Below are 115343 nucleotides of genomic sequence, written 5' to 3'. Positions count from 1 at the left end.
GCGATGGGCGACAAGGCGCGCGCCAAGCAGAAGATGATCGACGCCGGCGTGCCGACGGTTCCCGGCTGGCAGGGCGAGGATCAGTCTGCGGACAAGCTGGCGGACGAGGCCGGCAAGATCGGCTTCCCGCTGCTCATCAAGGCCGCCGCCGGCGGCGGCGGGCGCGGCATGCGCACCGTTCGAAACCGGGATGAATTCGCCGACGCGCTGGAGGCGGCCAAACGCGAGGCGAAGTCGGCTTTCGGCGACGATGCGGTGCTGCTCGAAAAGCTCGTCGAGCGCGGCCGTCACGTCGAGATCCAGGTCTTCGCCGACGGCCATGGGAACGCGATCCATCTCGGCGAGCGCGACTGCTCCGCCCAGCGCCGCCGCCAGAAGGTGATCGAGGAGGCGCCCTCGCCGGCCGTCGACGCGGCGTTGCGCGCGAAGATGGGCGCCGACGCCGTCGCCGCGGCGAAGGCCGTGGGTTATGTCGGCGCGGGCACGGTGGAGTTCCTGCTCGACGAAGACGGCGCCTACTACTTCCTCGAGATGAACACCCGGCTGCAGGTCGAGCATCCCGTCACGGAAATGGTGACCGGGCTCGACCTCGTCGCGCTCCAGCTGCGAGTCGCCGCGGGCGAGCCGCTGCCGCTCGCCCAGGATGATGTCGCGCTGTGCGGCCACGCGATCGAGGCCCGCCTCTACGCCGAGGACCCGCTGGCCGGTTTCTCGCCGCAGTCGGGTCCGGTCCTGTATTTCGATCCGTCCAACGACACGGACGGCGTGCGCATCGACGCCGGCGTGGCGAGCGGCGACGCGATCACGCCGCACTACGATCCGATGGTGGCCAAGATCATCGCCGGCGGGACGACGCGCGACGAGGCGATCGCCCGGCTGATCTCCGCGCTGGAGGCCCATCCGCTGCTGGGCGTGACGACGAACCGCGCCTTCCTGATCGATCTTCTCGACGGGGAGGCCTTCCGGTCCGGCGCGGTCACGACCGCCGATCTCGATCGGTGGGCGGAGGACCGGTCAGGCCCCTTCGCGGCGGAGCCCGCCGGCTTCGAGCCCTTCGCGCTCGGCGCGCTGATCCTCGCCGCGCCGGGCTGCGGGGCGCTGCGCTCGGGCTCGGTGACGCGCTTCGACCTGCCGCTCGAGGTCGACGGCGAGGCGAAGACGCTGCGCATCGAACAGACCGGCGCCGGCGCGGTGACGGTCGTCGAGGCCGAGACGTCGTCGGCTGTCCGCCTGATCGGCCGGGACGGCGCGCGGGTGCGCTACGAGATCGACGGCGCGGCGCGGACCGCCTTCGTCGCGGAGACGCCCGACGGGCTGCACGTCGCCTTCGGCCGGCGCGCCCATCAGGTCCGCGAGCCTTCGCCCTGGGGACCGGACGCGCTGGCGGATCCGTCGAAGATCGCCGCCCCCGTGGCGGGTTCGGTCGTCAAGCTCGACGCCGAGGTCGGCCGCGCGGTGAAGGCCGGCGCGGTGCTGGCCGTCATCGAGGCGATGAAGATGGAGATGCGGCTCGCCGCCGAGGCCGACGGCGTGATCGCCGCGGTCCATGTCGCCAAGGGCGCGCAGGTCGCCAGCGGAAGCGTCTTGATCGAACTCGAACTCGCGGAACAGGATTAAGATTATGGACAAGGCCGTCGTCACCTGCGCCATCAACGGGGTGCTCACCAACCCGAAGACGCATCCCGTCCCGGTCACGCCCGAGGAGATGGCCGCCTCGGCGAAGGAGGCCTACGACGCCGGCGCCAGCGTCATGCACGTCCATTTCCGGATGCAGGAGCCCGACATGGGCCACCTGCCGACCTGGGATCCCGACGTCGTCGAACCGATGATCGAGGCCATCCGCGACGCCTGTCCCGGCGTCGTCATCAACCAGACCACCGGCGTCGTCGGCCCCGACGTCTCCGGCCCGATCGCGGTGATGAAGCGCATCCGGCCCGAGATCGCCGCGTGCAACGCCGGCTCGCTCAACTATCTGAAACTCAAGCGCGACGGCGGGTGGGCCTGGCCGCCCATGGTGTTCGACAATCCGGTGGAGAAGATCCAGCAGATGCTCGACGCCATGGCCGAGACCGGCGCGCATCCCGAGTTCGAATGCTTCGACGTCGGCATCGTGCGCTCGGTCAACATGTATATCGAGAACGGCATGGCGCCGGCCGCCCACTACAATTTCGTCATGGGCGTCGCCTCGGGCATGCCCGCCGACACGCGCCTGCTCGAGCTGCTGCTCGACTACAAGCGCGACGGCGCGCCCTGGCAGACGACGCTGATCGGGCGGGCGGAGATCTGGCCGGTGCATCGCCGCGCCGCCGAGCTGGGCGGCATGCTGCGCACCGGTCTCGAGGACACGTTCTATCTTCCCGACGGCGAACGCGCGTCGGGCAACGGCGCCCTGATAGAGGCGCTGGTGGCGACCGCGCGCGAGGCGGGACGGGAGATCGCCTCTCCCGCCGAGGCGCGCGCGATCATGAAGCTCGGGGAGGAGCATGATGGAGGCGAGCGCAAGCGAGCTGCCGCGGATCGGTGAGGAGGACTGGTTCCCCTCGACGCCGGCCCGTCTGATCGACCAGGCCCGGCGGCGTCCGCAGGGAACCGCCTATGCGGTCCGCAACGGCGCGGGCTGGGAGCACACGAGCTGGGGCGAGTACGCCGAGCAGGTAGGGCGCGCCGCGCGCGCGCTGGTCGCGCTGGGCGTCGAGCCAGGCGACTCGGTGTGCATTCTCGGCTTCAACCGGCCCGAATGGACGATCTCGGCGATGGCCGCGATGATGGTCGGCGCGCGCCCGGCGGGCATCTACTGGACCTCGGCGCCGCCCGAGAGCGCCTACATCCTGCAGCACTCGGAGGCGCCGGTCCTCGTCGTCGAGACCGCCGGGCAGGCCGACGCGCTCATGGAGGTGCGCGGCGAGTGCCCGAAGCTCGAGCATATCGTCGTCATGGAGGGCGGCGCCGGCGAGCACGAGGATCGGCTCGCCTGGGACCAGTTCATGTCGCTCGGCGTCGAGGACCACGAGGACGAGACCCGGGCGCGGCTGGGCGCGATCAAGGAAGAAGACGTCGGCGCGCTCATCTACACCTCGGGTACGACCGGCCCGCCCAAGGCTGTCATGCTCACCCACGGCAACATCTCGTGGACGGCGAGCCTGCTGACGACGACGTTCGGCGGCGACGAAAGCGGGCGCGGCCTGTCCTACCTGCCGCTGGCCCACATCGCCGAGCAGCAGGCCTCGATCCACTGCCACGTCATTCGCGGCGGCGCGCTCTACTTCGTCCGCTCGATGGAGACGCTCGCCGAGGATCTCGTCTCGGTGCGGCCGACCATGTTCTTCGGCGTGCCGCGGGTCTGGGAGAAGATGGCCGAGACGCTGCGCGGACGCATGGCCGAGGCGACCGGGGCGCGCGAAAAGCTGCTCGACTGGGCGATGAAGACCAACCGCACCTGGCACGGCGCGAAGCTGGCCGGGCGGGAGCCTTCGCCGCTGCTCACCATCCAGAAGAAGGCCGCCGACGCGCTGGTGGTCAGGAAGATCAAGGCCGCCGTCGGGCTCGACCAGGCCGAACGCGTGATCTCCGGCGCCGCGCCGATCTCGCCGGAGGTGCTGCACTTCTTCACCGGCCTCGACATGGTACTGATGGAGGGCTACGGCCAGTCGGAAACCGCCGCGCCGACGACGGCGAACATGCCCGGCGCGACGCGGCTGGGCTCGGTCGGCAAGCCGTTTCCCCACATCGAGACCCGCATCTCGGAAGAAGGCGAGCTTCAGGTGCGCGGCCCGGGAATCTTCGCCGGCTACATGAAGAACAACGAGGCCACGGAGTCGGTCTTCACCCGCGACGGCTGGATGCGCACCGGCGACGTCGTCAAGCAGGACGAGGACGGCTTCATCTACATCACCGGGCGGATCAAGGACATCATCATCACCTCGGGCGGCAAGAACATCACGCCGGCCAATATCGAGACCGACCTGATGAACATCCCGCTGGTCGAGCACGCCGTCGTCGTGGGCGACGGCCGGCACTATCTCACCGCGCTCGTGACGCTGAGCGCCGACGCGCTGGCCGAATTCGCGAAACGCGAGGGGATCGAGAATCCGGGTCCGGAGCATCCCGCCGTCGTCGCCGCCGTCCAGGAAGGCGTCGACGCGACCAACCGGCGCTTCGCCCGCGTGGAGAACGTTCGCAAGTTCCGCATCCTCGGGACGCCGCTCAGCGTCGAGGAGGGCGAGCTCACCCCGACGCTCAAGGTCCGCCGCGCCGTGGTGATCGCGCGCAACCAGGACCTCGTGGACGCGATGTATGCCGAACCCGTCGAGGCGTGACCCCGGACTCCCGCCGGCCGTCGACGTGCTCGTCATCGGCGCGGGCATGTCCGGCCTCGCCATGGGCTGGCGGCTGAAGCGCGACGGCGTGGAGAACTTCGCGATCGTGGAGAAGTCGGACGGCGTCGGCGGGGTCTGGCGCGACAACGCCTATCCCGGCGCCGGCTGCGACGTGCCGAGCCATCTCTACTCCTTCTCCTTCTTTCCGAAGGCGGACTGGTCGCGCAAATTCGCCCCGCGCGACGAGATCCTCGACTATTTCGAGGACGCCGCCGACAGGCTCGGCCTGCGCCCGCATCTGCACTTCGGGCTCGCCGTCGAGCGCCTCGCCTTCGATGCGGCCGCCGGGCGCTGGACGGTGACGCTCGACGACGGCCGCTCGATCACGGCGCGCACGGTGGTGAGCGCGGTGGGCCAGCTCTCCGAGCCGTTCACGCCGGACATTCCCGGCCTCGAGCGCTTTGCGGGCCCGGTCATGCACTCGGCGCGCTGGGACCGATCGCTCGATCTGTCGGGAAGGCGCGTCGCGGTGATCGGGAATGCGGCCAGCGCCATCCAGCTGCTGCCGCACGTCGCCGCGGCGGCGTCGCACATGACGGTGTTCCAGCGCACGCCGAACTGGGTGATCCCCAAGCAGGACCGGCCGTTCACCGCGCTCGAGCTCTGGCTGTTCAAGCACGTCCCCGGCTGGCGGCGGCTCTACCGGCGGGTCAGCTTCCTCATGCACGAGGCGCGTTTCGGCGCCTTCCGCCGCGGCGGTCCGTCGGCGGCGCTCACGCGCTGGCGACTGACGCGGCATATCAGGAAGGCGGTTCCCGATCCCGAGATGCGCGCCAAGCTGACGCCGGACTATCCGCCTGGCTGCAAGCGCATCCTCTTGTCGAACGACTATTTCGAGACGCTGGCGCGCGACGATGTCTCGCTCGTGACAGACGGCGTGCGCGAGGTGACCGCGGACGGGCTCGTCACCCGCGCCGGCGAGACGGTTCCCGCCGACGTGATCGTCCTGGCGACCGGCTTCGTCACCACCGAGTTCCTGCCCACGCTCGACGTGCGCGGTCCGGCCGGCGAGACCCTGCGCGAGCACTGGGGCCGCTCGCCGCGCGCCTATCGCGGCGTCGCGGTGTCGGGCTTTCCCAACCTGTTCATGCTCTACGGGCCGAACACCAATCTCGGCCACAACTCGATCATCTTCATGGTCGAGCAGCAGGTGAACTATGTGGCGAAGAAGATCCGCCGCCTGCTCGACGAAGACCTCAGGACGCTCGACGTGACGCCCAAGGCCGAGGCCGCGTTCAATGCGCAGGTTCAGGCCGACCTCGAGCGGACCGTCTGGGCCGGCGACTGCCCGAGCTGGTACAAGACCGAAGACGGCGTGATCACCAACAACTGGTCGGGTCCGGCGAGCGCCTTCGCGATGACGCTGGCGCGCGACGATCCTCAGGCCTGGGCGGCGTCGAGATAGGGTTCGAGCCAGTCGCGGCAGCGGTCTATCGCGCGATCGGCCTCGGGTACGAGCGGGGCGAACATCTGGAAGTCGTGCCACATCCCGTTCCAGATCTCGCATTTGACCTCGACCTTCGCCGCGCGCAGCGCCTCGGCCAGCCGCACGGAATCGTCGAGCAGGATCTCGTCCGAGCCGACCTGGATCAGCGTCGGCGGCAGGCCGGCGAGCTCGGCGAACAGCGGCGAGGCCCGGGGATCGGACGCGTCGAGATCGTCCAGGTAGAGCGACGCCCCGGTCCTCAGCCAGTCGGGCTCGAGCATGGGATCGGCGTGGGCGCGCGCGGTCTGGGACTCGCTCGAGCAGGTGAGATCGACCCAGGGCGAGAACAGGATGAGCGCGTCGGGAATCGCCTGGCCGGCGTCGCGCTGGCGGATGGCCGTCGCCAGCGCGAGCCCGCCGCCCGCGGAATCGCCGGCCAGAACGACCGCGCCATGCGCGTCCGTCGTCAGCCGGCGCAGCGCGTCGGCGGCGTCCTCGATCGCGGCGGGGCAGACATGCTCGGGCGCGAGGCGATAATCGAGCGAGACGGCCTCGAGCGCGAACGCCTCGGCCATCCGCGCGACCAGGGCTTTGTGGCTCTGCGCCGAACCGAGGCTGTATCCGCCGCCATGGAGATAGAGCAGCCGGCCCGGCCGAGTCGCGCGCGGGGCGAACTGCAACGCCGAGTTGCCCGCGATCTCGATCCGCTCAATGCTCACCCCGGAGGGCAGGGGAGTGCGGTCTCCGGCCTTGTCCAGTTTCGCGCGCTGGACGAGTCGCGGGCGGTCGGGGGATAGCGCCCGGCCCGCCCGACCGGCCATCCATCGTCCGAATCTGTTTCGCAGCTTGAGTCCGCGCCGCGCTGGGATGTGCTCGATCATGAGGGGCCCGGGGTCATGTCGATAACGTCGCCTGTAACCCTGCCATGCGGAGTCGAATTTCCCAATCGACTCGCCAAGGCGGCGATGACGGAAGGCCTCGCCGGCGCCGGCGGACGGGCGGGGTTGAGGCTCACGCAGCTCTACGAGACCTGGGCGGCGGGCGGCGCCGGGCTCCTGTTGACGGGCAATATCATGGTCGACGGGCGCTATCGCGAGCGGCCCGGCAACGTCGTCGTCGAAGGTGCGCAGGACGCCGTCGCGCGCGGCGGCCTCGAGTCGCTCGCCCAGGCCGCGAAGGCCGGCGGCGGCGCGGCGCTGGCCCAGATATCGCACGCCGGCCGGCAATCGCCGAAGGCGGTGGCCGCCGAGCCGGTCGGGCCGTCGGCCGTGCCGATGAAGCTGCCCGGCGGGCTTTTCGGCAAGCCGCGGGCGCTCTCGACGGACGAGATTCGCGACGTGATCGCGCGCTTCTCCCACGCCGCGAAGGTGCTGTGCGAGGCCGGGTTCGACGGCGTCCAGATCCACGCCGCCCACGGCTACCTGATCTCCGAATTTCTCAACCCGCTCGCCAATCGGCGCGACGACGAATGGGGCGGCAGCCTCGAAAACCGCGCCCGGCTGCTGATCGAGACGGTGCGTGCGGTCCGCGAAGCGATCGGTCCGGACAAGGCCGTCTCGGTGAAGCTCAACTCGTCGGATTTCCAGAAGGGCGGGTTCAGCTTCGCCGACTGCCTCGAAGTCGTCGGGATGCTCGACCGGGAGGGCGTCGATCTCCTGGAGATCTCCGGGGGCAATTACGAGCAGCCGCGCATGATGGGTCTGGAGGGACTCGAACCCGTCTTCGAAGAAGACGTCCGCGCGAGCACGCGGGCCCGCGAGGCCTATTTCATGGCCTACGCCGCCGAGGTCGTTCGCGAGGCGAAGACGCCCGTCATGGTCACCGGCGGGTTCCGCACGAAGGCGGCGATGGAGGCCGCGCTGGAGGAAGGCGTGGCCGCGATCGGGATCGCGCGGCCGCTCTGCGTAGAGCCGGACGCCCCGGCGAAACTGCTCGCCGGAGCGCAGGACGGTCTGCCGAGCTGGGAGAAGCGCCTGCGGCTCGGCCCGGGATGGCTCGGGCCGCACTCGACCAGCGACGTGATGAAGGCCGCCAACGGCTTCGCCGCCATGGCCTTCTTCTACCGCAACATCATCCGGCTCGGCGACGGGCGGCCGACGCGGCGATCGATGAATCCGTGGGGCGTGCTGATCGCCCACCAGATGCGCGAGCGCGCCGAGGCGAAGCGGGTGGCGCGGAGCTAACCCGCCTGTGCGCAGACGCGCCCGGCCCAATCGGCGAAGTCGGCCATCGCCTGCTCGCGCCCGATATCGTTGAGCGTCTCGTGGCGGCCCTGCGGGTCGAAGCGCATGGTCACGTTGGTGAAGCGGGCGTTGTAGAGCCGCGAGGCGAAGGTCTTCATCGCCTTGCCGTTCATCGTCGAGGGATCCGCGCCGCCCGCGGCGAGATGGATCGGCAGATCCTTGCGCATCATCGCCAGCCGGTCGTGGGATTCGGCGCGCTCGACGCCGGTCAGCAGGTCGCGCCACATCGAGATCGACGCCGCCCAGCCGGTGTCGGGATCGTCGTGATAGGCCTGGACCTCCTCGGGAATGCGCGACAGCCAGGCTTCGCGCATGCCGCCCTTCTCCACCTGCTTGCCCCAGCTGTTGAAGGTGATCGCGCGCAGCCAGGAGTCGGGCTCGGTCGTCTTCTGAGTGAGCGATTCCGCCGCGAGGATGAGCCGCATCACGCCCTTGAGCCCGCCGATCGCCATGTTGGCGTTCCACACCGCCGCGCCGGCGATCTCGGCATGGGTCGTCATGGCGTGGTTGAAGCCGGTCACCCCGCCCATCGAGTGGCCGAACACGATGAGCGGCAGGTCCGGGAAGCGCTCCTGGAGATGGTGCTGCAGGAAGACGGCGTCCTCGATCACCTTGTCCCAGCCGTTGCGCGCGGCGAACACGCCGCGCTCGGCGTCGTCGGCCTCGGTGCGGCCATGGCCGCGATGGTCGTGGGCGGAGACGTGGAAGCCGCGCTCGGACAGGAAATCGGCGAAGCGGGCGTAGCGTCCGCCGTGTTCGGCCATGCCGTGATGAACCATCACGATCCCGCGCGCGGGATCGGCCGCCTCGCGGATGCGCACCGCCAGCCGGGCGCCGGTCGAGCTTTCGAGGAGCTCGGGTTCGAAGGCGTCGCTCATCAGGGTCCTCCAGGGCCGGATTCAGCTTAGCCTGCATGGCGCGCGGCTTGCTATGTTCGAACCGAGCGATAACGGGATTCGCCATGACCAGGCCGGCCATTCTGGCGATCGATCAGGGCACGACGTCCAGCCGGGCGATCGTGTTCGACTCCTACGGCCGCGTCGTGACCGTGGCCCAAGAGGAGTTCGCCCAGATCTATCCGCGGCCCGGCTGGGTCGAGCACTATCCCGAGGTCATCTGGGCGACCGTGCTGTCGACGGTGCGCAAGGCGCTGGCCGAAGCCGACCGCGCAGAGATCGAGATAGCCTGTCTCGGCGTGACCAATCAGCGCGAGACGACGCTGGTTTGGGAGCGTTCGACCGGCCGGCCGATCCACAACGCCATCGTCTGGCAGGACCGGCGCACGGCGAAGCAGTGTCAGGCGCTCGAGGCGAAGGGGCATGGAAAGCGGGTCGCCGAGCGCGCCGGTCTCGTGCTCGACCCGTATTTCTCCGCCACCAAGATCGCCTGGATTCTCGACAACGTCCCCGGCGCCCGGCGGCGCGCGGACAACGGCGATCTCGCCTTCGGCACGGTGGAGAGCTTCCTGATCAACCGCCTCACCGGCGGCAAGGTCCACGTCACCGACGCGACCAACGCCAGCCGGACGAGCCTCTATGCGCTCGAGGCCGGCGACTGGGACGACGAATTGCTCGCGCTGTTCGACATCCCGCGCGCCGTGCTGCCCGAGGTCGTCGACTGCGCCGGCGCGCTGGGGACGACCGACGAAGAGGTGCTCGGCCGTGCGATCGCGATCACCGGGGCGGCGGGTGACCAGCAGGCCGCCGCGATCGGGCAGGCCTGCCTCGCGCCCGGCGAGATGAAATCCACCTACGGCACGGGCGCCTTCCTGTTGCTCAACACCGGCGACAAGCCGGTGATCTCGACCAACCGCCTGCTGGCCACGACCGCTTGGCGGCTGGACGGAAAGTCTTCCTTCGCGCTCGAGGGATCGATCCTGTCGGCGGGGGCGACCATCCAGTGGCTGCGCGACGGGCTGGGGATCATCGCGCGGGCCTCCGAGGTGGAGTCGCTCGCCGAAGGCGCCGAGGCGGATTCGGGGGTCTATCTCGTGCCGGCCTTCACCGGGCTGGGCGCGCCGCACTGGAACGCCGACGCGCGGGGTCTGATCTGCGGGCTGACGCGCGGGGCCGGCCGGGCCGAGATCGCCCGGGCGGCGCTCGATTCCACGGCCTACCAGACCCGCGACCTGCTCGATGCGATGGCCGCCGACGGAGCGGAGGCGGCGCGCCTGAAGGTCGACGGCGGCATGGCGGCCAACGACGCGCTGATGCAGCGCCTGGCCGATATCTGCGATGTCGACACGGTCCGGCCGGTGAACACCGAGATCACCGCCTGGGGCGCGGGCTTCCTGGCCGGGCTCGGCGCGGGGCTGTTCGACTCGCTCGACGAGGCCGCCGAGCTCTGGCGCGCCGATCGCGAGTTCAAGCCGAAGATGCGCGCGGCCGATCGGGACCGGCTGGTCGCGGGCTGGCGCGACGCGGTGCGGCGGACGATGAGCGAATAAATTCCTGACCGCCCGGGCGAACCGCAGCGCGGACAGCGTCCATCTCGCATAATCGGCCGCTACGGGGTTCTCACCCCGCCCCGACCCTCCCCTCAAGGGGAGGGGGCGCGCTGCTTAGGCTTCTCGGCTTCAACGATGAATATGTGCGCTGCGATGAACTCCCTCCCCCGCTTGCGGGGGAGGGATCGGGGGTGGGGGTGAACACGGGTGAGCGATCCAGCGGTTCTTGAATAATCGCCTCAATCGCCGCCCTGCTCGCGGGCTTGCTTCACAGCATTGGGCGACAGCGCCGCCGCGCTCTGAAAGTAATCCTTCCACGGATCCTCTTTAATGCGCGCGAGACGCCGGGGCAGGCTGTGAATGTCGTAGTCGTGACCCGAGCGGGCCTTCGACAGCTCGTCCCAGCGGATGGGGGTCGCCGCCGGCGCGCCGGGCCGGGCGCGCAGCGCATACGGCGCGATCGAGGTCTGGCCGCGCTGGTTCCTCAGCCAGTCGACGAAGATGCGCGCCTTGCGCTTTTCCTTGCTCGCCTCGGCGACATAGCGATCGGGATCGTTCGCCTCGAGCCCCTTCGCCAGGCCGCGGGCGAAATCGCGCGCGTCGTCCCAGCTCGCGCCGGCGCGGATCGGCGCGATGACGTGGATCCCCTTGCCGCCGGTGAGCATGACGAACGGGTTGAGGCCGGCTTCCTCCAGCAGGGCGCGGATCTCGCGCGCGGCGTCCTTGAGATCGGCGAAGTCGAAACCCTCGCCCGGGTCGAGATCGAAGATCAGCCGCTCGGGATGCTCGAGATCGTCGATGCGGCTGCCCCAGGGATGCAGCTCCAGCGCGCCGAACTGGGCGCAGGACGCCAGCCCGGCCTCGTCCTCGATATAGATGTACGGCGCGGTCTCGCCGCTCTTCTCGGCGATGTCGACGGACTTGAAGCCCGCGGGCATGCCCTCGGCGTGGTGCTTCTGGAAGAAGCAGCCCGCCTCGATGTCGTCGGGACAGCGCACCAGCGAGAGCGGCCGGCGCCGGACATGGGGCAGGATCCAGTCCGCGACGCCGACGAGATAGTCGCGATAATCCCGCTTGGTGACGCCGGCGTCGGGGAAATAGACCCGGTCGGGATGGGTGAGTTCGATGTCCGGTTTCGCCATCGATCACGCCTTGCCGCCTGATTTCACGGGCTCGGCCGAGACCTGCTCGGCCGCCTTGTCCTCGCGCATCGCGATATAGACGGGATGCCGGAACAGTCCGTCGCGGGTGCGCTCGGTGTACTCCACCTCGACAACGAGCTTCGGCGTGATCCAGCGCGCGTCGTGCGTCACCGAACGCGGCGCGTCCGTGTCGAGGGGCGAGGTCTTTCGCTCGATCCGCTTCATCTCGCCGATCAGCTCCTCCTGCTCGGCCTCGTCGAAGCCCGTCCCCACGCGGCCGCGATAGACCCATTCGCCGTCCTCGCAGGTCGCGAGGATCAGCGATGAGAATTTCCGGCTCGCCTTGTCCGAGGGCGACCAGCCGACGACCACGGCCTCCTCGCGCAGGCTGCACTTGGTCTTGACCCACTCGCCGCCGCGCCCGGCGACATAGGCGCTGTCGGCCTTTTTCGAGACGACGCCTTCCGCGCCCTCGTCGCAGGCTTTTTCGTAGGCCTGCTCGCCGCCGCCGCGGACATGGCCGGCGTAGCGGATCGGGTCGCCCGCATCTCCGAGCAGCGCCTTCAGCTTCTTCTTCCGCTCGAGCAGCGGGGCGTCGCGCAGGTCTTCGCCCTCCAGCTTCAGCAGATCGAAGGCGTAGTAGACGACCGCGCTGTCTCCTTCCGACATCGCGTTCTGCAGCGCGGCGAAGTCCGACAGCCCGGTCTCGCCGATGACGACCGCCTCGCCGTCGATGAGCGCGCCCGACGCGTCGAGCTTTTCGAGCGCCTCGATGAGCCCGGGGAAGCGGTCGGACCAGTCCTTCTCGTTGCGGGTGTAGAGCGTCGCCTTTCCGCCGCCGACGGCGGCCAGAAGCCGGTAGCCGTCATACTTGGTCTCGTGGATCCAGTCCTCGCCGGCGGGGGCCTCGTCGACGAGCTTGCACAAGACGGGCTTGGCGAATGCCGGGCGTCGTCCGCGGCTCATGTCCCGCCGTCCCGGTCGGCGTTGGCGATCTGCTTCATCGTCCGCCCGGTCTCCACGCTCGTCTTCCATTTCTCGGCGACGTCGCGTTTTCCGGCATGCCGGTCGCGCTGCTTGATCAGGAGCCAGTTCTCCCGGTCGTCGCCGCCGCGCCCGTCCATGCGGACGAGCGCCCACCGGCCCGTCAGGCGCTCGCCGTGAAGCTCGAAGGTGAGCTCGCCGTCCTTCAGCGTTGCGTCGACATCGTCCTTGAGCGGCTCCCACTCGCCGGCATCGAAGAGCATGACGGTTCCCCCGCCGTATTCGTCCTCGGGGATGGTTCCCTCGAAGCCGGCGTAGTCGACGGGATGGTCCTCGGTGGCCACGGCCAGGCGTTTCACCGAGGGGTCGAGGCTCGGACCCTTCGTCACCGCCCAGCTCTTGAGCACCCCGTCATGCTCGAGCCGCAGGTCGAAATGCGTCGTCGTGGCGGCGTGCTTCTGGAGGCTGTAGCACCGACCGTTCTCTCGCGCGGCGGTCTTCGCGGCGGGCTCGGCCGTCTTCCGGAAATCGCGCCTGTCGCGATAGGTCTTCAGATCGTCGTTCATCGCGGCTCCATCCGGTCGTCGCCGAACGCTCCGCGCGGCGCCGCGGTTCCGCCGGCTCGATGGACTTCCCCGGGCGAACGTCTTACATGCGGGGAAACGCGCGTCGGACCGCGAGGCTTGGCGCGCCGATCATGACAGCACCTCCGAATACGACGAAGCCGAAACCATGTCGCAGGACGCCATTCCGCTCGATACGAAACGCCACTCCGCGGCCCACCTGATGGCCGCGGCGGTGAAGGATCTCTGGCCCGAGGCCAAGTTCGGGGTGGGACCGGCGACCGCGACCGGCTTCTTCTACGACATCGCGCTCGATCACACGCTCACCGAGGAGGATCTCGGCAAGATCGAGAAGCGCATGAAGGAGATGCGCAAGAAGAAGCTGCCGTTCGAGCGCGTCGACCTGAATGTCGACGACGCCATCAAGTACATGGCCGATGAAGGCCAGGACTTTAAAGTCGAGCTCCTCAAGCTGCTGCGCGACAAGGGCTCGACGGCGATCGCCAAGGAGACCGGCGACGAGGCCGTCGTCGGCGAGGGCGTCGACACGATCTCCTTCTACAAGACCGGCGATTTCGTCGATCTGTGCCGCGGCCCGCACGTCGACCACACCGGCCAGGTCGGCCATTTCAAGCTGCGCTCGATCGCCGGCGCCTACTGGCGCGGCGACGCCGACAACGCCCAGCTCCAGCGCATCCACGCGCTGGCCTTCGACACCAAGGAGGAGCTCGACGCCGAGATCCACCGGCTCGAGGAGCAGGCCAAGCGCGATCACCGCAAGCTGGGCAAGCAGCTCGGCCTGTTCACCATCGTCGACGAGGTGGGCTCCGGCCTGCCGCTCTGGCTGCCGGCGGGCAACGTCATCCGCGACGAGCTCGAGCGCCTGGCGCGCATCGAGGAGCACAAGGCGGGCTATCACCGCATCTCGACGCCGCACATCACCAAGGGCGAGCTGTACGAGAAGTCGGGCCACCTGCCCTACTACGCCGACGACATGTACGCGCCGATCATGATCGACGAGCAGGAATACTACCTGCGCCCGATGAACTGCCCGCATCACCACATGGTCTTCGCCCACGACCAGTGGTCCTATCGCGACATGCCGGTGCGGCTGGCCGAGTACGGCCAGGTCTATCGCTACGAGGCCTCCGGCGGACTGTCGGGCCTGATGCGCGTGCGCGGCTTCTGCCAGAACGACGCGCACATCTATTGCCGCGAGGACCAGGCCAAGGACGAGTTCCTCGCCGTCATGCACATGCACGCGATGTATTATCGCATGTTCGGAATCGAAGACTTCTGGATGCGGGTCTCGCTGCCCGACTTCGAGGATCTCGGCAAGTATGTCGACGACGTCGCCGGCTGGAAGAAGGCGATGGCCATCCTCAAGGAGGCGATGGACGAGTCCGGCTATCCCTACGAGGAGGTCGAGGGCGAGGCCGCCTTCTACGGTCCCAAGGTCGACTTCATGATCAAGTCGGTCGTCGGCACCGAGTACGCCATCTCCACCAACCAGCTCGACTTCATGGCCACCCAGCGCTTCGATCTCGGCTACACCGCCGAGGACGGCTCGAAGCAGCCGGTCTATGTCATCCACCGCGCGCCGCTGGGCAGTCACGAGCGCTTCACCGCGTTCCTGATCGAGCACTATGCGGGCAAGTTCCCGACTTGGCTGGCGCCGGTCCAGGCGATCGTCATCCCGATCGCCGACCGCCACGAGGACTACGCCAACAAGGTGCGCGACACGCTGTTCCGCGCGCCGGTCGACACCGTCCATGGCGGCGTGCGCGTCGAGGTCGATCTCGCTGCGGAGCGCATGCAGAAGAAGATCCGCAACGCCCAGACCCGCCAGATCCCCTACATGCTGGTGGTCGGAGACGCCGAGGCCGAGGCCGGCGAGGTCGCCGTGCGCCACCGCGATCACGGCGATGTCGGCAAGTTCAAGCTCGACGATCTGGTCGAGCGCATCGCGACCGAGCAGCGCACGCGGACCGATCTGCCCAAGCCGGAGTAGGGGGTCTTATGGCGAAAATTGAGGACCCGAACTGAGGTCGTGGGCGGCGTCACTGCAGAAGGCAGCGGGACAAAATCATTCGTTATATATTCCGCCTGTGCCAAATTTTTATATGATTTATGGTATCAATTGTAGTATTAAACAAGCTTTTAGAAGTCCCAATAAACGCCTTATATGTTCGCGCTCTCATGTGTACCGTATTTCTTTCTTTTCTCATTGAGTGAAGCCTTGATTGAATCGCTTCGTCAATAATTCCTTCATCCTTAGCAATTTCGATATGCCAGAAAAAAGATTGTCTGGATAATTGATTTAGTTTATCCTTCACTTTCCAATTTATTGGTTTTTTAAGATTACGGCAATCTCTAAATTTATATTTTTCTCCTGACATTAAATCATTCGTTATTGACTGATGCAGAGCATCCGAGAGCAAGCCTTCGCATATCGCTCCATAATCCATAACTTGTGCTCTCACGTGGGCTAATTGCTCAGCATTTTTTACAAGAAGTGCAAGACCAAGCTTATATATCCAGCGAGTCCCATACAATGTGACTGCAAGCGTATCTTGTAATTGGTTGTCAGCAACATGGGAGAATTCATTTTGCTTCAACTCATCAACTGATCGTAAATCTTCCTTAGAAAATTGATGTACAGCTTCAATGATGCGATTTCCAAAATTCTCTTGAACAACGTTGGCCATATTGTGCGGTATCCCATATAGCGAATTGGCTGCAATGGATCGTAGTAAGGCATCGCGCAGCAATGATGAAGGTGGTTGCGCGTTGGCTATTCGGTGAAGCGAGAACCCCGTGCGAACCCGCACCGTGAATCCTTAGCGAGCTAAGGAGCAAATCGTCGGAACGCACACACTTCTAATTCCGAGGCCGCAGGCCGTCGGGGATCCAGGAATCGAAGGGCGTGGCGTCGGCGTCCCCTCTCCCCCTGGAAGGGGGAGAGGCGAAGGTGAGGGGGTTGGTTGCGACTGGCGATGCCGACTGGTTTCGCGCCGCGATGGCGCCGTCCGACGTTCGGCCGTGGCGCGCTCTCCCCTCATCTCACTTCTCCCCTCAAGGAGGGGAGAAGGGACATTGACGTCGCGTCTTGTTCTTCAACGTCGGCGCCAGGCCTCGCGGATCGCCCGACGTCCGCGCGGATCGCCCTACCCCTTCGCCGGTTTGCCGTTTCCGTTGACCTGGGCCTCGGCGTGGGCGCGGGCGCGATGGCGGCCGCGCACGTCCTCGATGATCAGCACGAAGGCGGGCAGCAGGAGCAGGATCGCCGTCGAGGCGAACAGCAGCCCGGCGCCGAGACTCACCGCCATCGGGATAAGGAACTGCGCCTGCGGGCTGGTCTCGAGGATGATCGGCAACAGCCCGAACGCCGTCGTCAGCGTGGTGATCAGGATCGGGCGGAAACGCCGGGCGGCCGCTTCGGCGATGGCGTCGTTGAAGTCGAAGCCGCGGCCGAGATTGATGTTGTAGCGGTCGATGAGCACGATCGAGGCGTTCACGACCACGCCGGACAGCGCGACCGTGCCGAAGATCGAGGGAAACGACAGGTCGTAGCCCAGCAGGAGATGGCCGAGGATCGCCCCGCCGACCCCGAACGGGATTGCTATGAGGATCACCACGGGCTGGAGATAGCTCCGGAGCTGGGTCGCCAGCAGCGTGTACATGACGATGATCGCGATCAGCAGGCTCTGGCCGAGGCTGGCGAAGTCCTCCTGCTGCTCGCGCCCGGCGCCGGAAAGCCGCCAGCGCAGGCCGGGATAGCGTTCCTGGAGCTCCGGCAGGATCTCGGCCTCGACGCGGGAACGCGCCTCGCCCGGCGTGATCACGTCCTCCTCGACGTCGGCGGTGACCTCGAGGATGCGCCTTCCGTCGATGCGCTCGATCTGGGTGAAGCCGCGCGTCTCGATCACGTTGGCGGCGACGCTGAGCGGTAGCGCCGTCCCGTCGCGCGTGCGGATGCGCAGCGTGTCGAGCTCGGACAGGTCGGTGCGCTGGGCCTCGGGCAGGCGGACATAGACGCGCACTTCCTCGCGGCCGCGCTGGATGCGGTCGATCTCCTCGCCGAAGAAGGCCTGGCGGACCTGGCGGGCGATGTCGACGGGGGTGAGCCCCGCCGCCTCGCCGGCGGGCGTGAGCTCGAAATTGAGCTGGCGCTTGCCGAGATCGAAGCCGTCGTCGATCTCGGTGACCCCGGGGACGCCGCCGAGCGCATCGGCCATCTCGCCGACCGCCCGGGTGAGCGTGTCATTGTCGGGATGCGCCAGCTCGTAGGCGATGTCGGCGTCCTGCGGGCCGGCCGACGAGACGAAGGTGACCCGCTCGACGCCGGGCAGCGGCCCGACCCGGGCGCGCCATTCGCGCTCGAGCGCGCTCGAGGCGACGGAGCGCTGCGAGGCCGGCGTCAGCTGCAATTCGATCTGGGCGATGTTCGAGGCCACGACCGTCGTCGCGCTGGAGCCGGGGCCGCCGAACAGGCTGGTGCGCCCGCCGATGGTCGCGGCCACCGAGCGGATCACCGGCTCGCCGCGCCCGGCGTACTCCTCGTTCAGCTCGCGCGCGGCGGCGAGCAGCGTCTCGGCGGCCTCGCGCGTGGCCTCGAAGGGCGCGCCCTCGGGCAGGACGATGTCGGCGGTGATCTCCTCGGCCTCGATGGCGGGGAAGAAGACGAAGCGCACCACGCCGGTGACCGCGAGGCTGAACACGCCGACGAGTACGACGATCCCGACGGCGGCGACGACATAGCGCATGCGGGCGGCGAACAGCGCCCAGCCGTGGATCACATTGTCGGCGAAGGCGGCGAGCGCGGCCGCGACGGCCTCCTGGATTCGCGCCAGCGGGCCGCGCGACCACTCGCCGCCATGGGCGAGGTGGGAGGGCAGGATGAGGAAGGCCTCGATCAGCGACACGCCGAGAATGCAGATCACGACGATGGGGATCGGCCGGACGATCTCGGTGAACTCGCCGGTGGCGAAGATGAGCGGGCCGAAGGCGGCCATGGTGGTGAGCACGCCGACGAGCACGGGCGGAGCCACGCCGGTCACGCCCGCGATCGACGCCTCGTCGGCGGTTCGGCCTCGATGTCGCTCGCGGTCGGTGTTCTCGCCGACCACGATGGCGTCGTCGACGACGATGCCGAGCACGATGATCAGGCCGAACGTGGTGACGAAGTTCAGCGTCACGCCGACCGCGCCGAAGGCGGCGAAGCCGCCGAGGAAGGAGATCGGCACGCCCATCGACACCCAGAAAGCGAGCCTGAGATCGAGCATCAGGACGAGCAGCAGGAAGACCAGCGTGAAGCCGATGATGGCGTTGCGCGCCAGCAGCAGGATTCGGTCGCGGAAGATGTCGCTCTGGTCGGAAGCCACCGTCAGTGCGACGCCCGGCGGCAGCTCGGCCTCCTCGACATAGGCGATGGCGCTGTCGCGCACCGTGAGCAGGTCTTCCGAGCCCTGGGTCTGGACGTCGACGAAGACGGCCGGCTCGTCGTTGAAGCGCGACAGAAGCGGATCGTCCTGGAAGCCGTCGGTGATGTCGGCGACGTCGCCCAGGCGCACGCGCGTGCCGTCGGGCGCCGAGCGAAGGATCACGTCCTCGAAGGCCTCGCCGGTCTCGCGCCGGGCGTCGGTCCTCAGAAGGATCTCGCCGCTTTCGGCGCGGATCTCGCCGCCGGAGAGATCGATCGAGAAGGCGCGCACCGTGTTGGCCACTTCCTCGAAGGTCAGGTCGTAGCGGCGCAGCTGCTCTTCACGCAGCGCGATCGATATCTCGTAACGGCGCACCCCGCGCAGGCGCACCGTCGAGATGCCGTCGCGGGAGAGCAGGTCGCGTTCGACGCGCTCGCCGGTTTCGCGCAGCGTGCGTTCGCTCACCGGCCCGGTGAGCGCGAAGGTCAGGATCGTCGTGACCGGCTGGGGCACGCGCACCTGCGGCTCCTCGGCGTCGGCGGGCGGGAAGTCGACGAGCGAATCCACCGCGGTCTCGACGTCGTCCTTGACCACCTGGGCGTCGACGAAATCACGCAATTCGACCGTGATCGTGCCGCGGCCCTCGGAGGCGACCGAGCGCACGCGGTCGACCCCGTCGACGCCGAGCACGGCCTCCTCGACGCGGCGGGTGATCGATTCCTCGACGTCCTCGGGCGTCGCGCCGGGATAGATCACCGCGACCTGGACCTGGCGCGGCGAGATCGTCGGAAAGACCTCGGTCGTCATGGTCGCGGCCGTCACCGCGCCGCCGAGGAGGAACAGGATCATGAGCAGGTTCGCCGCGACCGGATTGTGGACGAACCAGCCGATCAGTCCCGCGCCCGGCCAGGGCCGCGGCGGGGGCGGGGGCGGGAGCTCGCTCTCGGTCATCCGCCGGTTCCGCCGGCGGGTTCGAGGATTTCGGCGGCCCGTCCCTCGGAGTCCTCGGGCAGCGGCGTGACGATCACGCCGTCGCCGGCGTCGAACGGCGCGACGACCACGCCCTCGCGCGTGCGGTCGCGGACATCGACCTCGACGAGCGCGATGCGGCCGTCACGGACGACGGCGACCGTATTGAGGCCGGAGACGGCGCGCGCGGGCAGGGTGAGGCTGGTCTCGAGGCTGGGCCCCTCGATCGCCACGTCGACGAATTCGCCGGGCCTGAGGATGTGGTCGGCGTCGGCCTCGATATGAAGATTGATCAGCCGCGAGCGCTCGTCGAGGCTCGCGCCCTCCCGCACCACGACGCCTTCGACCGGGTCGGCGCGGTCATCGAAGCTGAGTTGCGCGGTCCGGCCCTCCGCGCCGTCGAGGCGGGCCACGTCCTCGGGCGGGAAGGGCGCGACGATCTCGATCGCGTCCGCATTGTAGATCGATCCGTAATTCTGGCCCGCGACGAGGAGCTGACCCTCCTCGATGCGGCTGTCGACGACGCGGCCGTCGAACGGGGCGGCGAGCGCGGTGCGCTCCAGATTGAGTTCGGCCTGGAAAAGGTCGGCCTCGGCCGACATGAGGCGGGCGCGGGCGGCCTCGAGCTGCGGCTCGCGCGCGGCGAGCGGATTGATCTCCCGGTCGGGATAGAGCGAGCGCCACTCGTCGCGGGCGATCGCGGCCTCGGCCTCGAGCTGGGACAGCGCGCTGCGGGCGTCGGCGATCGCGGCGCGGGCGCGGGCGCGGGCGATCTCGTAATCGCGCGGATCGATCCGGAACAGCACCTCGCCGGCCTCGAACGTCCCGCCGTCCTGGACCGCCTCGGAGAGTTCGACGACGCGGCCGCCGACCTGCGGGGTGAGCGTGACCATGGCCTTGGCGGTCACCGTGCCGGTGGAGGCGACCGCGACGCGATGGGCGCCGGGCTGCGGCGTGATGACGCGCACCGGGACGGCCTCCGAGCGCGCGCCGTCGCCGCGGGCGACCGCTGTCGGGTCCTCGCCGCCGGACAGGCGCAGCGTGATGGTCACGGCGACGACGACGACCGCGGCGATGACGGCGAGCTGAACCCAGCCCAGCCAGCCGCGCTCGGAACGCGCATTCTTGTTGACTTCTCCGACCATCGCCCTCGAGACGTCCCCGCTTGCTCGCCTCGTGATAACGCACGCCAGGGCCGGCGTCCGTCGTCGCGCCGGCGTCGGGCGGGAACTAATCCGCGGTCGCGCCGGAACGAGTCCCCGTCGACAGCGTGTTATGACACGTCAGGGTTCACAAACCGTCTCTACAGGGTTTCCACACGGTTTACGCCCGAAATACGCCTTACTGCCGACAATGCTCGCGCAACGGCGTCGCGCCGGGCTGCGTTGAGGACGAAGTGCGCTTGCTGCCAGTACCCCGCCTTTTCCAGGTCCTGATGGCCGTCCTGCGCCCGCTTCTGGCCGGCGCCGTGGTCGCGGCGTGGGCGGGCGGCGGCGTCGCGAACGCGGCTCCGCTCGCGCGCGTCGAGGGCGTCCAGGACGCCGAGCTTCGCGCCGGGATCGACCGCATCGTCGGCGAGGCGGAGGGCGCGCCTGAAAGCCGCTGGCGCGCCCGGGATCGTGCGCGCCGCGCCGCCGACCGGGTCCGCGCATACCTCGATTCCCAGGGCTATTACGCCGCGCTGGTGGACGCCCGCCTGGACGATGACGGCGCGCCGTTGGTGCGCGTGGACGCCGGCCGGCGCTTCACCTTCGAGATCGTCGACATCGCCTTCGACCAGCCGGACTCGCCAGCGAGCCGTCCCGGCGAGGAGATCGTCTCCGCGCTCGAACTGGCGCCCGGCGATCCCGTCGTTGCGCGCGACGTGATCGAGGCGCGCGGCCGGGTCGTCGGGCGGCTGCGCGACGGCGGATGGCCGTTCGCCGGGAGCGGTGAGGACGACATCGTCATTGATCACGAGACCTCGACCGCGTCGGCCGAGTTCCACTTCGAGACCGGGCCGTTCATCCGCTTCGGCGCGCCCCAGCGCGCTGGCGGCCTGGCGGACCTGCGCGACTCGTTCGTCGCCCGCCTCGCACCCTACGAGGTCGGCGAGCCGGCGAGCCAGGACGCGCTGCAGCGCTACAGCCAGCGCCTGCAGGCGCTGGAGAGCGTGCAGATCGCGGAAACGCGCATCGCTCCGGACGCGACCGGCGTGGAGCGCCCTGTCGACGTCCGCATGGAGCCGACGCCGAAGCACCGCATCGAGGCCGCCCTGCGCTGGTCGACGTCCGAGGGGTCGGGTCTCGACGGCGAGTGGGCGCGGCGCAACATGTTTCGCGGCGACGAGACGCTGACCGTCCACGGACGGGCGGCGACGCTCGGATACGGTCTGGGCGTCCGCCTCGACGTGCCCCACTGGCGGCGCTACGGCCAGACGCTGGACTTGCTCGCCGAAGCCGCCGCCGAGCGCACCGACGCCTTCGACCAGGACGTCGTGCGCCTGCGCGCCGGGGTCACGCGGCCGATCACCGATGTGATCGACGCTTCCGCGGCGGTGTCGTTCCAGACCGCCGACATTGACGACGCGGCCGGATCGCGGCTGCTGAATTCCGTGAACTTTCCCCTGTCGGCGGCCTATGACGATCGCGAGAACGTGCTCGATCCGCAGTCCGGCGTTTTCGCCGAGCTGCGCGTCACGCCCGGCGCGGCGTTCGGCGACGCCGACAGCCGCTATGTGCGCGCTGAGGCGGCGGTCCGCAGCTATATCCGGGTCTCGACCGACGTCGTCATCGCCGCGCGAGCGCGCGCGGGCTCGCTGTTCGGCGCCAAGGCCGAGGAGGTGCCGGTCGATCTGCGCTTCTTCTCCGGGGGCGGAGGCTCGGTGCGCGGCTACGAGTACCAGGCGCTCAGTCCGTTCCGGCTGGATGAGGATACCGGCGCGCTCGAACCGTTCGGCGGCCGCTCGGTGGTCGAGACCGGGCTGGAGGCGCGCTGGCGGCGCTCCGAGCGGCTGGGCTTCGTCGCCTTCGTCGACGGCGGCGCTGCGGCGGCCGACCGGACGCCGACGGTCGACGACCTGCGCTTCGGCGCGGGGCTCGGGGTTCGCTACTATCCCGGCTTCGGACCGCTGCGCGTCGACATCGCCACGCCGCTGGATCCGCGCGACGGCGACGATCCGGTCCATGTCTATATCAGCATCGGGCAGGCGTTCTGATGGCCGGGGCGAAGCGACATCCGCGCCGCTGGCTGCTCGTCGCCGCCTGGACGGCCGGCGTGCTGACCGCGCTCTTGGCGGCCGCGATCGGCGTCGCCTGGTTCATGCTGTCGGGCCAGACCGGGCGCACGCTCGTCGAGAACGCCGCCGACGGCCGCCGGGCCGGCGGCTACGGCGTGATCGAACTGTCCGATCTGTCCGGGAATCCGCTCGACCGCCTGACCATCGGCGAAATCACGCTGACTGACTCCGAAGGCGTCTGGCTGACGCTGGAGAACGTGACCGTCGACTGGTCGCCGCTGGCGCTGATCGGGCGTCGCCTCGCGCTCGAGGAAGTCACGGCCGATCGGCTCGCCGTAGCGCGCCGACCGGTTCAGGACGACTCGGCCTCCGAGAGCGGCGGCGGGCCCGGCCTGTCCGTCTCCCTGGAGCGGCTGGCCGTCGGGCGCCTCGAGCTCGGCGAGCCGGTGATCGGCGTCGCGGCGGAGCTGCGCCTCGAGGGCGGGCTCGCGAACGTCGACGGGGACTGGCGCGCCGAAGCCGTCGTCGAGCGCCTCGATGCGCCGGGCGACCGGCTGAGTTTCGAGGCGCGCCTGGGCGAAGAGATCGTCGTCGACGGTGATCTGGAAGCCGCGCCGGGCGGCGCGCTGGCGACGCTCATGCGCGCGCCGGAGGCGGGCCTGTCCGGCCGCTTCTCCGCGCAGGGAACCGAGCGCGACGGCGCCGGCGAGCTGGTCCTGGAAGCGGGCGAGACCGAGGCGCTCGCCGCGACGCTCGACTGGGCCGACGCGCGCGCCGTGATCGAGGGCGAGGCGCGGCCGGGCGCCTGGCCGGGGCTGGAGCGCATCGCCCGCGGGCTCGGCGGGCCGGCGACGTTCCGCGCCGAGGCGCCGCTGCGCGGCGGTGCGCTGCAACGCGTGCGCCTGGATGCGCTGGAGGCGGAGATCGACAGCCCCGGACTGGCGTTGCGCGCGCAGCGCACCGGATCGCGGACGATAACGCTCGAGGCGTCGCAGGCCGCCGGCCTCGTCGCCGTACTGTCGCGCGAGCGCGTGGTCGCCGAAACGCTCGCCGCCGACGGCGTGCTCTCACTCGACGGCCCGCCGCGCTTCGAGGGAAGCGTGCGCGCCGACGGCCTCGATCTCGGCTTCGCAAGCTTCGGCCGCGCTTCGGGACCGGTCACGCTCGAAGGCCCGATGGCGGCGCCCGTGATCGAGACCCGTCTCGAAACCGCCGGCGCGTCGGTCCGGTGGGCGTCGGTGGACGGCGCGCTGGGCGGCGACCCCTCCCTCGAGGCGGCGTTCGCCTGGAATCGCGCCGACAGCCGGCTCGAATTCGAAACGCTGCGCGTGGCCGGCGCGGCGGGGACCGCGACCGGCTCGGGCGCGGTCGATCTGGCGGCGCGGCGCTACGCGTTTCAGGCCTCGAGCCCGAACCTCGACTTCAGCCGGATCCGCGAGGCGTTCCGGGCGCGCGGTCCGGTCGAGGCCGAGCTGGCGGGCGATTTCTCCGGCGCGGTCGAGTTCGACGTGGAGGTCGCCTCGGCCGAGCTCGCCGAGGCGTGGAACGCCTGGATCGCCGACGGCGCCTCGGCGCGCGTCGCCGGCCGCTTCGCCCGCGGCGAGGGTTTGCAGCTAAGCACGCTTTTGGTGGACAGCGACGCCCTCACGGTCGACGCGCAGGGCGAACGCAGCGGCGGGGTGTGGAGCCTGGCCGGCGAGGCGGTCTGGTCGGGAGACGCCCCGGTCGCGGCGATGCGGCTGGAGGGCGCGGCGGCGGCCGCCTTCGAGGTCCGCTCATCCGAGCAGGGCGTGCGCGTGCGCGCCGAGATCGCCGCCGAGGAGGCCGGGGCGGGACCGGTGGTTCTCGCCGAGCCGCGCCTGCGGCTGGAGGGCGGCGGACCGCTCGACGCCTTCACCGGCGTGTTCCGGCTCGAAGGCGACGGCGAAGCGGGCGCGGTCGATCTCGCCGGCGATTTCGTCCGCCGCGGCGACGCTGTCGAACTCGAGCAGCTGGAGGGTCGGTTCGGCGGATTCTCCGTCGAGGGTCGCGCCGGCGCCGGGCCGGGCGCGCTCGACGCCCGGCTGACGCTGATTCCGCTCAACGGCTTCGGCTCCTTCGACGTGCGCGCCGAACTCGCCGAGGGCGTCCTCGATGCGCGCGTGCGCGGCCGCGACATGGTGCGCGCCGACATGGTCTATCTCGACACGCTGACGGCCACTGCGCAGGGCCCGCTCGAGCAGGTCGCGCTCGGTCTCGAGCTGGACGGCGCCTATGGCGCGAGCCTGAGGTTGACGGGCGAAGGCGAGGCGCGCCTCGCCCGCGGCCCGTTCGACCTGTCGATGTCGCTTTCGGGGCGCTATGGCCGGGTCGACGTCGCCACGATCGAGCCCATGAGGCTGTCCGGCGGCGAAGGGTTCGACGGCGCGCTGGCGCTCGCCGTCGGCGACGGCGAACTGCGCGCCGGGCTGGAGCAGGCCGGAGGCGAGCTCGGCTTCGACCTCGCCGCGCGCGACGTGCCGACGGCGCTGATCTCCATGCGCCGCGGCCGCGCCCCGACGCAGGGAACCCTGTCGGCGGACCTGGCGCTTGATCGCGACCGCGACGGCGTCTGGACGGGGAGCGCGGAGATCGCGGGGCATGACCTGGCGCCGGCCGAGATCGCGGACGCCGCCGCCGTCGACGGCGCCGTCCGCGCGACGCTCGATCGCGAGGCGCTGGTCATCGAGGCGACGGCGGCCGGCGCCGAGCTGGACGCCCGGGCCGAGGCGCGCGCGGAGACCGGACCGGTGCGCGGCGCAGCCGACATTCTCGCCGGGACGGTCGGCCTGTCGGGCTCGGGCCGCATCACCGGCGAGATCGCCACGCTCGCCGCCTTCCATATCGGCGAGGGCCGTACGCTCGCCGGCGATGTCGAGGGCGGTTTCACGCTCGCCGGGACGGTCGGCGCGCCGGATCTCTCCGGCGACCTGTCGCTGAGCGGGGGCCGGTTCCGGGATGCGCTGTCCGGACTTTCGCTCGAAGCGCTGACGGCGCGGGCGCGCTTCGAAAGCGACCGGCTGATCGTCAGCGAGTTGAGCGCGAGCGACGGGGCGGACGGGCGGCTCACCGGTTCGGGCCGGGTCGACCTCGCCGGCGACGGGGTCTCGGCGTCCGCCGATCTCGCCTTCGAGACCTTCCGTCTCGTCGCGCGCGACGAGGCCGACGTGACGGGGACCGGCGAGGCCGGGATCACCTACGCCGAAAACCGGGTTTCGGTCACGGGAGAGACGCGGATCGAGCGCGCGGAGATCCGGCCGCCCGAGGCCCGCCGCGAGCCGATCCCGATGATCGAGGTGCGCGAGATCAACCTGCCCGGCCAGCCGAACGGCCGCCGGGTCCGGCGCGGCGGTCCGGTCGTGGCGCTCGACTACGACGTCGCCGCACCGGCGCGCGTCTTCGTGCGCGGGCCCTCCTTCGACACCGAGTGGGGGCTCGACGTTCACATCGGAGGGACGCTGGACGCGCTCGATCTCGAGGGCGCGGCGACGCTGCAGCGCGGCCGCGCGAGCCTGCTCGGCCGGCCGTTCACGCTGGCGCGGGGACGGGTCGTCTTCAACGGTCCGCCCGAGGCCGCGACGCTCGATATCGAGGCGGTGCGCGAGGCGCGCGAAATCACGGCGCGGATCGTCGTCTCCGGGACGCCGCAGGCGCCGCGGATCCGGCTCACCTCGACGCCGGCTCTGCCCGAGGACGAGGTCGCCTCCCGGCTCCTGTTCGACCAGGGGGCGGGCTCGCTGTCGGGTGTCCAGGCCGCCCAGCTCGCCGGCGCGCTCGCCAGCCTGACGGGGGCGGGCTTCGACCCGATCGGCGCGGTGCGCGCGGCGACCGGGCTCGATCAGCTGAGCGTCACCACAGGCCGAACCGGCGAGACGGTGGTCTCCGGCGGGCGCTATCTGGCCGAGGACGTCTATCTCGAGCTTGAGACCGCCGGCGGTTCGGCGGCCCCGACGACGCGCATCGAGTGGTCGCTCACCAACCGCCTGACCCTGCTGTCGCGCCTGTCCGGCCTGGGCGAGGCCGACGTCGCGCTGAGCTGGCGGATGGAATACGACTGATCCGTCGGAACGGCGGCTCCCGCCGCCGCGGCGCGCCTTCACCCCCTTGCCTGCCGCGGAAAGGCGCCCTACATCCAGACCGTCCAGACGGTATAGATGCAGTGCAGCAAACGATGGCCGACGCCGCCCCAGACAAGGAGCGCTCCACGCGCGACCGGATCCTCGACGCCGCCGAGGCGATCGTCGAACGCGAGGGCGCGCGTCGGCTGACCATCGACGCCGTGGTCCGGGAGAGCGGGCTTTCGAAGGGCGGGGTGCTCTACCACTTCGCCTCCAAGCTCGCCCTGGTCGAAGGCATGGTCCAGCGCCTGGTCGCGACCGTGGAGGCCGACCTCGCCGCGGCTCGTGCGGACGCGGAGGCGAAGGACGAACCCGTCCTGCCGGCCGTCATTCACGTGGTCCTGCATCACCGCAAGCAGAACTCCCGGGTCTCGATGGGCGTGCTCGCCGCCGCCGCCGAGAATCCCGAACTGCTCGACCCGGTGCGTGATTTCCTCACGCGGATCCGGCAGCAGATCCTGGATCAGGCCGCCGACCCCGATCTCGCGCGGATCGTCCTGCTCGCCGCCGACGGGCTGCACTTCGCCGACATTCTCGGCCTCGATTTTCTCACGCCCGACGACCGCTCCGCTGTGGAGGCGCGCCTCGTCCGGCTGGTCTCGGAGAGTTGCCGATGACGCCTTGGAGATGGCTCGTCGCCCCGCTGGTTCTCGCGCTCGCGGCCTGTTCGGCCGAGACCGCCGAGACGGACTCGCGCGTGCGCGCGGCGCGGATCGAGATGGTCAGCGCGGCCGACGCGCCGGTCCGGCGCGACTTCGTCGGCCGGGTCGAGGCCCGCCTGACGGTGGACCTGGCTTTCCAGGTCGGCGGCAGGCTGGCGAATTTCCCGATTTCAGAGGGCGAAATCCTCGAGGAGGGCGCACTGGTCGCCCGGCTCGAGACGCAGGACTTCGAGCGCGCCCTGCGCGAGGCGCGGGTGCAGCTCCAGCAGGCGACGCAGAATCTCGACCGGACCCGGACGCTGCATGAACGCGGCATCGCCTCCGAGGCGGCGCTGGAGGAAGCCCAGACCGCCCACGACCTGCGCGCCGTGGCGCTCGACAACGCCCGCCAGAATCTCGCCTACGCGACCGTCGAGGCGCCGTTCGAGGGGTTGGTGGCGCGCCGGCTGGTCGACAATTTCACGACCGTCGCGCCGGGCCAGCCGGTCGCGCGGCTGCAGGACGTCTCCGAGCTGCGGGTCGCGATTTCGGTGCCCGAGAGCCTGATCGCCACGATCGACCAGAACGCGGCGCGCGTCGTCGAGGCGCGTTTCCCCTTCCTGCCCGGGCGCAGCTTCCCGCTCGAATACCGCGAGCTGATCTCCGAGCCGGACCAGGCCTCGCAGACCTATCGCGTGATCTTCGCCCTGCCCGACGACATTCCCGCCAACGTGCTGCCGGGCATGACCGCCAGCGTCAGCGTCACGATCGATCCCAGCGGCGATCCGGCGCTGGCGGGGGTTCGCGCGCCGGTGTCCGCGCTCGCGGCGACGCCCGACGGCGGCTTCCGGGTCTGGGTGTACGATCCGGCGACGGGCGAGGTGAGCCCGCGCGCGGTGACGACCGGCGCCGTCTCCGGCGACAGCGTGCTCGTCGCCGAAGGTTTGACGCCGGGCGAGCGCATCGTCACGGCTGGCGTCAATGCGCTCCACGAAGGCATGCGCGTCCGTCCGCTCGACGCGACGGCGCGCTACGACGGCGAAGGATAGGGGCGCGGCGATGGCGGGGGAGACCGACGCTCCGGCGCGCTCCGGCCTGGGCGTGAACGCGGCCCGGATCTCGATCGAGAAGCCGGTCGTGACCTGGCTCATCATTCTGTTCTGCGTGATCGGCGGGCTGTGGGGCTTCAATACGGTGGGCCGGCTCGAGGACCCCGCCTTCACGATCAAGGAGGCGGTCGTGTTCACGACCTATCCCGGCGCCAGCGCCGAGGAGGTCGAGAACGAGGTCACCGAGCGGCTCGAAACCGCGATCCAGCAGATGTCCCAGCTCGAGGCGCTGGAGTCCGAGAGCGCGCCGGGAATCTCCGAGATCCATGTCGAGGTGCGAGACGAGTTCGACGGCGCCGAGCTGCCCCAGGTCTGGGACGAGCTGAGGAACCGGGTCGCCGACGCCGCGCCGCGTCTGCCGCCCGGGGCGGGCGAACCGCTGGTCTACGACGATTTCGGCGACGTCTACGGCATCCTCTACGCCGTCACCGCGCCGGGCTATTCCGACGCCGAGATCCGAGATTTCGCGGAGTTTCTGAGACGCGAACTGCTCGCGGTCGAGGGAGTCGCCAAGGTCGAGCTCGCCGGCGTGCCCGAGGAGCGCGTCTATATCGAGATCCCCCAGGAGAATCTCGCCCGGCTGGGCCTGCCGGTTCAGGGCGTGCTGTCGGCGGTGTCGAACGAGAACGCCGTCGTCGACGCCGGCGAGACGCCGGCCGGCGACCGGCTTCTGCGCATCGACATGCCCCAGGGCGCGGGCGGCGTGGCGGGCCTGCAATCGCTGCTGATCTCGCCGCGGGACGCGGGCCGGACTCTGCGCCTGTCCGACATCGCCAATGTGTACCGGGACGAGCGCGAGCGCGCCGACGCCTATATCTATCACGACGGCGCGCCGGCCTTCACGCTGGGCGTTTCCGGGCTCGCCGATGTCAATATCGTCGATGTCGGCGAGGCGGTGGAGGCGCGGCTCGCCGCGCTCGAGGCCGACCTGCCCGTCGGCGTCGAACTCACGCCGATCTACGAGCAGCACGTCGTCGTCGACGAGGCGATCGACGGCTTCCTGCTCAACCTGGCGCTCGCCCTGGCGATCGTGATCGGCGTGCTGTGCGTGTTCATGGGCTGGCGCGCCGGGCTCACCGTCGGCGCCGTGCTGCTGCTCACCGTCGCCGGCACTGTCTTCTTCATGTCGGTCTTCGACCTGACCATGCAGCGCATCTCGCTCGGCGCGCTGATCATCGCCATGGGCATGCTCGTCGACAACGCGATCGTGGTCACCGAGAGCATGCAGATCTCGGTGCAGACCGGCGAGCGCCGCCAGATCGCCGCCGAGAAGGCCGTCGCCTCCACCCAGTGGCCGCTGCTCGGCGCGACCGTCATCGGCATCATGGCCTTCTCCGGCATCGGCCTGTCGCCGGACTCGACGGGCGAGTTCCTGTTCTCGCTGTTCGCCGTGATCGGAATCTCGCTGATGCTGAGCTGGGCGCTCGCCATCACGGTGGCGCCGATGATCGCCCACTATCTGTTCAAGTCGGAAAAGGGGATGAACCCCGACCCGTACGGCAAGGGCGTCTACACCTGGTATCGCCGCGTCCTGGTGACGGCGCTCAAGCGCCGCTGGATGACGCTGGCCGCGCTGATCGCGATCACGATCGCCAGCGTCTGGGGCTTCGGCTACGTCAAGAACGCCTTCTTCCCCAACTCGAACACGCCGCTCTTCTACGTCAACATCTCCGAGCCGCAGGGAACCGACATCCTCGCCACCGACGAGACGGTGCGCGACATCGCCGATTTCGCCCGCGCCCAGCCCGAGGCCGAAGCGGTGAGCGCCTTCGTGGGACGCGGCGCCACGCGGTTCATGCTGACCTACGTGTCGGAGCAGCCGAACCCGGCCTACGGCCAGCTGGTCGTGCGCACCGCGCGGCGCGACGCCATTCCGGCGCTCGCCGAGCGCATTCTCGGCTATGTCGAGGACACCCATCCCGATGTCGAGGCGCGCGCCGAGCGCATCGTGTTCGGTCCGCCGTCCGGCGCCCAGCTCGAGGCGCGCTTCTCCGGCCCCGACGCCGACATGCTGCGCCGGCTGGGCGAGGAGGCGCTGGCCCGGCTTCGCGAGTCCGGAAATGTTCGCGACCTGCGCACGGACTGGCGCAATCGCGAGGCCGTGCTCAGCCCCCAGGTGCAGACCGAGCGGGCCCGCTCGATCGGGGTGACGCGCGAGGATATCGGCGACGCGCTGCGCTTCGCCACCGAGGGCGTGACCGTCGGCGTCTTCCGCGAGGGCGACAACCTGATTCCGATCGTCGCCCGCGCGCCGACGGAGGAGCGCCTGGAGGCGGAATCGCTGTCGGATCGCCTGATCTGGAGCCCGGCCCAGAACGCCTACGTGCCGATGAACCAGGTGGTCGAGGGCTTCGAGCTCGTCGCGCGCGACACGCTGATCCAGCGCCGCGACCGGGTGCGCACGCTCACCGTTCAGGCCAACCCGCCCGAGGGCGAGACCGCGGCGTCGGCCTTCGAGCGCTTCTCGGCGATCGTCGAGGACATCGAGCTGCCGCGCGGCTACGCGCTGGAATGGGGCGGCGAGCACGAGGCCCAGGCCGAGGCGCAGAGCTCGCTGGCCGCGCAGCTGCCTCTGGGCTTCCTGGTCATGCTCGTGATCAGCTTCCTGCTGTTCCAGACCGTGCGCCAGCCGCTGATCATCTGGGCGATCGTGCCGATGTCGATCTGCGGAGTGACGGTCGGCCTGCTGATCACCGACACGGCGTTCTCCTTCACCGCGCTGCTCGGCTTCCTGTCGTTGTCGGGCATGCTGATCAAGAACGCCATCGTGCTCGTCGACGAGGTCGACCAGCGCGTCGCGCGCGGCGACGAGGCGTTCGCCGCCGTGCGCGACGGCTCCGTCAGCCGTCTCCGGCCCGTGGCGCTGGCCGCCGGGACCACGATCCTGGGCATGTCGCCGCTCGTCTTCGACGCCTTCTTCGCGGGGATGGCGGTGACGATCATCGGCGGGCTGGCGTTCGCCACCGTGCTCACCCTGATCGCCGCGCCGGTGCTCTATGCGGTCTTCTTCCGCATCGAGCGGCCCGCGAAAGGTTAATTGCGCCGTAACGAATTTCGCGTTGTCCTCTTCGAAAGCGGAAGGGACGGGGCGATTCGCTCCGCAGACGCATCGATGCAGGCCGCCGACCCCGACACCCTCGCGCTCGACCCCGGCGAACGCGCCTGGCGGCTCGAGCTCGACCCGCCGGCGGAAGCCGCCTCCGCCGGCATGGCGGAACGGATCGGACAGTTCGCGACCCTGTTTCTTGAATCCGGCGACGTCGCCGGGCGCTTCGCGCCATCGGGCCCGCTCGCCTTCACCCTCGTCGCCGACGACGGGGCGGAGGCCGAGCTTGAGGCCCTGCGCGCCGGCCTGGCCGGGCGTCTGGCTGAAGCCGGCCTGGTGATCGAGGCCCGTCTCGCCGCGGTCGGCGACGGCGCCGAGGCGCTCCCGGACGACGACGGCGTCGAGCACCTGACGGAGGCGCCGACGGGCGGAGACCCGGTCGAGGCGCGCGCCTCGGCGCTGGCCGCCGAACTCGCCGCCTTCCGCGAGGAGATGCGCGCGATCGCGCACGGCATCCAGACCGCCGGCGCCGGCGACGACGGCGGGCTCGCGCGCTTCCGCGAGGAGCTCGAATCGGTCGCTGGCTCCATGGGCCAGCGCGTGGATGGCGCCGCCCAGCGCATCGAATCGGCGACGGATTCGGTGTGCGCGCGGCTCGAGGGCGTCCCCGACGCGGCGCGTCTCGACGCCGTCATCGAGCGCTCCGAGGCCCAGGCGGCCCTGTTCGAGACGGCCATGCGCGAAGCGCTGACCGCCTTGCAGGGCGCATGCGCGGCCATGCGCGAGCCGGACGCCGCCGCGTCCGACGGGGCTGCGGTCGAGGCCGGCTGAGCCGGTTAACGCTGTTCATGAACGAAAGTTAATGTTAGCGTCGCCCTCGGCAGTCTGGGGAGACGCTCATGAAGCCGCTTGCGATTCTCGCCCTGTGTTCGGCGCTCGGAATCGCTTGGGCGCAGTCTCCGTCCGCCTGGCGGACGGCGCTCGCCGAGCGGCTGTGTCCAGTCGAGGAGGTCGGGCCCGGCGTCGCGCAGGGCTTCGATCTCCTCGCGCGGCTTCTCTCGACGGATTCCCCTGACGTGCGCGGCGTCTGAGCCGCGGCTCGCGACGGGCTAGAACAGGGCGGTTCCCGCCGGCGCTAGCTGCTGCAGCGTCCAGATCAGCGCGATCCCGAAACCGAGGAACGGGCCGAAGGCCATGGCGCTGTCGCCGCGGATCTCGCGGCGTGTGACCAGGCCGACGACGAGGACATGCATGAGCGCGGCGAGGCTCGCCGCCAGAAGCACCAGCGGCAGGGCGATCGCGCCGCACCAGGCGCCGCCGGCGGCGAGCAGCTTGGCGTCGCCGCGGCCCAGTCCCGGCCGGCCGCGCAGCTTCTGATAGCCGACCTCGACGAGCACCAGCCCGGCATAGCCGATCAGCGCGCCGAACGCGTGCAGCGTGAGCGGCTCGCCAAGCGTGTGCGCGGCGACCAGGCCCAGCGCGATCAGGGGCAGGGTGAGCGCGTCGGGGAGGCGCAGCGTGCGCGCGTCGATGACGCTCAGCACGACCAGGCCGACGTAGAGCGCGCCGCCGAATGCGATGACCGGATCGATCTCCATGACCGCGTTATGGCCGGGTTCGCGCCGCCGGGGCAAACCGCGCGGCTTGACTCTTCCCGTCGATAGAACAAAAGTAGAACACGTGTTCCAGCGGATCAGGGAGGCGGACATGGACCGGTCGCGCGCCGGCGCCGAGCAAAGCGCTCGCGTCGCGAAACCCGCCCGGCTGGCGGCGCTGAAACGGCGCATCGCCGCGCTGGAGGGCGGGGAGACGCGCACGGTCGAGGCCGCCCGCGCCGGCTTCGCCTCGTCGCGTCCGGCCGCGGCGAATGGCGACGATCTCGATCGCTTCCGCGCCATGGCCGGTCTGCACGACTTGCGTCCGGCGCGCTATCTCGACGCGCCTTCGGCCTACGCCTTCGCCGCGTCCTGGCTCGCCGCGCTGCCCGACGACCGGGCGATCGTGTGGGTGCGCGCCGCCGGCGATCCCCGGCTCGATTTCGGCGCGCCCTGTCCCGACGGGCTGAAGCGGCGCGGCGTCGATCCCGCCCGGCTTCTCCAGGTTCGCGCCCGCCCCGGCGCCGAGGCGCTGTGGGCGATGGAGACGGCGCTGTCCGCCGGCGCGCTCGTGCTCGGCGAGGCCGGCCGCGACCCCGCCTACGATCTGACCGCCTCGCGGCGCCTGCACCGGGCCGCCCGGGCGGCCGGCGTCGCCGCGCTCGTCGTGCGCGCCCACGACGCCGATGGACCGAGCGCGGCGCTCACCCGCTGGACGATCCGCCCCGAACTCGCGCCGGCCGCGGCCTGGACGGGCGCGGGCGGGCTATCCGGCCTTGGCCCGATCCGCGTGCGCGCCGAGCTGGAGCGCGCCCGCGGCGGCCCGCCGCGAAGCTTCGAACTGGAATGGAGCGAGGATGCGCTTCGCCGCTCTCAGCCTGCCCCGCTGGCCGACCGATCGGCTGATCGGCCGCGTCGCCGCGCCGGCTAGGACGCCGCCGCCGTCGCGGTCTCGCGCGCGGGCAAGAGACGCAGCGCCAGCGCGCCCGCGCGCAGCAGGTCCGGCTCGGGGCGACGCGCGTGGCTCGACAGGCAGGCCTCGGCGAGCTTGATCGCGTGATCGTCGCCGTGACGGACGGCCGCTTCGGCGAGCGCGTCCGGCGCCGGGACCGCGAGATCGGCCGCGGCCTCGCCGTCGGCGGGCAGGAAGACCGCCTTCAGCGCGCACCCCGTCCGCCAGGCGCCGGAAAGCAGCGCGCGGCCCGTCGCCTCGCCGGTCAGGGGCAGCAGGTTGCGCGCCGCCGCCGCGCCGGTCACGGCGTGCGTGAACACGACCGCGCCATAGGCGTCGCGGGCGGCGTCGAGGAACAGCCGCGCGAAGGCCAGGACGAGGGCGTCGGCGATCGCGTCGGCGTCGCCGGACAGATCGGCGCGCGCCGTCTCGGCGGCGAAGTCCCGCGCCCGGGCCAGTCGGGCGAGCCCGCCGGTGATCGAACCGCCGGTCGGGCGCAGCTCGGCCGCGATTGGCGTGACGGCGCCCAGCGCCGGCTCCGGATCGAGGTCGCCGCATTCGGCTCCGGCCTCGACCGGCAGTTCTGCGTAGCTCGCCGCCCAGGCCGCGAGCGCGTCGGCGAGTTCGTCGAGGCGGGGCGCCGTCGCCTCCGCCGCCAGCGCGCGGGCGGCGTGGGCGGTGCGCAATACGCCGTGCACGGCGGCCGCGCCATAGCCCGGCGCCAGGCGCTGCGCCCACAGATCGAGCGCCGCCCGCCAGCTCCGCTCCGCGATCTCGGCGCGGAAGAAGACCGCCCAGTCCTCGAAGCGCTCGCGCGCGCCGAGCGTCTCGCGCCAGTGCGCCGGATCGATCGGATCTTGCGCGGACGGGCGGGGCTGGAAGCCGGCCCGTTCGGCCTCGATCCAGGCGAGGGCGTCGCCGCCGCGGCCCATGGCGGCGAGCGCCTCGACCACCATCGGCGCGTGGTTGAAGAGGCCGTTGGCCAGGCTCGGTCCATAGGGGCGCAGGATCTCGAGCGCTCGGTCGTGCAGGGCGTAAGGGTCGGTCATGGTCGCTTCCTCGGCGGCGTGTCGGAACGGCCTCGCCTCCGACTGTCGCGGCGGGAGCGGGGCGATGAACTTGGCGACCCTAGTTCCTCAAGTTAACTTGAGGTCAAGCTCCAATCCGGAGGGCGGCGCATGACCAAGCGCATGACGGATCTGCTGGCCATCGGCGAGCTCGCCCGGCGCACCGGCCTGTCGGTCTCGGCGATCCGGTTCTACGAGTCCCAGGGTCTGGTCTCGGCGATGCGCAATCGCGGCGGCCAGCGTCGCTTCCCGCGCTCCGACATCCGCCGGCTGTCCTTCATCCTGATCGCCCAGCAGCTCGGCCTCACGATCGCCGAGATCCGCGACGTGCTGTCCGATCTGCCCGAGGCGCGCACGCCGGACCGGGCGGACTGGGCGAAGATCTCCGCGGCGATCCGGACGCGGATTGAGGCGCGCATCGCGGAGCTGACGCGCATGCGCGATCATCTCGACGGCTGCATCGGCTGCGGCTGTCTCTCGCTCGACGTCTGCGCGCTCTACAACCCCGAGGACCGGGTGGCGCGCAAGGGGCCGGGCCCGCGCATCCTGCTGGGGGAATGAGACGGCGCCGGGGATCGGTTGACTCCGGGTCCGGGCGAGAACAAAGATAGAACATCTTTTCCCGATCTTCCGCCGCTGGACGCCCTGTCCGGAGGGCGCGAGGCCTGGCGGCCCCGGCCTTGTCCGTCCGCGCGGGAGGTCCCGGGCCGAATGGAGCGAGGATGCGCTTCGCCGCTCTCAGCCTGCCCCGCTGGCCGACCGACCGGCTGATCGCGCGCGCCGCCGCGCCGGCTGACGATGCCGACGCGCCCTTCGTGCTGACGCTCGCCGGTGCGGGGGGCGAGCGGCTGCATGCGCTCACCCCGGCCGCCGAGGCCGCCGGGCTGACGCGCGGCATGGGCGTGGCCGACGCGCGCGCCCTGGCCCCGAAACTGCGCGCCAGGCCCGCCGACCCGGACGCCGACCGCGCCGCGCTCGTCCGGCTGGCGCGCTGGTGCGGACGGGTCTCGCCCTGGACGGCGGCCGATCCCGGCGACCCCGGACTCGACGGCGTGCTGCTCGACATCACCGGCTGCGCGGGCGTGTTCGGCGGCGAGGATCGTCTGCTCGAACAGCTCGTGACCGAGACCCGCGCGCTGGGGCTCGAGGCGTCCGCGGCCGCCGCGCCGACGATCGGGCTGGCCTGGGCGCTGGCGCGCATCGAGGCCCCGGCGTCGCAAACGGGCTGGACGGCGGCCGACGACGTTCATGGCGTGCTGGAAGCCCTGCCCGTCGAGGCGCTGCGCATCGGGACGACCGCGGCGAGACTGAAACGCTTCGGGCTCAAGCGCGTCGGCGATCTGCTGACCCGGCCGCGCGCAGATCTGGCGAAACGCTTCGGGACGGAGCTCCTGCGCCGGCTCGACCAGGCCGCGGGCGTCGAGCGCGAAAGCCTCGACCCGCTGCAGCCGGCCGCGAGCCTGCGGGCCCGGGCCCGCTTCGCCGAGGCGCGCACGACGCTCGACGGGATCAAGGCGGGCGCCGAAACCGCGATCGAGCGGCTGTGCCGGGACCTCGCCGCCGAGGGGCTGGGCGCGCGCCGGGTGCGGATGACGCTCTACCGCGTCGACGGGGCGGCGCGCGATCTCGTCGTCGGCGCGGCCGCGCCGAGCCGGGACGCGGCCCATCTCGCTCGGCTCGTCAACGAACGCCTCGACCGCGCCGAAATCGATATCGGCTTCGGCGTCGATCTGATCGAGGCCGCCGCCGCGCTCGCCGAGCCTCTGCGCGCGGTCCAGTCCGACCTCGCCGGGGAGGCCGCCGCCGGGACCGATCTCGCCCGCCTGATCGACCGGCTGTCGGCGCGGCTGGGCGAGACCGCCGTCCTGCGCGCGACGGCCGAAGACAGCCACGTCCCCGAACGCGCCGGGCGCTGGACGCGCGCGTCCGGAAACCCCGCGCCGTCCTGGCCGGAGCGGCCCGAGCGCCGGCCCTTGCTCGTCCTGGAGCGGCCCGAGCCCGCCGAGGCGGTCGCCGAGATCCCCGACGGCCCGCCGCGGCGCTTCACCTGGCGGCGCGTGCGCCATCACGTCGCCCGCGCCGAGGGCCCCGAGCGCATCGCCCCGGAATGGTGGCGCGCCCCGCCGGGGTCGGGATCGGGGCGGACGCGCGACTATTTCCGCCTCGAAACCGACGAAGGCCGGCGCTTCTGGCTGTTCCGCGACGGGCTCTACGGCCGCGAGACCGACCGGCCGCGCTGGTTCGTGCACGGAGCGGGGTGATGGCCCGCTTCGCCGAACTCGCCGCCGCGACCAATTTCTCCTTCCTGCGCGGCGCCAGCCATCCGCACGAGATGGTCGACGCCGCCAGGGTGCTCGGCCTGTCGGCGATCGCGGTCGCCGACCGCAACACGCTCGCCGGGGTCGTGCGCGCCCATCTCGCCGCGAAACAGGCCGGCGTGAAGCTGCTCGTCGGCGCCCGCCTGGTCACCGTCGAAGGCGTCGAGTGCGTCTGCCTGCCGAAGAACCGGGCCGCCTACGGCGCGCTCTCGCGCCTGCTCACCGAAGCCAATTTCCGCGTCGAGGCCGGCGAGGGGCGCGTGACGCTGGCCGACGCCGCGGGGGCCGGGCCCGACCAGGTGCTCCTCGTCCTGCCGCCCGCCGAAGAAGACGCGGCCTGGATCCGGGATGTCGAAGCTTTTGTCGCGCGCGCCGAGAGTCCGGTCCATCTCGGCCTCGTTCGCCGCTTCGACGGGCGCGACGGCGAGCGGCTGGCGCGTCATGCAGCCCTCGCCGCGCGGCTGGGCGCCGCGACCGTCGCGACGAGCGACGCGCTCTATCACCATCCCGACCGCCGCGAACTCCAGGACGTGATCACCTGCATCCGCGAACATGTCCGCGTCGACCGGGCCGGCCGGCTGCTGGAGGCCAACGCCGAGCGGCATCTCAAGGCGCCCGCCGAGACGGCGCGCCTGTTCGCGGGCTACGCCGACGCCGTCGCGCGCGCGGCGGCTCTGGCCGACACGATCGATTTTTCCCTCGACGAGCTGGTCTACGAATATCCCGACGAGGTGATCGGCGCCGACGAGACGCCGATCCAGACGCTGCGCCGCCTGACCGCCGAGGGCGAGGCCCGCCGCTGGCCCGGCGGAACGCCGGACGCCGCGCGCGCGGCCATCGATCGCGAACTCGATCTCATCGAGGACCTCGACTACGCGCCCTATTTCCTGACCGTCCACGACCTCGTCCGCTTCGCCCGCTCGCGCGGAATCCTGTGCCAGGGCCGCGGCTCGGCGGCCAATTCCGCGGTCTGCTACGCCATCGGGATCACCGAGGTGGACCCGGCCAAGGTCGATCTCCTGTTCGAGCGCTTCGTCTCGGCCGAGCGCGGCGAGCCGCCCGATATCGACGTCGATTTCGAGCACCAGCGCCGCGAGGAGGTGATCCAGTACGTCTACGGGAAGTACGGCCGGCGCCGGGCGGGCATGACCGCGGTGGTGATCAGCTATCGCCCGCGCGGCGCCATCCGCGAGGTCGGCAAGGCGTTCGGCCTGTCCGGCGACGTCATCGCGGCGCTGTCGAAGACGATCTGGGGCTGGCGCGACGGGCTGACCGCCGGGACCATCCGCGACGAGCTCGGGCTCGATCCCGACAGCCCGGCGCTGGCGCGCACGCTCGCTCACGCGCAGGAACTGCTCGGCTTTCCCCGCCATCTCTCCCAGCATCCCGGCGGCTTCGTGATGACGCTCGGCCGGCTCGACGAGATCGTCCCGGTCCGCAAGGCGGCGATGCCCGAGCGCACCGCCATCGAGTGGGACAAGGAGGACATCGACGCGCTGGGCCTGATGAAGGTCGACGTGCTCGGGCTGGGGATGCTGACCTGCGTGGAGAAGGCGCTCTCGCTCATCGGCGAGCATTACGGCCGCGAACTCGACATGGCCGGCGTGCCCGAGGAGGACCCGGCCGTCTACGACATGATCTGCGCGGCCGACACGACCGGCGTTTTCCAGATCGAGAGCCGCGCCCAGATGTCGATGCTTCCGCGGCTGAAGCCGCGCTGCTTCTACGATCTCGTCATCGAGGTCGCGATCGTCCGCCCCGGCCCGATCCAGGGCGACATGGTCCATCCCTATCTCAGGCGCCGCGACGGGCTGGAGAAGGTCGCGTTTCCCTCCGAGGAGCTTCGCGCCGTGCTCGGCAAGACGCTCGGCGTGCCGCTCTTCCAGGAGCAGGCGATGAAGATCGCCATCGTCGCCGCGGGCTTCACGCCGTCCGAGGCCGACCGGCTGCGCCGCTCCATGGCCGCCTTCCGCCGGGCGGGAACCATCCAGGAGATGGGCGAGCGCCTGGTCAGGGGCATGATCGCCAACGGCTACGAACCCGACTTCGCCGAGCGCTGCTTCGCCCAGCTCGAGGGCTTCGGCGAGTACGGCTTCCCCGAGAGCCATGCGGCCAGCTTCGCGCTCATCGTCTACGTCTCCTGCTGGATCAAGCGCCACTATCCCGACGCCTTCCTGGCGGGCCTGCTCAACGCCCAGCCGATGGGCTTCTACGCGCCCGCCCAGCTGGTGCGCGACGCGCGCGAGCACGGCGTCGTCGTGCGCGCCCCTGACGTCAATCACTCCGACTGGGACACGACGCTCGAACCGCTCGCCGAAGGCGAGGTCCCGGCGCTTACCCCGGAGGGCGGCGGACGCTTCGCCGTCCGGCTGGGCCTCAGCCGGCTCAAGGGGCTGTCGGAAGTCGCCGCGGCGCGCCTCGTCGCCGCGCGCGCCGAGGGGGGCGCGTTCGACAGCGTCGAGGATCTCGGCCGGCGGGCGGGGCTGAAGCGCGCCGATCTTGACCGGCTGGCCAACGCCGACGCTTTCCGCTCGATCGATCTCGACCGCCGCGAGGCGGGCTGGCGCGCGCTCGCCCATGCCGGCCCCGACCTGCCGCTCTTCGCCGCGGCCGGCGAACGCGAGACGTCGGGCCGCGAGGCCGCCACCCTGCCGGCGATGGCCGAGGCCGAGCACGTCGCCGAGGACTATCGCGCGCTGTCGCTGTCGCTGAAGGCCCATCCCATGAGCTTCCTGCGGGGTCGTTTCGCCGAGCGCGGCTACCGGACCTGCGCGGAGCTGAAGGCCGCGAAGGACGGCGCGCGCGCGGCGATCGCCGGGCTGGTGCTGGTCCGCCAGCGCCCCGGCTCGGCGAAGGGCGTCGTCTTCGCCACGCTCGAGGACGAGACCGGCGCGGCCAATGTCATCATCTGGAGGAAGACCTTCACCCGCTTCCGCCGCGCCGTGATCGGGGCGAAGCTCCTGGGCGCGACCGGCCGGGTGCAGCGCCAGGGCGACGTCATCCATCTCGTCGCCGAGGGGCTGTTCGACTGCTCCGCCGCGCTGGCCGCGCTGACCGATCACGGCTTCGCCAACGCGCACGCCCGCGCCGACGAGATCGCGAAGGGAACGGAGGATCCGCGCATGAAGCCCGCCCGCACCGCGCGCGTCTTCGCGCCGGGGGCGGCCGACATCGTCCCGAGAAGCCGGGATTTTCATTGAGGAGGTATTGGGAAGCTGCGGCCTTCCCTCCCTCTCCACGGAGGGGGAGGGTGGCCCGGCCGCAGGCCGGGTCGGGTGGGGGGCTTCCTGAAACCCCGGCCGACCCCGGACTTGATCCGGGGGAGAGCCGGGGCCTCCCGGTTCCGGCGCCTTGTCGCGGCCCGGTCCCGGATCGCGCCTTCGGCGCGTCCGGGAATTCACACCCCCACCCCGCTCGCTGCGCTCGCGACCCTCCCCATCAAGGGGAGGGGGGGTATAGACATATCAGAAAAAAATTCGCAGAAGTTCGGTGAAAGGTAAGGAGGCGCTTTATAGCCCAACCAGTAGAAGGCCCGCATTAGAAAGAAATAGAATTGCCACTCCGACTGTCCCAAATATTATATTTTTAATTGCTATATCTATTGTGCGAAAACGCTGTATCTTATTAGCTCGCGTAACCGTTAAAGTAATAAATAATGCAACAGAGAATGCACTAAACGCGATCGTAATCATCGCATAAATCGAAATAAAAATAGGAAGCCATAAAGGAAGCATTTTTTCTGAAAAAAATGCAATTATCATATCATTTAATATTTTATATACAGAAAGCCCATTGGACTGAACAGTAAAAAATATTAAATAAATAATCGCGACACTCCAGTATACAAAATTAAAAACTAATTTTAATTGGTTTTTTTTAATTTTTTCATTTAAATAATTATTAATACCTTTTGCCCCCGCACCAAACGCAAATAGCGAAAAAATTGTAATGTGCCTCCAATTCTCTATAAATTCGATTCCATAATAATTATAAAGCAATTCTGATAATATTTCGACAGGGTAAAGTATTATTAGCGTAAATTGATTATAGTAATAAAACAGCAAATCAAAAATTTTTGACCAGCCCGACGTCATTCCCTCTTTTATAAGCGCTGAAATTGAAAGCACTGATAAAAAGAATCCAATGTAAGAAACAATGTTTTTTGCGTATTTGTTTTTTATAATCATTGCACAATCAAATTTATGGTATTTTGGCGAAAAGAACAGCAATTTGAGGGGTTACCCGACACGTCCCCTTGCTCGTCACCACGAAATCCGCCGGATGGAATGTGTGCTCGCGCAGGAGCGTCAGCACGCGCCGCTCGGCGAGCGGGCGGCCGGGTTCCATGAGGTCGAACACGAGGGTTTCCCGATCGGGATCGGTCTTGTCGCCATGAACGATCCCACGCGTCGGATCATAGCCCTCGGCGATCACCTGGAGGCGCGTGCGCGCTTCGAGGATGCCGTAGGCATAATTGAGCATGGCGTTGACCGGGTGCGTCGCCCGGCGATTGCTCGGCACCTTCTTGGCGCGCAGCGCCGACCGCGAGGCGTAGGTCAGCCAATCCTCCGGCACGGGATGCTGTTTGAGGCCTTTCCAGCGGATCGGCGATTCAGCCCAGGCGCGGAAATACGCCTTCGCGGCCTTGCCCTCTAACCCGATGAGATCGAACACGGTGCGCGGCGGCGCATCGTCCAGGGCTTTGAGTGCGGCTTCGGCGGTGCGCGCGGCGCGGTTTCTCGCCTCGCTCGACGGCATGTAGTCGGCGAGGTTTTCGAGCGTGGCTTCGATCTTGTCGCGGATGAGGGGGATGCCGAAAGCGACGCGTTCGGCTTCATTCGCCCGCACGGCGGCCTGCCAAGCGGCCTTGTCGGGATCGGCGGCGTAGGCGGGCTCGCCGACGACCGAGATCGCGCGGCCATCCCAGCGCAGACGGATGAGGGGGATATCCTGTTCGGCGAGCCAATCGATCGCGTCGAGGGTGATTTCGCCGGAGCCGTCCACGACGACGATACGCGGGGGGCGATCAAGCGCGCCCTTGAAGAAGCGATGCTCGCGGACTTCGGCGGGGTAGTGCGTATTGCCGTCGCGGATCGAGAGCGCGCCGCGATGGACGCGGATGGAAAGCCCCTGGCCGGTCAGAATGAGCGGATGCGCTTGACGTTCACGCCGCTTTCGGCGGGGAATGGATTCCTCATAGGCGCGAAGCCAATATCGGCACCGCGACGCCCAATCGTCGCCCGAAATCGGCGTGTCCACCGCCGAGAGATCATCTCTAAGAGGTTGCATCCCCTGTCCCCGCACCTCTCGCCAAAGATTAACAAATGACGTCCAAGGGTGCAGAAAAAATTTGGGTGGCCGCGACGCCGTTGAGCGAGGCGTGGCGTCGATACATCGATCTCGACACGCCGGATTGGGGCCGCCAGGCGGATTACGTCGCCTTGTTACGTCCCGCGCGCGACGGCGATCCAAGCGATCATCCCGATCAACCGTGGACGAGATTCGAGCCGAAGGACCCGGAGCTACGCGAACTCAAACGCGCTCACTGGGAACGATCGTACAAAGAAGAATGCCTCCTTCATCTCAGGAGCGGAATGCTCCAGGCCTATGGAAAGCCCTGGTTGCCGGAGCGATCGGACAGTTGCGAGCCCGTTCCCGGCTCCCTTTTCGACCCCGACGCGGAAATCCCGCCCACGATCGATTGGCAAGCGAGCTTCATTGAAGCGCGCGGCCGAGCCTATGACGCAGTACGCGTCATCAGCCCGGACGAACTCGCCGCACTCACCGGATCGAAGCCACGACGGCGCGGACCGATCAGCTATCGCGACGAGATCGAGCAAATCGTCCGCGAGCTAATGGCGACCGATCGGCATTGGTTGAGGAAACCCTTTAGCCAAAGGCGGCGCGAAGTCATCGCTAAAGCCGCCCAAAGATTTAGCTATATTGACAAAGGCGATACGCGGGGCTTCGGCCGTACCACGATCGACGATGTGGTGAAAAAAGTTATCGTGGAAAAGCAATAGGTTGGGTTCCCGAAATTTTGCGGAATTGATTTTCCTAATTCCGGTAAATTTTGGTGCGTTTTCTCCGAAATTCGAACGCTCAGCCTCTCACCCATGACGCGGCCGCTCCCGGCCAGACGCATGGGATTGAGAGATGTCGAGAGAACGCGACTTCGCCGCCGAATACCGCCGCCGCCTTGAGCGCGGGCGTGCGCGTGGTCTGAGCAAGGCCCAGGCGCGCGGCCATCCCCGCCAGGGTGAGCCGCTCGCCTCCAATCTCGACAAGCTCCCGCCGAGCGCGCCAGAGATCGAAGACGCGATCCGCGCGATGCGCGAGGGGGAGAGCCTCCGCGCGGCGGCCCGCGCGTCGGGCGTATCCGAACGCCGGGTGCGGCGTTTCATCAAGCTGCGCAATCTCGCCACGCGAAAAGGCCGGACCTGGGCGATCCATGATCCCCGGCCGCGCCGCGTGGCGATGTTCTCCGAGGGTCAGCAGAAGACGGTGATCGTCGAGGGCTATCAGCCCGCCTCGAAAGCCGGCCGCGCCTGGGATCGGCAAGGCCGCTTCGTCCGATCGAACGATATCGACCTGCTCGCCGAGCTTCGCGGCGAGGGCCTGACCGACATTCGCGGCCAATTCCACCCCTTCGAAACCGATCCGAACGTGCTCCATGCGCTCGCCGCCGCGAGCGAGGAAGCCTTCTACGAAATCTATCAGATCGTCAGCTAGCCAAGGAGGAAACTATGGCCAGCCCACCCACCCCGCGCGATGAACGCCTGGAACGGCAATACCGGCGTCTCGGCACTCGAAATCCCGCCTGCGTCGTATGCGGCGAGTCCGATCCGTTCTGTCTCGAACTCCATCATATCGGCGAGCAGAAGCACAACGACGAACTCGCCATCGTCTGCGTCAACTGCCATCGCAAGGCGACCGACCCGCAGAAGGATCGCGCGCGCGTCGAGTGCGACGATCCCGAGCGCGAGCAGCTTGGCCGCCTCCTGTGCGGCCTGGCGGACCTCTTCGCCATGATCGCCGAGAGCCTCGGCGATTGGGGGCGTAAGCTCTTGGGCCTCGACGACGCCGACAAGCCGGAGCGCGGATCATGACCCTGCCCGCGCCCGATGAGATCGCCGTTCGCGCCTATACCGAAAAGCCGAACAACACGCCGATCGGCGCACGCCCGGCCAGGAAGGGCCTCGACGCGCCGTCGCCCTGGACGCTTGTGTTCGATACCGAGACGACGACCGATCCCGCCCAATCCCTGCGCGTCGGCGTCTATCAGGTGCGCAAAGGCGAGGATCCCGCCGAGGAAGGCGCGTTCTACGATCCCGACACGCTGGACGCCGCCGACGAGGCCCGGCTCGCGGCCTATTGCGAAGAGCGGGGCCTGACGCTGCGCACGGTCGCCGAGTTCCGCGAGCGCGTGTTCCTCAACATCGGCTACGACAACGGCGGCGCAATCGTCGGGTTCAACCTGCCCTTCGATATCTCGCGCATCGCGATCTCGCACGGCTCGGCGCGCGGCAGCATGCGCAGCGGGTTTTCGTTCGAGATGAGCCGCGATCGCACCCGGCCGCGCGTGCGAGTGAAGCATCTCTCACGGCGCGCGAGCCTCATCGATTTCGCCCTGCCGGGCGCGCAGGAACTCGCCAGGAGCGCGCGCAAGCGCGGCATGACCCGGCCGAAGCATCGCGGCTATTTCATCGACGTGAAGACGCTCGCCGCCGCGCTGACCTCGCGATCGTTCAGCCTCGAAACCCTGTGCGATTTTCTTGGGGTTCGGACCCGCAAGAAGGAAAGCGAGGATCACGGCGGGCCGCTGACGGCCGACTATCTCGACTACGCGCGCGGCGATGTTCAATCGACCTGGGAATGCTTTGCCGCGCTTTCGGCGCGATACGCCGAACATGATCTCGCGGCCGGCGCGCACCGCATCCTCAGCGAAGCAAGCATCGGCAAGACCTACCTCGGCGCGTTCGGTATCAAGCCGTTGCTCGCTTGTCAGGACGTCCCGCGCGATCTCTTCGGGAGGATCATGTGCGCCTATTACGGCGGCCGCGCCGAGGTGCGCATCCGGCGCGAGGTGCGCGAAGTCGTCTATACCGACTTCAAGTCTATGTACCCGACCGTCAACGCGCTTATGGGCCTATGGGCCTTCGTGATCGGAGACGGCCTCACCTGGCGCGACGCGACCGATGAAACGCGGCGCTTTCTCGATGCGGTCGAGCGCGATGATTTCCAGGACCGGGCGACCTGGCGCGAACTGACGACGCTCGTGCGCATAGGCCCGGACGACGACCTCGTGCCGACGCGCGCCAAATACGACACGCTCAAAACCAATGCGACCTATACGATCGGGCTTAATTACCTGACGTTTGACGGCGGGCTCTGGTACACGCTCGCCGATGTCGTCGCGGCCAAGCTTTTAAGCGGCAAAGCCCCTGAGATTATCGAGGCGATACGCTTTGAGCCGGGAAAACCCCAAAGCGGGCTAAAGCCAAAGAACCTATTCGGCAAAGCCGATTACCACATTGATCCGCTAAAGGATGACGCCTTTACCCGGCTAATCGACCTGCGCGACGAAGCCAAAGCAAAAGGCGATAAAGACGAAAAGGCGATAAAAATCATCGCCAACGCCGCCTCCTACGGCATCTTTATCGAAATCCAGCGGGATAACGCGCCAAAGAAAGAGCCTTTAGCCGTTTACGGGCCGAATGGCTTTTACGATGAAATCGAAAGCACCGCCCTCGAAGAGCCGGGGAAATACTTCCACCCGCTCCTGGGCGTGCTGATCACCGGCGCGGCCCGGTTGATGCTCGCCCTAGCCGAGCGCGTCACGCTAGATGAAGGCCTCGTCTGGGCGTTTTGCGACACTGACAGCCTCGCGATCGCCCGGCCGGAGGCGATGAGCCGCGAGACCTTTCACGCGCGCATGCGCCGCGTCCTGGCCTGGTTCAAGCCGCTCAACCCCTACCGCCAAGCCGGTTCGATCCTCCAGGTCGAGGACGTCAACCACGCCCCCGAGGGCGGCGACGACCTTCGCCCGCTCTACGCCTTTGCTGTCTCGGCGAAACGCTACGCCCTGTTCAATCTCGACGCCGAGGGCCGCCCCGTGATCCGCAAGGCCTCCGCGCACGGCCTGGGCCACCTGATCGCGCCCTACGGCGACGACGACCCCGCGCCGGGCGTGCCTGAGCCTGCCGCGCCGCTTCACAAGCTCGGCGTGACGCGCTGGCAATATGATCTCTGGTACATGATCCTCACCGCCGCGCTCGGCGATCGGCCGCACCTGGTGCCGATGGACTATCACCCGGCGCTCGCCAAGCCCGCCGCCCGGAGCTACGGCGCGACCAGCCCGGACCTCTTGGCGTGGATGCGTCACTACAATGAGCGCCGCGCCTACGCCGACCAGGTGAAGCCCTTCGGCTTCATGGTGAGCTTCACCGCCCGCGAGGGCCTCTACGCCGACCCGCCGCCGCCCGTGGCCGCCGATCCGCACAAGCGCGGCCGACCGAAGAAGACGCCGACGCCGAAACCGATCGCGCCCTTCGAACGCGACCCGGCCGAAGCCGCCCGCCAGGCGTTCGATCGCGAGGCGGGCGAGTCCGTGGCGGAATCAACCTTGAAGACGTATGCTGACGCCCTCACAAACTACCATCTCAGCCCGGAAGCGAAGTTCGAAAACGGCGGAGCCTGGGATAGCGGCGAGACGTTCAGGCGGCATGTTCATGCGCGCAAGCTCAGCCTGATCGGGAAAGAGGCGAACGCCGTGGGGGAGTTTGGAGAGCTAATTTATCCGAGCGCCGCTCAGCGATTTCACGTTGTAGCCTCAGACGCGAAATGAGCATGTCCAAGCGCTTCTTGTTCGATAACCGCTCGCCCGAGCGTCACGCTTCCTGTTCAGTTTGGCGGTTGAGGTGGTCGGACGTCCGGTCACATCCGATCCTTACGGAGGTCTATTCCTGCATCCCGTGAAGTCAATGAGTTCGGATGCTCATCGCGTGACGTACGTCGAAACTGATTGTGTGACACCAATTTCGTAGCAATAATCTGAGCCTTATCGAGTCGTAGATATGCACCTAAGTGCGGTGAAGTCTGGGTTGGAGCGGCTTCAATTACCCCCCGGGATCACAATCGATCCTCGCCTTCAGGCTCAATGCCGAGTTCGACCTATCCGATATCCGAGAATATCTCCAAGCGTCTCATTTGACAGGTAGCCGTATTGTTTTCCTTGGTGCCCAATGACATGGACCGCATAGCGGTCAAGCAGCGGAAATATTGCTGAGTCGGATTGTATAAGACGTAGCTCGTATTCTCTCTCTCCAACTCTGGATATGAGGGCTAGGTCGCCTGGCCCCGCGAGCTTCGTCGCACGAAGTGGTCCTGTCCCAAGCCGGAAATCGAGATTGTTCTCCGCTTCGAATGTTACCCGTACTTCGGAGCGGACCCCAAGGTCGACGAAAGTCATGTTGATTAGGCAAGAATAGGTACGTTTAATGCCACGCTGATTTAGTATAGTCAGCGGCGGAAAGAAGTCATAGCAATCTCGGCTTAGCCAAAAATACTGCGTACCCTTAGATGCCTTAGTACCGGGGTCGGCCATAATTCGAGCGGTATCAGCATGCCCTAATCGAAGCAACATCGTTACTTCGTCGGTTTCGTCGAGAACAATCTCGCGCCCTTGCTCGTCGTAGAGCAGCTCCCACGCGGGGTCTTGCTCGTCTCCAAGCGGCGGTCGATAGATGTCCCAAGATTGATCAAGCATCCGGCCAATCATAGCCTCCCAAGAGAAGCCTGCCGTTTGAGAGGTGGCCTCATCAATTAGTACCGCCATCTCTACATTTTGCGACATCCCCGGCCCAGTAAAATTGCCGCTAGTCACAATCACGCTGTCAGAGTTCTGTGAGCCAAACCCATAGCTTTTCGCATGCATCAATCGCTTTCGATTGATCACGTGAACTTCGGCACCGCATTCCAGCAATTCTTTAACGAGTTGCTTGCTTGTAAGGCGTTGGCGTGTACTTCCACCAAAAAATGCAACGACCCGGCCCCCAGCATCAATATGCCTTCGAAATGTTGGGTAGAAACGAACTCCTCCATTGTAATTACCAAAACCGGAAATGATATAGAAGGTACCAGCTCCAGGCTCATGATCACGTATCCATACACGTTCCAAAAGCGGCACAAGACCTGTGCTTCCACCGGTCGCATAAACATTAGGATGGAGTGTCAGTTCAACCATTCTCTAGAACTATTAAAGCCTCTTCACGCACGGCATTCTTTACATGAAGTCCATACCGTTGATATGTCTCAAGTGGCTCTACCCGCGCGACGCGCCACCCTACGGCATTTGCGATATTAGCTAGGTGTCTAGGCGTATCGATATCAAATCTTGAGCCACCAAGGGTAGTATGGTTGTGACCGACCACCAGCGCATAATGGCCGCCCCGTTTCATTGCAGCGGCCACCGCCCGAAAGCTGTTCTGCATAGATGAAAAGTAACGGTATAGCAGAATAGGAACAGCGCGCCGACGGAACCCATCGGAAGGCCCGATTGCAGCTTGAAGCTGGCAGCATCGCTGCCATTCTGAGTCTGGCAATTTGTCATGATTTATACGTATCTTCTCCTCTAAAAGCGGGCGAGCGCGCCCGCGGAGCTCTCTACTGCCAATAAGTGTAGCTTCTAACTGCAAAATTTCGCTTGGTTCAACCAAGCCTAACCAAACCAGAGACAGTCTTTGTGTGTCGATGTAGGGAAGCGCCATAGCATAGGGTGGGCTTGTTACAGCCGCATCAAATTTAACTTCGCCGAAAGTGGCTTTGAGTTCGGTGTTCCTAATTTGCGCCGTATGTAGCTCAGCATTCTTCAATCCAAATGCCGCTTGAGCAGCACTAATTCGCTCAACTACAGCTTCCGCCGTGCGTAGAAAGTCTTCAGAAAAATCGATCTTGGGCAGTGGCGATCTACGTCTTCGGATGCGAAGGTCTGCCGGTTCTTGCAGCGAATGATCTCGGAGCTTGTCGCTAGCGATCGTCAGAAAGAAATTTTTGATCGACTTAGATTCTTGCCCTGCAATCGCTCGTACTAGCTCGGCTTGCCGGAACGTTGAGGATGGGAGCCAATTTTTGAGGTATACGGCTCGATTTGAACGACTCGTGTCCGGTACTTCTACACCATTCCTCGAAATACCGTTCTTTATGCGTTCGAGTGCGCTGCGCAGGGCTTCTGCCGAATTGGTTAAACCAGCGAATTTCGCATTCGTTATATATATAGCGAGCGGATTGACGTCGATACCGTATCCAATGTGTCCGAGATGCACCGCTTCGATCAGAGTCGTTCCGCTCCCGCAGAATGGGTCTAGGATCGTTGCACCTGGTTCTGGTGCGAGAATATTCAACAGAGCTCGGGCAACTTGAGGATTGAATTTCCCTTTGTATTCATGAAGACCGTGAACAGAATAACGAGTGCTCTGACGCTTTCCGCCATTGCCCGCGCTAATCTCAATGAGATGCTGGCGGGTAGGTTGGAACTGATTGCCCGTACCAAATTCCGAGAAATAGGTTAGGTCGTGACAACGTTCGGTCCTGCCGCCCTCGATAAGGACGCTTTGTTCATCTTCAACAATCTTTTCCGGCTCGACGATCGAGCGGAGTTCGTCGATAGCGAAGCGCTTTTCGTACGGAAAGTGTTTGTATTTTCCCCAATTAATTTTCATGTGATCGATTCTGTAATACGATTATACTCTCGGTTTTAATGTTCGCGTGAGAGAGATTGAACGATTTCCGATTCGCGGCGATCGAGCGCTCCACCGAAAAGATCTTCTCAATTCCAAATTGCGCTGCAGCATCCACGATGATTTCAGCGTTCTCGACTATCTCACCATGAATCTTTGACCGACCAACGACGAAAACCGCGTAGCCACCGGGCACGAGAACCTTCGAAATAAGTTCGAATGTTTTGGCCATCTGCCCAACAAAGTGCTCGCGCGTATGCCGGTTCTTTTTAAAGAAGTGAGCCCGTGCTCCGATCTCTTTGGCTTTCACGTTGATGGGATCATGCCCAAGCCACCACATCCGGTACTTATGGTAGAGCCAATACTCATAGGCGTTTGGATATGGAGGTGATGTAATCACTAATCCGACCGGCCGGGAGAGCTTAGTGAGGTCGAATGCCAGCGTATCCGCTTCGAAAACGTGGCACTCGGGAAGTGGATCGGGCTGATGGGCAAGTGCCGATTGTATACGTTGTGCAGACCGGGTGAACAGCTCGAGCACCTTCTGCTCTGTAACGTCTTTCTCGATGGCGGCGTACCGCGTGTCACTCTCCTGATTGGACACGCGAACGATAATGCTGGATAGCGCAAGTTTTAGGGCGTCTTGAGTGGCAGGTGGGGCTTGAGATATCCCAGATAGAATGCGGGTGATTGTACGTTGAATGTGAGGCTTAAACCAATGATTGAGGTTTGGGATTATTGGGACATCGTCTGTGCAAGCGTCGCTCTCAGAACTCGCAATGAGATGTGCGTGATCAGCTAATCCTTCGGGAGCAGGCGAGGTTTTCACTCGCGAGATCATGCAGGCGATCGGGTTCAGGTCGATACCAACGCTCTTGTATCCCGCGTTCTGACACTCAACAAGCGCCGTGCCGCTGCCGCAGAATGGATCGAGGACAACGGTCTCGTCTGGGACTGGAAGCACAGACAGAACGGCTTGAGGAAGATCGGACACAAACTTTGCTGGATACGGATGGACCGCCTCAATTGCTTCCCCCTTGCCCCGCTGCGGGAAGGCCCAATCGATTGCGCCCAACTGTTTTGCGATGCCGGTTTCAGAACGATGTGTTTCAACCGCGTTCGCGCCGGCACCAATTGTAGCTAGTCGGTCCAAATCACTTACTCCGGCCTTTATCAACTTCGTCTCAGTCGGGGTGGTGCACAGAATCAGTTTTGAAGGTTAATCTGACCCATCAATGACCCCAAGAGGCCCCGTATGCCGTCGACATGGATGTTGTGAAAAAGCTTTCAGCTACGCCATTTCGTGGGATTAGCTCGGAGTGCGAGTTTCAACGTTCGGTAACGCACGCTGCTATTACATCCAGCTAAATCCGGCGGCGGGAAACCAGGCTTATTTGGTCGGCTGGCGAGGGCGCAGGGTGCAATCCGAACAACAGAAAAGGCGGCAGCGCGGGTCGTCACCAAAATCTTCTTGAATTAGAGGCTTTCCGAACTCATCACGCTGAGTGATCGAATTCCCGACACCTGCGTCAATAGCCTTCTAAATTGCCCTGCAGTCCCGGCAGGGATGTCAAACGAACCTCGGGGTCTTTCTTTTAAGATTTAGCTATACCCCCCCCATCAAGGGGAGGGAGGGGGATCGGGTCTCGAAGAACGAGGGCCGCGAAGCCGCGACAGCCCCTACAACGGATGATCCCGCTCGGGATCGACGCCGGCGCCTTCGAGGAATTTCCGGATCGCGCGGACCTCGTCCTTGGGCAGGGAGTGCCTGGCGTGATGGAAGTTCGCCGTCTGGCCGTTGAGCGTGACGGAGAACTTCGCGCCGCCGCGCTCGCCCAGCTCCGCGCCGAGGTCTTCGAGCACATGCTCGACATCGGCCGGCGACAGGTTCGCCGGCTCGGGATGGGCGAAGATGGCGTGCAGGATCTTGCGGTGCTTGTGGTTCATGGTCGGCTCGACCTCCTGATTCGATCGTCCCCACGATACCGGCCGGACGCGCCGCCGGCCCTGCGGCGCCCCGCCTCAGCCTGCGCCGGGGGCGAGCGGATCGGCTTTGCCCGCCCGGGCGACATCGCCTATCACGGGCCGACGCCGAACAAGGGAGACGCCCTCGATGATCGTTGTCACCGGCGCGGCCGGAACGCTCGGAAAGACCGTGTGCAGCCTGCTGCGCGAGGCCGGCCAAGCGGTCGCGGCCGTCGATCTCGGCCAGCCCGACAAGGACGCCGCCGAGGCTGTCTTCGGCGGGATCGATCTCACCGAGCCCGGCCAGGTCGAGACCGTCTATGACCGCCTCGAGGCCGACGGGCGGAAACCGACCGGGCTGGTCAATTGCGCGGGCGGGTTCGACTGGCGGCCCGTGCTGGAGAGCGAGCCCGATCTGTGGGAGCGCCTGTGGCGCATGAACGTGCTCAGCGCCGCGGTCTCCTGCCGCGCCGCGGCCGGCCGCTTGGGGAAGGGCGGGGCGATCGTCAACATCGCCGCGGCCGCCGCCGGTCACGCCGATGAAGGCATGGGGCCCTACGCGGCGTCGAAGGCGGGCGTGCGGCGCCTGACCGAGGCGCTCGCCGCCGAGCTCAAGCCGAACGGCGTGCGGGTCAATTCCGTCTCGCCGACCATCATCGACACCCCGCCCAATCGCGAGGCCATGGCCGACGCGGACTTCTCGGCCTGGGCGAAGCCGGAGGAGGTCGCCGAGGCGGTCGCCTTCCTGCTGTCCGACAGGGCGTCCGGCGTGACCGGCGACGATCTGGTCGTCCGCGGCCGGATGTAGCCTCCTTCACCGACGCGGCGCGACGAGCATCGGTCCGTAGCGCAGGACGAACACCGCGAAGGCCGCGCTCCACAGCGCCGCGCCGGCGCCGAGCGCGGCGTACTGTCCGGCCCCCAGCGCGATCGGGGCGAGCACGCGGATGAGCGCGCCGGCCACGACCAGCCCGTAGATCAGGCGCGTCCAGGCGTCGGCCGCGCGATCGCGACCGGTGTGGCCGAGCGTGGCGCGGGTCATGACCGCCAGCGTCATCGTGCCCATCGCTCCGGCGGTGAGCGCGTGCAGCGCCGCGCTGGCGGGAACCGGGCCGGGCGCGATCGCTGACGCGCCCATCAGGACGAGCCCCAGCGGCAGCCAAGCGTAGCCGACATGGAGGATGGTCACGAGCGGCTCGGCCGTCGTGTGCCAGCCCTTCCAGCGCGCCAGCCGGATCGCGTGCATCGCCCCGGCGATCAGCAACAGCGCGCCGGCGAACCAATCCATCGGGGCGAGGATCCAGGCCAGCAGGCCGGCGCCCGCCGCGGCGAGCGCGCCGGCGTCGAACGCGCCCATGGCCGCGGGGAGATCGCTCATCCCACGCTGGGTCATCCAGTTGCGCGTGAAGCTGGGTGTGATGCGTCCGCCGATCAGCGCGATGAGCATCGCGACCGCGGCGATCGCCGCGCCCTGGGCGGCGCGCCAGTCGGCGCCCGTGATCAGCGCGGCGTGGAAGCCGATATTGGCCAGCGCGAGCAGGCTCGTCAGCGCGCACACCGGCGCGTTCCTGCGATTGCCGCCGAGCAGCACCTCGCGCCAGATCATGGCCGCGAACAGGACCAGGAAGGCGCTGTCGACGATCGCCGCGGCGACCGGGGCCGCGCCCTGGGCGAGCATCGCCGCGCGCCCGGCCGCCCACAGCCCGAAGAGCCCGGCCAGCCGCCCGCCCATCACGGCCAGCCCGCCGGTCCAGTTGGGCACGGCGGTCAGCAGGAAGCCGGCGATGATCGCGGCGAGAAAGCCGAACACCATCTCGTGGACGTGCCAGGCGAGCGCCGGCGCGGTCCCGACCGTCGCGCCGCCGCTCAGGAACACGCCCATCCAGATCGGCGCGGCGAGGGCGGCCCAGAGCGCGCCGAACAGGAAGAAGGGCCGGAAGCCGTAGCTGAACAGCGCGGGACCGGCGTACTCGCGGCGGGCGGCGATCGGATCGCGCGGCATGGCCGCGCGCAGGGCGGACTTGTCAGCTTTCAGCACGGCGCACCTCGAACTCGTCGAACATCGCGCCGACCTCGTCGAGGAGGGCGGCGTCGTCGATCGCCGACCCGCCCGGCCAAGGCCGGCGGTCGGCGGTCCGCGTCTCTTGAAGCACGTAGCGGCGCACGCCGAGTTGCTGCAGCGCAAACGCGATCGCGCGTATGTCGTCGGCGTCCAGCGCGACCGGCCAGACCGTCGTGCGCGCCTCGAAGGGAACGCCCGAGGCGGCGAGACGCTCCAGGCTCGCGCGCGCCTTCGGACCCGCCTTCGCGACGCCGGTCACCGGGTCGTAGCGGTCGAAGGGCGCCTTCACGTCGAAGCCGACCCAGTCGACATGCGCGAGCACGCGGTCGAGCAGCGCCGGCGCGGTCACGGCGGTGTGCAGCGCCACGGCGAAGCCGCGGGCCTTCACCGCCTCGATCGCCGGCGCCAGCGCCGCCTGGGCGAGCGGCTCGCCGCCGCTGAACACGACCGCCTCGAGAAAGTCCCGGCGCGCCTCGAGACGCGCCAGGACGGAGTCGAAGTCGATCAGGCGTTCCGCCGTCGCCGGGATCAGGTCCGGGTTGTGGCAGTAGCCGCAGGCCAGCGGGCAGCCCTGGCAGAACACCACGGCGGCCAGCCGGCCGGGAAAGTCGAGGGTCGAGAACGGTTCGAAGCCGCCGACCCTCAACCCCGGCGCCTCACGCGGCGGCGAGACCGGCGCGGCGCTCCTCGAAGTGGGTGCGCTCCTCATGCTCGCTCCGCTTGCCTGGATTGAAGGCCGAGACCGGCCGGTGATAGCCCATGACCCGGGTCCAGACCTCGCAGGGCTGACGGTCCTCCTCGGCCAGCGCGGCGCCCTCGGGTAGCCGCGCCTCCGCTTCGGCGTCGCACCTGGGACAGTGGTGGTGCTCGCCGGCGAGATAGCCGTGCGTCGGGCAGATCGAGAAGGTCGGCGTGGCCGTGATGTAGGGCAGGCGGAAGCGCGACAGCGCGTTCTTCACTAGGGTCCGGCAGGCCGCCGCCGAGGACAGCTTCTCGCTCATGTAGAGGTGCAGGACGGTGCCGCCGGTGTACTTCGTCTGCAGCGCGTCCTGGCGGGTGAGCGCCTCGAAGGGGTCGTCGGTGTGGCCGACGGGCAGCTGCGAGGAGTTGGTGTAGTAGGGCGCGCCCTCGAAGCCCGCCTGGAGGATGTCCGGGAAGCGCTTCAGGTCCTCCTTGGCGAAGCGGTAGGTCGTGCCCTCGGCCGGCGTCGCCTCGAGATTGTACATGTGGCCGGTCGCCTCCTGGAACTCGACCATGCGGCCGCGGACATGGTCGAGCAGGTCGAGCGCCATCGCCTCGCCTTCCGGCGTGGTGATGTCGTGGGCGTCGCCGGTGAAGTTGCGAACCATCTCGTTGAGCCCGTTCACCCCGAGCGTCGAGAAGTGGTTCCTGAGCGTGCCGAGATACCGCCGGGTGTAGGGGAACAGCCCCTGGTCCATCAGGCGCTGGATGAAGACGCGCTTGATCTCGAGGCTGTCGCGGCCGAGCTCGAGCAGGCGGTCGAGCTCGGCGATCAGTCCGTCCCAGTCGCCGGCGAAGCGATGGCCGAGCCGGGCGCAGTTGACGGTGACCACGCCGATCGAACCGGTCTGCTCCGCCGAGCCGAACAGCCCGTTGCCGCGCTTCATCAGCTCGCGCAGGTCCAGCTGCAGCCGGCAGCACATCGAGCGCACCTGGCCGGGCTTCATGTCGGAATTGATGAAGTTCTGGAAGTAGGGCAGCCCGTACTTCGCGGTCATCTCGAACAGCCGCTGGGCGTTCTCGCTCTCCCAGGGAAAGTCCTCGGTGATGTTGTAGGTCGGGATCGGGAAGGTGAAGACGCGCCCGCGCGCGTCGCCCTCGCACATCACCTCGATGAAGGCGCGGTTGATCATGTCCATCTCGGCCTGGAGGTCGCCATAGGCGAAGTCGGCCTCCTCGCCGCCGATGAGCGGCGTCTGGTCGCGCAGGTCCTCGGGGCAGACCCAGTCGAAGGTGAGATTGGTGAAGGGCGTCTGCGTGCCCCAGCGCGACGGCACGTTCAGCGAGTGGACGAACTCCTGGAGCCCCTGGCGCACCTGGGCGTAGTCGAGCCCGTCGGACCGGACATAGGCCGCCATGTAGGTGTCGAAGCTGGAGAAGGCCTGGGCGCCGGCCCACTCGTTCTGCAACGCGCCCAGGAAGTTCACCGCTTGGCCGAGCGCCGAGGTGAAGTGCTTCGGCGGGCCGCCCTCGGCCTTCTCGGGCACCCCGTTGAGCCCCTCGTTGAGCAGCGTGCGCAGCGACCAGCCGGCGCAGTATCCCGACAGCATGTCGAGATCGTGGATGTGCAGGTCGGCCTCGCGATGGGCCCGCCCGATCGCGGCCGGGTAGACGTGGTCGAGCCAGTAGTTGGCGATGACCTTGCCCGAGACGTTCAGGATGAGCCCGCCCAGCGAATAGCCCTGGTTGGCGTTCGCCTTGATGCGCCAGTCGGCGCGGCCGACGTATTCCTCGACGGCCTGGGCGACGTCGATGGTTGTCCGGGTGTCTGGCGAAGGCGTCGGGACGTCGGGGTCGGCGTCGCGAGAGAGGGGGCCGTCGAGCATCGTCATCTCCATCTCGAATCAAGGGGTGGTGTGTCCGCAAAAAAGATGCACAATATATACCTCTTTGTGAACCCGATCTTGGATTTCTCTGGCTCCGCCCCGATGGTCGCGTTATCGGGGAGCGGCCTGCAGCGAAGAAGCGAGCGAAGCGATGCGGCTGACCGCCCATACGGATTATGCGCTGCGCGTACTCATCTACGCCGCGGTTCAGCCTGACGAACGCTGCACGATCGAGCAGATCGCCGCGGGTTACGGGATTTCGCGCAATCACCTGATGAAGATCGTGCGCAAGCTCGGCGAACACGGCTTCATCGAGACCGTGCGCGGCCGCGGCGGGGGGCTGCGGCTGGCTCGTCCGGCCGAGGAGATCGTGGTCGGCGACGTGGTGCGCGTGATGGAGGAAGGCTTCGCCCAGGCCGAGTGCTTCAAGCCGGCGGAGAACCGCTGTGTCATCACCCCGGCGTGCGGGCTGATCGGCGTGCTCAAGCGCGCCGTCGACGCCTATCTGGGCGTGCTCGACGAGGTCACGCTCGCCGAGATATCCACCAGGCGCGACAAGCTGGCGCGCCTGCTGGCGCTTCCCGATCGCGATTGAGGCGTCACGCCTCCGGGCGCGACCAGACCCAGAGCCCGGCCGCTGCAAGCGCGACGACGGCGATCAGCTTCGCGAAGAGCGGGGCGCTCGACGCAGCCGCGATCAGGCCCGAGACCGCCATGACCGGCAGCGCGACGCGCTTGGCGTTGCGCGGGATGGCGCCGCGCTCGCGCCAGGCCCGCACGCCGGGCCCCAGCCGCGGATGATCGACCAGCCAGGCCTCGAGCCGGGGCGAGGCGCGCGCCAGGCAGGCCGCCGCGACGATGAGGATCGGCGTGCCCGGCAGCAGCGGCAGCACCAGTCCCGCCGCGCCCAGCGGAACCAGGGCGAGGCCGATGGCGGCGAAGACGGCGCGACGAACGGGCATGGCGTCCTTCATATCACGATGCGGAACGGATCCCGGAGCCGGAGCTCCGGGATCCGCCGCTTGGTCCGGCCGCCGGCGGCGCCTTACTCGGCCGGCGCGCCGAGCGGAGGCGTCTCGGCCCCGACCCGTCTCCGGCGGAAGCCGGTCCAGGCCAGGCGGGCGACAAACACCGCCAGCACGGCCGCGCCGATGCTGAACACGATGTCGCCGGGCACCCGCATCCACACGAAGAAGTGGATGAGCTCCGACTGCAGCACCTCGGCCGAGCGGGCGTACCACAGGCCCTCGGTGATGGAGGCGTGGGCCTGGATGATCCCGACCGGGAACAGGCTCATGAACACCATCATCGTCAGCCCCGCATTGAGCAGCCAGAAGCTCCATCCGGCCAGGCGGTCCGACCAGCCCTCCCGCGCGAACAGGCCGCGCAGGCAGAACATCATCAGGCCGATGCCGAGCAGGCCGTAGACGCCGAACAGGGCGGCGTGGCCGTGCGTGGCGGTCAGGTTGAGGCCCTGCACGTAGAACAGCGAGACCGGCGGGTTGATCAGGAAGCCGAGCAGGCCGGCGCCGACCAGGTTCCAGAACGCCACCGCGACGAAGAACATGATCGGCCACTTATAGGCCTGGACCCATTTCGCCGCCTTGGTCATGCGATAGTTCTCCAGCGCCTCGTGGCCGATGAGGGCCAGCGGCACGACCTCCAGCGCGGAGAACACCGCGCCGATGGCGAGCGTCGGCGTGGTGGCGCCCGAGAAGTAGAGGTGGTGCAGCGTGCCGAGCACGCCGCCGGTCAGGAAGATGATGGTGGCGAACAGCACGGCGTGATTGGCGGTGCGGTTGCGCAGCAGCCCCATCTTGACCAGCAGCAGGGCGATGGCGGCGGTGGCGAAGACCTCGAAGAAGCCCTCGACCCACAGGTGAACGACCCACCAGCGCCAGTACTCGATCATCGACAGGTGGGTGTGCTGGCCCCAGGTGAGCCCGGCCCCGTAGAACAGGCCGATGGCGACCGTCGACAGGAACAGGATCACGGTCAGGGGCTGACCTTCGCCCGGCTGCTTGAGCGCGGGGTAGAGCGCCCGGCCCATCAGCCCGAGCCAGATCATCAGTCCCGCGAAGAGCAGGATCTGCCAGAACCGGCCGAGATCGACGTATTCCCAGCCCTGGTGGCCGAACCAGAAATTCATGTCGAGATCGAAGAATTGCTGGACCGCCAGCCATTCGCCGGCCATCGAGCCCACGACCACGACGAGCAGCGCGCCGTACAGCAGGTCGACGCCGATCTTCTGGAATTTCGGCTCGCGGCCGCCGAGCGCCGGGGCGAGGTAGAGACCGGTGGCCAGCCAGGCCGTCGCGATCCAGAAGATCGCCAGCTGGGTGTGCCAGGTCCGGGTCACCGCGTAGGGCAGGATCTCCGACAGCGGGAAGCCGTAGAAATCGTGGCCTTCGACCGAATAGTGAGCCGTGATCGCGCCGAGGCAGATCTGCGCCAGGAAGAGCGCCACCACGGTCCAGAAATATTTCCGGGTCGCCTTCATCGAGGGCGTCGGCTTGAGCGCCGACAGCGGATCCTCCGCCGGGGGCGTGGGCGCCGGCTCCTCCTTGCGCCCCGCGTGCCACCAGGTGAGCGCGCCGATGCCGGCGATCAGCAGGATCACGCTGGCGATCGACCACATCACGTTAGGGGCGGACGGCTGGTTGCCCACCAGCGGCTCGTGCGGCCAGTTATTGGTGTAGGTGACCGTGTCGTCCGGCCGCTCGGTGACCGTCGCCCACGCCGCCCAGAAGAAGAAGGCGGTCAGCGCTTCGCGCCGCTCGGGATCGGGGATCGCGCCGTTTGCGATGGCGTAGTCCTCGCGCAGCGATTCCAGCGCGTGGGAGTCGCCGAATAGCGAGACATAGTGACCGGCGATCTCGTCGATCGCGGCGGCGCGCTCCGGCGTGATCACGATCTCGCCGGTCTCGGCGTCGTAGGTGTTCTCGCGAAGCTGGGACTGCAGGCGCTGCTGCAGGCCGGCCTGCGTCTCCGGGTCGAGCCCGGCGTAAGGCGCGCCGTGGGCGTCCTGCGCCCAGGCGTCGAGCAGGGCCGTCGCCTCCCGGTGCAGCCAGTCGGCCGACCAGTCCGGCGCGAGATAGCCGCCATGGCCCCAGATCGAGCCGACCTGCTGGCCGCCCATCGACTGGTAGACCTGACGGCCGGTCTGGATGTCGTCCCGGGTGAAGACGGTTTCGCCGGTCGTCGTGACGACGGCCGAGGGCATGGGCGGCGCCTGGCGGTACAGATCGCGGCCCAGCCATCCCAGGACGCTGAACGAGGCGATCAGTATCACGACCAGGATGACGCCCATCTTTCTCATGGAGCGGTCCTGCATGGTTTTCTCCCTCCGCTTGCACGTGCGGCCGCGCCCCCGTCCGGAGAGCGGCCCGTGCTTGCGGATAGCCGCAGCCCGGCGAGCCGGAGTTGCGGCAGCGCAAATCGGGAGGATTGAACCGCGCCGCGGAGCCTAGACGGCCACCGCGTGGCGCGCCGTCGAGTTCGCGAGGCGGGCGTCGAAAGCCGCCGCGACGCTGCGCGCGAGCGGGCGGTAGGTCGGGTCGATCACGATGCGCGAGCCGTCCATGGCGACCACGCCGTCCCGGAGAAAGTCCGAGAGATCGGCCTCCGGCGCCGGCAGGCCGTGGGCGGCCGCGATCGCGACAGGGTCGGCCTCGAGCCGGCACATCAGCTGCTCGATGATCGTCCGGCGCATGCGGTCGTCGTCGGTGAGGGCGTAGCCGCGCGCGGTCGGGAGCCGGCCCTCCAGCACGCGGCGCTCCCAGTCGTGAGTCATCGGCGTGTTCTGGACATAGCCCTGCGGCAGCCAGCCGATCGCCGAGGATCCGAACCCGATGATCGCCGGGGCGGCGTCGGTGGTGTAGCCCTGAAAGTTGCGGCGGATGGAGCCGTCGTGCAGGGCCTGCGCGAGGGCGTCGCCGCGGCGGGCGAAGTGATCCAGCCCGATCGGCTCCTGCCCGCCGGCGACCAGCTCCTCGGCGATGGCGTCGGCCTGGGCGAGCCGCTCGGCCGGGCCGGGCAGCGCGTCCTCGCTGATCATCTTCTGGTGCGGCTTCATGTGGGGCACGTGGGCGTAGCCGAACACCGAGAAGCGATCCGGGCCGAGCGAGAGCGCCTTGCGCGCGCTGTCGCGGCAGTTCGCCTCGGTCTGAAGCGGCAGGCCGTAGATGAGGTCCATGTTGAACGCATCGACGCCGGCCGCCCGCAGGCGCTCGACGCAGTCGGCGACCAACTCGTAGTCCTGGACCCGGTTGACGGCCTTCTGGACCTCGGGATCGAAAGTCTGCACGCCGAGGCTGGCGCGGGTGACGCCGGCGCTGCGGAAGGCCGAGGCCATCGATCCGGAGAAGATGCGCGGGTCGACCTCGACGGCGATCTCGGCGTCGGCCAGCACGTCGAAGCGGGCGCGCAGCCGGTCCATGATCTCCACGAAGCGCGCCGGCGCGAGATAGGTCGGGCTGCCGCCGCCCCAGTGGATGTGGCTCACTTTCATGCGCGCGGGCAGGCGCCCGGCGACCAGCTCGATCTCGTCGAGGAGCACGGCGGCGTAGGCGTCGACGGGCTCGGCCCGCCGCGTGGCCTTGGTATGACAGCCGCAATACCAGCACATGCTCCGGCAGAACGGCACGTGGAGATAGAGCGAGACCGGCTGTTGCGGGTCGAGTTCGCCCAGCCAGCCGGCGTAGCGGTCCGGACCGATGTCGGCGCTGAAGTGCGGCGCGGTCGGGTAGCTGGTGTAGCGGGGCACGCGCGCGTCGGCGCGGGCGAGGATGATGTCGTGTCTCATGCGCAGCCCTCTACCCGTTTGGCGCGCGCGGCGATTTGCGGTAACGCAAGAATGCGGAAATGACCGCCGCCGCGCGCAGTTGCAGGAACCTCCCGATGGACGCCTCCGCCCGGACCGCGGTGCTCGAACGCTCCAACTTCTTCAGCGGGCTCGAGCGCGCCGCCATCGAGGACGCCGCGGAGGGCGCGTCGGTTCGGGCACTGGATAAGGGCGAAACCCTGTTTCAGCAGGGCGACGAAGCGACGCATCACTTCGTCGTCGCCTGGGGGCGGCTGCGCCTCGACCAGACGACGCCGGAAGGCAAGAACGTGGTGCTCCGATTCATGGGCCCCGGCGACCTCGTCGGCTCGGTGGCGGTGTTCCGCGGCGTGCCCTATCCGGCCACGCCGCTTGCAGTGGAGGAGACCCGCGTGCTGGCCTGGAGCGCGGCGCGGATGACCGCGCTGATGCAGGACCATCCCGTCCTCGCCAGCAAGGCCATGGGCATGATGGGCGGACGCATCGAGGAATTGCAGGAGCGCCTGCAGCAGGTCGCGACCCAGCAGGTCGAGCGCCGCATCGCGGGCGCCATTCTGCGCATCGCCGGCCAGTCGGGCCGGAAGACGGAGGTCGGGGTCGAGATCCCGTTCCCGGTCGCGCGCCAGGATCTCGCCGAGATGACGGGCACGACCCTGCACACCGTCAGCCGCACCCTCTCGGCGTGGATCGAGGAAGGCATCCTCGAGGGCCGGCGCTCGAGCCGTCTCGTCATCCTCAAGCCCCATCGCCTCGTGGAGATCGCCGAGGAGGCGTGAGCCTCATTTGCGTCGGCGCAAATCGCCCGGGCGCGCCTCGGGCAGGATCGCCTCCGCAAGCCGTGGAGACGAGAGATGCCTGAACCCATCCTTTCGATGATCGTCGCCGACCTGATGAACGCCGAGCCCGAGACTGTGCCGGTTTTCGTCCGGAACCGGATGGCGTGTCCCGGCTGCGTCATGGCGCCGTTCATGACGGTGCGCGAGGCCGCGCGCGAGTACGGGCTGAAGCCCGAGGCCCTCGCTGCGGAGCTCGCCGAGGCCATGGCGGGCGAGGACGTCGGCCCGGAAGCGCGCAGTCCGGCTCTCCCCTGACTTCCGACGCCGCTCCGCCCCGCTCCGGGGCCCCGCACCTGACGGTGCGGGGCCCCTTTTTTCACCGGGCGAAGCGGCCGCGCTGAAAAACCGGCGCGCCATTTGTTCGAGCGCAACAAGCCGCCCCGGGCGCGCCGGTAGAACCACACTCATCGAACACCCCTGCTCACAAGGAGAGCGCAATGACGACCCGGTATCTGAAAACCACGCTGCTCGCGGGCGCAGCCTTCGCCGTCGCGGCGGCGTTCCCGGCCCAGGGCCAGTACGCGGGCGAGGCGGCCGACGCCGGCCAGGCGCTCGACGAGGCCGGTCCGGTCAACATCGTCGCCGATCCGGCCGGTCTTCCCGCGCCGATCGATTATGACGAGCCGCGCCGCCACCTGGTCGAGCTGGAGACGACCGAGGTCGTCGGCCAGCTCGCCGACGGCACGACCTACACCTACTGGACCTTCAACGACCAGGTGCCCGGTCCGATGATCCGGGTGCGCGTGGGCGACACCGTGGAAGTCCGGCTGACCAACGACGAGGACAGCCAGATGCTCCACAACGTGGACTTCCACGCCGTGACGGGTCCCGGCGGCGGCGCCGAGGCGACGCTGGCCGCGCCCGGCGAGACGAAGAGCTTCGTCTTCCAGGCCCTGAACCCGGGCGTCTACGTCTATCACTGCGCCACCCCGATGGTGGCCCAGCACATCGCCAACGGCATGTACGGCCTGATCGTCGTCGAGCCCGAGGACGGCCTGCCCGAGGTCGACCGCGAGTTCTACGTCATGCAAGGCGAGATCTACACCGAGGAGGACTTCGGCACGCCGGGCCACCTCACCGAGAGCGTCGAGCGCCTGCTCGACGAGGATCCCGAGTACTACGTGTTCAACGGGGCCGCGGGCGCGCTGAGGGACAACCCGCTGCAGGCCGAGGTCGGCGACGAGGTGCGGATCTTCTTCGGCGTCGGCGGGCCGAACAAGACCTCGAGCTTCCACGTGATCGGCGAGATCTTCGACCGGATGTACCCGTTCGGATCGGTGACCAGCGAGCCCGTGACCGACGTGCAGACGACCACCGTCGCCCCCGGCGGCGCCACCGTCGTCGACTTCGAGGTCGAGGTGCCCGGCGACTACATCCTCGTCGACCACGCCCTGTCGCGGGTCGAGCGCGGGCTGGCCGGCATCCTCCAGGTCACCGGCGAAGAGAACCCGGAGGTCTTCGAGGACCTCAACGAGGAGTAGGCCTCGCGCCGATTTCCGAACGTCCGCGGAGGGCGGCGAGCCCGCCTTCCGCAAACCCCGAAAGGACAGACCGATGAACAAGCAACTCCTTCTCGCCGCGACCCTGATTGCGGCCGTCATCCCCGCCAACGCCGCCTTCGCCGAGGACCACGAGGTCCGGATGCTCAATCGCGGCGCCGACGGCGAGATGATGGTCTTCGAGCCGGCCTATCTGGAGGTCGAGCCCGGCGACACCGTCACCTTCCTGGCGACCGATCCGAGCCACAACGCGGAGATCATCGCCGGCATGCTGCCCGAAGGCGCCGAGCCTTTCCGCGGCCGCATCAACCAGGAGATCACCGTCACGCTCACCGAGGACGGGGTCTACGGGGTGAAATGCCTGCCCCACTACGGGCTCGGCATGGTCGCCCTGATCAAGGTCGGCGACGGCGAGGCGCCCAATCTCGAAGACGCCGCCGCCGTCCGTCACCCGGGCCGCGCCACTCAGCGCATGGCCGCGCTCTTCGACCGGCTGGAGGCCGGCGACGCGGCCGCCGGTCCTGCGGAAACCGGCGCCCGATAGGCCCTGCGGCGGCGTGTCCTCTCCCCGGCGCGCCGCCGCATTTCTAAAAGCGCCGCATCGCATTGAAGCTTTGCATTCGCGTAAGGGGTCCCGTCATGACACTCAGATCGGTCCTGCTGGCGGGCGTCGCGCCCGCCCTGTTCGTGCTCGGTCCGGGCGCTGACGCATTCGGCTCGGAGCACGTCGTCCAGCGGCCCGAACAGCCGCCGGAAGCCGCGACCCAGGACGTCATCGTGGTCACCGGCTACCGCCTGGCGATCGAGACGAGCATCGAGGACCGGATCTCGCCCGAGCAGGCGCCGGTGCTCGGCCCGGACGCCGCAGGCCTCGTCGCCCGGCTGCCGGGCGCGGCGCTCATCGACAACGGCGCGGTCTCCGGCCAGGTGCAGTATCGCGGCCTGTTCGGCCCGCGCGCGCCGGTCGCCGTCGACGGCGCGGCGGTCCTGTCCGGCGGTCCGAATCTGATGGATCCGCCGCTGCACTACGCGCCGATGCCGCTGGTCGAGCGCATCGAGGTCGATCGCGGCGTCGCCGCGGTCAGCCGCGGCCCCGGCCTCGGCGGCGGCGTCAACGTGGTCCTCAAATCCGTCGATTTCGCCGACGGCCATGCGTTGCGGCCGTCCGCCGACATGATGACGGCGGTGCGCAGCGTCGACGGGTCGTACGCGGCCGGCGGCGTCGCCGGGCTTTCCAGCGAGGGCCGGCGCATCCAGGTCCTGTTCTCGCGCGAGGCGGGCGGCGACGCGGTCTTTCCCGGCGGCGATATCCCCAATAGCGGTCACGAGCGCACCGTCTTCGGGATCGGCGGCGGCGTCGCCTCCGGCGACCATGCGTTCGACCTGTCGTGGCGGCGCCTCGACACCGGGCCGACCGGCAACGCGCCCTTCGCCATGGACATCAATTTCGTCGACACCGATATCGCGCGCGCGACCTACGAGGGGGCCTTCGGCGCGCTCCTCGTCGACGCCGCCATCGGCTGGACCGACGTCGCCCACGGCATGGACAATTTCACCCAGCGTCCGCTGGCGGATCCCATGCGTCGCCGCTTCACGCGGGCCAACGCCGACGCCGTCACGGCGGAGTTCACGCTCGGCCTGCCCGTCGCCGGCGGCGATCTCGAACTCGGCGTCGACCGCGAGGAAGCGCGCCATGACGTCACGATCACCAATCCCGACAACCGGGAGTTCTTCGTCGAGACCTTGCCGGACATCGCGATCGACCGGACCGGCGCCTTCGCGGAATGGACCGGTGCGGTCTTCGGGCTCGAGAGCGAGCTGGGCGTGCGGCTCGACCGGCACGAGGAGTCGGCGGGCGAGGCCGATCTCGGATCGGCCCTGCCCATGGGGCCGCGGGTGCTGGCGGCGAGCTACAACCTGGCCGATCGGGATAACGAGGAGACCACAATGGACGCGGTCGCGCGCTTCTGGCGCGAGACGGACGGGCCGGTCACCTGGCGGCTGACGCTGGCGCGCAAGACCCGCATGCCGGGTTATGTCGAGCGCTTCGCCTGGCTGCCGACGCCGGCCTCGGGCGGGCTCGCCGACGGCAACACCTATGTCGGCGACCTCGACCTCGACCCCGAGACCGCCTGGTCCGTCGAGGCCGGCGTCGATTGGCGCGGCGACGGCGCCTATGTCCGCCCGACCGTCTACTACCGCCGCGTCGACGACTTCATCCAGGGCGTCCCGTTCGACGCGACGCCCGGCGTCGTCGACAGCCCCACGGAAATGGTCTCGGCGATGAACGGCGATCCCACCCCGCTGCGCTTTGCTAATGTCGACGCGGAGTTCGTCGGCGCCGACATCGATTTCGGCTGGCGCATCGCGCCGGACTGGCGGATCGATGGGGTGGCGTCCTGGGTCCGCGGCGAGCGGCGCGACATCGACGACGCGCTCTACCGCATGGCGCCGCCGCGCCTGCTGATCGACCTGACCTGGGACCGGCCCGACTGGAGCCTGTCGCTGGAGAGCCGCTTCGTCGCCGAGCAGGATCGCGTATCCGCGACCAACGACGAGGCGGTCACGCCCGGCCATGTCGTTCTCGGGATCGGGCTGGACTGGTACGCCCGCGACAACGTCCTCGTCAGCCTCGGCGTGGAGAACCTGCTCGACGAGGACTACGAGCGCCATCTCGCCGGGTACAACCGGGTGGCCGACGCCGACGTGCCCGTCGGGGCGCGCCTGCCCGGCGCGGGGCGCGGCGTCTACGCGCGGGTGAGCGCGGGGTTCTAGCCTCCGCCGGGTTCAGCGGTGCTCGCTGAACACGGTGCGGCCGTCCCCGTCGAACAGGATGACGTCGTAGTCCTGCGTGTAGACGGGATGCTCCATGCCGGGCGATCCGGCGGGCATGCCCGGCACGGCCAGCCCGATCGCCTCGGGGCCTTCCTCGAGCAGGCGCGCGATGTCGGCGGCGGGCACATGGCCCTCGATCACGTAGCCGTCGACCATCGCGGTGTGGCAGCTGTGAAGCGCCTGCGGCACGCCGGCCTCGGCCTTCACCGGCGTCATGTCTTCGTGCTCGACCACGCGCGTCGAGAAGCCGTTCTCCTCCAGGTGCTCGACCCAGCGGTCGCAGCATCCGCAGGCGGGATTCTTGTGGACGACGATCTCGGTCGCGCTCGCGGCCGGAGCGAAGACGGCGAACGCCGCCAGCGCGGCGATCGCGGGCAGGCTCGCGAGGCCGGCGAGCAATGCGGGTCGGGTCATGGCGGGTCTCCCTTTCGATAACCGGGGTGTGACGGCGGTCAGAGTTTCACGCCGCGCAGCCTGAGCGCGTTGCCGATCACCGAAACCGAGCTCAGGCTCATGGCGGCCGCGGCGATCATCGGGCTCAGGAGCAGCCCGAAGACAGGATACAGAACGCCGGCGGCGATCGGCACCCCGGCGGTATTGTAGACGAAGGCGAAGAACAGGTTCTGGCGGATATTGCGCATGGTCGCCCGGCTCAGCCGGATCGCCTTGGCGACGCCGCGGAGATCGCCCTTCACCAGGGTCACGCCGGCGCTCTCCATGGCGACGTCGGTTCCTGTGCCCATGGCGATCCCGACATCGGCGCGGGCCAGCGCCGGGGCGTCGTTGACCCCGTCGCCGGCCATGGCGACGACATGGCCCTGGTCGCGCAGCTCGCCGACGATGCGGTTCTTGTCCTCGGGCAGGACGTCGGCGTGGATCTCGTCGATGCCGAGCCGGCGGCCGATGGCCTCGGCGGTGGCGCGGCTGTCGCCGGTGAGCATGACGACCTTGATGCCCGCCTCGTGCAGCGTCTGCAGCGCCTCCGGCGTGGTCTCCTTGATCGGGTCGGCGACGCCGATCAGACCGGCGGGCGCGCCGTCGACGGCGACGAACATGACCGTTTCGCCGTCACGGCGCAGCGCGTCGGCGCGCTCGACCAGCGCCTCTGGAAGATCGCCGATCGCCTGCATCATCACCTTGTTGCCGATCGCGACCGATCGGCCCGAAACGGTCCCCGACACGCCCTTGCCGGTCTCCGACTGGAAGTCCGACGCTTTCGACAGTTCTGCGCCGCGCGCTTCAGCGCCCTTCACGATCGCCGCGGCGAGGGGATGCTCGCTGCCGCGCTCGAGCGAGGCGGCCAGCGACAGAAGCGTCGTCTCGTCCAGATCGCCGTGCGTCTCCACGGTGACGAGTTCCGGGCGGCCCTCGGTCAGCGTGCCGGTCTTGTCGACGACCACGACGTCGACCTTCTCCAGCGTCTCGAGCGCCTCGGCGTTCTTGATCAGCACGCCGGTCTTCGCGCCCTGGCCGGTGGCGACCATGATCGACATCGGCGTCGCCAGCCCCAGAGCGCACGGGCACGCGATGATCAGCACCGCCACCGCGTTGACCAGGCCGAACGCCATCGCCGGCTCGGGTCCGAAGAGCGACCAGACGATGAAGGCGACGACCGCGACGGCGACGACGGCGGGCACGAACCAGCCCGCCACGACGTCGGCCAGGCGCTGGATCGGCGCGCGGCTGCGCTGGGCCTCGGCGACCATCTGCACGATCTGGGAGAGCAGCGTGTCCTCGCCGACGCGCGTGGCGCGCATGACGAAGCCGCCGGTCTGGTTGACCGTGCCGCCGGTCACCTTGTCGCCGGCCTCCTTGCGCACCGGCATGGGCTCGCCGGTGATCATGGATTCGTCGATGGTGCTGGCGCCGTCCTCGATCTCGCCGTCGACCGGGATCTTCTCGCCGGGGCGGACCCGCAGTCGGTCGCCTTCGGCGAGATCGTCGATGGAGACGTCGGTCTCGTTTCCGTCCGCATCGAGGCGTCGCGCCGTCGGCGGGGCGAGCTCGAGCAGGGCGCGGATCGCGCCCGACGTCGCCTGCCGGGCGCGCAGCTCCAGCACCTGGCCCAGCAGGACGAGCGTCGTGATCACCGCGGCGGCCTCGAAATAGACGCCGACGCGGCCGGCTTCGCCGCGGAAGGAGTCCGGAAACACGCCGGGCGCCGCCGTCGCCACGACGCTGAAGGCGAAGGCCACCGTGATCCCAAGTCCGATCAGGGTGAACATGTTGAGATTCATCGTGCGCACGGACTTGACACCGCGAACGATGAAGGGCCATCCGCCCCACAGCACGACCGGCGTTGCGAGGACGAGCTGAATCCATTGCGCAATCCGCCGCTCGACCAGGCCATGAAGCGGGCTGCCCGGCAGCATCTCGGCCATGGCGTAGATGAAGAGCGGGAGCGTCAGCGCGGCGCTGATCCAGAAGCGCCGGCTCATGTCCCTCAGCTCGCTGTCGTCCTCCTCGCCGACCACGACGCCTTCGGGCTCCAGCCCCATCCCGCACAGCGGACAGGAATCCGGCCCGGGCCGGCGCACCTCGGGATGCATCGGGCAGGTGTAAACGGTCCCGGTGAAGCCTTCGGGAACGGTGTCGTACTTGCCGGCGGGCGCCGGCTTCGCGTCGGACCCGCCGCCGCAACAGGCGTGGGCTGGCTCGTCCTTCTTGGATGAAGTCATCCGGAGCGCTCCTGATCGTCGGGGCGGGCGAGCGCAACGCGCGAGCACGCCGCCGCGTTCTCATTGTTGGGGGATATACCATACCCCCCTAGGGTATGCAATCGAGCGACGACGCGTCCCGGCGCCCGACGCAAAGCGCTGCGCGGTCGGCGGGCGCTATGACCGCCCTAATCGAGCTGTCTGAGGCAGGTCTTGAGGAAGTCGATGAAGTTCGGGATCAGCGCTTCCCGTATGCCCCGGTTCGACCAGTAGGGGTTCATGAACACGCAGCGGATCAGCGTCAGCCGGTCATCGTCCTCGACCCCGTCATAGCTCGCGACGTGGCGCGTCTTCTGGCGCGGCTGGTCGGCGTCGGTGAGCGTCGTGGCCGAGACGAAGAAGTCGCCGGCCTCGCGCACGGCGTCGTAGAGCGCCTGCGTGCGCCGGTTGGACGCCGAGAGCGGCTCGCCTTTTCGCGCCGCTGAGAAGCACACGATGTTGGTGTCGGCGGGCTTGAGGAAGCGGATCTCGGGAATCGCGGCCTCGACAGCGGTCTGGAACACCAGCCGGGACTCGATCGTGCCGGCGAGCAGCGCGCCGAAGCGGTCGGGCTCGAAGCCGAGCGTGCGGCCGGTGAGCCAGACCGCCGCCGCGCCCGACGCCGGGCGCGAGCCCTCCAGCGTCGCCGACCAGAGATCGTCTGACAGGTGCGGGCGTTCGAGATAGGGCGCGTCGAACACCGACACCGCGTAATGATCGGCGTCCCTGGCCAGGAACGCGCCGCAAGCGTAGGGCACATAGCCCAGCTTGTGGGGGTCGATGGTCACCGAATCGGCGCGGCCGATCGCGCGCAGCGCGGCGATCGCGGCGTCGTCGAGCACCTCCTCGCCGGCCCCGCCGGGAATGGTGCAGAGAAAGCCGCCATAGGCCGCGTCGACATGGTGCCAGATCCGCCAGCCGCGGGTCTCGCGCCAGGCCTCGATCCTGTCGGCCACCCGGTCGATGGGGTCGATCTCGCCGGTCTCGGTCGTGCCCGCCACGGTGATGACGGCGAGGATCGGGCGATGGGCGGCGGCGGCCTGATCGACCCGGCGCTCGAGATCGGCGAGGTCGAGCCGGCCTTCCTCGTCGAGCGCGACGCTCCAGAACGCCTCCTCGCCGAGCCCGAACACGTTGGCCGCCTTGCGCCAGGAGAAGTGCTTGTTGCCCGGCACCAGGACGACCGGGCCGAGATAGGCCTCGCCGGACGCCGCGGAGATGCGCCGGAACACGTCGGCGGGATTGCCCGCGACCGCGCTCGCCGCGCGCAGCGCGTCCTGCGTCGGGCTGAAGCGCTCGACCAGCCCGGCGAACCGCGCCCAGCCCATGTGGGCGGCGGCGAAGACGTCGAGGCGCTCGCCGGTTTCCTCGGCGATCCACAGCGCCAGCGACAGCCAGTGATCGAGCCGGTAGCGGGCCCGCCAGACGCCCTCGAAATTGGCCACCGTCCCGCCGGAGGTGAAGTGTCCGCGGGCGGCGTCGGGATCGAAGCCGACCATGCCGGCCAGCATGCGGATCGCCTCGGCCTCGATGACGGTGCCGACGCGGCTGACCTCCTTCGAGGTGTTGTTGGGGTTGTGCAGAAGCGCGGTGAAATGACCGAGCAGGGCGGGCAGCGTCAGCTCGGAGACCATGTGGCCGGCGTAGCGGGGCGAATAGGTCGGCGTCTCGCGGCGCATCAGGCGCTTGAGCTCGTCGAGCTGCTGGCTCATCCGCTCGCGTTCGCCGAGAAAGCCCGCCGCGAAGCGCTCGGCGTCGGTCACCGCGGCGGGATCCTCGGCGCGGTAGCGCTTGCGCCAGTCGAACCAGTCGTCTAGCACCGCCTGGAATTCGGAGCGCGCCCAGGCTTCGTTCTCCGATTTCGGTCCGAGAAAATACGCCTTCGCGCCGCCGCCGTTTCGATCCGTCATGCGTTTTCTATCCTTCTCCGGCGGCCGGGCCGGCCGCGTCGGGGCGGACCCTGCGTCGGACGCCGGCTCCGCGCCTTGCTCTGGAGCAAACCGCGGCGGGTTCGCCGCAGACGCTTGTGGGCCCGCGTTTGCGCTGACGCAACACGCCGCCCTCGGCGCGAGCGTACACCCGTAGCTGTCCAAGGATGGAGGAAGCCATGAGCGTCATCAGTTCGCTCGCCGCCGCCGCGCTGGCCGGGGCGCCGGGCGCGGATGAGGACCGCGGCGCGCTCGCCGACCGCGTAATCCTCGACCTGCGCCTGCGCTACGAGCATGTCGACCAGGACGGCTCGCCCGAAGAGGCTGATGCGCTCACCGCGCGCGCCCGGTTCGGGTGGGTCTCGCCGGAGCGTCACGATCTCCAGCTTCTCGTCGAGGGCGAGGCGGTCGGCGTTCTGATCGACGACTACAACGACACGATCAACGGGCGCGCGGGCTTTCCGGTCGTCGCCGATCCCGAGGTCGTCGAGCTCAACCGGGCGCAGATCGCCTGGACCGGAATCGAGGACACGACGGTCACGGTCGGCCGCCAGCGCGTCATCCTCGACGACGCCCGCTTCGTGGGCAATGTCGGCTTTCGCCAGAACGAGCAGACCTACGACGCCGCGCGGGTCACGACCGGCGTCATACCCGGCGTGACGGTGAACTACGCCTATATCGATCGGGTCCATCGCATCTTCGGCGACGACAGCCCGGTCGGCGAGTTCGACTCGGACAGCCACCTGCTCAACGCCGCCTTCGACACGCCTGTCGGGACGATCACCGGATACGGCTATCTCGTCGATCTCGAGGACGCCCCGGCCGTGTCCTCGCAAACCTGGGGCGCGCGGCTGACGGGCGGGCGTGAGCTGGCGAGCGGATGGCGGGCGCGCTACGCCGCGGCGTATGCGCGTCAGTCGGACTACGGCGACAACCCCGCTTCGTTCGACCACGACTACGCATCGCTCAAGGTGTCGCTCGACAACGGACCCTTCTCGATCGGCGGCGGTTTCGAGCGGCTCGACGGCGACGGCGCGACGGCGTTCACGACGCCGCTCGCCACGCTCCACGCTTTCCAGGGCTGGGCGGACGTCTTCCTCGCCACGCCGCCGGAAGGGATCGACGACTATTCGCTGCAGGCCGCGTGGACGTTCGAGAACTTCAGCGCCGTCGGCGATCTGACCGTGCGCCTGGTCGGCCATGAGTACGAGGCGGTCCGGGGCGGCGGCGATCTCGGCTCGGAGATCGACGCCGTCGCGGGTCTTTCGATCGGAGACCGCTGGAGCCTGGAGCTGAAGGCGGCCGCCTATGACGGGGACGGGTCGCGCTTCGCCGACCGGACCAAGGTCTGGACGGCGTTGAGCTACGCGTTCTGAGCGCGCGCCGGCCCGCCCTCGCTACCGGCCTTCGCAGCGTTCGCGCAGGTGCGGCAGGAAGGCCTCGCGCTGGTCCGCGTCGAGCAGCGTCTCGACGAAGTCCGGCGCGCCGCCGGCGAGCGCGGTTTCGCACGCCGCCTCCCGGTTCTCGCGCGCCGCGTCCCTGAGCGCCTCCCACGTGGTTTCGCTCACGATCGGAACGTCCACGGCGCGCACGGAGGCGGGCTCGATCTCGCTCGCCCAGGCGAGGTGGGTTCCCTCGTGGGGATAGCCGAGCGCCTCGCCTTCCTCGCTCCGGGCCTGGTTCCGGTATTGGCTCTGTATGCGCACGATCATGCCCAGCTCGCCGAGCGCCTCGGCGAGCGCGGCCTGCAGGCGCGGATCGGCGTAGGCGCGGTCGACCGAAAGCGGCGCCGAGCTGAACGGGGCGTCCTCGCGGATCCAGACATCGCTGGTCAGAACCGACTGCATATAGGCGCCGTCGCCTTCCTCGCGGGCGATGACGTCGGCGGCGAGGCGGTAATGCGCCGCCGGCGCGCCGGCGATCGTGCGGTCCTGGTCGCCGCGGGTGAGCTCGACGTCGAAGCGTTCGTACTCGAGCGGATCGCCGTAGCTCGTCCACCCGTCCGGGTCAGACGACAGGCGATCGAGGTCGCGATGGGGCACGAAGAGGCCCATGCGCGTCTCGCCGCGCGCGAAGCTCGCCGTTTCCAGCGTCCGCTCGCGATCCTCGATCCACATGAGCGTGAATTCCGGGCCCTGCTCGACGATGCGGCGGGTCGGATCCTCGAACGTCTCGGGCGATTCGCCCAGCGCCTCGGCGTCGGGTTTGACCGCGTCCAGGACGTATTCATAGCCCTCGACTGTGTCCTGCGCTTCTGCGGCGTCCGATGACGCGCCCGCCAGGGCCAGCGCGCAGACCGAAAGTCCCGCGCTGATTCGAACCGCCATCCGGCCGGTCTCGCTCATGATCGTCCTCCAGTTCGGTGATTTGGTTTCAGCCGCCGCTGCCGTCAGCGGCCGCCGGTGACAGGCGGGTCGGCGCGATTGCCCGCCGCCCACTCCGAGAAGTGTTCGATGTCGGCCATGTGCGCCTCGACGGCGGGCCAGTCCGGCCGCGTCGGCGCGCGCATCTCCTCGGCGGCGGCCTCGAGATCGCGTTCGATGGCGCGCGGGTCGTGCTGCGCTATGCGGTCGGCCTGCTCCTGCAGCTGGGCGAGCATCTGCTGCTTGGCCTGCTCCGAGAGCATGTCCGACGCCCGGATCTCCGCCATCTGGCGCTCCAGCTCGGTCTGCATGTCGCCGCCGCCGGCCTGCGCGCGCGGCTCGGGCGCGCGCTCCGCGCGCCGGGCTTCCTGCTCGAGCGCGCTGTAGGCGGCCATGACGCGCTGGTTCACGTCCTCGTAGGCGTCGGCGGATTCGTAGCCGTGTGCGAGAATCAGCCGCTCCTTCTCGTCGAAGAAGACGGCCAGCACGTCGCCGTCCGGCGTTCCGTCGGCCTGCAGCCGCATCTGCATGCGCGTGATGTCGATGGACGTCACGAGCCAGCGCTCCACGTCGGCGGCCTCGAGCGGCGCGCGGGGCGACTCGGCGCGCGCGCCCGGCGCCAGAAACACGAGCAGGACCATCAGGCGGACAAGCTTCATCATCGCGTCTCGTCGATGCTCCCCGTTTGCGGATCGTGGACGACCCTGAATGGATTCTGCGCAGAGCAGAAAAATACAAATATTATTGGATGGACCAAATCAGAGTGTCGAGCGCTAGCATGACGCCGAACGTGCAGTCAATAATGGCGGCGGCGCAAGTTTTCATTAATCATTGGTCTTCGGTAAAGGCGGCTTTTTCATCCTTGACGCCGCCCCTGCGGCCGTGGAGCTTGCGCGCATACTGATTCCAGGCTTGGAGGAATTATGAGAAATCCTGTCATCGGCGCCGCAATCGCGGCCGTGCTGACGGCTGCGCCGGCCTTCGCCGGCCATATCTTCGAGGTCGAGCGCACCTCGCCGGACGGCGAGACCCTCACGAACAGCATGCGGCTGGAGGACGGGAAGTTCGTCATGGAGGAGCCCGGCGATCCGCAGCTCGGGACTGCCGACAGCCAGGTCATCTTCCGCAATGATCCCGCCCGGTTGATCAGCGTCGACCATGGCGCGCGCACCTACAACGTGATGACGCCGGAGGACCTGGAGGCGGGCATGGCGTCGATGCGCGCGATGATGGACGAGGCCCTGCAGAACGCGCCGCCCGAGCAGCGCGAGGCGATGCGCCAGGCGATGGGCGGCGCCATGCCGGGCGCCGAAGCCCCGGACGCCCCGGCGATCGAGCCCACCGGGCGGACGCGGCGCGTTTCCGGCGCGCAGGCCCGGCAGTACGAAGTGCGCAAGGATGGTCGCCGCTCCCACCTCGTCTGGGCCGTCGCGCCCGGCGCGATCACCGGCGGGCGCGAACTCGCCGATCTCTACGGCGAGATGGCGGTGTTCGCCGACGGCATGTCGATGATGGCCAATGTCGGCTGGATGTACGATCTCGAGGGCAATTTCGACGGCCGGCTTCCGCTTGTCGTCGAGGAGTTCGGCGAGGACGGCGAGCTCGACGCCACCACCCGGATCACCGCCGCCGGCGAGACCGACATTCCCGCCTCCGCCTTCGAACCGCCGGAGGACTATAGCGAAGTCGAGGCGTTCGGCCCGTAGGCGCATCCGGTCGCGATGGCGGCGGTGCGAGGCGGCGACGGGTCTCTGCGGAACGACCGGTTCCAGCTGACTGACGGCGCGCCGTTTCGCCCTGCGCCCGGCGCCGCCCCATGGGAGCGCCGCGGGATCCCGGGCCGGCCTCGTTATCCTTTTGCCGCGCTTGTCAGGCAGCGGCCCAGCATCCATAAAAAATGAGTTCGCATACCCTTCGCCGGGCGCCCAGGCCGCGGCGCGGACCCAATCGAAGGAGCCGTCCCATGACTGCTTTGCGCATTTTCTTCCTCGTCATGCTGGCGGCGTCCGGCCTGCAAACACGCGCGGCGATGGCTGAGGACGTCATGGTCGTGTTCGATGGTTCGAACTCGATGTGGGGACAGATCGAAGGCGCCGCCAAGATCGAGATCGCACGCAACGCCATGGATCGCCTGCTGAGCGACTGGACCGAGACGCGCGCCGTCGGGCTGATGGCCTATGGACATCGGCGCCGCGGGGACTGCTCCGATATCGAGCTGTTGGTTGAGCCCGCGCCCGGCAACGCAGAAGCGATCCGCAGTCGAATCGCCGAGGTCACGCCGCAAGGAAAGACGCCCCTGACGGACGCGGTGGAGCAGGCGGCGCAGACCCTGGCCTACAGGGATCGCCCGGCGACGGTCGTGTTGATTTCAGACGGCATAGAAAGCTGCCGACGCGATCCCTGCGAACTCGCGGCCGAGCTCGAGCGGACGGGCGTGAGTTTCACCGCTCATGTTGTGGGTTTCGGCCTGAGCGAGGGCGAGGCCGGTTCCCTGGCCTGCATCGCCGAAGAGACAGGCGGGCGGTATCTCGCCGCCGCGGATGCCGGTCAACTCGGTGATGCGCTGGGCGAGATCGCCGCGACGGTGAGTGAGACGACGCCGCCGGAGCCGGAGCCCGAACCGGCCTACGACGTGAGCCTCACCGCGCCGGACGCTGCGCTGGCCGGTTCGGCGTTCGATGTCAGCTGGACGGGCGCGGTCAGCGGCGACGATTACATCACCATCGTGCCGGCCGACGCCGACGAGGGGAGCCGGGACAACCATTTCCGGGTGCGCGACAAGACCGAGGACAGCCTGCGCGCGCCCGGCGCGCCGGGCCTTTACGAGGTGCGCTACGTGCTGGACGAGGGCGACCGGACGCTGGCCTCGCAGGATATCGAGGTGACCGAGCCGGAGGTGAGCCTGACCGCGCCGGACACTGCGCTGGCCGGTTCGGCGTTCGATGTCAGCTGGACGGGCGCGGTCAGCGGCGACGACTACGTCACCATCGTGCCGGCCGACGCCGAAGAGGGGAGCCGGGACAACCATTTCCGGGTGCGCGACAAGTCCGAGGACAGTCTGCGCGCGCCCGGCTCGCCGGGCTTCTACGAGGTGCGCTACGTGCTGGACGAGGGCGACCGGACGCTGGCCTCGCAGGATATCGAGGTGACCGAGCCGGAGGTGAGCCTGACCGCGCCGGAGACTGCGCTGGCCGGTTCGGCATTCGACGTCAGCTGGACGGGCGCCGTCAGCGGCGACGACTACGTCACCATCGTGCCGGCCGACGCCGAGGAGGGGACCCGGGACAACCATTTCCGGGTGCGCGACAAGTCCGAGGACAGTCTGCGCGCGCCCGGCGCGCCGGGCCTATACGAGGTGCGCTACGTGCTGGACGAGGGCGACCGGACGCTGGCCTCGCAGGGCATCGAGGTGACCGAGCCGGAGGTGAGCCTGACCGCGCCGGACACTGCGCTGGCCGGTTCGGCGTTCGATGTCAGCTGGACGGGCGCGGTCAGCGGCGACGATTACGTCACCATCGTGCCGGCCGACGCCGACGAGGGGACCCGGGACAATCATTTCCGGGTGCGCGACAAGACCGAGGACAGCCTGCGCGCGCCCGGCGCGCCGGGGCTTTACGAGGTGCGCTACGTGCTGGACGAGGGCGACCGGACGCTGGCCTCGCAGGGCATCGAGGTGACCGAGCCGGAGGTGAGCCTGACCGCGCCGGAGGACATTCGATCTGGAGATGAATTCCAGGTCTCCTGGACGGGCGCGGTCAACGGCGCCGACTACGTCACCATCGTGCCGGTCGACGCCGACGAGGGAAGCCGGGACAACCATTTCCGGGTGCGCGACAAGTCCGAGGACAGCCTGCGCGCGCCCGACGCGCCGGGCCTCTACGAGGTGCGCTATGTACTCGATGAAGGAGACCGGACTCTCGCCCGCGCCACCATCGAGGTTCTGGACGCGGATGCGCCGATAGAGCGGGGCGGCTCCCTGTCCGCGCCGGAAACCGCCGCGCCGGGCGCGACGATCGACGTCGGCTGGCGAGCCGAAGGCGAAGGCGGCGATCGGCGGGTCGCGCTCGCGCGGCAAGGCCAGTCCCTTTTCACCTGGATCGTGGCGGTGGAGGCGGAGGATGGCGCGCCGGCGCAAATCAACCTGCCGGACGCGCCCGGCTTTTACGAGCTCCGCCTGATCGACGTGGATAATCGCGAGATTGTCGCGCGGCGGGTGATCGAGGTGCGCTGACCCCGGAGACGCCGCGCGTCCGCCGCCGGGATGCAAGCCGCGGAAGGAGCCTTCCGCCCGCCAACCGGCTTTGAAACGTCCCTGGCCGAAGCCTTCCCGCGAGGGAGGATTCGTGGACGGAGGCGCGCGGCAAATGAGGGCCGACGGGGGTGTGTCCGCCGACGGGGCCGACGTCCGGGCCTTCGCACCTTCATGCTGTCCGGCCCGATCAAGTGCGACGCGTTCGAGGCCCGTGTCGAGCAGGGGTGGTGCGCGGCGGGCGCTGAGGGGCTCTGCAGGAGAGACCGGTTCGCGGCGGTCTGATGGCGGTGAGGGTGGGATTCGAACCCACGAGACGGTTGCCCGCCTACACGCGTTCCAGGCGTGCGCCTTCGACCACTCGGCCACCTCACCGGCGCGCGCGAAACCTAAAGATCGGCCCCGGCCAGTCAAGCGCGCGGACAGGCGCGGCCGACGGCCCCGCAACGGCCGCTCATAAACCCGTGAGCGCGCTGGCGCGGGCGCGCGGCTCTGCTAGCGTCGCGTCCGCCAGCACGATGCGACAGGAGGCGCCGGCATGCCGCGATTTCCCAGCCTCGCCGAGGGCGATCATCTCGAGGCGCTGTGGCGGCGCTTCCCGCGCGGGGTGGCGCCGATCATCGCGCTGCACGACGCGGTGATGCGCGCGCCGTCGGAGCTCGACGTGGCGACGCGCGAGCTGATCGCGGCCTATGTCTCCGGGCTCAACGCCTGCGCCTTCTGCTATGGCGCGCACAAGGCCATGGCGCGCGCCTTCGGCGTCGACGAGGCCCTGGTCGAGACGCTGGTCAATGAAGGCCCCGACGCCGCGCCGGTCGACGAGGCGCTGAAGCCGCTCCTGGCCTTCGTCCGCCAGGTCACGCTCGAACCGGCCAAAACCACCGACGCGCTCGCCGAGGCGGTCTACGCCGCGGGCTGGAGCGAGGACGCGCTCTATGACGCCGCCCAGGTCGCCGCGCTCTACGCCTTCATGAACCGCATCCTCGACGCGGCCGGCATCGAACCCAAGCCGACATTCGCCGCGCCCGACGAGGCCGAGCTGAAGAAACGCCGGGAGGGCGACTATACGGGCTGGGCGCGGGCGGCCGGGCTGATCGACTAAAGCCTCAGCCGCGCTCGACCGTGACGCCTTCGGCGTTGATCGCCGAGCGCCAGGCCCGCGAGGCGAGCCCGGCGGCGTCGAAGGCGGCCTGCATGGCGTCGGCTGCCGCGTCGGCGTCGTCTTCCAGCGCCCAGGCGAACATGGCCGGGCCGGATCCGGAGAAGGAGCAGCCCAGCGCGCCCGCCTTCATGGCGGCGGCCTTCACGGCGGGAAAGGCCGGCAGGAGCCTGGCGCGCTGGGGCTCGATCAGCACGTCCTCGAGGCCGGCCGCGACGAGGTCGAGATCGTTCATCGCGCAGCCCGCCCCAAACGCGGCGATGCGCCTTGCGTGCTCGACGGCGGTCGCGAGCGGGGTCGATTCGGCCAGCGCGGCGCGGGCGGCCCGCGTCTCGATCGTCGCCTCGGGCAGCACCGCCACGCTGACCACGCCGCTCGGCGCGGGAATGACGCGCACCAGCGGCGGATCGAGGCGCGCGGCCATGACCAGCCCGCCGATCAGGCTCGGCATGACATTGTCCCAGGCCGGCGATCCCGAGGCCGCCCGCTCGCCTTCGAGCGCGAAGGGCAAGAGCGCGTCGATCCCGAACGGCTTGGCGAGCAGGCCGTTCGCCGCCGCCGCGCCGGCGACCGCCGAGGCGCCGGAGCCGCCGAGCCCCGCGCTGAGCGGGATCTGCTTGTCGATGTCGAGCCGCGCGCCGAAGTCCGCGCCCGCGGCGTCGAGCACGGCGGCGGCCGCGGCGAGGCAGGCGTTGTCGGCTATGCTTTCGGGCAGGGAGTCCACGAGCCCGGTCACGGCGCCGAGGCGGACGCCGGGCGCGGCCTCGCGCCGGGCGGTCACCGTATCGTGCAGCGCGTCGAAGGCGTGGCCCATCACGTCGTAGCCGACGCCGATATTGCCGATGCTCGCCGGCGCGCGGGCGGTCGCGATCTCGGTCATGGCGGTCTCCTCGCGCTTCGCGCTAGCATCGTTTCGCCATCCGGTCATCCGGACAGGCGGAACGATATGGGCTTCGCCCCTTGGCCTCGCCGACGGCGCGGCTATAGATGCGGGTTCGACGATTTTCACGAACACCCGGGCGGGGACCGGAGCGATGAGCGAATCGGGCGGCTACAATTTCCGCGCCATCGAGGCGAAATGGCGCGAGTACTGGGAGGCGAACGAGACCTTCCGCACCCCGGACCCGGCGCCGGGGGATCAGACCTTCTACGTGCTCGACATGTTTCCCTATCCCTCCGGGGCGGGTCTGCATGTCGGCCACCCGGTGGGCTATCTCGCGACCGACATCGTCGCGCGGTACAAGCGCATGAAGGGCTTCAACGTGCTCCATCCGATGGGGTGGGACAGCTTCGGCCTGCCCGCCGAGCAGCACGCCATCCGCACCGGCGAGCATCCCAGCAAGACCACGGCGCGCAACATCGCCACCTACAAGCGCCAGATGAAGCTGCTGGGGCTGGGCTATGACTGGTCGCGCGAGTTCGCGACCTCGAGCCCGGAATACTACAAGTGGACGCAGTACATCTTCGTCCGGCTCTATAACGCCTGGTTCGATCCCGAGCAGAACCGCGCCCGGCCGATCGAGGACCTGCCGATCCCCGACGACGTGCGCGCCGAAGGCAAGCTCGCCGTCCAGGCATTCCAGGACCGCCATCGCCTCGTCTATTTCGAGGAGGCGCCGGTGAACTGGTGCCCGGAGCTGGGCACCATCCTCGCCAACGAGGAGGTCTATGACGGCAAGTCCGAGCAGGGCTACGACGTCGTGCGCGTCTCCATCCCGCAGGTGAAGATGCGCATCACCGCCTACGCCGAGCGCCTGCTGCAGGGCCTCGACGATCTCGACTGGCCCGAGGGCATCAAGGAGAGCCAGCGCAACTGGATCGGCCGCTCGGAAGGCGTCTCGATCCGGTTCGAAATCGAGGGGACGGGCGAGACCGTCGAGACCTTCACCACGCGCGTCGACACGCTGGGCGGGGTGACCTTCCTGGCGCTGGCGCCGGAGCACCCCCTCGTCGACGCCGTGACGACCGACGAACACAGGGCCGAGGTCGAGGCCTATCGCGACAAGGCCGCGCGCAAGTCGGAGATCGACCGCACGGCGACGCTGGACAAGACGGGCGTGTTCGCGGGAACCCACGCGGTCAATCCGGTGACCGGCGACAAGGTCCGGGTCTTCGTCGCCGATTACGTCCTGCCCGATTACGGGACCGGCGCGGTGATGGGCGTGCCCGCCCATGACGAGCGCGATTTCGACTTCGCGAGGAAGTACGAGCTTCCGATCGTCCCGGTCATCGATCCCGGCGAGGCCGCCGCCGACCGCGACGCCGTGCTCGCCGGCGAGGCGTGCTGGACCGAGGAGGGCGTGATGCTCGCCCCGCCCGAGGGCGCGGGGGATCTCTACGCGGCCGGCGACCCCTGGCCGACCGCGCGCGAGCAGGTCAGCGACCGTCTCGAGGCGAACGGGATCGGCGAGCGCGTGATCTCCTACAATCTGCGCGACTGGATCTTCGCCCGCCAGCGCTATTGGGGCGAGCCGATCCCGGTGATCCACTGGGAGGACGGCGCGCGCACGACGATGGATGTCGACGACCTGCCGCTGACCCTGCCCGAGCTCGATAGCTACAAGCCGACCGGCCACGCCGAGTCGCCGCTGGCCCGGGCCGAGGACTGGGTCGAGGTGGTCGATCCCGAGACCGGCATGAAGGGTCGTCGCGAGACCAGCACCATGCCGCAATGGGCGGGTTCGTGCTGGTACCAGCTGCGCTTCATGGATCCGCGCAACGGCGATCAGATCGTCGATCCGGACAAGGAGAAGGCCTGGCGCGCGGTCGATCTCTATGTCGGCGGCGCCGAGCACGCCACGCTGCACCTGCTCTATGCGCGCTTCTGGTACCAGGCGATGTACGATCTGGGGATCGTGTCCACGCCCGAGCCGTTCAGGAAGCTGGTCAACCAGGGCCTGCTGTCGAGCTTCGCCTACAAGAACCAGCGTGGGATCGTCCTGCCCGTCGACGAGGTCAAGGAAGTCGCCGAGGGCGAATTCGTCCACGAGCCGACGGGCGACAAGGTCGAGCGCATCGGCGCGAAGATGTCGAAATCGCTGAGGAACGTCGTCACGCCCGACCACGTGGTGGAGACCTACGGCGCCGACGCCTTCCGCGTGCACATGATGTTCATGGGGCCGATCGAGGGCGGCCGGGTCTGGGAGACCGACAAGGTCGCCAGCGCGCTGCGCTTCCTGCGCCGGGTCTGGGGCTTCGTCACGCGCGTGCTCGATCAGCCCGCCGAGAGCCAGGCCAAGTCGGTCGATCTCGCGCTCACCAAGCTCGTCCTCGCCGTCACCGAGGACCTGGAGAACCTGCGGCTCAACACCGCCATCGCCGAGCTGATGAAATTCCTCAACGCGGTCGAGCACGAGCCGGTGACGAAGGCCGCTGCGCGCGACTTCATCCGCGTGCTTTCTCCCTTCGCTCCGCACATGGCCGAGGAGCTCTGGGCGCGCGCGGGCGAAGCCCCGAGCGTCACGCAGGCCGACTGGCCGCACGCCGACGAGGCCGATCTCGAGGCCGCGATCGAGGAGATCGAGGTCGTTCTCCAGGAAGGCGGCAAGAAGCGCGCCTCGCTCACCGTGGCGCCGAACATTGACGACGAGTCGATCCGGGCGATGGCGAAGGAGCGCCTGGAGCAGATGGGCAAGGACGTCTCCGGCCTGCCGATGGAGCGCGTCATCGTCGTGCGCGACAAGAAGACCGGCCACGTCAAGCTCGTGAACGCCCCGAAGCTGGGGTGAGGGCGCCGCCGCCTGCGCCGCCCCCGCCTCGACGCCCTCATCCTGAGGAGCCCTGTCCCCTCGCCCTTCGAGACGCGCGCTTCGCGCGCCCTCAGGATGAGGGGGCAGGGCGTCTCGAAGGACGGGCGGCGAGGCTCTTGCCTTCGTCATTCCCGAAGCGCGTAGCGCTGTCGGGAACCCAGGGAGGCCGCGCGGCGCCCTTCGATCCCTGGGTTCCCGCCTGCGCGGGAATGACGGAGGGCGAGGAAGCATTCGCTCGCCGCTTGCCGCGCCGCCGCCGCCCGGCGTAGCCTTCGCCGGAACGGGGCGGGGAGCGGAACATGCGCAGGCTTCTGATCGGAATTCTGCTGCTGGGCCTTGCGGCCTGCGGGCGCGGCGAACCGCCGCCGCCCGATCCCGACGAGACCACCGCGCGCACCATCGCGCAGGGCGACCTCGTCGGCTTCCGGTCCGACAACGGCGCCCAGGTCTGGCGCGGCGTGGCCTTCGCCGCCCCGCCGGTCGGCGACCTGCGCTGGCGCGCACCGCGGCCCGCGCCGGCGTTCGAGGGGCGCCTCGAGGCGCTCGAGTCGCCGGAGCGTTGCGCCCAGATGACCATCCCGCTCGACCAGGGCGAGGGGGTCGAAGCCGGTCAGCTCGTCGGTTCCGAGGACTGCCTCTATCTCGACGTCTACGCGCCCGCGGACGCCGCGCCGGGCGACGATCTGCCGGTGATGGTCTGGATCCACGGCGGCGGCAACACCTGGGGCTACGCCGCGCAGTATGACGGCGCGCAGCTCGCCGAAGACCAGGACGTCGTCGTCGTCGCCGTCCAGTACCGGCTGGGTCCGCTCGGTTGGTTCGCCAACGACGCGCTGCGCGCCGATGCGGCGACGCCGCGCGACGCGGCGGCCAATTTCGCCCTGCTCGACCAGATCGCCGCGCTGGAATGGGTGCGCGACAATATCGACGTCTTCGGCGGCGACGCCGAGCGTGTGACGATCTTCGGCGAGAGCGCCGGCGGCCACAATGTCTACGGCCTGCTCGCCTCGCCGCTCGCCGACGGGCTGTTCCACCGCGCCATCGTCCAGAGCGGGCTGACCCATAGCGTCCCGATCGACGAGGCGATGGAGACGACGCAGGCGCGGCTCGGGACGGCGTTCGACGCGGCGCCGACCGCGGCGGACCTGCGCGCGATGGAGCTGGAGGCGCTGTTCGCGGCCTACGAGCCCGCCGCCGACGGTCGCTACGAGCTGCCCACCATGATCGCCGACGGCGTCACCCTGCCGCCGGGCGGGATCGAGGGCGCGCTGGCCTCTTCGGGGCCGAACGCGCCGGTGATCACCGGGACGAACCGCGACGAGACCAGGCTGTTCAACCTGCTCGACGAGCGTTATGCGCGCAGCTGGTTCGGTGTGCTCTACACCGCCCGCGACCGCGACTTTTACGACGTCGTCGCGGACTACCAGAGCCGGGTCTGGCGCATCCGCGCCGTCGATCGTCCGGCGACGACGATGCTGGAAGCCGGCCATTCGGAAGTCTGGGCGTATCGCTTCGACTGGGACGAGGGCGGACGCGTCCTGTTCATGGATCTCGGCTTCCTCCTCGGCGCCGCGCACGGGGTCGATATCCCGTTCGTGTTCAACCATTTCGATTTCTTCGGCCGGCTCGACAGCGCGCTCTTCAACCGCGGCAACGCCGAGGGACGCGCCGCGCTGGCCGGCGCCATGGGCGATTACTGGGCGGAGTTCGCGCGCACCGGCGAGCCCGGCCGCGGCGGCGATCCCGCCCGGCCGGTCTGGACGCGCTGGCAGGCCGGCGGCCTCCTGATGCGCTTCGACAGCCCGGACGACGGGGGTCCCGCCGAGATCATCGACGGGACCGACGACCTGTCGCGCCTGGCCGCCGACCTCGCCGTCGACGAGCGCCTCGAGGAGTCCGAACGCTGCGCTGTCGCCGCTGCGGTCGCGGAATGGTGGGCCGAAGACGGCGCGGCGGTGAGCGCCGAGCTGGGGTGTTGAGGCGTTCCACTACAGCGCCGCAATGAATGTTCGTCATCCCCGCAGAGGCGGGGATCCAGAGGCGACGCGCGCGAACTTCTCTGGGTTCCCGCTTTCGCGGGAATGACGGTTGAGCTGGTCGAGGGCCGGCGCGGCGTCCGCCCCTTGCCGGAATTCAGCGAACGGTGTTCACTTTTCGCCGGCCCGCCGATCGGGCCTGAGCGGAGATCGTTGATGGACGCTGCGAACCCCGACCCTTCCGAGACGATCGAGACCGACGTTCTGATCGTCGGGGCGGGCATTTCCGGCGTCGGCGCGGCGCGGCATCTGCAGAAGCGATCGCCGCAGGAACGCTTCGTCATCCTGGAGGCGCGCGACGATCTCGGCGGCACCTGGGACCTGTTCCGCTATCCGGGCATCCGCTCGGATTCGGACATGTACACCTTCGGCTACAATTTCCGTCCGTGGACGGACGGCGCGGTCTTCGCCGACGGGCCGAGCATCAAGACCTATGTCCGCGAATCCGCCCGCGAGACCGGCGTCGAGGATCATATCCGCTACGGCCACCGGGTCGTGCGCGCCGACTGGGACAGCGGAACCGCGCGCTGGACGCTCGAGGTCGAGACGAAGGCCGGCGCGCGGCGGCGCTTCGTCGGCCGCTTCCTGATGCTGTGCTCGGGCTATTACCGCTACGAGCACGGCTACATGCCGGAGTTCGACGGGATCGAGGACTTCGCCGGCGACGTCGTCCATCCCCAGCAATGGCCCGACGATTACGACTATTCGGGCAAGCGCGTGCTGGTCATCGGCAGCGGCGCGACGGCGATCACGCTCGTGCCCGCCATGACCGACGCCGCCGCGCACGTGACCATGCTGCAGCGCACGCCGAGCTATATCGCCGCCCGACCGGCGCGCGACGGCATCGCCGACGCCCTGCGCGCGGTGCTGCCCGGCAAGGCCGCCTATGCGCTGACGCGCATGAAGAACGTCCTTCTGATGATGATCTTCTTCCAGATGTCGCGGCGCTTCCCGGAGTTCGTCAAACGCGGCGTGCTCAAGCAGATCCGCGCCGAGCTGGGCGAGGATTTCGACGTCGAGCGCCATTTCTCGCCGCACTACAATCCGTGGGACCAGCGCTTCTGCCTGGCGCCGGACGGCGATTTCTTCGACGCGCTGAAATCGGGACGGGCCTCGATCGTCACCGACCATATCGATCGCTTCACGGAGACCGGCGTGCGGCTGAAGTCGGGCGAGGAGGTCGAGGCCGATCTCGTCATTCCCGCCACCGGTCTCGACATGCTCGTCGGCGGCGGGATCGACATCCGCGTCGACGGCGCCCCGCTCGACCCGCCGTCGACCTTCACCTATCGCGGCATGATGCTGTCGGGCCTGCCCAACGCCGCGCTCGCCTTCGGCTACACCAACGCCAGCTGGACGCTGAAGATCGATCTCACCTGCGAGCGCGTCTGCCGGACGCTCAACCACATGCGGGCCAGGGGCTATGATTATTGCGTCCCCGAGGCGCCGGACGGCCTCGAGGCGAAGCCGCTGCTCGATTTCTCCTCGGGCTATGTCCAGCGCGCCCTGCCTCACCTGCCCAGGCAGGGCGCGACGCCGCCCTGGCGGACCTATCAGAACTATTTCCAGGACATGTTCGCGATCCGCTTCGGCCGCCTCGAGGACGGCTGCATGCGCTTCGGCCGCGCCGGCGATCGGGCGGGCTCGGCGCCGTCGACGCCGAATATCGCCGAGGCGGCGGAGTAGCGGTTCTCGCAGACCGCCCCCTCACCTTGCCTCTCCCCCTGAGAGGGGGAGAGGAATCGGCGCTCGGCGCGAGCGTTCAGAATAAGCATCGACCTCGACGTCGCTTCTCCCCTCCTGCAGGGGAGAAGTAAGGTGAGGGGAGCAGGCGCGAGGCCGGAGACCGCCATGAACAAGCGCGACTACAAGCAGGCGCTGCGCAGCCTCCAGATCGATCTCGTCGCGCTGCAGCGCCATATGATCGCCGAAGGGCGGCGCCTGCTGGTGATCTTCGAGGGGCGCGATGCGGCGGGCAAGGACAGCACGATCAAGCGGATCACGGCGCATCTTTCGCCGCGCGAGACCCGCGTCGTCGCGCTCGGCAAGCCCACGGAGCGCGACCGGTCGAGCTGGTATTTCCAGCGCTGGGTCGAGCACCTGCCCGCCGCCGGCGAGTTCGTCCTGTTCAACCGGTCCTGGTACAACCGCGCCGGCGTCGAGCCTGTCATGGGCTTCTGCACCGAGGCCGAGCACGCCGCCTTCCTGCGCGATGTCGGCGATTTCGAGAAGCTGCTCGTCGACGACGGGCTGATCCTGTTCAAGTACTATCTCGACATCTCGCGCACCGAGCAGGCCGCCCGGCTCGAGGACCGCCGCACCAACCCGCTCAAGGCGTGGAAGCGCTCTCCGATCGACGCCGTCGCGCTGGACAGGTTCGACGATTATTCCAGGGCGCGCGACAGGATGCTCGCTTCGACCGGCGACCCGGTGCCCTGGCGGATCGTGCGCGCCGACGACAAGCGCCGGGCGCGGCTCGCGATCATGCGCGACATCCTTGCCTCGGTCCCCATCCCCGACCTGCCCGAACCGATCGATCCGGCCGACCCCGCCGTGCTGCGCGTCTGGCGGGCGGGCGAGTCGCCGGAAGACTTCCTGGCGCAGTAGGGGGCAGGCGCCTTGCCTTCGGGCGGGAAGCGCTCAAGGCTCCTTCCAGGATTTTCAGGAGTGCGCGATGAGCCAGGCTATTGCGATCGACACGAGCGACATCTCCGCCGCCGCGCTGGCGGCCGATCCCGATCGCGCGCTCGAGGACGGCGAAGTCCGCGTGACGATCGAGCGCTTCGCCCTGACCGCCAACAACGTCACCTACGCCGCCTTCGGCGAGGCTATGGGTTACTGGGCGTTCTTCCCGTCCGCCGACGGAAGCGGGCGCCTGCCGGTCTGGGGGTTCGCCACGATCGCGGAGAGCCGGGCCGACGGCGTCGAGACGGGCGAGCGCATCTACGGCTATTTCCCGGCCGCGGAGACCGCGGTGCTGCGCCCGGTCGGCGCCCGGCCGGAGAGCTTCATCGACGGCGCGCCCCATCGCGCGCAGCTGCCGGCCGCCTACAATCGGTATGTGCGCTGCGCCGGCGATCCCGGCTATCGGCCGGAGCTGGAAGCCGCGCAGATGGTGCTTCAGCCGCTCTTCGTCACCTCGTTCCTGATCGACCGGCACCTGCGCGACGAAGCGATGTCCGGCGCGGGTGTCGTCAGTCTCACCAGCGCGTCGAGCAAGACCGCGCTGGCGCTCGCCCATCTCCTCGCCGAGGACAAGCCCGAAGGCGTGCGCCTGGAGGCGCTGACCTCAGCCGGAAACCGGGGTTTCGTCGCCGGGCTCGGCTATTTCGACGACGTCGTCGTCTACGACGATATCGAGACGATGGATGATCGCGCGGCGCGGGTGATCGTCGATTTCGCCGGCGATCACGACCTGACGCGCCGGCTTCACGCCCGGCTCGGCGACTCGCTGAAGCGAAACATCCGGGTCGGCGGCGCGCACTGGGAGAAAAGCGCTCCGCCGTCTGATCTGCCAGGGCCGAAGCCGGTCTTCTTCTTCGCGCCGGATCACGCCCGCGACCGGATCGCGGAGTGGGGCGCCGAGGCGTTCGCGCAGCGCTATCAGAGCGCCTGGCTCGCCTTCGCCCGAGACGCCGCCGGTCTGTTCGAATTCGAGGCCCGTCAAGGCATGGAGGGCGCGCTGTCGGCCTATCGCGACCTCGTCGCCAACAGGGTTCCGGGCCGCAAGGCGCTCACCATCGAGCTCGGCTAGCCGCCTTCGATCTCCTCCCTCTGCATCTCGAGTTCCAGCCAGCGCTCCTCCTTCGCCGCCTTCTCCTCGGCGAGTCTGGCGTGCTCGGCGGTGGCGGCGTGGAAGCGGTCGGGATCGCGGGTGAAGAGCTGGGCGTCGGCGAGCTCGGCCTCGAGTTCGGCCAGCCGGGCCTCGATCGCCTCGATCTCGCCGGGCAGGGTCTCCAGCGCGTGCTTGTCCCTGAAAGTCATCTTGCGCGATTTCGGCTTCGGCGCGGCCGGCTTGGACGGTTTCGCGGCGGCCTGCTTCGCTCCCGGCTCCGCCTCGCGCGCCTCCACCCCGCGTCCGCGCTGGGCGATCATGTCGGAATAGCCCCCGGCGTATTCGCGCCAGACGCCGTCGCCCTCGAAGGCGATCGTGCGGTCGACCGTTCGGTCGAGGAAATCGCGGTCGTGGCTGACCAGGATGACCGTGCCGGGATAATCGGCGATCAGCTCCTCGAGCAGGTCGAGCGTCTCGAGATCGAGATCGTTGGTCGGCTCGTCGAGCACCAGCAGGTTCGAGGGCAGCGCCAGCGCGCGGGCGAGCATCACCCGGGCGCGCTCGCCGCCGGACAGATCGGCGACCGGCGTGCCGGCCTGCTCGGGCGCGAACAGGAAGTCCTTCATGTAGGCGACGACGTGCTTGCGCCGGCCGCCGACCTCGACCATGTCGCCGCCGCCCTGGGTGAGCGCCTGGGCGAGCGTCCAGCCGGGCTTGAGCGCTGCGCGGCGCTGGTCGAGCGAGGCGATCTCGAGATTGGCGCCGAGGCGCACCGTTCCGGAGTCGGGTTCGAGATCGCCGGTCAGCATGTTCAGCAGGGTCGTCTTGCCCGCGCCGTTCGGGCCGACGAGGCCGACGCGGTCGCCGCGCGCGATGCGGGTGGAGAAACCGTCCACGATCGGCCGGCCGTCATAGGCCTTGGAGATCGATTTCGCCTCCACGACGAGCTTGCCGGAGGCCTCCGCCTCGGTCGCCTCCAGCGTCGCGACGCCCTGCGGTCCGCGATGCTCGCGCCGGCGGCGCTTCAGTTCGTGTAGTTCGCCGAGCCGGCGGACATTGCGCTTGCGGCGCGCGGTGACGCCGTAGCGCAGCCAGTCCTCCTCGCGGGCGATCTTGCGGTCGAGCTTGTGGAGCTCCTCGGCTTCGGCTTCGAGCGTCGCGTCGCGCCAGGCCTCGAAATGGGCGAACCCCTTGTCGAGGCGCCGCGTGATCCCGCGATCGAGCCAGACGGTCGCCCGGCTCAACGTCTCCAGGAAGCGCCGGTCGTGGCTGATCAGCACCAGCGCGCCCCGGCGCGCGGCGAGTTCGGCCTCAAGCCACTCGATCGCGGGCAGGTCGAGATGGTTGGTCGGCTCGTCGAGCATGAGGATGTCGGGATCGGGCGCCAGCGCGCGGGCCAGCGCCGCCCTGCGCGCTTCTCCGCCCGAAAGCGTCTTCGGGTCCTCCTCGCCCGTGAGGCCGAGATTCTCCAGCAGGTAGGGCGCGCGATAATCCGCATCGCCCGGCGCGAGGCCGTTCCGGACATAGTCGATCACCGTGTCGAAGCCCGCGAGATCGGGCTCCTGGGCGAGATAGCGCGTGGTCGCGCCGGGATGGAGGAAGACCTCGCCGGAATCGGGTTCGATCATCCCCGCCGCGATCTTCAGGAAGGTCGACTTGCCCGAACCGTTGCGGCCCACCAGGCAGATCCGGTCGCCCGGCGCGACGATCAGCTCCGCGCCCGTGAGCAGCGGCGTCGCCCCGAAGGTGAGGCGGATGTCCTGGAGCGTGAGCAGCGGAGCGGCCATGCGGGTCCTCGTACAGCGCGGGCGGACAGGCGTTAGCGCACGCGCGCGCGGCTGTCATCGGCGCGGCGCCGTCGAGCGGGGCGCGGCGATCGCTCAGAGAACGGACAATAATTTCCGGATCGATGAAAATATTCGCCCGAAATTTTGCAATCCCGGTTCCAGGACGTTAATCAGACGCCTCATCACCTCCAGCAAATCGGGAAGGCCATAATGACCGCCACGTCTGAGAATCCGATTCTCAACCGCATTTACACCATGGACGGCGGCCCGGAAGAGTGCGTCGACGCGTACAAGGACTGGGCGAAGTCTTATGACAAGGACACCGTCGAGGGCATGGGCTATGTCGCGCCCCGGATCGTCGCCGAGACGGTGGCCGAGCTGGTCGACGGCGACGCCGTCGTGCTCGATGCGGGCTGCGGCACCGGCCTGGCGGGCGTGGAGCTTGCCGAGCGCGGTTTCAAGACGATCGACGGCATGGACATCTCCCCGGAGATGCTGGACGAGGCCCGCGAGAAGGGCGCGTTCCGCAATCTCCAGGTCGAGGACATGACCAAGCCGCTGACCTATGACGACGACGTCTACGACGCCGTGGCCTGCGTGGGCACCTTCACCCACGCCCATGTCGGGCCGAAGGGCTTCAACGAGCTGGTCCGCATCACCAAGCCTGGCGGATTCATCGTCGCCACCGTCCACGAGGGCGTCTGGCCGGACGGCTACGAGGAGCACTTCAAGGCGCTCGAGGAGAAGGGCGCGGTGAAGATCAAGTCGACCGCCGAAGCCCCCTATCACCTGAACAAGTGCCGCCTCTGCGTGCTCGAGGTGGTCTGAGGACATCGGCTCTCAGGCCGATGAGAGAACAGGCGTCGGCTTCGGCCGGCGCCTGTTTTTTTGGCGGCGTTCGCGGTCTGGCTTGCCGATATTTAAGCTGCATTCCCGCCCGTTGCCGGCCAGATTGCCGGCCTCCCCAGAGGCTGCAATGAGCTGAAAGACATGAAGAAGACCGGATCGGCGATGCTGTTACTTCTCGCGCTGGGCGCCGCGGCGTCCGCCGCCGAGCCCCTGCCGCTCGAACCCCGCGTCGAGACCTCGGGCGCGCTGACCTTGGAGATCCTCGATCTCACCCCGCGCTTCCTCGATTTCGAGGCCGCCGCGCGGGACGCCGATCCGGATGCGCGCTTCGAGATCTGGGAGGCGCGCTACGGCTTCGCCGCCGTGCCTCCGACGGAGGAAGGCCGGGAGATGGCGCGCGCCATGCTGGACGAGGCCTGGCCGCGCTATGCCGACGCCCGCGACGTGATAGAGGCCGGCGCGGCCGGCCTCGAGCCCGCGCCGATGGCGAGCCTGCAGGCGGTCGCCGGCGTTCTCGACGCCGACGCGCCGCTGCGCGTCCGCCTCGTCGCCTATGTCGGCATGTTCGAGCACAACGCCTTCACCGCGCGGGGCCGGGACGGGACTCCCGCCGTCAGCCTGCCCGTGGAGATGGACCCCCGCACGCGCGAGGTCACGCAGGCCCACGAGTTCGCCCACGCCGTCCACATGGAGCTGGCGGGCCTGTCCGGAGGCTGGGAGCGCTCGATCGCCAACACGCTCCTGAGCGAGGGGCTGGCCGCCCATGTCTCCCGGGAAGTCGTCCCCGGCCGGCCGGAGACCGCCTATATCGAGCACGAGCCCGGATGGCTGGAGCGCTGCAGGGCGAACGCGCCGGAGGTGCTGGCGGGAATCCTGCCGGTCCTCGCGCAATCCGACAGCGAGACCGTGATGCGTTTCACGATCGGCGAAGGCCCGACCGGCCTCGAGCGCGAGGCCTATTGCGCGGGATATCTCGTCATCGCGCACCTGCGCGAGACCGGCGCCAGCCTCGCCGACATCGCGCGCGTGCAGGACGCCGACATGCCCGATTTCGCGCGCGGCGCAATCGAGGCGATGCTCGCCGACTGAACCGACGATCCGGCCAGGCCCGCCCGAAAAATGCCGGCGGCCGGTCGCGGCCGCCGGCGCTCAGGTCGGGGAGAGAAAACCGGCGTCAGGCGTCGTCGAGCACGAAGGTGACGAGCAGGTTCACGCGGTAGTGCGTGATCTTGCCGTTATCGACGGACACGTTCATGTCCTTCACCCAGGCGCTCTTGACCCCGCGAAGGGTCTTCGAGGCGCGCGCGATGCCCTGTTCGACGGCGTCGTCGAAGCTCTTGGGCGACGTCGTGGAGATCTCGGTTACGCGTGCGACGGTCATGGCCATGCCTCCGGTTTGTCTGGCGATGGGAGGAACGGCGCGCGGGGCGGGTTCGATCCCGCGCCGTCGCGGACAAGTTGTCGCACCGGCGCGCGTCAGCCTTGGCCGAGATCGAGCCGCATGGCGAGGTGCTCCATCAGGTCCTTGAGCGTGATCATGCCGACGAGCTCGCCATTCTCGACGACCATCAGCCGGGTCCGCCCGCTCTCCTGCATGCGCCGGATCGCGTCCATCGCCTCGATATCGGCGGGCAGCGAGGCCTCGTCGGCCGGCGTCATCGCGTCGGCGACGGAGCGGCTGGACCAGTCCTCGCGCGGCGTCTGCTTCAGCTCCGAGACTCCGACGAGCCCGACCGGCCGGCCGTCGCGCACGACCGGGTAGGCCTCGTGGTGGGTGCGGTAGAGCCAGTCCTCGAGGAAGCGCTCGAGCGTGATGTCGGCCGGCGCGCTGACGGGATCGCGCGTCATGAAATCGCGGACGGGCTTGCCGCCGAGCACGCGCCGGGCCTCCAGCTGGCGCCATGACGACAGCGCGGCCATGCGGATGAACTGGCCGATCAGGATCCACCACAGCCCGCCGACGAAGGCGCCGCCGATGATCAGCACGACGCCGAGGCCTGACAGGATCCAGCCGAACGCCGCGCCGGCGCGCGACGCCATGCCCGTGGCCTTCCTGAGATCGCCCGTCGCCGCCCAGATCGCGCCGCGCAGCACGCGGCCGCCGTCCATCGGGAAGGCCGGGATCATGTTGAAGATCGCCAGCACGAGATTGAGGATCGCGAGATAGCCGAGCACGACGGCGAGCGGCTCGGAGAACGCCGAGGTCCAGAAGGCGATGATATTGAACGCGCCGGCGAGCGCCAGGCTCATCGCCGGGCCGGCCGCGGCCATGAACATCTCCGCGCGCGGATCGGGCGGCTCGTCCTCCATCTGCGCGGCGCCGCCGAACAGGAACAGCGTGATCGTCTTGACCTCGATGCCGAAGGCGCGGCCCACCAGCGAGTGCGACAGCTCGTGGGCGACGATCGAGAAGGCCAGCCCGATCACGCCGGCGACGGCCATCCACCAGTACATCTGCTGTGGCAGGCCCTCGTAGACGGTCGGGAAGAAGCCCTCCGCCAGCGACCAGGCGATCAGGAGCGCGATGAACGCCCAGCTTATGTTCACCCGGATGGTGATGCCGAACACCCGGCCGAGATCGAGATTGCGCGCGGCCATGCGACGGTCCTTTCAGGCGGTTGAGACCCCGGGAGGACTTGAGCGCGACACGGCGCGGCTGGCAACCGCGCCTCGTCTTTTGCGCCTGCGAAAAATCGTCTAAGACCGGCGATCCGTTCCAGGCCGGACCAGACGAGACAAGCGCGGGCGATGAAACCGTTTCCGAAGAAGTACAAGCCGCAGGAGGCCGAGGCCGACTGCCGGCGCCGATGGGCCGACGACGAGGCCTTCAAGTGGGATCCCGCCCAGCCGGCGGAGTCCGATTACGTCATCGACACGCCGCCGCCGACCGTGTCGGGCTCGCTGCATGTCGGCCATGTCTATTCCTACACCCAGGCCGACATCATCGCGCGCTATTTCCGGATGAGCGGGCGCAACGTGCTCTACCCGATCGGCTGGGACGACAACGGCCTGCCGACCGAGCGCCTGGTCGAGAAGGTCAAGAAGGTCCGCGGCGGGACGATGGCGCGCGAGGAATTCGTCGATCTCTGCCGCGAGGTCATCCCGCCCTACGAGCAGCAGTTCCGCGACCTGTTCTCGCGGCTGGCGCTCAGCGTCGACTGGAGCCGCGAATACCAGACCATCTCCGACGAGAGCCGGCAGGTCTCGCAGATGTCCTTCCTGGATCTCTACCGGAAGGGCCTGCTCGAGCGCCGGCTCGAGCCGACGCTGTGGGATCCCGCCGACCGGACGGCGATCGCCCAGGCCGAGGTCGAGGAGAAGGAGCGCGAGGGCAAGCTCAACCAGATCCCGTTCGAGATTGAGGGCGGCGGCGAGCCCGCCGTGATCGCCACGACGCGGCCCGAGCTGATCGGGGCGTGCGGGGCGCTGATCATCCATCCCGAGCATCCCCGCGCGGCCGAGCTCATCGGCAAGCGCGCGATCACGCCGCTCTACAACGTGCCGGTCCCGATCGTCGGCGACGAGGCCGTCGATCCCGAGAAGGGCACCGGCGTGGTGATGTGCTGCACCTTCGGCGACGTCCAGGACATCGCCTGGTGGCGCGCCCACAAGCTGCCGCTCCGTCTGGTCATCGACCAGGCCGGCAAGATGAAGGACTCGCTTCCGATCGGGACCGACGAGTGGCCGAGCCTCGATCCCGAGAGCGCGCGGGCGACCGTCGACGCGCTCGCCGGGCTCAAGGCCGAAAAGGCCAAGGCCGCGATCCTGGAGATGCTGTCCGAGCGCGGGCTGATCCTGAAGCAGGACGTCACCGAGCAGGTCGTGCCCGTCGCCGAACGGTCCGGCGCGCCGCTCGAGATCATCGTCACGCCGCAATGGTTCATCCGCACGCTCGACTTCAAGGACGAGATTCTCGCCAAGGGCCGCGAGATCACGTGGCGGCCGGAATACATGCGCCAGCGCTTCGAGAGCTGGGTCGAGGGCCTGAAATGGGACTGGGCGATCTCGCGCCAGCGCCATTTCGGCGTGCCGCTGCCGGTCTGGTACTCCAAGCGGCCGGGCGAGGAAGGCAAGATCATCGTCGCCGAGGCCGACGAGCTGCCCGTCGATCCGACCGCGGACGCGCCGAAGGGCTATGCCCCCGACGAAGTCGAGCCCGAGCGCGACGTCATGGACACCTGGGCGACCTCGTCGGTGAGCCCGCAGCTGGTCACGCGCTCGATCAATGAAGACCTCGCGCTGGACTACGAGGCCCACAAGCGGCTCTTCCCGATGGCGCTGAGGCCGCAGGCCCACGACATCATCCGGACCTGGGCGTTCTACACCATCGTCAAGGCGCTCCATCACGAGCAGGACGTGCCCTGGCGCAACATCGCGATCTCCGGCTGGTGCCTGGCCAGCGACGGCTCGAAGATGTCGAAGTCGAAAGGCAACATCATCGATCCGGTGAAGCTGCTCGACGAGTACGGCGTCGACGCGGTGCGCTATTGGACGGGCACGTCGCGGCTCGGCCACGACACGGTCACCTCGCCGAACACGCTGCAGCAGGGCAAGCGGCTGGTCACCAAGCTGTGGAACGCCGTCAAGCTCGCCCACATGGCGCTCGAACAGGCCGAAATCGATCCGGTCTCGCCCGCCGCCGACATCGCCTCGGGCGCGATCTCCCATCCGCTCGACCAGTGGCTGCTCGGCCGGCTTTCCGAGACCGTCGCGAAGGCGACCGAGGCGTTCGAGACCTACGAGTACGCCCAGGCGCTGCGCGCGACCGAGGACTTCTTCTGGCGGACCTATTGCGACAACTATCTGGAGATCGTTAAGCGGCGCACGCGCTTCGAGGGCGCGCCCGATGACGGCCAGCGCTCGGCGCTGCACACGCTGTTCCACGCCAGCGACATCCTGATCCGGCTCTACGCGCCGTTCACGCCCTATGTCACCGACACGCTCCACGAGCTTCTGCACGGCTCCGAGGACGAAGCCGCGCCGACCGTCCACGCGCGGGGAAGCTGGCCGAAGGCCGACGACCAGGCCGAGGCGGGCGTCTTCCGCGACGAGGGCGACGCCTTCGTCGCCATCCTGGCCGCGGCGCGCAAGGTGAAGTCGGAACTGCAGGTCTCGATGCGCGCGCCGGTGACGACGCTCACCGTCTCCGGCGCCGAGTCCGGGCTGGAGGCCGTGATCGGCGACACGACAGAGGACCTCAAGGCGGTCACCACCGCCGAGGCGGTCGCAGCAGGCGACGCGCCCGCGGACGCGCCGAAGGCGGCCTCGCCGGACGAGCGCTTCACCGTCGCCCTGGAGATGGCCCCGGCCGAAGCCGCCGACTGAGGCGCGGCTACAGCTTGTAGTGTTTGGACAGGAGCGCCACGAGCTCCTCGAACTTCTCGCGCTGATCGGCCGGGTCGCCCGAGGCGATCGCGGATTCGAGGCAGTGACGGGCGTGGTTCTTGAGGACTTCGCGCTCCACCGAGGCGAGCGCCGACTTGATCGCCGAGAGCTGGGTGAGGATGTCGATGCAGTAACGGTCCTCGGCGACCATGGCCGAGACGCCGCGCACCTGGCCTTCGATCCGCTTGAGCCGATCGAGCGTCGCCTTGTGCTTCGCGGTCTCGTGCGGCGCGTCCTGTTCGGTTGCGATACCCATGGGGGGCATGGTATCCGCGTCGTTTATGTCACGCAACCACGTCCTCGCCTTCGCCGCCGCGCTCGCGCTGTCCGCCTGCGCCGGCGTCGATATGACCGCCGAACGCGCCGAGCTCTTCGCCGAAGTCGGGACGCGGGCCGGGGCCGCGCCCGCCGAAGACGCCGCGATCGCGGCGCGCCTCGATGAGCCGCTCGATCAGGCCGACGCCGTGTCGATCGCGCTGGCGCGCAATCGCGGCCTGCGCGCCGATCTCGCCGAGGCGGGGCTCGCCCGCGCCGCCTGGATCGAGGCCGGCCTGCCCCCGAACATCGCCTTCCACGGCAGCCTCATTCCCGAGTCCGGCGAGCCGGACATGATCGATCTGGACTTCACCGCGCCGGTGCTCGGGCTGCTGGCTCTGCCCGCACGACGCGCCGAGGCGCGCGACCGCTACGATGCGGCGCGGTCGGATGCGGTGCTGGCGGTGATCGACTTCGCCGCCGAGACCCGCATCGCCTGGGTCGAAGCCGTCGCGGCGCGCCAGCGCGCCGAACTCGCCCGTTCCATCCGCCGAGCCGCCGAGGCCGCGCTGGTCGCCGCCGAAGAGCTGCGCGCGGCGGGCAATATCCCCGCCGTCGACGTCGACCGCGAACGCGCGCTCGCCCAGCGCGCCCGGCTCGACGCCGAGAACGCCGGGATCGCCGCACGCGCCGCCGAGCAGCGCCTGCGCGCCCGCCTCGGTCTCGACCCGGGCGACCCGCTGATGCTGCCGGATAGGCTGCCGGAGGCCGGCGCCGCCGCGATCCGCGATGGCGCCGTAGACGCGGCGCTGGAGGCCTCGCTGCCGCTGGCCGCCGCCCGCGCCCGGGCGGAAGCCGAGGCGAAGGCGGCCAATCTCGCGAATGTCGAGAGCCTGCTCGATCACGCCGCGCTGGGCGTGATGATCGAGCGCGAGGAGGGCGAATGGGCCGAGGGCCCGGTCCTCGAGGCCGAGATCCCGATCTTCAACTGGGGCCGCGCCGAGCGCGATGCGGCGCGCATTCGCGCCGATCAGGCGCTCGATCGGCTCGCGCAGATGAGCCTCGAGACCCGCGCCGCCGCGACGGTCGCCGCCGAGGAAGCCGCGCTGGCCGCCGAGCAGGCGTCCTATGTCCGCGACGAGGTCCTGCCCACCAGCGAGGCCGTCATGCGCGGCGTGACGCGCCAGTACAACGCCATGCAGCGCGGCGTGTTCGACCTGATCGCCGCGTTCGAGACCCGCGCCGCGGCGGGCGAGTCCTACGTCGCCGCGCTCGAGCGCCATCACCGCGCGCGCATCCGCATGGAGCAGATGCGCGCCGGCGGAACCGCGGTCGTCATGGACGGCGCCGGCGCCGGTCCGGACATGGGCGCCGGCCGCTCCGGCGGAGGAGATCACTGATGAAGCTTTCGCGGCGACACGCCCTGCTCGCCGGGGCCGGCGGCCTCGCCGCCGCCCCGCTCGTCTCCTCGGCCGCGTTCGCGCAATCTGGCGGGACAACCTATTCGCGCACCATGTCCGACGGCGAACGCGTCGCGCCGGGCCGTCCGGGCCGCGACTACACGCCGGTGACGACGCCCAACGGCGCGACGCTGCCCCATCGCATCGTCGACGGGGTGAAGGTCTTCCACCTGATCGCCGAGGAGGTGGAGCACGCGTTCGCGCCGGGCCTGACAGCGACGTGCTGGGGGTATAACGGCCGCGTGCACGGCCCGACCATCGAGGCCGTCGAGGGCGACCGGGTGCGCATCTACGTCACCAACCGGCTCGCCGCGCCGACGACGGTGCACTGGCACGGCGTGATCCTGCCCTCGGGCATGGACGGCGTCGGCGGGCTGTCGCAGCGCGCCATCCGAACCGGCGAGACTTATGTCTACGAATGGACGTTCCGCCAGCACGGCACGTTCATGTACCACTCCCATCACGACGAGATGACCCAGCAGGCGATGGGGATGATGGGCATGCTCGTCGTGCATCCCCGTCATCCGCGCACGCCGCCGCCCGACCGCGACTACGCGATCATGCTGTCGACCTGGAAGATCGAGCCCGGCGCGTCGCGGCCCGATCCCAACGAGATGACGGACTTCAATGTCCTCACCATGAACGCGAAGGCCTATCCGGGCACCGATCCGCTGACCGCCGAGCTTGGCGAGCGCGTGCGCATCCGGCTGGGCAATCTCTCGGCGATGGACCACCACCCGATCCATCTGCACGGCTACGCCTTCCGCGAAACCGCCACCGACGGCGGCGACATTCCCGAGAGCGCGCAGCGTCCGGAGACGACGACGCTGGTGCCGGTGGGCGCGACTCGCACGGTCGAGTTCGTCGCCGACAATCCCGGCGACTGGGCGATGCACTGCCACATGACCCATCACGTGATGAACCAGATGGGCCACGACTTCCCGAACATGATCGGCGCCGACGCGCAGCGGCTGAACCGCGCCGTCCGCGCCGTGCTGCCCGACTACATGACGATGGGGACGGACGGGATGGGCGAGATGGGCGCCCATGTCGAGATGGGCCACATGGACGTCCCGGAGAACTCGATCCCGATGGTCGGCGCCCGCGGCCCGCACGACTACATCACCATGGGCGGCATGTTCACCATCCTGAAGGTGCGCGAGCGTCTGCCCGCCGGCGGCGGCGATCCGGGCTGGTACGAGGCGCCCGCGGGAACCCAGGCGCGGCCCGCGACGTCTGAAGAGCTTCGCCGCGACGGGATCGATCCGGGCGCCGCGCCGGCGCGCGGTCATGGCGGGATGGATCACGGCGGGATGGATCATGGCGGAATGGATCACGGCGACCACTGAACCGCGGGTCTTTTGGCGGGTTGCGCCTTGACCTTCCGCGGCGCACGGGGGAGCGTCCGCGCCGCGCCGCGCGGGGGCGGCGGCCGAAATCGACCGGGGAGAGGCTGAGATGGCGTTCACGCGCTGGGTGGTGCGCATCCACAAATGGCTGGCGCTGATCATCGGGATCCAGATCGCGCTCTGGGTCGCCGGCGGCCTGACCATGAGCCTTCTGCCGATCGAGACGGTGCGCGCCGAGCACACCATCCCGCTTCAGGCCCCGCCCGCCCTGGAGCTGGACGTGCTCGCGCCGGCCGAGGCGGCTGCGGCAGCCGGCGTCGACGCCGTCTCCTCGGCGACTCTGCACACCTGGATCGACCAGCCGGCCTGGCTGTTCGAGACGCCGGCGGGCGATATCCTCGTCGACGCCGCGAGCGGCGAGCGCTTGAGCCCGCTCGACGCCGAGCAGGCCGTCGCCGCGGCGCGCGCGAACTTCGCCGGCGACGCTCCCGTCGAAGCGGTCGAATTCTTCGCCGAGCCGAGCTGGGAGTATCGCCGCGCCGGCCCGGCCTGGCGGGTGAGCTTCGCCGACGGCGAGGGCACGCGGCTCTACGTCTCCAGCGAGACCGGCGCGGTGACCGCACGCCGCAACGACATGTGGCGCGTCTTCGACTTCGTCTGGATGCTCCACATCATGGATTACGACGCCCGCGAGGACTTCAACCACCCGCTCCTTCAGGGAGCAGGCATCCTCGCCGTGGTCGTCGTGCTGGCGGGGCTGACCCTGCTCGTGATCCGGCTGCGGCGACTGTGGATCATGTCCCGCAAGCGGCGTCAGGCGGCGTCCTCGTCCGCCGCGGAATCGGGCAGCGTGAAGTAGAAGCGCGCGCCCTCGCCGGGCGCGGAGTCGACGCGGATCGTCCCGCCGTGGCGCTCGACGGCCTGCTGACAGATGGCGAGCCCGATCCCGCTTCCCTCGTAGGCGTCGCGCGTGTGCAGGCGCTGGAACGGCGCGAACACCTTCTCGGCGAACTTCTGCTCGAAGCCGATGCCGTCGTCGCTCACGCAGAACGTCCAACCGGCCTCGCTCCGCTCGGCGTCGATCCGGATCTCGGGCCCCGAATTCTTTCGATACTTGATCGCGTTCGAGATCAGGTTCTGGAACAGGAGCCGGATCAGGGTCCGGTCGGCCCGGATCTCCGGCAGGTCGGCGACAGAGACGCGGGCGGCGGATTCCTCGATGCTCATCTCGAGCTCGGACAGCACGGCGGCGACCAACGCGTTGAGATCGAGGGGTTCGGCGTCGAGCGGTCGGTTCGACGCGCGCGAATACGCCAGCAGGTCGTCGATTAGGCGCCGCATCCGCCCCGTCGCGTCCACGAGGAAGCCGAGCGCGCGATCGCCGTCTGCGTCGAGTTCGCCCTCGTAGCGCCGCCGGAGCAGGCTGGCGAACGCCGAGATCTTGCGCAGCGGCTCCTGCAGGTCGTGCGAGGCGACGGTCGCGAAGCGGCCCAGCTCGCGATTGGTGCGCTCCAGTTCCGCGGCGTGGCGCTCAAGCGCGCGATGGGCCTGGTTGAGGTCGGTGACGTCGTTGAACACGCCGTGGGCGGCGACGGGCTGTCCGTCCGCGTCGCGTTCGAGGAAGGCCGACAGGCGCAGCTCGATGTCGTCGCCCGTCTTGGTGCGCATGCGCACCGGCGCATTGGAGATTCGACCGGCGCGCACGACCTCGGGGATGATCTCGTCGCGGACCCGCGCCTGGTCCTCCGGGATCATGAAGCTCCAGCCGGGCCGGCCGACCGCCTCGTCCCGGGCATAGCCCGTCCGCTCCACCCAGTAGTCGCTGACCATGGTCGTTCGGCCTTCGGGGTCGATCGTGTGCAGCATGGCCGGGCTGTTGCGATAGACTGTCTCGAAGCGGGTCTTCTCGGCGCGTAGCGCGGCTTCCAGCCGGTTGCGCTCGGTGACGTCGACGAAGATGGCGTGCGCGTAGCGCGCGCTTCCCGACGAGTCGCGCTCGACGACGCCGGAGACCTCGACTTCGACGACTTCGCCGTCGCGCGTGAGAAAGCGTGCCGGCCGGCGATGCACCGCGCCGTGCTTCCAGATGTCCCGGATCCGGCGCCGGGCTTCGGGCCGGTCGGCCTCGACGAGAAATTCCGGCGCCGGCCGGCCGACGACTTCCTCGCGCGCGTAGCCGAGATGCGTGAGCCAGTAATCGCTCACCTCGACGATCCGTCCCTCGACGTCGATGGTGTGCATCATCGCCGGCGTGTTGCGGTAGATCTCGTCGAGGCGGTCGCGCTCGCGACGCAGGGCGTCGGCGTAGGCGCGCTCGTCGGAGATGTCGATGATCACGCCGGCCGACCGGTTCACCGAGCCGTCGACGCCGTAGGCCACCGGCCGACCCTCGGTGCGGACCCACCGCCACCCGTCGGGGGCCCGGACCCGACAGTCGAAGGTGTAGACCCGTCCGCCCTCGGCCATGTCGGCGAACGCCTCGCGGACGCGCGGATGGTCCTCGGGGTGCAGCAGCGCCGCCCACTCGCCGCGGTCGAGCTCGATCTCCTCGGGCGCGTGGCCCATCCATTCGAGGATCCGTCCGCGGGCGGTGCGCCGTCCGGTGACGTGGTTCACCGTCCACAGGCCCAGCAGGCCCGCCTCCACGGCTTCGTTGAGATCGCGCTGGTGCTGCGCCGCCTCGGCTTCCAGGGCCTTGAATTCCGTGATGTCCCGGACGAAGCCGGCCGCCCGGCTCGGGTCGTCGGGCAGCGGCGCGCCGAAGCACCGTTTCCACGCCCATTCGCCGGTTTCCGAGCGCGTCCGGTAGGACTCGTCGAAGCGGCGGCCCTCGCGGAGACCCAGGAAGGCCGCGTAGACGCGCCCGGAATCCTCGGGATGCATGTTCGCGCGCCAGTCGTCGGGAATGATCGGGCGCCGCCGCGTTCCGCGCCCCCGCCGGACCTCGTCGACATGGCCCTGGCCTGCGGTGAAGTCGAAGAACCAGGGAGCTAGCTCGCCGCCCTGGACGGCCTGGGAGAGCCGGGTCTCCAGCCGCGCCCGCTGCGGGCCCTCCGACGCGCCGGGCGCCTCGGCGTTCAGCGCGACGGGACGCGCGAGCACGGCGCGTTCGCCGTCGAGTTCGAGCACGCGGACCTGAGCGGGCCGCGCGGAGCCGGCGGCGTCGAGAAAGGCCAGGCGCACGGGATCGGCGGGCGCCTCGGCGCGCAGCCAGGGCGCCGGGGCGTTGTCCAGCGGGTCGGCGAGGAAGGTTTCGAGCCCCGCACCGTTCAGGGCCTCGGAGTCCGCGCCGAGGAAATCCCGCATCGCCTGGTTCGCCGCCGTGATCCGGCCTTGGCCGTCGATCACCGCGCACGGATCGGGCAACGCCTCGAACAGGGCGGCCGGGACGGCGCTGCGTGGAGAGGCCTCGGTCATCGAGCCGGGTCGGCTCCGTGCTGATTCGCGTGCTGCACAGCATAGCGCGGACAGGCGCCCTGTGCTCTGGCCATGCGGCGAACAGGGGCTATTGTGCGCCGGCGAGGCCATGTGAGGGGAGCCGTCAGCTTGACGAACGCCGCCGCGCCCATTCTCGAGGCGAAGGATCTCCACGTCCGTTTCGACACCCCCGACGGCGAAGTCCACGCCGTCCGCGGGATCGATCTCGATATCCGTCCCGGCGAGTGTCTCGCCGTGGTCGGCGAAAGCGGCTCCGGCAAGAGCCAGACCTTCCTGGCCGCTATGGGCCTGCTCGCGTCGAACGGAACCGCGACGGGTTCGATCCGCTATTCCGGAACCGAGATTCTCAACCTGTCGCCCGCGAAGCTCAATCGCGTGCGCGGCAAGTCGATGACGATGATCTTCCAGGATCCGCTGACCTCGCTGACGCCGCACATGCGTGTCGGCGATCAGCTCAAGGAGGTGCTCGGCGTGCATCTCGGCCTGCGCGGCGAGGCCGCCGAGAAGCGCTGCGTCGACTGGCTCGAGCGCGTGCGCATCCCCGAGGCCAGGCGCCGCCTCAAGCAGTATCCCCACGAGCTGTCGGGCGGCATGCGCCAACGCGTGATGATCGCGATGTCGATGCTCTGCGAGCCCGACCTGCTGATCGCCGACGAGCCCACCACCGCGCTCGACGTCACCGTCCAGGCCCAGGTGCTCGACATCATGGACGAGCTCAAGGACGAGACCGGCGCGGCGATCGCGCTGATCACCCATGACATGGGCGTCGTCGCGCGCATGGCCGACCGCGTCCAGGTGATGCGCTACGGCGAGTATGTCGAGAGCGGCGAGGTGCACGACATCTTCGCGCGCCCGGGCCACGACTATACGCGCATGCTGCTCGACGCGATGCCGCGCATCGACCGCACCGACCGGCCGGGCCATCCCGATCTGCTCGCGCGGCCCTCGGCCGAGGCCGAGACGCTGCTCGACGCCGACGGGGTGAAGGTCTGGTTCCCGGTCAAGGTGGGCGGCGGGCTGTTCCCGAAGACCAAGCCGCTCAAGGCCGTCGACGGAGTGAGCTTCGAGCTGCGCGCCGGCGAGACGCTGGGCGTGGTGGGCGAGTCCGGTTGCGGCAAGTCGACGCTCGCCCGCGCCGTGCTCCGCCTCGTTCCGGCGAGCGCCGGCGCGGTGTCGTGGATCGGCAAGGACCTCCTCTCGCTCGGGCCGCGGCAGATGCGCGCCGCCCGGGAGGATCTCCAGATCGTCTTCCAGGATCCGCTCGCCTCGCTCGACCCGCGCATGACGATCGGCGCCTCGATCGCCGAGCCGATGCTCACCTTCCGCAAGGCGATGAGTTCGAAGGAGCGCGAGGCCGAGGTGCGCGCGATGATGGAGCGCGTGGGGCTCGATCCCGACATGATCAACCGCTACCCGCACGAGCTGTCGGGCGGGCAGAACCAGCGCGTCGGCATCGCGCGGGCGATGATCCTGAGACCGAAGCTGGTGATCTGCGACGAGGCGGTGTCCGCGCTCGACGTCTCCATCCAGGCCCAGATCATCGACCTGCTGATCGGCCTGCAAAAGGATTTCGGCCTGTCGATGATCTTCATCTCCCACGACCTGTCGGTCGTGCGCGAGATCGCGCACCGGGTGATGGTTCTGTACCTGGGCCAGGTGGTGGAGCTGGCCGATCGTGACGCGATCTACGCCGACGCGCGCCATCCCTACACGAAGGCGCTGATCTCGGCGGTGCCGATTCCCGACCCGGCGGTGGAGAAGACGCGCGAGCGGATCAAGCTCGTCGGCGACCTGCCGAGCCCGCTCGACAGCCGGGCGCCCCTGCGTTTCCTCAAATCGAAGGTGATCGACGATCCCGACGCCGAGCAGTACCGGCCCGAACTGATCGAGGTCGCGCCGGATCACTGGGTCGCCGAGCACGATCCGATCGAGGCCGTGCTCGACGAGGAGGCGCCGGCCTAGCGCGAAGGAGTCGCGATGACGCTCGCAAGCACGCCGGAGCCGCCCTACTACGCGGTGATCTTCACGTCGGTGCGCGGCGCGGGCGACGATCGCGAATACGCCCGGGCGGCCGACCGGATGGCGGCGCTGGCGCAGGACATGCCCGGCTTTCTCGGCATGGAGAGCGTGCGGGACTCCACGGGTCTCGGGATGACGGTGTCCTACTGGAAGGATGAGGCCGCGATCGCCCGCTGGCGCGATCACGCCGAGCACGCCGCCGTCCGCGAGGCCGGGCGTCGTCGTTTCTACGCGGCCTACGAGCTTCGGGTCGCCCGCGTCGAGCGGGCCTACGGTTTCGGGCGCGGTTGAGCCTTGCAGCTGACCGCGAATTCATTTGCGCTGGCGCGGGTCCGGCCTAGTTTCGAGCTCAAAAAGAATGGTCGGCTTTGTACGCGGGGAGATTGCTTCATGACATTCGGCGGGTTCTTGCGGTTCTCGGCGCTCGCCGCCGCGCTGCTGGCGGCGGGCTGCGGCGAGCGCGACGCGACGTCCGATCCGGCGCTCGAGCAGAGCGGGGAGGGCGCCGTCTGGGCGCACGAGGCGAGCGACATTCCCGCCGACGAGGCGGTGCGTTACGGCGTGCTCGACAACGGCATGCGCTACGCGATCGTCGAGAACGACACGCCGAGCGGAACCGCGGCGCTGCGCCTGGTGCTCAATGTCGGCTCCTTCGCCGAGACTGACGCCCAGCGCGGGCTGGCCCACTTCATCGAGCACATGGCCTTCAACGGCACGACCAACGTGCCCGAGGGCGAGATGGTGCCGCTGCTCGAGCGTTACGGGCTGGCCTTCGGTCCCGACACCAACGCCTTCACCTCGCGCGAGCTGGTCGGCTACCAGCTCGACCTGCCCAGCGTCGAGGAGGAGGTCGTCAATGTCGGCCTGTTCCTGATGCGCGAGACCGCGTCGGAAATGCTCATGGACGCCGAGGCGATCGATCGGGAGCGCGGCGTGATCCTCGGCGAGGAGCGCTACCGCAACACGCCCATCCGCCGCTTCTTCAACGCCTATTACGACTTCCTCTATCCCGATACGCTGGTCGTCGAGCGCGATCCGATCGGAACCGTGGAGGTCATCGAGACCGCGCCGGCGGCGGAGTTCGAGGCCTATTACCAGGACTATTACGCGCCCGAGCGCGCCATGCTGGTCGTCGCCGGCGACATCGACGCGGACATCGTCGAGGAGAAGATCCGCAACGGCTTCGAGATCGACATCGAGGGCGTCGATCTCGACCGGGTCGAGGGCTTCTCCACCTGGCGCCAGCCCGAGGATGCGGGCCCGGATCCCGACATCGGCGAGGTGGCCGAATTCGACGAGCCGGGCTTCGGCTTCTTCCACGATCCGGACATCTACACGCTGATCAATGTCGACGTCGTCACGCCCGGCGAGCCCGAGGCCGACACGCGCGAGACCCGTCGCCGCCGGATGCTGCGCAGCCTGGGCAACGCGATCGTTCAGCGCCGGCTGCAGTCGGAGATCAATTCCGGCGAATCCCCGCTGGTCCAGGCCAGCCTGTCCTATTCGAACGATTTCGAGCTGGCCAATCGCGCCGGCGTGTTCGCGGTGTCCTCGCCCGACCGCTGGCGCGAGGGCGTCGCGGCGGTCGAGCAGGAGCTGCGCCGCGCGGTCGAGCACGGCTTCACGCAGGCCGAGCTGGACGAGCAGCTGGCCAATCTGCGCACCGCGCTGAGAAACGCCGCCGACGAGGCCGAAACCCGCCGGAGCGCGAACCTGGCCGACAAGATCTGGCAGGCCTGGATCAACGAGAACGTCTACGATCATCCCGATTTCGCGCTCGCCTTCTTCGAGGCGTTCGAGCCCGAGATCACCGTCGAGGCCGTCGAGGCGGCGTTCCGCGAGATCTGGACGGCGGCGCCGCCGCAGGTCTTCGTCGCGGCCAACCAGGAGATCGAGAACGGCGACGCCGCGGTTCGCGAGGCCTGGCTGAGCTCCACGGCCGAGATGGTCGAGCCGCCCGAGGAAGGCGGCGCGACCGAATTCGCCTACACCGATTTCGGCGAGCCCGGCGCGGTCGTCTCCTCGCAAACGGTCGAGGATCTCGGCGTCGAGCAGTACGTCTTCGACAACGGCGTCCGGCTGAACGTCAAGACGACCGATTTCGAGGACAACAATATCCGCGTCCGCGTCGATTTCGGCGCCGGCGATCTCGCGCCGCAGCCGACTCCGGCGGCCGGGTCGATCGTCGGGGCGGTGTTCGGCGGCGGCGGGCTGGAGGCCCATGACCGCGACGAGCTGGAGCGCCTGCTGGCCGGGCGTTCGGTCGGATACGGCGTCGGCGTGACGTCGGACTCCTTCTACTTCTCGCAGTCGACGACGCCGACGGATTTCGAGCTGCAGATGCAGGTTCTCACCGCGTTCATGACCGCGCCGGGCTGGCGCGACGACGCGCTCAACCGGTTCCGCGCCATCGCCGACGAGATCCGCCGCGGCCAGAACGCCCAGGCCGTTCAGGTGGCGATCAACCGGGTCAGCCGCATGCTGCGCAGCGGGGATCCGCGCTGGGGCTTCCCCACGCAGGAGGAGATCGAGGCCTTCACGATGGACGACGCCCGCGCCCTGCTCGGCGACGCGCTGGACCGCGCGCCCATCGAGGTGACGATCGTCGGCGACATCGAGGCCGAGCGCGCCGTCGACGCCGTCGCGGCCACCTTCGGCGCGCTGGCCGATCGCGCCGAGGAGTGGCCCGCCTACGAGGAGAACCGTCGCGTCTCGTTTCCGGAGCCGAACGAAGAGCCCGAGATCGTGCGCTTCAACGGCCAGTCCTACCAGGGCATGGCGAACGTCTACTGGCCGACCGACGACGCCATCGACGCGCGCCGGGCCCGCGCCATCGACCTGATGGCCGCGGTGCTGGACCTGAAGGCCACCGATCGCTTCCGCGAGCGCGAGGGCGCGACCTATTCGGCCATCGTCTCCAACCAGGAATCCGACGTGTTCGAGGATTACGGCTTCCTCTGGATGGGGCTCGACGTGCAGGTCGACGATATCCCGCGCATGTACGAGATCGCCGACGAGCTGGCCGCCTCCATGGCCGCCGGCGAGGTGACCGAGGACGAGCTCCTGCGCGCGCGTCAGCCGATCCTGGAAAGCATCGAGGAGGCGCGCGAGACGAACGGCTTCTGGCTCAATGCGCTGCGGCGCTCCCAGACCGATCCCGACCGGCTCGACCGGCTGCGCTCGCTGGAGTCCGACTACCGCGCCGTCACCGTCGAGGAGGTCGTCGCGTTGGCCAGCGAGTTCCTGCAGCCGGAACGAGCCTGGCGCGCAAGCATTCTTCCCGAGGACATGGACGCCGCGGACAGCGGCGCGGGCGATTAGCCGACGCCGGCCCGCGCGACGCGACCACACAGGAGATCGATCATGCAGCGCTTCCTACTTGCTGTCGCCGCAGCCGCCGTCGCCGGCGCGCCGGCGTTCGCCCAGACCGACGTCGAGCGCGTCACCGAGGGCAATCTCGTCATGGAGAACATTCCCGAGATTCCCGCCGAGGTCCGCGAGCGCCTGCGCCAGTACCAGAACGTGCGCGCGGCGGGCTTTTCCGATTTCGCGCCCGACGGGGGCGTGCTGATCTCGACGCGCTTCGGCGAGACGAGCCAGGTCCATCACGTCGCCGCGCCGATGGGCATGCGCCGCCAGATCACCTTCTATGACGAGCCCGTCGGCGGCGCGAGCGCCCGCCCGGGCGGCGCCGGCGAGTTCGTGTTCGCCAAGGACACCGGCGGCGACGAGTACTACCAGGGCTATCTCTACGACCCCGCCGACGGCTCGGTCGCCCGCTTCACCGAGGACGACACGCGCAACGGGGCTTTCGTCTGGTCGGAGGACGGCGCCCGCGTCGCCTGGTATCGCTCCACCGAGGGCGATCCCGACTGGGACATCCTGGCGGCCGACCCGTCCGACCCGGAAAGCCGCCGGGTCGTCCACGAGGGCGAGGGCGCGATCTATCCCGCCGACTGGTCCGACGACGGCGAGCGGCTGCTGTTTGCGCGCTACTACTCGATCACGCACGCCGACCTGTTCGCCCTCGATCTCGCTTCCGGAGACGTCGTCGAGATCAATCCCGACGCCGACGTCGCCTATCGCGGCGCCGAGTTCGCCCCCGACGGCGAAAGCGTCTTCGTCGTCACCGACCAGGACTCGGACTTCCACCGGATCATGGAGATCGATCTCGCGACCGGCGACATGCGCCAGGCGACGCCCGAGCACGGCTGGGACGTAGAGGCGATGGATCTCTCGCCGGACGGCTCGACGATCGCCTATACGATCAACGCCGGCGGGGTGGAGGAGCTGCACTTCATCGACGCCGAGACCGGCGCGGCGCTGCCCGCGCCCGAGCTGCCGGCCGGCCTGATCGGCGGTCTGCAGTTCGACGACGCCGGCGCGCGGCTTGGCTTCACCCACACCTCGCCCGCCTCGCCCGGCGATGTCTGGACCTACGATCTCGAAGCCGAGCGCCTCACCCGCTGGACGCAATCCGAGGTCGGCGGGCTCGAGCCGGAGACCTTCGTCGCGCCCGATCTGATCCGCTATGAGAGCTTCGACGGCCTCGAGATTCCCGCCTTCGTCTACCGGCCCGAGGGCGAGGGCCCGCATCCGGTCATCGTCGACATCCACGGGGGACCCGAGAGCCAGGAGCGCCCGGGCTTCAATCCGCGCATCCAGTACTGGGTCAACGAGCTCGGCGCGGCGGTGATCGCGCCGAACGTCCGGGGCTCGGCGGGGTACGGCAACCAGTACGTCGCGCTCGACAACGGCATGAACCGCGAGGATTCCGTGCGCGACATCGGCGCGCTGCTCGACTGGATCGCCGCGCAGCCGGAATTCGACGCCGAGCGCACGGCCGTCTATGGCGGCTCCTACGGCGGCTATATGGTCCTCGCCAGCCTCGTGCACTACTCCGACCGACTGGCCGGCGGCGTCGACATCGTCGGCATCTCGAACTTCGTGACCTTCCTCGAGAACACGTCGGGCTATCGCCGCGATCTCCGGCGCGCGGAGTACGGCGACGAGCGCGATCCGGAAATGCGAGCCTTCCTCGAGGAGATCTCGCCCTCCAACCGGGCCGACGAGATCACCGCCCCGCTTTTCATCATCCAGGGCGCGAACGATCCGCGCGTTCCAGCCTCCGAGTCCGAACAGATCCTCCAGGCCGTCCGCGAGGCGGGCAACGAGGCCTGGTACCTGCTCGCGATGGACGAGGGTCACGGCTTCGCCAAGAAGTCCAATCGCGATTTCCAGCGCGAGGCCGAGACGATGTTCCTGCGGGATATCCTCGGGCTGGACTAGACGGCCGGGCGCGCCGGCGCGGGTCGACCCCCGCGCCGGGCGTCTCTATCATCGCCGCCGATCTCTCCGCCGGAGCAGAAGGACTGGACCCATGCGACTGCTGATCTCGACCGTCTCGGCGCCGGCGATCGCGCTGGCGCTCGCCGCCTGCGGCGGCCCGTCGGAGGAGGCCGAGCCGGAAACCGCCGAGCCCGAAACCGCCGAAGCCGCGCCCGAATCCGAGGAGTCCGCGCCGGCCGAGCCCGCGCCGGAGCCGTCGACCGGGCCCGCCGAAGCCGATCTCGCCGTCGTCGCCGAGGCGCGCGACTGCGTCGCGCCGGAAGGCGAGTCCATGGACGCCTTCGCGCCGCCCGAGCGCGAGGACGGGGAGAATGAGCGCGCCTACAATCTGCGCGTCGCCGAGGCGTTCATGGCCGGCAATGTCGAACGGTCGTGCGTGTTCGCCCTCGACAGCGGCCTCCAGTTCCGCATCGTCGAGGCGGCCGGCGAGGACGCCGCTTCGCCGGAATACGGCGACCTCGTCACGGTCAATTACGAGGGCCGCCTGGTCGACGGCACGGTCTTCGACAGCTCCTACGAGCGCGGTCAGCCGGCGACCTTCCCCTCGGACCGCCTCATCCAGGGCTGGGTTCAGGCCCTGCCGCTGATGCGCGTCGGCGAGGAGTGGACGCTCTACGTGCCGCCGGAACTCGCCTACGGCGTCCAGGGCACGCCGGGCGGCCCGATCGGGCCGAACCAGGCGCTGATCTTCCGCCTCGAGCTGCTCGGCCTTCCGAGCGCGACGGCCGCGCCCGCCGAGCCGGAGCCTGAGGAGACCGAGGGCGAGCGGGGCGAGCGCGGTGACTGACGACGCGAAGGCGCTGCTCTCCGAGCTGGTCGCCTTCGACACGACGTCGCGAAACTCCAATCTCGAGCTGATCGGCTGGATCGAGGCGCGGCTCTCCGATCTCGGCGCGCGGTGCGAGCGCATCGCGAGCGCCGACGGGAGCAAGGCCAATCTCCACGCCGTCATCGGGCCGGATGTCGACGGCGGCGTCGTGCTGTCCGGCCACACCGACGTGGTCCCCGTCGACGGCCAGGACTGGTCGAGCGATCCGTTCGCGCTGACCGAGCGCGACGGCCGGCTCTACGCCCGCGGCGCGGCCGACATGAAGGGCTTCATCGCCTGCGCGCTGGCCGCCGCGCCGGACTTCGCGAAGGCCGATCTCAAGCGGCCGGTCCATTTCGCCTTCTCCTATGACGAGGAAGTCGGCTGCCTCGGCGCGCCGGCCATGATCGAGCGCATGGCCGGAGCCGCGCCGCGGCCGTCCTGCGTCATCGTCGGCGAACCCACCGACATGCGCGTGGTGACCGGTCACAAGGGGCTCTACTCCGTCCGTGTCGAGGTCACCGGCAAGGAGGCGCATTCCAGCCTCGTCGGCGACGGCGCGTGCGCGGTCACCCACGCCGTCCCGCTGATGCAGTTCCTGGTCGACGAGGCCGAGCGCCTGCGCGCCGCCGCGCCCGAAGACAGCCCGTTCGACCCGCCTTTCGGCACGCTCACCGTCGGGCGCATGGGCGGGGGGACGGCGGTGAACATCCTGGCGAAGTCCGCCTGGTTCGAGGCCCTGATGCGGCCCGCGCCCTGGGACGACGGCCCGGGACTGGGCGCGCGCCTCATGGACAAGGCCCGCGAGACCGAGGTGAAGATGCGCGAGACCGCGCCGGAGGCCCGCGTCGCCGTGACGGTGATGTCGGACGTGCCGCCGATGTCGCCCGAGGACGAGGGCGAGGCCGAGCAGCTCGCCCGCGCGCTCACCGGCGACAACGCGCCGCGCACGGTCGCCTACGGCACCGAGGCCGGCCAGTTCCAGCAGGCCGGCTTCTCGGCGGTGGTGTGCGGTCCGGGCTCGATCGCCCAGGCCCATCAGCCCGACGAGTATGTCGAGATCGACCAGCTCGCGGCGTGCCTGGATTTCCTGAGAAAGCTCGAGCGGCGCCTGACGGCCTCCTGAGCCGCGCCTCCCGCGCATGAAAAAGGCCGGGCGTCGCCGCCCGGCCTCGATCGTTGGGATGCGCGCCGGCGTCAGCCCGCCGCCTTGCGCGGACCTTCGGTCTGCGCGGCCTCGCGCTCCTTGTTCCAGTAGGACACGGAGACGACCTTGGAGCGGTCGCAACGGTCGCGATACTTCTTCGCGATGTCGGCGACCTCCTCCATCAGCCCTTCGGCGAGCGTAATCGGCTTGAGCCCCATCGACAGGAAGGTGTCGTTTTCGACGTGGAGGTCGTTCTCGTCGGCCTCGTTGCGCGGGTTGGGCTGGTAGGCCACCTCGGCGCCGGCCATGTCGGCGATCATCTTGGCCAGGTCCCGGACCCGGTGGGTCTCGGTCATCTGGTTCATGATGCGCACCTTCTCGCCGCTCTGGGGCGGGTTCTCCACGGCCAGCTGGATGCAGCGCACCGTGTCCTGGATGTGGATGAAGGCCCGCGTCTGGCCGCCCGTGCCGTGGACGGTGAGCGGATGCTCGACGGCGGCCTGCATCAGGAAGCGGTTCAGGACCGTGCCGTAGTCGCCGTCATAGTCGAAGCGGTTGATCAGCCGTTCGTCCTTGCGCGTCTCTTCGGTCTGGGTGCCCCAGACGATGCCCTGGTGGAGATCGGTGATCTTCACGTGGTCGTTCTTGTTGTAGAAATAGAAGAAGAGCTGATCCTGCGTCTTCGTCATGTGATAGATCGAGCCGGGATTGGCCGGGTACAGGATCTCCTGGTCCTTCAGCCCCTCCTCGGTCTCCACCTTCACCTTGAGATAGCCCTCGGGGATCTTCATCCCCGCCGTGCCGTAGCCGTAGACGCCCATCGTGCCGAGATGGACGAGATGGATGTCCAGCTCGCTTTCGACGATCGCGGCGAGCACGTCGTTGGTGGCGTTGAGATTGTTGTCGACGGTGTAGCGCTTGTGGCGCGCCGACTTCATCGAGTACGGCGCGGCGCGCTGCTCGGCGAAATGGATGATCGCGTCGGGCTTCTCGTCGCGGATGAGATCGACGAGTTCCTGGTAGTCCTGGCCGACGCTGAGATTGACGAAGCCGATCTCGCGGCCCGAAATCTCTTTCCACGCCGCGAGCCGCTCGCTCATCGGCCGGATCGGCGTGAGGCTGTCGACCTCGAGTTCGATGTCGATCTTGCGGCGCGACAGGTTGTCCACGATCACGACGTCATGGCCGCGCGCGGAAAGGTGAAGCGCGGAAGGCCAGCCGCAGAATCCGTCGCCGCCGAGAACCAGAACTTTCATCGCGAACTCCGTGCCAGATCGCATGAGGCAGAATCCGTGAGGTTCTGGCAGGACCCGACCCCATATGCAAGCACCGCAAGCGGTCGCCGCGCCGAAGCGTCCGGGCGTGTGGACGCGCGGGAATTAAGCGGCTAAACCGCGCGCGAGCTCCGGGGCCGCGCGGTCCCGGTCCGGTCGACAATCACATCTCAATTCATCAGGGAGCGGGTTCATGGCCCTTCGCGTGGCGATCAACGGGTTCGGCCGGATCGGTCGTCTGGCTCTGCGCGCCGTGCTGGAGCACAAGCGCTGGAGCGAGGTCGAGGTGGTCGCCGTCAACGATTCCGCGCCGCCGGCGACCAACGCGCATCTGCTCAAGTATGACAGCGTCCACGGCCGCTATCCCGGCGAGATCGAGACCGGCGAGGACTGGTTCGACGCCGGTTTCGGGCGCATCCGGAAAGTCACCGACCGCGATCCGAGCCGTCTGCCCTGGGCCGATCTCGGGGTCGATCTCGTTCTCGAGTGCACCGGCAAGTTCAACTCGAAGGAAGCCGCCTCGGCCCATCTCGACGCCGGCGCGAAGCGGGTGCTGTGCTCGGCGCCGGCCAAGAACGTCGACCGGACGGTCGTGTACGGCGTCAATCACGAGGCGCTCACCGCCGACGACGTCATCGTCTCCAACGCCTCGTGCACGACCAACGGGCTCGCCCCCGTCGCCAAGGTGCTCAACGACGCCGTCGGGATCGAGCGCGGCCACGTCACCACGATCCACGCCTATACCGGCGACCAGCCCACCCTCGACCGCAATCACAAGGATCTCCATCGCGCGCGCGCCGCGGCGATGTCGATGATCCCCACGACGACCGGCGCGGCGAAGGCGGTCGGCGAGGTGCTGCCCGAGCTTCGCGGCAAGCTCGACGGCGCGGCGGTGCGCGTGCCGACGCCGAACGTGTCGCTGATCGACATGGTGTTCTCCGCGGCCCGCGACACAACCGCCGAGGAGATCAACGCCGCGGTGAGGGCCGCCGCCGACGGCCCGCTCGCCGGCGTGCTCGGCTATGACGACATTCCGCTGGTCTCGATCGACTACAATCACGATCCGCGGTCTTCGGTCGTGGCGATCGACAAGACGAACGTCGTCGACGGACGGCTCGCGCGCGTGATGACGTGGTACGACAACGAGTGGGGCTTCGCCTGCCGGATGATCGACACCGCCAAGGCGATGGGCCGGTTTATCTAGGCGCGCGCGTCAGAAGCGCGTGTTCGCAGTGATTCCCTCCCCTTGAGGGGAGGGCCAGGGTGGGGTGAAGTCGCGGGCCGGACCGGCG

General features: G+C 68.9%; 85 protein-coding genes and 1 tRNA gene (1 of these 86 running past the window's edge). 51 read left to right on the top strand and 35 right to left on the bottom strand.

The features are described 5' to 3' along the window. The 4 genes in view from DDZ18_RS00420 to DDZ18_RS00405 are tightly spaced (at most 4 nt apart) and all read left to right on the top strand, a layout consistent with a single transcriptional unit that may run on beyond the window. A protein-coding gene (locus DDZ18_RS00420; RefSeq protein WP_109251389.1) for an acetyl-CoA carboxylase biotin carboxylase subunit crosses the window boundary here: on the top strand, positions 1-1617 show its 3' portion. Its footprint begins 345 nt before the window's first position; only the last 1617 of its 1962 coding nucleotides appear in the window; its start codon lies off the left edge, out of view; it ends in the stop codon at positions 1615-1617. Positions 1618-1621: 4 nt separating this feature from the next. Continuing rightward, positions 1622-2524: a BKACE family enzyme gene (locus DDZ18_RS00415; RefSeq protein WP_109251388.1), complete on the top strand. Its 903-nt coding sequence runs from the start codon at positions 1622-1624 to the stop codon at positions 2522-2524. Next, on the top strand, positions 2484-4316 hold the full coding sequence (locus DDZ18_RS00410) for an AMP-dependent synthetase/ligase (protein ID WP_109251387.1): 1833 nt from the start codon (positions 2484-2486) through the stop codon (positions 4314-4316). The genes DDZ18_RS00415 and DDZ18_RS00410 overlap by 41 nt, the downstream gene beginning before the upstream one ends. Further along, entirely contained in the window at positions 4294-5781 is a 1488-nt protein-coding gene (locus tag DDZ18_RS00405) for a flavin-containing monooxygenase (RefSeq protein ID WP_109251386.1), read from the top strand. Before DDZ18_RS00410 ends, DDZ18_RS00405 begins: the two co-directional genes overlap by 23 nt. Here DDZ18_RS00405 and DDZ18_RS00400 read toward each other — a convergent pair. Continuing rightward, on the bottom strand, positions 5757-6623 hold the full coding sequence (locus DDZ18_RS00400; RefSeq protein WP_158272021.1) for an alpha/beta hydrolase: 867 nt from the start codon (positions 6621-6623) through the stop codon (positions 5757-5759). The two genes, DDZ18_RS00405 and DDZ18_RS00400, sit on opposite strands and share 25 nt — an antisense overlap. 144 nt (positions 6624-6767) lie before the next feature. Here DDZ18_RS00400 and DDZ18_RS00395 point away from each other — a divergent pair, with 144 nt between their 5' ends. Continuing rightward, a complete protein-coding gene (locus DDZ18_RS00395; RefSeq protein ID WP_233245649.1) occupies positions 6768-7985 on the top strand; it encodes an oxidoreductase in 1218 nt (405 codons plus the stop codon). On the opposite strand, the gene DDZ18_RS00390 is transcribed toward DDZ18_RS00395, so the two are convergent. Further along, a complete protein-coding gene (locus DDZ18_RS00390; RefSeq protein WP_109251383.1) occupies positions 7982-8923 on the bottom strand; it encodes an alpha/beta fold hydrolase in 942 nt (313 codons plus the stop codon). The two genes, DDZ18_RS00395 and DDZ18_RS00390, sit on opposite strands and share 4 nt — an antisense overlap. An 83-nt stretch (positions 8924-9006) precedes the next feature. Here DDZ18_RS00390 and glpK point away from each other — a divergent pair, with 83 nt between their 5' ends. Continuing rightward, positions 9007-10491, top strand: a complete 1485-nt coding sequence (gene glpK, locus DDZ18_RS00385) for a glycerol kinase GlpK (protein WP_109251382.1) — start codon at positions 9007-9009, stop codon at positions 10489-10491. A 239-nt stretch (positions 10492-10730) separates the two neighbouring features. Here the strand turns inward: glpK and ligD (DDZ18_RS00380) are convergent, their stop codons facing one another. The 3 genes from ligD (DDZ18_RS00380) to DDZ18_RS00370 are packed head-to-tail and all read right to left on the bottom strand — an operon-like array spanning position 10731 to position 13183. Continuing rightward, positions 10731-11633, bottom strand: coding sequence for a non-homologous end-joining DNA ligase (gene ligD / locus DDZ18_RS00380; protein ID WP_109251381.1), 903 nt, complete (start codon positions 11631-11633; stop codon positions 10731-10733). Between the two features lie 3 nt (positions 11634-11636). After that, positions 11637-12599: a non-homologous end-joining DNA ligase gene (gene ligD / locus DDZ18_RS00375; RefSeq protein WP_158272020.1), complete on the bottom strand. Its 963-nt coding sequence runs from the start codon at positions 12597-12599 to the stop codon at positions 11637-11639. Next, entirely contained in the window at positions 12596-13183 is a 588-nt protein-coding gene (locus DDZ18_RS00370; RefSeq protein ID WP_109251379.1) for a DNA polymerase ligase N-terminal domain-containing protein, read from the bottom strand. The genes ligD (DDZ18_RS00375) and DDZ18_RS00370 overlap by 4 nt, the downstream gene beginning before the upstream one ends. A gap of 166 nt (positions 13184-13349) precedes the next feature. Here DDZ18_RS00370 and thrS point away from each other — a divergent pair, with 166 nt between their 5' ends. Next, positions 13350-15191, top strand: a complete 1842-nt coding sequence (gene thrS / locus DDZ18_RS00365; RefSeq protein WP_109251378.1) for a threonine--tRNA ligase — start codon at positions 13350-13352, stop codon at positions 15189-15191. Positions 15192-15273: 82 nt separating this feature from the next. Here thrS and DDZ18_RS13625 read toward each other — a convergent pair whose 3' ends face one another. The 3 genes from DDZ18_RS13625 to DDZ18_RS00355 form a co-directional block, all read right to left on the bottom strand. Beyond that, the gene (locus DDZ18_RS13625; protein ID WP_146190573.1) at positions 15274-15888 is read right to left on the bottom strand and encodes a hypothetical protein; all 615 of its coding nucleotides are present in this window, start codon (positions 15886-15888) and stop codon (positions 15274-15276) included. Between the two features lie 459 nt (positions 15889-16347). Next, positions 16348-19554: an efflux RND transporter permease subunit gene (locus tag DDZ18_RS00360; RefSeq protein ID WP_109251377.1), complete on the bottom strand. Its 3207-nt coding sequence runs from the start codon at positions 19552-19554 to the stop codon at positions 16348-16350. Next, on the bottom strand, positions 19551-20717 hold the full coding sequence (locus DDZ18_RS00355; RefSeq protein ID WP_109251376.1) for an efflux RND transporter periplasmic adaptor subunit: 1167 nt from the start codon (positions 20715-20717) through the stop codon (positions 19551-19553). Before DDZ18_RS00355 ends, DDZ18_RS00360 begins: the two co-directional genes overlap by 4 nt. Positions 20718-20974: 257 nt before the next feature. On the opposite strand from DDZ18_RS00355, the gene DDZ18_RS00350 reads away from it, so the two are divergent. The 7 genes from DDZ18_RS00350 to DDZ18_RS00320 all read left to right on the top strand — a co-directional run bounded on the left by DDZ18_RS00350 (position 20975) and on the right by DDZ18_RS00320 (position 32812). Then, a complete protein-coding gene (locus tag DDZ18_RS00350; RefSeq protein ID WP_146190572.1) occupies positions 20975-22768 on the top strand; it encodes an autotransporter assembly complex protein TamA in 1794 nt (597 codons plus the stop codon). Continuing rightward, the gene (locus DDZ18_RS00345; RefSeq protein WP_109251374.1) at positions 22768-26865 is read left to right on the top strand and encodes a translocation/assembly module TamB domain-containing protein; all 4098 of its coding nucleotides are present in this window, start codon (positions 22768-22770) and stop codon (positions 26863-26865) included. Before DDZ18_RS00350 ends, DDZ18_RS00345 begins: the two co-directional genes overlap by 1 nt. Before the next feature lie 113 nt (positions 26866-26978). After that, positions 26979-27542, top strand: coding sequence for a TetR/AcrR family transcriptional regulator (locus DDZ18_RS00340; RefSeq protein ID WP_109251373.1), 564 nt, complete (start codon positions 26979-26981; stop codon positions 27540-27542). Next, on the top strand, positions 27539-28615 hold the full coding sequence (locus tag DDZ18_RS00335) for an efflux RND transporter periplasmic adaptor subunit (protein ID WP_109251372.1): 1077 nt from the start codon (positions 27539-27541) through the stop codon (positions 28613-28615). Before DDZ18_RS00340 ends, DDZ18_RS00335 begins: the two co-directional genes overlap by 4 nt. Before the next feature lie 10 nt (positions 28616-28625). After that, the gene (locus tag DDZ18_RS00330; protein ID WP_109251371.1) at positions 28626-31712 is read left to right on the top strand and encodes an efflux RND transporter permease subunit; all 3087 of its coding nucleotides are present in this window, start codon (positions 28626-28628) and stop codon (positions 31710-31712) included. Positions 31713-31787: 75 nt separating this feature from the next. After that, positions 31788-32552 carry a hypothetical protein gene (locus DDZ18_RS00325; RefSeq protein ID WP_109251370.1) on the top strand — a complete coding sequence of 255 codons (765 nt, stop codon included), beginning with the start codon at positions 31788-31790 and terminating at the stop codon, positions 32550-32552. 68 nt (positions 32553-32620) lie between these two features. After that, complete coding sequence (locus DDZ18_RS00320; RefSeq protein ID WP_109251369.1) at positions 32621-32812, top strand: hypothetical protein; 192 nt, start codon at positions 32621-32623, stop codon at positions 32810-32812. Positions 32813-32830: 18 nt separating this feature from the next. On the opposite strand, the gene DDZ18_RS13835 is transcribed toward DDZ18_RS00320, so the two are convergent. Continuing rightward, entirely contained in the window at positions 32831-33319 is a 489-nt protein-coding gene (locus DDZ18_RS13835; protein WP_158272019.1) for a prepilin peptidase, read from the bottom strand. A gap of 109 nt (positions 33320-33428) precedes the next feature. Between DDZ18_RS13835 and DDZ18_RS00310 the strand changes: the two genes are divergently transcribed. Next, positions 33429-34247, top strand: a complete 819-nt coding sequence (locus DDZ18_RS00310) for a hypothetical protein (RefSeq protein ID WP_158272018.1) — start codon at positions 33429-33431, stop codon at positions 34245-34247. Here DDZ18_RS00310 and DDZ18_RS00305 read toward each other — a convergent pair. Further along, positions 34244-35317, bottom strand: coding sequence for a questin oxidase family protein (locus DDZ18_RS00305; RefSeq protein WP_109251366.1), 1074 nt, complete (start codon positions 35315-35317; stop codon positions 34244-34246). The genes DDZ18_RS00310 and DDZ18_RS00305 overlap by 4 nt on opposite strands. Before the next feature lie 129 nt (positions 35318-35446). On the opposite strand from DDZ18_RS00305, the gene soxR reads away from it, so the two are divergent. The 3 genes from soxR to DDZ18_RS00290 all read left to right on the top strand — a co-directional run bounded on the left by soxR (position 35447) and on the right by DDZ18_RS00290 (position 40853). Further along, entirely contained in the window at positions 35447-35896 is a 450-nt protein-coding gene (gene soxR, locus DDZ18_RS00300; RefSeq protein WP_109251365.1) for a redox-sensitive transcriptional activator SoxR, read from the top strand. A 161-nt stretch (positions 35897-36057) separates the two neighbouring features. Further along, a complete protein-coding gene (locus DDZ18_RS00295) occupies positions 36058-37596 on the top strand; it encodes a Y-family DNA polymerase (protein ID WP_109251364.1) in 1539 nt (512 codons plus the stop codon). Further along, positions 37596-40853, top strand: coding sequence for an error-prone DNA polymerase (locus DDZ18_RS00290; RefSeq protein ID WP_233245648.1), 3258 nt, complete (start codon positions 37596-37598; stop codon positions 40851-40853). Before DDZ18_RS00295 ends, DDZ18_RS00290 begins: the two co-directional genes overlap by 1 nt. Positions 40854-41162: 309 nt before the next feature. Here DDZ18_RS00290 and DDZ18_RS13620 read toward each other — a convergent pair whose 3' ends face one another. Further along, positions 41163-41840 (bottom strand): hypothetical protein, encoded by a 678-nt coding sequence (locus tag DDZ18_RS13620; protein ID WP_146190571.1) that lies wholly within the window; start codon positions 41838-41840, stop codon positions 41163-41165. Between the two features lie 13 nt (positions 41841-41853). Then, positions 41854-42912, bottom strand: a complete 1059-nt coding sequence (gene cas1, locus DDZ18_RS00285) for a CRISPR-associated endonuclease Cas1 (RefSeq protein ID WP_158272017.1) — start codon at positions 42910-42912, stop codon at positions 41854-41856. A 65-nt stretch (positions 42913-42977) separates the two neighbouring features. Here cas1 and DDZ18_RS13615 point away from each other — a divergent pair, with 65 nt between their 5' ends. From DDZ18_RS13615 to DDZ18_RS00265, 4 genes are all read left to right on the top strand, one after another. Continuing rightward, a complete protein-coding gene (locus tag DDZ18_RS13615) occupies positions 42978-43676 on the top strand; it encodes a hypothetical protein (protein WP_146190570.1) in 699 nt (232 codons plus the stop codon). Between the two features lie 133 nt (positions 43677-43809). After that, a complete protein-coding gene (locus tag DDZ18_RS00275; protein ID WP_109251360.1) occupies positions 43810-44385 on the top strand; it encodes a helix-turn-helix domain-containing protein in 576 nt (191 codons plus the stop codon). A gap of 14 nt (positions 44386-44399) precedes the next feature. After that, positions 44400-44762 (top strand): HNH endonuclease signature motif containing protein, encoded by a 363-nt coding sequence (locus DDZ18_RS00270; protein ID WP_109251359.1) that lies wholly within the window; start codon positions 44400-44402, stop codon positions 44760-44762. Continuing rightward, a complete protein-coding gene (locus DDZ18_RS00265) occupies positions 44759-47500 on the top strand; it encodes a hypothetical protein (RefSeq protein ID WP_109251358.1) in 2742 nt (913 codons plus the stop codon). Before DDZ18_RS00270 ends, DDZ18_RS00265 begins: the two co-directional genes overlap by 4 nt. A 309-nt stretch (positions 47501-47809) precedes the next feature. On the opposite strand, the gene DDZ18_RS00260 is transcribed toward DDZ18_RS00265, so the two are convergent. The 4 genes from DDZ18_RS00260 to DDZ18_RS00245 form a co-directional block, all read right to left on the bottom strand. Further along, on the bottom strand, positions 47810-48898 hold the full coding sequence (locus DDZ18_RS00260; protein WP_109251357.1) for a phospholipase D-like domain-containing protein: 1089 nt from the start codon (positions 48896-48898) through the stop codon (positions 47810-47812). Continuing rightward, a complete protein-coding gene (locus DDZ18_RS00255; protein WP_109251356.1) occupies positions 48891-50372 on the bottom strand; it encodes a DNA methyltransferase in 1482 nt (493 codons plus the stop codon). The genes DDZ18_RS00260 and DDZ18_RS00255 overlap by 8 nt, the downstream gene beginning before the upstream one ends. After that, positions 50362-51567 carry a DNA methyltransferase gene (locus DDZ18_RS00250; protein WP_233245647.1) on the bottom strand — a complete coding sequence of 402 codons (1206 nt, stop codon included), beginning with the start codon at positions 51565-51567 and terminating at the stop codon, positions 50362-50364. Before DDZ18_RS00250 ends, DDZ18_RS00255 begins: the two co-directional genes overlap by 11 nt. 503 nt (positions 51568-52070) lie before the next feature. Next, positions 52071-52337, bottom strand: coding sequence for a hypothetical protein (locus tag DDZ18_RS00245; protein ID WP_109251355.1), 267 nt, complete (start codon positions 52335-52337; stop codon positions 52071-52073). A gap of 166 nt (positions 52338-52503) precedes the next feature. Here DDZ18_RS00245 and DDZ18_RS00240 point away from each other — a divergent pair, with 166 nt between their 5' ends. Continuing rightward, positions 52504-53163, top strand: coding sequence for an SDR family oxidoreductase (locus tag DDZ18_RS00240; RefSeq protein ID WP_109251354.1), 660 nt, complete (start codon positions 52504-52506; stop codon positions 53161-53163). A gap of 6 nt (positions 53164-53169) precedes the next feature. Here DDZ18_RS00240 and DDZ18_RS00235 read toward each other — a convergent pair whose 3' ends face one another. The 3 genes from DDZ18_RS00235 to DDZ18_RS00225 are packed head-to-tail and all read right to left on the bottom strand — an operon-like array spanning position 53170 to position 56984. After that, on the bottom strand, positions 53170-54393 hold the full coding sequence (locus DDZ18_RS00235; protein ID WP_233245646.1) for an NnrS family protein: 1224 nt from the start codon (positions 54391-54393) through the stop codon (positions 53170-53172). Beyond that, positions 54380-55063: an anaerobic ribonucleoside-triphosphate reductase activating protein gene (locus DDZ18_RS00230; protein ID WP_233245645.1), complete on the bottom strand. Its 684-nt coding sequence runs from the start codon at positions 55061-55063 to the stop codon at positions 54380-54382. Before DDZ18_RS00230 ends, DDZ18_RS00235 begins: the two co-directional genes overlap by 14 nt. Positions 55064-55073: 10 nt before the next feature. After that, complete coding sequence (locus tag DDZ18_RS00225; protein ID WP_109252178.1) at positions 55074-56984, bottom strand: ribonucleoside triphosphate reductase; 1911 nt, start codon at positions 56982-56984, stop codon at positions 55074-55076. 151 nt (positions 56985-57135) lie between these two features. Between DDZ18_RS00225 and DDZ18_RS00220 the strand changes: the two genes are divergently transcribed. Beyond that, positions 57136-57579, top strand: coding sequence for an RrF2 family transcriptional regulator (locus DDZ18_RS00220; protein WP_109251351.1), 444 nt, complete (start codon positions 57136-57138; stop codon positions 57577-57579). Between the two features lie 4 nt (positions 57580-57583). Here the strand turns inward: DDZ18_RS00220 and DDZ18_RS00215 are convergent, their stop codons facing one another. The 3 genes from DDZ18_RS00215 to hemN all read right to left on the bottom strand — a co-directional run bounded on the left by DDZ18_RS00215 (position 57584) and on the right by hemN (position 61788). Next, positions 57584-57946, bottom strand: coding sequence for a YbaN family protein (locus DDZ18_RS00215; RefSeq protein ID WP_109252177.1), 363 nt, complete (start codon positions 57944-57946; stop codon positions 57584-57586). 83 nt (positions 57947-58029) lie between these two features. Beyond that, positions 58030-60318 (bottom strand): nitric-oxide reductase large subunit, encoded by a 2289-nt coding sequence (locus DDZ18_RS00210; RefSeq protein ID WP_109251350.1) that lies wholly within the window; start codon positions 60316-60318, stop codon positions 58030-58032. Between the two features lie 132 nt (positions 60319-60450). Beyond that, positions 60451-61788 (bottom strand): oxygen-independent coproporphyrinogen III oxidase, encoded by a 1338-nt coding sequence (gene hemN / locus DDZ18_RS00205; RefSeq protein WP_109251349.1) that lies wholly within the window; start codon positions 61786-61788, stop codon positions 60451-60453. A 95-nt stretch (positions 61789-61883) separates the two neighbouring features. Between hemN and DDZ18_RS00200 the strand changes: the two genes are divergently transcribed. The 5 genes from DDZ18_RS00200 (at position 61884) to DDZ18_RS00180 (ending at position 66916) form a co-directional block, all read left to right on the top strand. After that, positions 61884-62582 carry a Crp/Fnr family transcriptional regulator gene (locus DDZ18_RS00200; RefSeq protein ID WP_233245644.1) on the top strand — a complete coding sequence of 233 codons (699 nt, stop codon included), beginning with the start codon at positions 61884-61886 and terminating at the stop codon, positions 62580-62582. 75 nt (positions 62583-62657) lie between these two features. Beyond that, on the top strand, positions 62658-62897 hold the full coding sequence (locus DDZ18_RS00195) for a DUF1858 domain-containing protein (protein ID WP_109251347.1): 240 nt from the start codon (positions 62658-62660) through the stop codon (positions 62895-62897). Positions 62898-63079: 182 nt separating this feature from the next. Beyond that, complete coding sequence (gene nirK, locus DDZ18_RS00190; RefSeq protein ID WP_109251346.1) at positions 63080-64123, top strand: copper-containing nitrite reductase; 1044 nt, start codon at positions 63080-63082, stop codon at positions 64121-64123. A 73-nt stretch (positions 64124-64196) separates the two neighbouring features. Then, entirely contained in the window at positions 64197-64685 is a 489-nt protein-coding gene (locus DDZ18_RS00185) for a pseudoazurin (protein WP_109251345.1), read from the top strand. Positions 64686-64780: 95 nt separating this feature from the next. Beyond that, positions 64781-66916: a TonB-dependent receptor gene (locus DDZ18_RS00180; RefSeq protein WP_109251344.1), complete on the top strand. Its 2136-nt coding sequence runs from the start codon at positions 64781-64783 to the stop codon at positions 66914-66916. Positions 66917-66928: 12 nt separating this feature from the next. On the opposite strand, the gene DDZ18_RS00175 is transcribed toward DDZ18_RS00180, so the two are convergent. The 3 genes from DDZ18_RS00175 to DDZ18_RS00165 form a co-directional block, all read right to left on the bottom strand. Then, entirely contained in the window at positions 66929-67390 is a 462-nt protein-coding gene (locus DDZ18_RS00175; RefSeq protein ID WP_109251343.1) for a DUF411 domain-containing protein, read from the bottom strand. A 38-nt stretch (positions 67391-67428) separates the two neighbouring features. Next, a complete protein-coding gene (locus tag DDZ18_RS00170) occupies positions 67429-69654 on the bottom strand; it encodes a copper-transporting P-type ATPase (protein ID WP_109251342.1) in 2226 nt (741 codons plus the stop codon). Between the two features lie 167 nt (positions 69655-69821). Continuing rightward, positions 69822-71582, bottom strand: coding sequence for a pyridoxal phosphate-dependent decarboxylase family protein (locus DDZ18_RS00165; RefSeq protein WP_109251341.1), 1761 nt, complete (start codon positions 71580-71582; stop codon positions 69822-69824). A gap of 197 nt (positions 71583-71779) precedes the next feature. Here DDZ18_RS00165 and DDZ18_RS00160 point away from each other — a divergent pair, with 197 nt between their 5' ends. Further along, positions 71780-72976: a hypothetical protein gene (locus DDZ18_RS00160; RefSeq protein WP_146190569.1), complete on the top strand. Its 1197-nt coding sequence runs from the start codon at positions 71780-71782 to the stop codon at positions 72974-72976. A gap of 21 nt (positions 72977-72997) precedes the next feature. Here the strand turns inward: DDZ18_RS00160 and DDZ18_RS00155 are convergent, their stop codons facing one another. Then, positions 72998-73945 carry a hypothetical protein gene (locus DDZ18_RS00155; RefSeq protein ID WP_109251339.1) on the bottom strand — a complete coding sequence of 316 codons (948 nt, stop codon included), beginning with the start codon at positions 73943-73945 and terminating at the stop codon, positions 72998-73000. 44 nt (positions 73946-73989) lie between these two features. Beyond that, positions 73990-74625 (bottom strand): hypothetical protein, encoded by a 636-nt coding sequence (locus tag DDZ18_RS00150; protein ID WP_109251338.1) that lies wholly within the window; start codon positions 74623-74625, stop codon positions 73990-73992. Between the two features lie 261 nt (positions 74626-74886). On the opposite strand from DDZ18_RS00150, the gene DDZ18_RS00145 reads away from it, so the two are divergent. Further along, on the top strand, positions 74887-75669 hold the full coding sequence (locus DDZ18_RS00145) for a hypothetical protein (protein ID WP_109251337.1): 783 nt from the start codon (positions 74887-74889) through the stop codon (positions 75667-75669). A gap of 257 nt (positions 75670-75926) precedes the next feature. Continuing rightward, positions 75927-78194, top strand: a complete 2268-nt coding sequence (locus DDZ18_RS00140; protein WP_158272016.1) for a VWA domain-containing protein — start codon at positions 75927-75929, stop codon at positions 78192-78194. Between the two features lie 303 nt (positions 78195-78497). On the opposite strand, the gene DDZ18_RS00135 is transcribed toward DDZ18_RS00140, so the two are convergent. Next, positions 78498-78587, bottom strand: a tRNA-Ser gene (locus DDZ18_RS00135). 163 nt (positions 78588-78750) lie between these two features. Between DDZ18_RS00135 and DDZ18_RS00130 the strand changes: the two genes are divergently transcribed. Then, positions 78751-79314, top strand: a complete 564-nt coding sequence (locus tag DDZ18_RS00130) for a carboxymuconolactone decarboxylase family protein (RefSeq protein ID WP_109251335.1) — start codon at positions 78751-78753, stop codon at positions 79312-79314. Positions 79315-79318: 4 nt separating this feature from the next. Here the strand turns inward: DDZ18_RS00130 and DDZ18_RS00125 are convergent, their stop codons facing one another. Further along, entirely contained in the window at positions 79319-80251 is a 933-nt protein-coding gene (locus DDZ18_RS00125; protein WP_109251334.1) for a homoserine kinase, read from the bottom strand. Positions 80252-80405: 154 nt separating this feature from the next. Between DDZ18_RS00125 and leuS the strand changes: the two genes are divergently transcribed. The 5 genes from leuS to DDZ18_RS00100 all read left to right on the top strand — a co-directional run bounded on the left by leuS (position 80406) and on the right by DDZ18_RS00100 (position 88910). Beyond that, positions 80406-83099: a leucine--tRNA ligase gene (leuS, locus tag DDZ18_RS00120; RefSeq protein ID WP_109252176.1), complete on the top strand. Its 2694-nt coding sequence runs from the start codon at positions 80406-80408 to the stop codon at positions 83097-83099. 320 nt (positions 83100-83419) lie between these two features. Continuing rightward, entirely contained in the window at positions 83420-85099 is a 1680-nt protein-coding gene (locus DDZ18_RS00115; protein ID WP_109251333.1) for a carboxylesterase/lipase family protein, read from the top strand. A gap of 213 nt (positions 85100-85312) precedes the next feature. Beyond that, on the top strand, positions 85313-86842 hold the full coding sequence (locus DDZ18_RS00110) for a flavin-containing monooxygenase (RefSeq protein WP_109251332.1): 1530 nt from the start codon (positions 85313-85315) through the stop codon (positions 86840-86842). Between the two features lie 165 nt (positions 86843-87007). After that, entirely contained in the window at positions 87008-87763 is a 756-nt protein-coding gene (gene ppk2 / locus DDZ18_RS00105; protein ID WP_109251331.1) for a polyphosphate kinase 2, read from the top strand. A 67-nt stretch (positions 87764-87830) separates the two neighbouring features. After that, entirely contained in the window at positions 87831-88910 is a 1080-nt protein-coding gene (locus tag DDZ18_RS00100) for a DUF2855 family protein (RefSeq protein WP_109251330.1), read from the top strand. Here the strand turns inward: DDZ18_RS00100 and DDZ18_RS00095 are convergent. Continuing rightward, on the bottom strand, positions 88907-90718 hold the full coding sequence (locus tag DDZ18_RS00095) for an ABC-F family ATP-binding cassette domain-containing protein (RefSeq protein WP_109251329.1): 1812 nt from the start codon (positions 90716-90718) through the stop codon (positions 88907-88909). The two genes, DDZ18_RS00100 and DDZ18_RS00095, sit on opposite strands and share 4 nt — an antisense overlap. 210 nt (positions 90719-90928) lie before the next feature. Between DDZ18_RS00095 and DDZ18_RS00090 the strand changes: the two genes are divergently transcribed. Together DDZ18_RS00090 and DDZ18_RS00085 are read left to right on the top strand one after the other, a co-directional pair. Beyond that, the gene (locus DDZ18_RS00090) at positions 90929-91546 is read left to right on the top strand and encodes a class I SAM-dependent DNA methyltransferase (protein ID WP_109251328.1); all 618 of its coding nucleotides are present in this window, start codon (positions 90929-90931) and stop codon (positions 91544-91546) included. 162 nt (positions 91547-91708) lie between these two features. Beyond that, a complete protein-coding gene (locus DDZ18_RS00085; protein ID WP_109251327.1) occupies positions 91709-92656 on the top strand; it encodes a hypothetical protein in 948 nt (315 codons plus the stop codon). 85 nt (positions 92657-92741) lie between these two features. Here DDZ18_RS00085 and DDZ18_RS00080 read toward each other — a convergent pair whose 3' ends face one another. Both DDZ18_RS00080 and DDZ18_RS00075 read right to left on the bottom strand, forming a co-directional pair. Beyond that, the gene (locus tag DDZ18_RS00080; protein ID WP_109252175.1) at positions 92742-92948 is read right to left on the bottom strand and encodes a dodecin family protein; all 207 of its coding nucleotides are present in this window, start codon (positions 92946-92948) and stop codon (positions 92742-92744) included. Positions 92949-93043: 95 nt separating this feature from the next. Next, a complete protein-coding gene (locus DDZ18_RS00075; protein WP_109251326.1) occupies positions 93044-94165 on the bottom strand; it encodes a site-2 protease family protein in 1122 nt (373 codons plus the stop codon). Positions 94166-94315: 150 nt separating this feature from the next. Here DDZ18_RS00075 and DDZ18_RS00070 point away from each other — a divergent pair, with 150 nt between their 5' ends. After that, positions 94316-96892 carry a valine--tRNA ligase gene (locus DDZ18_RS00070; protein ID WP_109251325.1) on the top strand — a complete coding sequence of 859 codons (2577 nt, stop codon included), beginning with the start codon at positions 94316-94318 and terminating at the stop codon, positions 96890-96892. Positions 96893-96899: 7 nt separating this feature from the next. Here DDZ18_RS00070 and DDZ18_RS00065 read toward each other — a convergent pair whose 3' ends face one another. Further along, a complete protein-coding gene (locus DDZ18_RS00065) occupies positions 96900-97208 on the bottom strand; it encodes a metal-sensitive transcriptional regulator (protein ID WP_109252174.1) in 309 nt (102 codons plus the stop codon). 25 nt (positions 97209-97233) lie between these two features. Between DDZ18_RS00065 and DDZ18_RS00060 the strand changes: the two genes are divergently transcribed. From DDZ18_RS00060 to DDZ18_RS00050, 3 genes are all read left to right on the top strand, one after another. Continuing rightward, the gene (locus DDZ18_RS00060; RefSeq protein ID WP_158272015.1) at positions 97234-98607 is read left to right on the top strand and encodes a TolC family protein; all 1374 of its coding nucleotides are present in this window, start codon (positions 97234-97236) and stop codon (positions 98605-98607) included. Further along, the gene (locus DDZ18_RS00055) at positions 98607-100016 is read left to right on the top strand and encodes a multicopper oxidase family protein (RefSeq protein ID WP_109251323.1); all 1410 of its coding nucleotides are present in this window, start codon (positions 98607-98609) and stop codon (positions 100014-100016) included. The genes DDZ18_RS00060 and DDZ18_RS00055 overlap by 1 nt, the downstream gene beginning before the upstream one ends. A 109-nt stretch (positions 100017-100125) precedes the next feature. Further along, complete coding sequence (locus tag DDZ18_RS00050; protein ID WP_109251322.1) at positions 100126-100875, top strand: PepSY domain-containing protein; 750 nt, start codon at positions 100126-100128, stop codon at positions 100873-100875. On the opposite strand, the gene DDZ18_RS00045 is transcribed toward DDZ18_RS00050, so the two are convergent. Next, the gene (locus tag DDZ18_RS00045) at positions 100830-103433 is read right to left on the bottom strand and encodes a PAS domain S-box protein (RefSeq protein ID WP_158272014.1); all 2604 of its coding nucleotides are present in this window, start codon (positions 103431-103433) and stop codon (positions 100830-100832) included. The two genes, DDZ18_RS00050 and DDZ18_RS00045, sit on opposite strands and share 46 nt — an antisense overlap. A gap of 129 nt (positions 103434-103562) precedes the next feature. Between DDZ18_RS00045 and DDZ18_RS14175 the strand changes: the two genes are divergently transcribed. The 6 genes from DDZ18_RS14175 to argE all read left to right on the top strand — a co-directional run bounded on the left by DDZ18_RS14175 (position 103563) and on the right by argE (position 112756). After that, the gene (locus DDZ18_RS14175) at positions 103563-105416 is read left to right on the top strand and encodes an ABC transporter ATP-binding protein (RefSeq protein ID WP_269845050.1); all 1854 of its coding nucleotides are present in this window, start codon (positions 103563-103565) and stop codon (positions 105414-105416) included. Between the two features lie 15 nt (positions 105417-105431). Further along, positions 105432-105764, top strand: coding sequence for an antibiotic biosynthesis monooxygenase family protein (locus tag DDZ18_RS00035; RefSeq protein ID WP_109251319.1), 333 nt, complete (start codon positions 105432-105434; stop codon positions 105762-105764). A gap of 99 nt (positions 105765-105863) precedes the next feature. Beyond that, a complete protein-coding gene (locus DDZ18_RS00030) occupies positions 105864-108794 on the top strand; it encodes a M16 family metallopeptidase (RefSeq protein ID WP_109251318.1) in 2931 nt (976 codons plus the stop codon). 42 nt (positions 108795-108836) lie between these two features. Continuing rightward, positions 108837-110762, top strand: coding sequence for a S9 family peptidase (locus DDZ18_RS00025; RefSeq protein ID WP_109251317.1), 1926 nt, complete (start codon positions 108837-108839; stop codon positions 110760-110762). Positions 110763-110853: 91 nt separating this feature from the next. Beyond that, the gene (locus DDZ18_RS00020; RefSeq protein WP_109251316.1) at positions 110854-111609 is read left to right on the top strand and encodes an FKBP-type peptidyl-prolyl cis-trans isomerase; all 756 of its coding nucleotides are present in this window, start codon (positions 110854-110856) and stop codon (positions 111607-111609) included. Continuing rightward, complete coding sequence (argE, locus tag DDZ18_RS00015; RefSeq protein ID WP_233245643.1) at positions 111602-112756, top strand: acetylornithine deacetylase; 1155 nt, start codon at positions 111602-111604, stop codon at positions 112754-112756. Before DDZ18_RS00020 ends, argE begins: the two co-directional genes overlap by 8 nt. 71 nt (positions 112757-112827) lie before the next feature. On the opposite strand, the gene DDZ18_RS00010 is transcribed toward argE, so the two are convergent. Further along, complete coding sequence (locus DDZ18_RS00010) at positions 112828-114033, bottom strand: NAD-dependent epimerase/dehydratase family protein (protein ID WP_109251315.1); 1206 nt, start codon at positions 114031-114033, stop codon at positions 112828-112830. 211 nt (positions 114034-114244) lie between these two features. Here DDZ18_RS00010 and gap point away from each other — a divergent pair, with 211 nt between their 5' ends. Continuing rightward, positions 114245-115255, top strand: a complete 1011-nt coding sequence (gap, locus tag DDZ18_RS00005) for a type I glyceraldehyde-3-phosphate dehydrogenase (RefSeq protein ID WP_109251314.1) — start codon at positions 114245-114247, stop codon at positions 115253-115255. Positions 115256-115343 lie beyond the last annotated feature (88 nt).

It is taken from the genome of Marinicauda salina, from assembly GCF_003122085.1.
Classification (GTDB): Bacteria; Pseudomonadota; Alphaproteobacteria; order Caulobacterales; family Maricaulaceae; genus Maricicauda_A; species Maricicauda_A salina.
This window is presented reverse-complemented; position numbering and strand designations above follow the sequence as displayed.

Excerpts from the sequence above, each read along its gene's own strand:
- DDZ18_RS00180 (WP_109251344.1), top strand. The coding sequence starts at position 64,781 with ATGACACTCAGATCGGTCCTGCTGGCGGGCGTCGCGCCCGCCCTGTTC.
- DDZ18_RS00010 (WP_109251315.1), bottom strand. The coding sequence starts at position 114,033 with ATGAAAGTTCTGGTTCTCGGCGGCGACGGATTCTGCGGCTGGCCTTCC.
- DDZ18_RS00195 (WP_109251347.1), top strand. The coding sequence starts at position 62,658 with ATGCCTGAACCCATCCTTTCGATGATCGTCGCCGACCTGATGAACGCC.
- DDZ18_RS00270 (WP_109251359.1), top strand. The coding sequence starts at position 44,400 with ATGGCCAGCCCACCCACCCCGCGCGATGAACGCCTGGAACGGCAATAC.
- DDZ18_RS00100 (WP_109251330.1), top strand. The coding sequence starts at position 87,831 with ATGAGCCAGGCTATTGCGATCGACACGAGCGACATCTCCGCCGCCGCG.
- DDZ18_RS00035 (WP_109251319.1), top strand. The coding sequence starts at position 105,432 with ATGACGCTCGCAAGCACGCCGGAGCCGCCCTACTACGCGGTGATCTTC.
- DDZ18_RS00115 (WP_109251333.1), top strand. The coding sequence starts at position 83,420 with ATGCGCAGGCTTCTGATCGGAATTCTGCTGCTGGGCCTTGCGGCCTGC.
- DDZ18_RS00400 (WP_158272021.1), bottom strand. The coding sequence starts at position 6,623 with ATGGCCGGTCGGGCGGGCCGGGCGCTATCCCCCGACCGCCCGCGACTC.
- gap (WP_109251314.1), top strand. The coding sequence starts at position 114,245 with ATGGCCCTTCGCGTGGCGATCAACGGGTTCGGCCGGATCGGTCGTCTG.
- DDZ18_RS00310 (WP_158272018.1), top strand. The coding sequence starts at position 33,429 with ATGGACCGGTCGCGCGCCGGCGCCGAGCAAAGCGCTCGCGTCGCGAAA.
- DDZ18_RS00305 (WP_109251366.1), bottom strand. The coding sequence starts at position 35,317 with ATGACCGACCCTTACGCCCTGCACGACCGAGCGCTCGAGATCCTGCGC.
- DDZ18_RS00170 (WP_109251342.1), bottom strand. The coding sequence starts at position 69,654 with ATGACTTCATCCAAGAAGGACGAGCCAGCCCACGCCTGTTGCGGCGGC.
- DDZ18_RS00260 (WP_109251357.1), bottom strand. The coding sequence starts at position 48,898 with ATGGTTGAACTGACACTCCATCCTAATGTTTATGCGACCGGTGGAAGC.
- DDZ18_RS00070 (WP_109251325.1), top strand. The coding sequence starts at position 94,316 with ATGAAACCGTTTCCGAAGAAGTACAAGCCGCAGGAGGCCGAGGCCGAC.
- DDZ18_RS00025 (WP_109251317.1), top strand. The coding sequence starts at position 108,837 with ATGCAGCGCTTCCTACTTGCTGTCGCCGCAGCCGCCGTCGCCGGCGCG.
- DDZ18_RS00320 (WP_109251369.1), top strand. The coding sequence starts at position 32,621 with ATGAAGCCGCTTGCGATTCTCGCCCTGTGTTCGGCGCTCGGAATCGCT.
- DDZ18_RS00185 (WP_109251345.1), top strand. The coding sequence starts at position 64,197 with ATGAACAAGCAACTCCTTCTCGCCGCGACCCTGATTGCGGCCGTCATC.
- DDZ18_RS00225 (WP_109252178.1), bottom strand. The coding sequence starts at position 56,984 with ATGCTCGACGGCCCCCTCTCTCGCGACGCCGACCCCGACGTCCCGACG.
- glpK (WP_109251382.1), top strand. The coding sequence starts at position 9,007 with ATGACCAGGCCGGCCATTCTGGCGATCGATCAGGGCACGACGTCCAGC.
- DDZ18_RS00085 (WP_109251327.1), top strand. The coding sequence starts at position 91,709 with ATGAAGAAGACCGGATCGGCGATGCTGTTACTTCTCGCGCTGGGCGCC.
- DDZ18_RS00175 (WP_109251343.1), bottom strand. The coding sequence starts at position 67,390 with ATGACCCGACCCGCATTGCTCGCCGGCCTCGCGAGCCTGCCCGCGATC.
- DDZ18_RS00265 (WP_109251358.1), top strand. The coding sequence starts at position 44,759 with ATGACCCTGCCCGCGCCCGATGAGATCGCCGTTCGCGCCTATACCGAA.
- hemN (WP_109251349.1), bottom strand. The coding sequence starts at position 61,788 with ATGAGACACGACATCATCCTCGCCCGCGCCGACGCGCGCGTGCCCCGC.
- DDZ18_RS00075 (WP_109251326.1), bottom strand. The coding sequence starts at position 94,165 with ATGGCCGCGCGCAATCTCGATCTCGGCCGGGTGTTCGGCATCACCATC.
- DDZ18_RS00255 (WP_109251356.1), bottom strand. The coding sequence starts at position 50,372 with ATGAAAATTAATTGGGGAAAATACAAACACTTTCCGTACGAAAAGCGC.
- DDZ18_RS00240 (WP_109251354.1), top strand. The coding sequence starts at position 52,504 with ATGATCGTTGTCACCGGCGCGGCCGGAACGCTCGGAAAGACCGTGTGC.
- DDZ18_RS13625 (WP_146190573.1), bottom strand. The coding sequence starts at position 15,888 with ATGGCCAACGTTGTTCAAGAGAATTTTGGAAATCGCATCATTGAAGCT.
- thrS (WP_109251378.1), top strand. The coding sequence starts at position 13,350 with ATGTCGCAGGACGCCATTCCGCTCGATACGAAACGCCACTCCGCGGCC.
- DDZ18_RS00360 (WP_109251377.1), bottom strand. The coding sequence starts at position 19,554 with ATGACCGAGAGCGAGCTCCCGCCCCCGCCCCCGCCGCGGCCCTGGCCG.
- DDZ18_RS00045 (WP_158272014.1), bottom strand. The coding sequence starts at position 103,433 with ATGACCGAGGCCTCTCCACGCAGCGCCGTCCCGGCCGCCCTGTTCGAG.
- DDZ18_RS00110 (WP_109251332.1), top strand. The coding sequence starts at position 85,313 with ATGGACGCTGCGAACCCCGACCCTTCCGAGACGATCGAGACCGACGTT.
- DDZ18_RS00155 (WP_109251339.1), bottom strand. The coding sequence starts at position 73,945 with ATGAGCGAGACCGGCCGGATGGCGGTTCGAATCAGCGCGGGACTTTCG.
- DDZ18_RS00335 (WP_109251372.1), top strand. The coding sequence starts at position 27,539 with ATGACGCCTTGGAGATGGCTCGTCGCCCCGCTGGTTCTCGCGCTCGCG.
- DDZ18_RS00410 (WP_109251387.1), top strand. The coding sequence starts at position 2,484 with ATGATGGAGGCGAGCGCAAGCGAGCTGCCGCGGATCGGTGAGGAGGAC.
- leuS (WP_109252176.1), top strand. The coding sequence starts at position 80,406 with ATGAGCGAATCGGGCGGCTACAATTTCCGCGCCATCGAGGCGAAATGG.
- ligD (WP_158272020.1), bottom strand. The coding sequence starts at position 12,599 with ATGAGCCGCGGACGACGCCCGGCATTCGCCAAGCCCGTCTTGTGCAAG.
- DDZ18_RS00390 (WP_109251383.1), bottom strand. The coding sequence starts at position 8,923 with ATGAGCGACGCCTTCGAACCCGAGCTCCTCGAAAGCTCGACCGGCGCC.
- DDZ18_RS13620 (WP_146190571.1), bottom strand. The coding sequence starts at position 41,840 with ATGATTATAAAAAACAAATACGCAAAAAACATTGTTTCTTACATTGGA.
- DDZ18_RS00055 (WP_109251323.1), top strand. The coding sequence starts at position 98,607 with ATGAAGCTTTCGCGGCGACACGCCCTGCTCGCCGGGGCCGGCGGCCTC.
- DDZ18_RS13835 (WP_158272019.1), bottom strand. The coding sequence starts at position 33,319 with ATGGAGATCGATCCGGTCATCGCATTCGGCGGCGCGCTCTACGTCGGC.
- DDZ18_RS00030 (WP_109251318.1), top strand. The coding sequence starts at position 105,864 with ATGACATTCGGCGGGTTCTTGCGGTTCTCGGCGCTCGCCGCCGCGCTG.
- DDZ18_RS00080 (WP_109252175.1), bottom strand. The coding sequence starts at position 92,948 with ATGACCGTCGCACGCGTAACCGAGATCTCCACGACGTCGCCCAAGAGC.
- DDZ18_RS00050 (WP_109251322.1), top strand. The coding sequence starts at position 100,126 with ATGGCGTTCACGCGCTGGGTGGTGCGCATCCACAAATGGCTGGCGCTG.
- ppk2 (WP_109251331.1), top strand. The coding sequence starts at position 87,008 with ATGAACAAGCGCGACTACAAGCAGGCGCTGCGCAGCCTCCAGATCGAT.
- DDZ18_RS00150 (WP_109251338.1), bottom strand. The coding sequence starts at position 74,625 with ATGATGAAGCTTGTCCGCCTGATGGTCCTGCTCGTGTTTCTGGCGCCG.
- DDZ18_RS00210 (WP_109251350.1), bottom strand. The coding sequence starts at position 60,318 with ATGCAGGACCGCTCCATGAGAAAGATGGGCGTCATCCTGGTCGTGATA.
- DDZ18_RS00275 (WP_109251360.1), top strand. The coding sequence starts at position 43,810 with ATGTCGAGAGAACGCGACTTCGCCGCCGAATACCGCCGCCGCCTTGAG.
- nirK (WP_109251346.1), top strand. The coding sequence starts at position 63,080 with ATGACGACCCGGTATCTGAAAACCACGCTGCTCGCGGGCGCAGCCTTC.
- DDZ18_RS00165 (WP_109251341.1), bottom strand. The coding sequence starts at position 71,582 with ATGACGGATCGAAACGGCGGCGGCGCGAAGGCGTATTTTCTCGGACCG.
- DDZ18_RS00130 (WP_109251335.1), top strand. The coding sequence starts at position 78,751 with ATGCCGCGATTTCCCAGCCTCGCCGAGGGCGATCATCTCGAGGCGCTG.
- DDZ18_RS00065 (WP_109252174.1), bottom strand. The coding sequence starts at position 97,208 with ATGGGTATCGCAACCGAACAGGACGCGCCGCACGAGACCGCGAAGCAC.
- DDZ18_RS00395 (WP_233245649.1), top strand. The coding sequence starts at position 6,768 with ATGACGGAAGGCCTCGCCGGCGCCGGCGGACGGGCGGGGTTGAGGCTC.
- DDZ18_RS00125 (WP_109251334.1), bottom strand. The coding sequence starts at position 80,251 with ATGACCGAGATCGCGACCGCCCGCGCGCCGGCGAGCATCGGCAATATC.
- DDZ18_RS00355 (WP_109251376.1), bottom strand. The coding sequence starts at position 20,717 with ATGGTCGGAGAAGTCAACAAGAATGCGCGTTCCGAGCGCGGCTGGCTG.
- DDZ18_RS00020 (WP_109251316.1), top strand. The coding sequence starts at position 110,854 with ATGCGACTGCTGATCTCGACCGTCTCGGCGCCGGCGATCGCGCTGGCG.
- DDZ18_RS00370 (WP_109251379.1), bottom strand. The coding sequence starts at position 13,183 with ATGAACGACGATCTGAAGACCTATCGCGACAGGCGCGATTTCCGGAAG.
- soxR (WP_109251365.1), top strand. The coding sequence starts at position 35,447 with ATGACCAAGCGCATGACGGATCTGCTGGCCATCGGCGAGCTCGCCCGG.
- DDZ18_RS00220 (WP_109251351.1), top strand. The coding sequence starts at position 57,136 with ATGCGGCTGACCGCCCATACGGATTATGCGCTGCGCGTACTCATCTAC.
- DDZ18_RS00405 (WP_109251386.1), top strand. The coding sequence starts at position 4,294 with ATGCCGAACCCGTCGAGGCGTGACCCCGGACTCCCGCCGGCCGTCGAC.
- DDZ18_RS00090 (WP_109251328.1), top strand. The coding sequence starts at position 90,929 with ATGACCGCCACGTCTGAGAATCCGATTCTCAACCGCATTTACACCATG.
- DDZ18_RS00060 (WP_158272015.1), top strand. The coding sequence starts at position 97,234 with ATGTCACGCAACCACGTCCTCGCCTTCGCCGCCGCGCTCGCGCTGTCC.
- DDZ18_RS00415 (WP_109251388.1), top strand. The coding sequence starts at position 1,622 with ATGGACAAGGCCGTCGTCACCTGCGCCATCAACGGGGTGCTCACCAAC.
- DDZ18_RS00160 (WP_146190569.1), top strand. The coding sequence starts at position 71,780 with ATGAGCGTCATCAGTTCGCTCGCCGCCGCCGCGCTGGCCGGGGCGCCG.
- DDZ18_RS00345 (WP_109251374.1), top strand. The coding sequence starts at position 22,768 with ATGGCCGGGGCGAAGCGACATCCGCGCCGCTGGCTGCTCGTCGCCGCC.
- DDZ18_RS13615 (WP_146190570.1), top strand. The coding sequence starts at position 42,978 with ATGACGTCCAAGGGTGCAGAAAAAATTTGGGTGGCCGCGACGCCGTTG.
- DDZ18_RS00095 (WP_109251329.1), bottom strand. The coding sequence starts at position 90,718 with ATGGCCGCTCCGCTGCTCACGCTCCAGGACATCCGCCTCACCTTCGGG.
- ligD (WP_109251381.1), bottom strand. The coding sequence starts at position 11,633 with ATGGCGAAACCGGACATCGAACTCACCCATCCCGACCGGGTCTATTTC.
- DDZ18_RS00295 (WP_109251364.1), top strand. The coding sequence starts at position 36,058 with ATGCGCTTCGCCGCTCTCAGCCTGCCCCGCTGGCCGACCGACCGGCTG.
- DDZ18_RS00290 (WP_233245648.1), top strand. The coding sequence starts at position 37,596 with ATGGCCCGCTTCGCCGAACTCGCCGCCGCGACCAATTTCTCCTTCCTG.
- DDZ18_RS00215 (WP_109252177.1), bottom strand. The coding sequence starts at position 57,946 with ATGCCCGTTCGTCGCGCCGTCTTCGCCGCCATCGGCCTCGCCCTGGTT.
- DDZ18_RS00245 (WP_109251355.1), bottom strand. The coding sequence starts at position 52,337 with ATGAACCACAAGCACCGCAAGATCCTGCACGCCATCTTCGCCCATCCC.
- DDZ18_RS00325 (WP_109251370.1), top strand. The coding sequence starts at position 31,788 with ATGCAGGCCGCCGACCCCGACACCCTCGCGCTCGACCCCGGCGAACGC.
- DDZ18_RS00200 (WP_233245644.1), top strand. The coding sequence starts at position 61,884 with ATGGACGCCTCCGCCCGGACCGCGGTGCTCGAACGCTCCAACTTCTTC.
- DDZ18_RS00140 (WP_158272016.1), top strand. The coding sequence starts at position 75,927 with ATGACTGCTTTGCGCATTTTCTTCCTCGTCATGCTGGCGGCGTCCGGC.
- DDZ18_RS00145 (WP_109251337.1), top strand. The coding sequence starts at position 74,887 with ATGAGAAATCCTGTCATCGGCGCCGCAATCGCGGCCGTGCTGACGGCT.
- DDZ18_RS00340 (WP_109251373.1), top strand. The coding sequence starts at position 26,979 with ATGGCCGACGCCGCCCCAGACAAGGAGCGCTCCACGCGCGACCGGATC.
- DDZ18_RS00330 (WP_109251371.1), top strand. The coding sequence starts at position 28,626 with ATGGCGGGGGAGACCGACGCTCCGGCGCGCTCCGGCCTGGGCGTGAAC.